The 115,343-nt window shown below is 39.5% G+C and carries 108 protein-coding genes, 5 tRNA genes, 1 other RNA gene and 7 pseudogenes (2 of these 121 cut by a window edge); 53 read left to right on the forward strand and 68 right to left on the reverse strand.

From position 1 onward, the window contains the following. Positions 1–1,907, reverse strand: partial view of a DNA internalization-related competence protein ComEC/Rec2 gene (locus tag ACXVWB_RS02360; protein ID WP_289901248.1) — the 5' portion only. Its footprint begins 496 nt before the window's first position; the window shows 1,907 of its 2,403 coding nt (coding positions 1–1,907); its start codon is at positions 1,905–1,907; its stop codon lies off the left edge, out of view. Positions 1,908–2,167: 260 nt separating this feature from the next. On the opposite strand from ACXVWB_RS02360, the gene dksA reads away from it, so the two are divergent. From dksA to folK, 3 genes are all read left to right on the forward strand, one after another. Beyond that, a complete protein-coding gene (gene dksA / locus ACXVWB_RS02365; protein WP_049355915.1) occupies positions 2,168–2,605 on the forward strand; it encodes an RNA polymerase-binding protein DksA in 438 nt (145 codons plus the stop codon). Between the two features lie 235 nt (positions 2,606–2,840). Then, positions 2,841–4,199: a polynucleotide adenylyltransferase PcnB gene (gene pcnB, locus ACXVWB_RS02370; RefSeq protein WP_289901383.1), complete on the forward strand. Its 1,359-nt coding sequence runs from the start codon at positions 2,841–2,843 to the stop codon at positions 4,197–4,199. Beyond that, entirely contained in the window at positions 4,199–4,702 is a 504-nt protein-coding gene (gene folK / locus ACXVWB_RS02375) for a 2-amino-4-hydroxy-6-hydroxymethyldihydropteridine diphosphokinase (RefSeq protein WP_289901249.1), read from the forward strand. The genes pcnB and folK overlap by 1 nt, the downstream gene beginning before the upstream one ends. Before the next feature lie 155 nt (positions 4,703–4,857). Here the strand turns inward: folK and ACXVWB_RS02380 are convergent, their stop codons facing one another. The 4 genes from ACXVWB_RS02380 to ACXVWB_RS02395 all read right to left on the reverse strand — a co-directional run bounded on the left by ACXVWB_RS02380 (position 4,858) and on the right by ACXVWB_RS02395 (position 10,603). After that, positions 4,858–5,769: a hypothetical protein gene (locus ACXVWB_RS02380; protein ID WP_289901250.1), complete on the reverse strand. Its 912-nt coding sequence runs from the start codon at positions 5,767–5,769 to the stop codon at positions 4,858–4,860. 83 nt (positions 5,770–5,852) lie between these two features. Further along, positions 5,853–9,764 (reverse strand): ATP-dependent RNA helicase HrpA, encoded by a 3,912-nt coding sequence (gene hrpA, locus ACXVWB_RS02385; protein ID WP_289901251.1) that lies wholly within the window; start codon positions 9,762–9,764, stop codon positions 5,853–5,855. After that, entirely contained in the window at positions 9,761–10,150 is a 390-nt protein-coding gene (locus ACXVWB_RS02390) for a DUF423 domain-containing protein (protein ID WP_128787532.1), read from the reverse strand. The genes hrpA and ACXVWB_RS02390 overlap by 4 nt, the downstream gene beginning before the upstream one ends. Then, a complete protein-coding gene (locus tag ACXVWB_RS02395) occupies positions 10,151–10,603 on the reverse strand; it encodes a DUF441 domain-containing protein (RefSeq protein ID WP_065243362.1) in 453 nt (150 codons plus the stop codon). A 167-nt stretch (positions 10,604–10,770) separates the two neighbouring features. Between ACXVWB_RS02395 and ACXVWB_RS02400 the strand changes: the two genes are divergently transcribed. Continuing rightward, positions 10,771–12,675 carry a monovalent cation:proton antiporter-2 (CPA2) family protein gene (locus ACXVWB_RS02400; protein ID WP_289901252.1) on the forward strand — a complete coding sequence of 635 codons (1,905 nt, stop codon included), beginning with the start codon at positions 10,771–10,773 and terminating at the stop codon, positions 12,673–12,675. 35 nt (positions 12,676–12,710) lie between these two features. On the opposite strand, the gene rlmKL is transcribed toward ACXVWB_RS02400, so the two are convergent. From rlmKL to mltA, 4 genes are all read right to left on the reverse strand, one after another. Further along, on the reverse strand, positions 12,711–14,846 hold the full coding sequence (rlmKL, locus tag ACXVWB_RS02405; protein WP_289901253.1) for a bifunctional 23S rRNA (guanine(2069)-N(7))-methyltransferase RlmK/23S rRNA (guanine(2445)-N(2))-methyltransferase RlmL: 2,136 nt from the start codon (positions 14,844–14,846) through the stop codon (positions 12,711–12,713). A 119-nt stretch (positions 14,847–14,965) separates the two neighbouring features. Beyond that, positions 14,966–15,952 (reverse strand): zinc ABC transporter substrate-binding protein ZnuA, encoded by a 987-nt coding sequence (znuA, locus tag ACXVWB_RS02410; RefSeq protein WP_289901254.1) that lies wholly within the window; start codon positions 15,950–15,952, stop codon positions 14,966–14,968. A 167-nt stretch (positions 15,953–16,119) separates the two neighbouring features. Continuing rightward, the gene (gene tcdA / locus ACXVWB_RS02415; RefSeq protein WP_289901255.1) at positions 16,120–16,881 is read right to left on the reverse strand and encodes a tRNA cyclic N6-threonylcarbamoyladenosine(37) synthase TcdA; all 762 of its coding nucleotides are present in this window, start codon (positions 16,879–16,881) and stop codon (positions 16,120–16,122) included. Beyond that, complete coding sequence (gene mltA, locus ACXVWB_RS02420; protein ID WP_289901256.1) at positions 16,881–18,008, reverse strand: murein transglycosylase A; 1,128 nt, start codon at positions 18,006–18,008, stop codon at positions 16,881–16,883. Before mltA ends, tcdA begins: the two co-directional genes overlap by 1 nt. A gap of 192 nt (positions 18,009–18,200) precedes the next feature. Here mltA and ACXVWB_RS02425 point away from each other — a divergent pair. After that, a tRNA-Met gene (locus ACXVWB_RS02425) sits at positions 18,201–18,277 on the forward strand. 113 nt (positions 18,278–18,390) lie between these two features. Here the strand turns inward: ACXVWB_RS02425 and ACXVWB_RS02430 are convergent. The 3 genes from ACXVWB_RS02430 to metC form a co-directional block, all read right to left on the reverse strand. Next, positions 18,391–18,897, reverse strand: a complete 507-nt coding sequence (locus tag ACXVWB_RS02430; RefSeq protein WP_289901257.1) for a DUF2301 domain-containing membrane protein — start codon at positions 18,895–18,897, stop codon at positions 18,391–18,393. A 74-nt stretch (positions 18,898–18,971) separates the two neighbouring features. After that, on the reverse strand, positions 18,972–20,327 hold the full coding sequence (gene mpl / locus ACXVWB_RS02435; RefSeq protein WP_289901258.1) for a UDP-N-acetylmuramate:L-alanyl-gamma-D-glutamyl-meso-diaminopimelate ligase: 1,356 nt from the start codon (positions 20,325–20,327) through the stop codon (positions 18,972–18,974). 91 nt (positions 20,328–20,418) lie between these two features. Continuing rightward, positions 20,419–21,609 carry a cystathionine beta-lyase gene (gene metC / locus ACXVWB_RS02440; protein ID WP_289901259.1) on the reverse strand — a complete coding sequence of 397 codons (1,191 nt, stop codon included), beginning with the start codon at positions 21,607–21,609 and terminating at the stop codon, positions 20,419–20,421. Positions 21,610–21,749: 140 nt separating this feature from the next. Here metC and ACXVWB_RS02445 point away from each other — a divergent pair, with 140 nt between their 5' ends. The 5 genes from ACXVWB_RS02445 (at position 21,750) to ACXVWB_RS02465 (ending at position 23,450) form a co-directional block, all read left to right on the forward strand. Further along, complete coding sequence (locus ACXVWB_RS02445) at positions 21,750–22,352, forward strand: peroxiredoxin C (RefSeq protein WP_049363646.1); 603 nt, start codon at positions 21,750–21,752, stop codon at positions 22,350–22,352. 92 nt (positions 22,353–22,444) lie between these two features. Beyond that, complete coding sequence (gene pgsA, locus ACXVWB_RS02450; RefSeq protein WP_054418055.1) at positions 22,445–23,002, forward strand: CDP-diacylglycerol--glycerol-3-phosphate 3-phosphatidyltransferase; 558 nt, start codon at positions 22,445–22,447, stop codon at positions 23,000–23,002. Positions 23,003–23,157: 155 nt separating this feature from the next. Next, a tRNA-Gly gene (locus tag ACXVWB_RS02455) sits at positions 23,158–23,233 on the forward strand. A 4-nt stretch (positions 23,234–23,237) separates the two neighbouring features. Continuing rightward, positions 23,238–23,324 (forward strand) — tRNA-Leu (locus tag ACXVWB_RS02460). A gap of 50 nt (positions 23,325–23,374) precedes the next feature. Beyond that, positions 23,375–23,450 (forward strand) — tRNA-Lys (locus ACXVWB_RS02465). 548 nt (positions 23,451–23,998) lie between these two features. On the opposite strand, the pseudogene ACXVWB_RS02470 reads toward ACXVWB_RS02465, so the two are convergent. Then, positions 23,999–24,457 (reverse strand): annotated as a pseudogene (locus ACXVWB_RS02470) (hypothetical protein); the annotation flags it as partial. On the opposite strand from ACXVWB_RS02470, the gene ACXVWB_RS02475 reads away from it, so the two are divergent. Beyond that, entirely contained in the window at positions 24,419–24,661 is a 243-nt protein-coding gene (locus ACXVWB_RS02475) for an ogr/Delta-like zinc finger family protein (protein WP_225852607.1), read from the forward strand. The pseudogene ACXVWB_RS02470 and the gene ACXVWB_RS02475 sit on opposite strands and share 39 nt — an antisense overlap. Before the next feature lie 18 nt (positions 24,662–24,679). On the opposite strand, the gene ACXVWB_RS02480 is transcribed toward ACXVWB_RS02475, so the two are convergent. The 9 genes and pseudogenes from ACXVWB_RS02480 to ACXVWB_RS02520 form a co-directional block, all read right to left on the reverse strand. Beyond that, positions 24,680–25,087 carry a type II toxin-antitoxin system HicB family antitoxin gene (locus ACXVWB_RS02480; protein WP_128787541.1) on the reverse strand — a complete coding sequence of 136 codons (408 nt, stop codon included), beginning with the start codon at positions 25,085–25,087 and terminating at the stop codon, positions 24,680–24,682. A gap of 150 nt (positions 25,088–25,237) precedes the next feature. After that, positions 25,238–25,423 (reverse strand): type II toxin-antitoxin system HicA family toxin, encoded by a 186-nt coding sequence (locus ACXVWB_RS02485; protein WP_149785882.1) that lies wholly within the window; start codon positions 25,421–25,423, stop codon positions 25,238–25,240. A 25-nt stretch (positions 25,424–25,448) separates the two neighbouring features. Continuing rightward, a pseudogene (locus ACXVWB_RS02490) lies at positions 25,449–25,799 on the reverse strand (DNA N-6-adenine-methyltransferase); the annotation flags it as partial. Positions 25,800–26,113: 314 nt separating this feature from the next. Further along, positions 26,114–27,538, reverse strand: a complete 1,425-nt coding sequence (gene miaB / locus ACXVWB_RS02495) for a tRNA (N6-isopentenyl adenosine(37)-C2)-methylthiotransferase MiaB (protein WP_005698299.1) — start codon at positions 27,536–27,538, stop codon at positions 26,114–26,116. 150 nt (positions 27,539–27,688) lie between these two features. Beyond that, entirely contained in the window at positions 27,689–28,513 is an 825-nt protein-coding gene (gene cpdA / locus ACXVWB_RS02500; protein WP_128787543.1) for a 3',5'-cyclic-AMP phosphodiesterase, read from the reverse strand. A 7-nt stretch (positions 28,514–28,520) separates the two neighbouring features. Beyond that, entirely contained in the window at positions 28,521–29,144 is a 624-nt protein-coding gene (gene nudF, locus ACXVWB_RS02505; protein ID WP_149785906.1) for an ADP-ribose diphosphatase, read from the reverse strand. Between the two features lie 160 nt (positions 29,145–29,304). Then, on the reverse strand, positions 29,305–30,624 hold the full coding sequence (gene xseA, locus ACXVWB_RS02510; protein ID WP_297568601.1) for an exodeoxyribonuclease VII large subunit: 1,320 nt from the start codon (positions 30,622–30,624) through the stop codon (positions 29,305–29,307). Continuing rightward, a complete protein-coding gene (locus tag ACXVWB_RS02515) occupies positions 30,624–31,835 on the reverse strand; it encodes a ribosomal protein uL16 3-hydroxylase (protein WP_297568598.1) in 1,212 nt (403 codons plus the stop codon). Before ACXVWB_RS02515 ends, xseA begins: the two co-directional genes overlap by 1 nt. Before the next feature lie 3 nt (positions 31,836–31,838). After that, positions 31,839–32,165, reverse strand: a complete 327-nt coding sequence (locus tag ACXVWB_RS02520; RefSeq protein WP_005696455.1) for an RnfH family protein — start codon at positions 32,163–32,165, stop codon at positions 31,839–31,841. A gap of 80 nt (positions 32,166–32,245) precedes the next feature. On the opposite strand from ACXVWB_RS02520, the gene ACXVWB_RS02525 reads away from it, so the two are divergent. Further along, the gene (locus ACXVWB_RS02525; RefSeq protein WP_128787546.1) at positions 32,246–32,662 is read left to right on the forward strand and encodes an EamA family transporter; all 417 of its coding nucleotides are present in this window, start codon (positions 32,246–32,248) and stop codon (positions 32,660–32,662) included. A 45-nt stretch (positions 32,663–32,707) separates the two neighbouring features. Here the strand turns inward: ACXVWB_RS02525 and ddc are convergent, their stop codons facing one another. Then, positions 32,708–34,243 (reverse strand): L-2,4-diaminobutyrate decarboxylase, encoded by a 1,536-nt coding sequence (ddc, locus tag ACXVWB_RS02530; RefSeq protein WP_128787547.1) that lies wholly within the window; start codon positions 34,241–34,243, stop codon positions 32,708–32,710. Positions 34,244–34,338: 95 nt separating this feature from the next. Then, entirely contained in the window at positions 34,339–35,703 is a 1,365-nt protein-coding gene (locus tag ACXVWB_RS02535; protein ID WP_128787548.1) for a diaminobutyrate--2-oxoglutarate transaminase, read from the reverse strand. A 396-nt stretch (positions 35,704–36,099) separates the two neighbouring features. Between ACXVWB_RS02535 and pth the strand changes: the two genes are divergently transcribed. From pth to tesB, 3 genes are all read left to right on the forward strand, one after another. Beyond that, positions 36,100–36,684, forward strand: coding sequence for an aminoacyl-tRNA hydrolase (pth, locus tag ACXVWB_RS02540; protein ID WP_297568585.1), 585 nt, complete (start codon positions 36,100–36,102; stop codon positions 36,682–36,684). A gap of 67 nt (positions 36,685–36,751) precedes the next feature. Further along, entirely contained in the window at positions 36,752–37,843 is a 1,092-nt protein-coding gene (ychF, locus tag ACXVWB_RS02545) for a redox-regulated ATPase YchF (protein ID WP_049355809.1), read from the forward strand. 57 nt (positions 37,844–37,900) lie between these two features. Next, positions 37,901–38,761 (forward strand): acyl-CoA thioesterase II, encoded by an 861-nt coding sequence (gene tesB / locus ACXVWB_RS02550; RefSeq protein ID WP_128787550.1) that lies wholly within the window; start codon positions 37,901–37,903, stop codon positions 38,759–38,761. A 23-nt stretch (positions 38,762–38,784) separates the two neighbouring features. Here the strand turns inward: tesB and rnhA are convergent, their stop codons facing one another. Further along, positions 38,785–39,246 carry a ribonuclease HI gene (gene rnhA / locus ACXVWB_RS02555; RefSeq protein WP_005699219.1) on the reverse strand — a complete coding sequence of 154 codons (462 nt, stop codon included), beginning with the start codon at positions 39,244–39,246 and terminating at the stop codon, positions 38,785–38,787. 59 nt (positions 39,247–39,305) lie between these two features. Between rnhA and dnaQ the strand changes: the two genes are divergently transcribed. The 3 genes from dnaQ to der all read left to right on the forward strand — a co-directional run bounded on the left by dnaQ (position 39,306) and on the right by der (position 41,863). Further along, entirely contained in the window at positions 39,306–40,067 is a 762-nt protein-coding gene (gene dnaQ, locus ACXVWB_RS02560) for a DNA polymerase III subunit epsilon (protein ID WP_458485209.1), read from the forward strand. Between the two features lie 87 nt (positions 40,068–40,154). Continuing rightward, positions 40,155–40,231: transfer RNA gene (locus ACXVWB_RS02565), tRNA-Asp, on the forward strand. 111 nt (positions 40,232–40,342) lie between these two features. Next, complete coding sequence (gene der / locus ACXVWB_RS02570; protein WP_049384377.1) at positions 40,343–41,863, forward strand: ribosome biogenesis GTPase Der; 1,521 nt, start codon at positions 40,343–40,345, stop codon at positions 41,861–41,863. A gap of 57 nt (positions 41,864–41,920) precedes the next feature. Here the strand turns inward: der and ACXVWB_RS02575 are convergent, their stop codons facing one another. Further along, positions 41,921–42,679 (reverse strand): DeoR/GlpR family DNA-binding transcription regulator, encoded by a 759-nt coding sequence (locus tag ACXVWB_RS02575; RefSeq protein ID WP_015702000.1) that lies wholly within the window; start codon positions 42,677–42,679, stop codon positions 41,921–41,923. A gap of 170 nt (positions 42,680–42,849) precedes the next feature. Here ACXVWB_RS02575 and ltnD point away from each other — a divergent pair, with 170 nt between their 5' ends. The 9 genes and pseudogenes from ltnD (at position 42,850) to ACXVWB_RS02620 (ending at position 50,737) form a co-directional block, all read left to right on the forward strand. Beyond that, positions 42,850–43,755, forward strand: a complete 906-nt coding sequence (gene ltnD, locus ACXVWB_RS02580; RefSeq protein ID WP_288329693.1) for an L-threonate dehydrogenase — start codon at positions 42,850–42,852, stop codon at positions 43,753–43,755. 2 nt (positions 43,756–43,757) lie between these two features. After that, positions 43,758–44,999, forward strand: coding sequence for a 3-oxo-tetronate kinase (gene otnK, locus ACXVWB_RS02585; RefSeq protein WP_288329695.1), 1,242 nt, complete (start codon positions 43,758–43,760; stop codon positions 44,997–44,999). Beyond that, complete coding sequence (gene otnC / locus ACXVWB_RS02590; RefSeq protein ID WP_297568575.1) at positions 44,996–45,628, forward strand: 3-oxo-tetronate 4-phosphate decarboxylase; 633 nt, start codon at positions 44,996–44,998, stop codon at positions 45,626–45,628. The genes otnK and otnC overlap by 4 nt, the downstream gene beginning before the upstream one ends. 2 nt (positions 45,629–45,630) lie before the next feature. Beyond that, entirely contained in the window at positions 45,631–46,407 is a 777-nt protein-coding gene (otnI, locus tag ACXVWB_RS02595) for a 2-oxo-tetronate isomerase (RefSeq protein WP_297568573.1), read from the forward strand. Between the two features lie 55 nt (positions 46,408–46,462). Beyond that, entirely contained in the window at positions 46,463–47,410 is a 948-nt protein-coding gene (gene denD / locus ACXVWB_RS02600) for a D-erythronate dehydrogenase (RefSeq protein ID WP_297568570.1), read from the forward strand. An 8-nt stretch (positions 47,411–47,418) separates the two neighbouring features. Next, entirely contained in the window at positions 47,419–48,885 is a 1,467-nt protein-coding gene (locus ACXVWB_RS02605; RefSeq protein WP_297568567.1) for a GntP family permease, read from the forward strand. A 31-nt stretch (positions 48,886–48,916) separates the two neighbouring features. Continuing rightward, positions 48,917–49,141: pseudogene (locus ACXVWB_RS02610) on the forward strand (cyclase family protein); the annotation flags it as partial. Continuing rightward, positions 49,126–49,290 (forward strand): annotated as a pseudogene (locus tag ACXVWB_RS02615) (TIM barrel protein); the annotation flags it as partial. The pseudogenes ACXVWB_RS02610 and ACXVWB_RS02615, both read left to right, overlap by 16 nt. A gap of 94 nt (positions 49,291–49,384) precedes the next feature. Beyond that, positions 49,385–50,737 carry a GntT/GntP/DsdX family permease gene (locus ACXVWB_RS02620; RefSeq protein ID WP_297568565.1) on the forward strand — a complete coding sequence of 451 codons (1,353 nt, stop codon included), beginning with the start codon at positions 49,385–49,387 and terminating at the stop codon, positions 50,735–50,737. Positions 50,738–50,847: 110 nt separating this feature from the next. Here ACXVWB_RS02620 and ACXVWB_RS02625 read toward each other — a convergent pair. The 3 genes and pseudogenes from ACXVWB_RS02625 to pmbA all read right to left on the reverse strand — a co-directional run bounded on the left by ACXVWB_RS02625 (position 50,848) and on the right by pmbA (position 53,645). Continuing rightward, a pseudogene (locus ACXVWB_RS02625) lies at positions 50,848–51,499 on the reverse strand (IS1595 family transposase). A gap of 48 nt (positions 51,500–51,547) precedes the next feature. After that, positions 51,548–52,087, reverse strand: coding sequence for a hypoxanthine phosphoribosyltransferase (gene hpt, locus ACXVWB_RS02630; protein ID WP_297568558.1), 540 nt, complete (start codon positions 52,085–52,087; stop codon positions 51,548–51,550). 202 nt (positions 52,088–52,289) lie between these two features. Next, a complete protein-coding gene (gene pmbA / locus ACXVWB_RS02635; RefSeq protein ID WP_297568548.1) occupies positions 52,290–53,645 on the reverse strand; it encodes a metalloprotease PmbA in 1,356 nt (451 codons plus the stop codon). Between the two features lie 88 nt (positions 53,646–53,733). Here pmbA and yjgA point away from each other — a divergent pair, with 88 nt between their 5' ends. From yjgA to rapZ, 6 genes are all read left to right on the forward strand, one after another. Then, positions 53,734–54,270, forward strand: a complete 537-nt coding sequence (yjgA, locus tag ACXVWB_RS02640; protein WP_297568545.1) for a ribosome biogenesis factor YjgA — start codon at positions 53,734–53,736, stop codon at positions 54,268–54,270. A gap of 81 nt (positions 54,271–54,351) precedes the next feature. Continuing rightward, positions 54,352–54,960 (forward strand): LPS export ABC transporter periplasmic protein LptC, encoded by a 609-nt coding sequence (gene lptC, locus ACXVWB_RS02645; RefSeq protein ID WP_297568544.1) that lies wholly within the window; start codon positions 54,352–54,354, stop codon positions 54,958–54,960. After that, on the forward strand, positions 54,941–55,459 hold the full coding sequence (lptA, locus tag ACXVWB_RS02650; RefSeq protein WP_297568542.1) for a lipopolysaccharide transport periplasmic protein LptA: 519 nt from the start codon (positions 54,941–54,943) through the stop codon (positions 55,457–55,459). The genes lptC and lptA overlap by 20 nt, the downstream gene beginning before the upstream one ends. A gap of 3 nt (positions 55,460–55,462) precedes the next feature. Next, on the forward strand, positions 55,463–56,188 hold the full coding sequence (lptB, locus tag ACXVWB_RS02655; protein ID WP_049364392.1) for an LPS export ABC transporter ATP-binding protein: 726 nt from the start codon (positions 55,463–55,465) through the stop codon (positions 56,186–56,188). A gap of 3 nt (positions 56,189–56,191) precedes the next feature. Next, complete coding sequence (gene ptsN, locus ACXVWB_RS02660) at positions 56,192–56,695, forward strand: PTS IIA-like nitrogen regulatory protein PtsN (RefSeq protein ID WP_289901271.1); 504 nt, start codon at positions 56,192–56,194, stop codon at positions 56,693–56,695. Between the two features lie 47 nt (positions 56,696–56,742). Next, positions 56,743–57,600: an RNase adapter RapZ gene (gene rapZ, locus ACXVWB_RS02665; protein WP_289901272.1), complete on the forward strand. Its 858-nt coding sequence runs from the start codon at positions 56,743–56,745 to the stop codon at positions 57,598–57,600. A gap of 42 nt (positions 57,601–57,642) precedes the next feature. Here rapZ and ACXVWB_RS02670 read toward each other — a convergent pair whose 3' ends face one another. Genes ACXVWB_RS02670 through ACXVWB_RS02685 form a run of 4 tightly spaced genes read right to left on the reverse strand, consistent with a single transcriptional unit; the run spans position 57,643 to position 60,249 of the window. Next, complete coding sequence (locus ACXVWB_RS02670; protein WP_289901273.1) at positions 57,643–58,323, reverse strand: M15 family metallopeptidase; 681 nt, start codon at positions 58,321–58,323, stop codon at positions 57,643–57,645. A 1-nt stretch (position 58,324) separates the two neighbouring features. Then, the gene (gene dapE, locus ACXVWB_RS02675; protein ID WP_289901274.1) at positions 58,325–59,458 is read right to left on the reverse strand and encodes a succinyl-diaminopimelate desuccinylase; all 1,134 of its coding nucleotides are present in this window, start codon (positions 59,456–59,458) and stop codon (positions 58,325–58,327) included. A 27-nt stretch (positions 59,459–59,485) separates the two neighbouring features. Beyond that, complete coding sequence (locus ACXVWB_RS02680; RefSeq protein WP_289901275.1) at positions 59,486–59,830, reverse strand: ArsC family reductase; 345 nt, start codon at positions 59,828–59,830, stop codon at positions 59,486–59,488. A gap of 8 nt (positions 59,831–59,838) precedes the next feature. After that, positions 59,839–60,249 carry a helix-turn-helix domain-containing protein gene (locus ACXVWB_RS02685; RefSeq protein ID WP_289901276.1) on the reverse strand — a complete coding sequence of 137 codons (411 nt, stop codon included), beginning with the start codon at positions 60,247–60,249 and terminating at the stop codon, positions 59,839–59,841. A 168-nt stretch (positions 60,250–60,417) separates the two neighbouring features. Here ACXVWB_RS02685 and ACXVWB_RS02690 point away from each other — a divergent pair, with 168 nt between their 5' ends. Beyond that, positions 60,418–60,573 carry a hypothetical protein gene (locus tag ACXVWB_RS02690; protein ID WP_162836956.1) on the forward strand — a complete coding sequence of 52 codons (156 nt, stop codon included), beginning with the start codon at positions 60,418–60,420 and terminating at the stop codon, positions 60,571–60,573. Positions 60,574–60,710: 137 nt separating this feature from the next. Here the strand turns inward: ACXVWB_RS02690 and htpG are convergent, their stop codons facing one another. Further along, a complete protein-coding gene (htpG, locus tag ACXVWB_RS02695; protein ID WP_289901277.1) occupies positions 60,711–62,591 on the reverse strand; it encodes a molecular chaperone HtpG in 1,881 nt (626 codons plus the stop codon). A gap of 135 nt (positions 62,592–62,726) precedes the next feature. Here htpG and ACXVWB_RS02700 point away from each other — a divergent pair. After that, positions 62,727–63,020, forward strand: a pseudogene (locus ACXVWB_RS02700) (transposase); the annotation flags it as partial. A 53-nt stretch (positions 63,021–63,073) separates the two neighbouring features. Here the strand turns inward: ACXVWB_RS02700 and ACXVWB_RS02705 are convergent. The 4 genes from ACXVWB_RS02705 to ACXVWB_RS02720 form a co-directional block, all read right to left on the reverse strand. Beyond that, the gene (locus ACXVWB_RS02705; protein WP_289901278.1) at positions 63,074–63,592 is read right to left on the reverse strand and encodes an opacity family porin; all 519 of its coding nucleotides are present in this window, start codon (positions 63,590–63,592) and stop codon (positions 63,074–63,076) included. Positions 63,593–63,642: 50 nt separating this feature from the next. After that, positions 63,643–64,158 carry a SprT family zinc-dependent metalloprotease gene (locus ACXVWB_RS02710; protein ID WP_289901279.1) on the reverse strand — a complete coding sequence of 172 codons (516 nt, stop codon included), beginning with the start codon at positions 64,156–64,158 and terminating at the stop codon, positions 63,643–63,645. A 52-nt stretch (positions 64,159–64,210) separates the two neighbouring features. After that, the gene (gene metK, locus ACXVWB_RS02715; RefSeq protein WP_289901280.1) at positions 64,211–65,365 is read right to left on the reverse strand and encodes a methionine adenosyltransferase; all 1,155 of its coding nucleotides are present in this window, start codon (positions 65,363–65,365) and stop codon (positions 64,211–64,213) included. A gap of 78 nt (positions 65,366–65,443) precedes the next feature. Beyond that, complete coding sequence (locus tag ACXVWB_RS02720) at positions 65,444–66,034, reverse strand: anthranilate synthase component II (protein WP_289901281.1); 591 nt, start codon at positions 66,032–66,034, stop codon at positions 65,444–65,446. Between the two features lie 76 nt (positions 66,035–66,110). Here ACXVWB_RS02720 and ACXVWB_RS02725 point away from each other — a divergent pair, with 76 nt between their 5' ends. Both ACXVWB_RS02725 and ACXVWB_RS02730 read left to right on the forward strand, forming a co-directional pair. Beyond that, a complete protein-coding gene (locus ACXVWB_RS02725) occupies positions 66,111–67,085 on the forward strand; it encodes an aminodeoxychorismate synthase component I (protein WP_289901282.1) in 975 nt (324 codons plus the stop codon). Beyond that, complete coding sequence (locus ACXVWB_RS02730; RefSeq protein WP_289901283.1) at positions 67,085–67,651, forward strand: aminotransferase class IV family protein; 567 nt, start codon at positions 67,085–67,087, stop codon at positions 67,649–67,651. The genes ACXVWB_RS02725 and ACXVWB_RS02730 overlap by 1 nt, the downstream gene beginning before the upstream one ends. Positions 67,652–67,670: 19 nt before the next feature. Here the strand turns inward: ACXVWB_RS02730 and recN are convergent, their stop codons facing one another. Together recN and ACXVWB_RS02740 are read right to left on the reverse strand one after the other, a co-directional pair. Continuing rightward, a complete protein-coding gene (gene recN, locus ACXVWB_RS02735; RefSeq protein ID WP_289901284.1) occupies positions 67,671–69,347 on the reverse strand; it encodes a DNA repair protein RecN in 1,677 nt (558 codons plus the stop codon). A 76-nt stretch (positions 69,348–69,423) separates the two neighbouring features. Next, positions 69,424–70,314, reverse strand: coding sequence for an NAD(+) kinase (locus tag ACXVWB_RS02740; protein WP_297568517.1), 891 nt, complete (start codon positions 70,312–70,314; stop codon positions 69,424–69,426). 130 nt (positions 70,315–70,444) lie between these two features. Between ACXVWB_RS02740 and grpE the strand changes: the two genes are divergently transcribed. The 9 genes from grpE (at position 70,445) to cydC (ending at position 82,693) form a co-directional block, all read left to right on the forward strand. After that, positions 70,445–71,020: a nucleotide exchange factor GrpE gene (grpE, locus tag ACXVWB_RS02745; protein WP_289901286.1), complete on the forward strand. Its 576-nt coding sequence runs from the start codon at positions 70,445–70,447 to the stop codon at positions 71,018–71,020. 266 nt (positions 71,021–71,286) lie between these two features. Continuing rightward, a complete protein-coding gene (nrdD, locus tag ACXVWB_RS02750) occupies positions 71,287–73,413 on the forward strand; it encodes an anaerobic ribonucleoside-triphosphate reductase (protein ID WP_289901287.1) in 2,127 nt (708 codons plus the stop codon). A 74-nt stretch (positions 73,414–73,487) separates the two neighbouring features. After that, entirely contained in the window at positions 73,488–74,069 is a 582-nt protein-coding gene (locus ACXVWB_RS02755) for a uracil-DNA glycosylase family protein (RefSeq protein ID WP_289901288.1), read from the forward strand. A 153-nt stretch (positions 74,070–74,222) separates the two neighbouring features. Continuing rightward, positions 74,223–75,620 carry a DASS family sodium-coupled anion symporter gene (locus ACXVWB_RS02760; RefSeq protein WP_289901289.1) on the forward strand — a complete coding sequence of 466 codons (1,398 nt, stop codon included), beginning with the start codon at positions 74,223–74,225 and terminating at the stop codon, positions 75,618–75,620. Positions 75,621–75,754: 134 nt separating this feature from the next. Next, positions 75,755–77,065, forward strand: coding sequence for a nucleobase:cation symporter-2 family protein (locus tag ACXVWB_RS02765; RefSeq protein WP_289901290.1), 1,311 nt, complete (start codon positions 75,755–75,757; stop codon positions 77,063–77,065). A 119-nt stretch (positions 77,066–77,184) separates the two neighbouring features. Then, a complete protein-coding gene (locus ACXVWB_RS02770) occupies positions 77,185–78,042 on the forward strand; it encodes a co-chaperone YbbN (RefSeq protein ID WP_289901291.1) in 858 nt (285 codons plus the stop codon). An 89-nt stretch (positions 78,043–78,131) separates the two neighbouring features. After that, on the forward strand, positions 78,132–79,085 hold the full coding sequence (gene trxB, locus ACXVWB_RS02775; RefSeq protein WP_005699879.1) for a thioredoxin-disulfide reductase: 954 nt from the start codon (positions 78,132–78,134) through the stop codon (positions 79,083–79,085). A gap of 117 nt (positions 79,086–79,202) precedes the next feature. Then, positions 79,203–80,963 (forward strand): heme ABC transporter permease/ATP-binding protein CydD, encoded by a 1,761-nt coding sequence (cydD, locus tag ACXVWB_RS02780; RefSeq protein ID WP_289901292.1) that lies wholly within the window; start codon positions 79,203–79,205, stop codon positions 80,961–80,963. Further along, positions 80,963–82,693: a heme ABC transporter ATP-binding protein/permease CydC gene (gene cydC / locus ACXVWB_RS02785; RefSeq protein ID WP_289901293.1), complete on the forward strand. Its 1,731-nt coding sequence runs from the start codon at positions 80,963–80,965 to the stop codon at positions 82,691–82,693. Before cydD ends, cydC begins: the two co-directional genes overlap by 1 nt. Positions 82,694–82,719: 26 nt before the next feature. On the opposite strand, the gene ffs is transcribed toward cydC, so the two are convergent. After that, positions 82,720–82,818: signal recognition particle sRNA small type (ffs, locus tag ACXVWB_RS02790), an RNA gene on the reverse strand. 127 nt (positions 82,819–82,945) lie between these two features. On the opposite strand from ffs, the gene nrdG reads away from it, so the two are divergent. Next, on the forward strand, positions 82,946–83,413 hold the full coding sequence (nrdG, locus tag ACXVWB_RS02795) for an anaerobic ribonucleoside-triphosphate reductase-activating protein (RefSeq protein WP_005696501.1): 468 nt from the start codon (positions 82,946–82,948) through the stop codon (positions 83,411–83,413). Here the strand turns inward: nrdG and ACXVWB_RS02800 are convergent. Together ACXVWB_RS02800 and ACXVWB_RS02805 are read right to left on the reverse strand one after the other, a co-directional pair. Further along, complete coding sequence (locus ACXVWB_RS02800) at positions 83,410–84,198, reverse strand: TatD family hydrolase (RefSeq protein ID WP_289901294.1); 789 nt, start codon at positions 84,196–84,198, stop codon at positions 83,410–83,412. The two genes, nrdG and ACXVWB_RS02800, sit on opposite strands and share 4 nt — an antisense overlap. A 58-nt stretch (positions 84,199–84,256) precedes the next feature. Beyond that, positions 84,257–84,766 carry a peptidylprolyl isomerase gene (locus ACXVWB_RS02805; protein ID WP_289901295.1) on the reverse strand — a complete coding sequence of 170 codons (510 nt, stop codon included), beginning with the start codon at positions 84,764–84,766 and terminating at the stop codon, positions 84,257–84,259. 107 nt (positions 84,767–84,873) lie between these two features. Here ACXVWB_RS02805 and cysS point away from each other — a divergent pair, with 107 nt between their 5' ends. Continuing rightward, entirely contained in the window at positions 84,874–86,253 is a 1,380-nt protein-coding gene (gene cysS / locus ACXVWB_RS02810; RefSeq protein WP_289901296.1) for a cysteine--tRNA ligase, read from the forward strand. 62 nt (positions 86,254–86,315) lie between these two features. On the opposite strand, the gene ACXVWB_RS02815 is transcribed toward cysS, so the two are convergent. Further along, complete coding sequence (locus ACXVWB_RS02815; protein ID WP_289901297.1) at positions 86,316–86,621, reverse strand: hypothetical protein; 306 nt, start codon at positions 86,619–86,621, stop codon at positions 86,316–86,318. 113 nt (positions 86,622–86,734) lie between these two features. On the opposite strand from ACXVWB_RS02815, the gene ACXVWB_RS02820 reads away from it, so the two are divergent. Together ACXVWB_RS02820 and ACXVWB_RS02825 are read left to right on the forward strand one after the other, a co-directional pair. After that, complete coding sequence (locus ACXVWB_RS02820; RefSeq protein ID WP_289901298.1) at positions 86,735–87,283, forward strand: sigma-70 family RNA polymerase sigma factor; 549 nt, start codon at positions 86,735–86,737, stop codon at positions 87,281–87,283. Between the two features lie 11 nt (positions 87,284–87,294). After that, complete coding sequence (locus tag ACXVWB_RS02825) at positions 87,295–87,462, forward strand: anti-sigma factor family protein (RefSeq protein ID WP_289901299.1); 168 nt, start codon at positions 87,295–87,297, stop codon at positions 87,460–87,462. Between the two features lie 33 nt (positions 87,463–87,495). Here the strand turns inward: ACXVWB_RS02825 and ACXVWB_RS02830 are convergent, their stop codons facing one another. Next, complete coding sequence (locus ACXVWB_RS02830; RefSeq protein ID WP_289901300.1) at positions 87,496–88,056, reverse strand: YtfJ family protein; 561 nt, start codon at positions 88,054–88,056, stop codon at positions 87,496–87,498. 110 nt (positions 88,057–88,166) lie between these two features. Here ACXVWB_RS02830 and ACXVWB_RS02835 point away from each other — a divergent pair, with 110 nt between their 5' ends. Continuing rightward, positions 88,167–88,493 carry a zinc ribbon domain-containing protein YjdM gene (locus tag ACXVWB_RS02835; protein WP_005699889.1) on the forward strand — a complete coding sequence of 109 codons (327 nt, stop codon included), beginning with the start codon at positions 88,167–88,169 and terminating at the stop codon, positions 88,491–88,493. A 67-nt stretch (positions 88,494–88,560) separates the two neighbouring features. Here the strand turns inward: ACXVWB_RS02835 and pheA are convergent, their stop codons facing one another. The 19 genes from pheA to ACXVWB_RS02930 all read right to left on the reverse strand — a co-directional run bounded on the left by pheA (position 88,561) and on the right by ACXVWB_RS02930 (position 111,417). After that, complete coding sequence (pheA, locus tag ACXVWB_RS02840) at positions 88,561–89,718, reverse strand: prephenate dehydratase (protein ID WP_289901301.1); 1,158 nt, start codon at positions 89,716–89,718, stop codon at positions 88,561–88,563. A gap of 8 nt (positions 89,719–89,726) precedes the next feature. Beyond that, positions 89,727–91,367 carry a bifunctional UDP-sugar hydrolase/5'-nucleotidase UshA gene (gene ushA / locus ACXVWB_RS02845; protein WP_289901302.1) on the reverse strand — a complete coding sequence of 547 codons (1,641 nt, stop codon included), beginning with the start codon at positions 91,365–91,367 and terminating at the stop codon, positions 89,727–89,729. A gap of 121 nt (positions 91,368–91,488) precedes the next feature. Beyond that, positions 91,489–92,406 carry a UDP-3-O-acyl-N-acetylglucosamine deacetylase gene (gene lpxC / locus ACXVWB_RS02850; protein WP_289901303.1) on the reverse strand — a complete coding sequence of 306 codons (918 nt, stop codon included), beginning with the start codon at positions 92,404–92,406 and terminating at the stop codon, positions 91,489–91,491. Between the two features lie 46 nt (positions 92,407–92,452). After that, complete coding sequence (ftsZ, locus tag ACXVWB_RS02855; protein ID WP_289901304.1) at positions 92,453–93,745, reverse strand: cell division protein FtsZ; 1,293 nt, start codon at positions 93,743–93,745, stop codon at positions 92,453–92,455. Between the two features lie 85 nt (positions 93,746–93,830). Then, a complete protein-coding gene (gene ftsA / locus ACXVWB_RS02860) occupies positions 93,831–95,105 on the reverse strand; it encodes a cell division protein FtsA (RefSeq protein WP_289901305.1) in 1,275 nt (424 codons plus the stop codon). 27 nt (positions 95,106–95,132) lie between these two features. Further along, positions 95,133–95,918 (reverse strand): cell division protein FtsQ/DivIB, encoded by a 786-nt coding sequence (locus ACXVWB_RS02865; protein ID WP_289901306.1) that lies wholly within the window; start codon positions 95,916–95,918, stop codon positions 95,133–95,135. Continuing rightward, positions 95,918–96,838: a D-alanine--D-alanine ligase gene (locus ACXVWB_RS02870; protein ID WP_289901307.1), complete on the reverse strand. Its 921-nt coding sequence runs from the start codon at positions 96,836–96,838 to the stop codon at positions 95,918–95,920. The genes ACXVWB_RS02865 and ACXVWB_RS02870 overlap by 1 nt, the downstream gene beginning before the upstream one ends. 57 nt (positions 96,839–96,895) lie before the next feature. Then, positions 96,896–98,323 (reverse strand): UDP-N-acetylmuramate--L-alanine ligase, encoded by a 1,428-nt coding sequence (gene murC, locus ACXVWB_RS02875; protein ID WP_289901308.1) that lies wholly within the window; start codon positions 98,321–98,323, stop codon positions 96,896–96,898. A gap of 72 nt (positions 98,324–98,395) precedes the next feature. Further along, entirely contained in the window at positions 98,396–99,448 is a 1,053-nt protein-coding gene (murG, locus tag ACXVWB_RS02880; RefSeq protein WP_289901309.1) for an undecaprenyldiphospho-muramoylpentapeptide beta-N-acetylglucosaminyltransferase, read from the reverse strand. Positions 99,449–99,456: 8 nt separating this feature from the next. Continuing rightward, positions 99,457–100,641 (reverse strand): putative lipid II flippase FtsW, encoded by a 1,185-nt coding sequence (gene ftsW / locus ACXVWB_RS02885; RefSeq protein WP_049356601.1) that lies wholly within the window; start codon positions 100,639–100,641, stop codon positions 99,457–99,459. Between the two features lie 15 nt (positions 100,642–100,656). Beyond that, complete coding sequence (gene murD, locus ACXVWB_RS02890) at positions 100,657–101,970, reverse strand: UDP-N-acetylmuramoyl-L-alanine--D-glutamate ligase (RefSeq protein ID WP_289901310.1); 1,314 nt, start codon at positions 101,968–101,970, stop codon at positions 100,657–100,659. Positions 101,971–102,032: 62 nt separating this feature from the next. Continuing rightward, positions 102,033–103,115, reverse strand: coding sequence for a phospho-N-acetylmuramoyl-pentapeptide-transferase (gene mraY, locus ACXVWB_RS02895; RefSeq protein ID WP_005696533.1), 1,083 nt, complete (start codon positions 103,113–103,115; stop codon positions 102,033–102,035). Next, on the reverse strand, positions 103,109–104,479 hold the full coding sequence (murF, locus tag ACXVWB_RS02900) for a UDP-N-acetylmuramoyl-tripeptide--D-alanyl-D-alanine ligase (protein WP_289901311.1): 1,371 nt from the start codon (positions 104,477–104,479) through the stop codon (positions 103,109–103,111). The genes mraY and murF overlap by 7 nt, the downstream gene beginning before the upstream one ends. A gap of 9 nt (positions 104,480–104,488) precedes the next feature. Beyond that, entirely contained in the window at positions 104,489–105,958 is a 1,470-nt protein-coding gene (gene murE, locus ACXVWB_RS02905) for a UDP-N-acetylmuramoyl-L-alanyl-D-glutamate--2,6-diaminopimelate ligase (RefSeq protein WP_289901312.1), read from the reverse strand. Between the two features lie 14 nt (positions 105,959–105,972). Next, a complete protein-coding gene (locus ACXVWB_RS02910; protein ID WP_289901313.1) occupies positions 105,973–107,793 on the reverse strand; it encodes a penicillin-binding transpeptidase domain-containing protein in 1,821 nt (606 codons plus the stop codon). Positions 107,794–107,807: 14 nt separating this feature from the next. Continuing rightward, positions 107,808–108,128: a cell division protein FtsL gene (gene ftsL / locus ACXVWB_RS02915; RefSeq protein WP_289901314.1), complete on the reverse strand. Its 321-nt coding sequence runs from the start codon at positions 108,126–108,128 to the stop codon at positions 107,808–107,810. A 1-nt stretch (position 108,129) separates the two neighbouring features. Next, on the reverse strand, positions 108,130–109,098 hold the full coding sequence (rsmH, locus tag ACXVWB_RS02920; protein ID WP_289901315.1) for a 16S rRNA (cytosine(1402)-N(4))-methyltransferase RsmH: 969 nt from the start codon (positions 109,096–109,098) through the stop codon (positions 108,130–108,132). 77 nt (positions 109,099–109,175) lie between these two features. Beyond that, positions 109,176–109,634 carry a division/cell wall cluster transcriptional repressor MraZ gene (mraZ, locus tag ACXVWB_RS02925; RefSeq protein WP_005696540.1) on the reverse strand — a complete coding sequence of 153 codons (459 nt, stop codon included), beginning with the start codon at positions 109,632–109,634 and terminating at the stop codon, positions 109,176–109,178. 208 nt (positions 109,635–109,842) lie between these two features. Continuing rightward, complete coding sequence (locus tag ACXVWB_RS02930) at positions 109,843–111,417, reverse strand: carbon starvation CstA family protein (RefSeq protein ID WP_289901316.1); 1,575 nt, start codon at positions 111,415–111,417, stop codon at positions 109,843–109,845. A gap of 203 nt (positions 111,418–111,620) precedes the next feature. Between ACXVWB_RS02930 and ACXVWB_RS02935 the strand changes: the two genes are divergently transcribed. Both ACXVWB_RS02935 and ACXVWB_RS02940 read left to right on the forward strand, forming a co-directional pair. Further along, positions 111,621–111,854, forward strand: coding sequence for a zinc ribbon domain-containing protein (locus ACXVWB_RS02935; RefSeq protein WP_289901317.1), 234 nt, complete (start codon positions 111,621–111,623; stop codon positions 111,852–111,854). Between the two features lie 159 nt (positions 111,855–112,013). Continuing rightward, positions 112,014–112,385, forward strand: a pseudogene (locus ACXVWB_RS02940) (virulence RhuM family protein); the annotation flags it as partial. Positions 112,386–112,479: 94 nt separating this feature from the next. On the opposite strand, the gene ACXVWB_RS02945 reads toward ACXVWB_RS02940, so the two are convergent. The 4 genes from ACXVWB_RS02945 to ACXVWB_RS02960 form a co-directional block, all read right to left on the reverse strand. Next, a complete protein-coding gene (locus ACXVWB_RS02945; RefSeq protein ID WP_289901318.1) occupies positions 112,480–113,178 on the reverse strand; it encodes an SIR2 family NAD-dependent protein deacylase in 699 nt (232 codons plus the stop codon). Between the two features lie 115 nt (positions 113,179–113,293). Further along, a complete protein-coding gene (gene artM / locus ACXVWB_RS02950) occupies positions 113,294–113,977 on the reverse strand; it encodes an arginine ABC transporter permease ArtM (protein ID WP_049375226.1) in 684 nt (227 codons plus the stop codon). Beyond that, entirely contained in the window at positions 113,977–114,648 is a 672-nt protein-coding gene (artQ, locus tag ACXVWB_RS02955) for an arginine ABC transporter permease ArtQ (RefSeq protein ID WP_289901319.1), read from the reverse strand. Before artQ ends, artM begins: the two co-directional genes overlap by 1 nt. Before the next feature lie 3 nt (positions 114,649–114,651). After that, positions 114,652–115,343, reverse strand: partial view of a lysine/arginine/ornithine ABC transporter substrate-binding protein gene (locus ACXVWB_RS02960; RefSeq protein ID WP_289901320.1) — the 3' portion only. Its footprint extends 28 nt past the window's final position; 692 of the gene's 720 nt are visible here — the last part of the coding sequence; its start codon lies off the right edge, out of view; it ends in the stop codon at positions 114,652–114,654.

Below are 115,343 nucleotides of genomic sequence, written 5' to 3' on the forward strand. Positions count from 1 at the left end.
TCGCCATAGTTTTTACGAGAAGGTGTGATCAGCTCAATCTCTGGATAGGCGGCTAAAATCGCTTTAGCACCGCCTGAATGATCATTATCATCATGGCTTAAAATCAAGGTTTCAAGTTCAATGCCTTCCCGTTGAAGATAAGGTAATATCTCTAATTCCGCCATAGAAGAGCCACCTATTCCACTCTGCCAAGCAGGCCCAGTGTCATACAACACCCCTTTCCCCTCTTTCACAATTAAGGTTGCTAAACCTTGTCCAACATCTAACGTATCTAACTGCCATTTGGGTTTAGTGAAATAACGATAGCCAAGCGAACCAATACAAACACAAAAAATAAAAATGATGCCTAAAAGTGCTTTTCGATAATTGTCTGGCGGTAAAATTTTTGTGCTATTTAGTGTGAAAAATTGACTGGATTTTAACGGTGTATTTTTTGTTTGAGCTTGAGATGAAAAATACAATCCACCTAACATTCCGCTAAAAATAAGGCTTAAAAGTGCGGTCAAAATGAGGGATAAATTAATTGAAATCGGAACATACGATCCTTGGAAAACACGGAGACATTGCGTTATCCCTTGAGCAATCACATTTGCAAGATGCCAAGAAGAAAATACACCATTGGTCAACACCGCAAAGAGAATCAATGGCACAAGTAAGAAACTATACAAGGGCACTGCGATTAAATTTGCTAAGAATCCATTTAATGCCAAGCCATTAAAAAAGAAAAGCTGAATGGGTGTGAATAAAATTAGCAGCCCTAACTGTAAATGAAACAAGCCTAAAATCCACCGCACTTTGTTAGATAATTTTTGATGTCGCCATTCAATGATTGATAAGGGAACATATCGATACCACACAATCAGGCAGGTAACAGCACCAATTGAAAGCCAAAAGCTCACCGAAAACGGCATAAGCGGATCACAAAAAAGCAAAAATGCCACCACCAAACACATCATTTGCAAAGGCGTGTAATATCGTCGCGAAAATTGAAGGATTGCAATAAAAAGCAATGCCATCATTGCACGAAAGGTCGGTAAACTAAATCCAGCTAAATAGGCATAACCTAAAGCAATCAACACACCAAAGCAAAACGGAAACCAGGACGAAATAAAGCGTGTAGGCAGTGCGAGTTGCAATAATCGAGCAAAGAAAAAACCTATACCCATTGCTAAACCGATATGGAGGCCTGAAATCGCAATCAAATGGGCCGTATTCGTTTGTTGATAAATTAGCCACGTTTTATTATCCAGCCAAGCCCGCTCACCAAATGCCAATGCGATAAGTAAACCTTGCAAAGAAAGCCCTTCCGTCTGCCTGAGACTATTCTGTAGAAAATATGTGCGGTAAGAAAAATCCTCCCCAATTTTGACCGCACTTTTCACATTCCCTACGGCAATAATCCTCTTGGAAAAATACCATTGTTGTCGATCAAACCCACCGTAATTTAATCTTGCCGAAATAGGACGAAGCTTTACATCCGCACGCCAAATTTCACCAAGTTGCGGTTTTTCTGGTGCTCTCCAATTAATAAAAAGCCGTTGTTCTTCCTTATCAAATAAAGACGTCGTAGCAACTAACGTTTGATAATCTTTCTGATGAAGAATTTCTGAGATATGGAGATCTAATGTGATTTTAGTTGGTAAACTGGAGATTTTTTCTGCTTGAGTCAATAACGATAAGGCTTGTGAATGCGTATAAGCTAAAGCAAGCAAAAATAAGATAGCATTTATGCAAAAATTTCTAACTGTAAAATAGCTAAACCAATGACAACAAAATACAATCATAACCAACATTAAAATACCCACCTTTGCCTGCTGCCAAGTAAACAGAAAAAAATCTGGCACAATAAGCAAAGATAAAGCAGAGCAAATGAGCATAATGCACATTTGAAATAATGTAATTTTCATTTAGCGGTTATTTATAGCAAAACGTAAGACAACCTAACCTTCACCTTGCTGATAAGCAAATGAATATACTGTTTTTTGCGATCCTGATCGCAAATTTGAAACTTTGCAGCTAAATTTATTTGCTAAATAGATGAAGTTCTGCTATTTATATCGCCCTCAAAATAACAGGGGGCTGATCTCAACTATTTTTTAATGATGAGAACCCATCACAACAACAAGACAGGAAGTAGTAAAAATCTGTACCACAATTAGGAGTTATTATGTCTAAGGCGTCTCTAAGTTTGCTAGATTTAGCAGGTGTTAAACCCTATCAACTAAAGCCTGATGAAGAATACATGAATGAAGATCAAATTCTTCATTTCAGAAAAATTTTAACTGCATGGCACGAGCAAATTGTAGAAGAAGCATCAAGAACCGTTGCTCATATGCAAGATGAAGCATCAAACTTTCCTGATCCTGCCGACCGAGCTACGCAAGAAGAAGAATTCAGTCTGGAATTACGTAACCGCGATCGTGAACGAAAATTAATGAAGAAGATTGAATACACATTAAAAAAATTAGACACTGATGACTTCGGTTATTGTGATTCTTGCGGAGAAGAAATTGGCATTCGTCGCTTAGAAGCGCGTCCTACTGCTGATCTTTGTATTGATTGCAAAACTCTCGCTGAAATTCGAGAAAAACAAGTTGCTGGTTAATTTTTTCAAATATCCTGCGAAAAAAGTGCGGTCAAAAACAACCGCACTTTTCCTGTTTTTATCAAATGCGTATTTAACATAGAGAATGGAGTAAATTATTCTTACGTATATAAAAAATTTATTTGGTAAAAAAACTAAAAAAGAAACTGAAACCAATATAAATTCGTCTGCCCAAAAAACGGCGCAAAAAACCAAAAAATCAAACGTTTCAAAAATAGAGCGTTCACACCCCAAGATCGCCCCGTCCTCTTCTCACCACAAAAAAAGCAACAAACAAGCGCATCGTCACGACAAACATAGCGTGAAAGCCTCTGATTTTGGTATTAATCCTCGTATGTTTAGCCGTAATGCCATTACCGTGGTAGAAAAATTGCAACGTCAAGGTTATGACGCTTATATCGTGGGTGGTTGTTTGCGTGATTTATTGTTGGGTAAACATCCAAAAGATTTTGATGTGGCAACGAATGCACGACCCGACCAAATTCAAGCAGTATTCCAACGTCAATGCCGTTTAGTTGGTCGTCGTTTCCGCCTTGCGCATATTATGTTTGGACGCGATGTGATCGAAGTGGCCACATTCCGTGCTAACCATTCCGATGCACGTAGCGAAAATCAAGCCAAACAAAGTGATGAAGGGATGTTATTACGTGATAACGTGTATGGCACCATTGAACAAGATGCAGAGCGTCGTGACTTTACCGTAAACGCCCTTTACTACAATCCGCAAGATAATACGTTGCGTGATTACTTCAATGGAATTGATGACCTGAAAAACGGTAAATTACGTCTGATTGGCGATCCCGTGACTCGTTATCAAGAAGATCCTGTGCGTATGTTACGTTCTGTGCGCTTTATGGCGAAATTGGATATGTTCTTGGAAAAACCAAGTGAACAGCCCATTCGTGAGCTTGCACCATTGCTGAAAAATATTCCACCGGCGCGTTTATTCGATGAAAGCTTAAAATTATTGCAGTCTGGCAATGGCGTAAAAACCTATAAATTACTTCGCCAATACGGCTTATTTGAACAGCTTTTCCCAAGCTTAACACCTTATTTCACCGAAAAAGAAGACAGCCTTGCGGAGCGTATGATTTTAACTTCGTTAAATTCAACTGATGAACGCATTGCCGATAAATTGCGTATCAATCCAGCCTTTTTATTTGCGGCATTCTTCTGGTATCCATTACGCGAAAAAGTGGATGTACTGAAAAATGAAGGAGGGTTAAACAATCATGATGCTTATGCCCTTGCGGGAAATGAAGTGCTTGATCAATTATGCCGATCATTAGCCTCACCTCGTCGTCACACCTCTGTCATTCGTGATATTTGGATGTTGCAATTACAACTGCTTAAACGCACCGGTTCTCACCCAGCTCGCACGATGGAACATCAAAAATTCCGTGCAGCCTTTGATTTATTGGCGATGCGTGCCGAAGTGGAAGGTGGTGAAACCGTTGAACTCGCAAAATGGTGGCATGAGTACCAACTCAGTAATCAAGAACAACGTCGCCAGTTGGTTCAAGAGCAACAAAAATTGCATCCTGCACCAAAGAAAAAATATTACCGCAGACGTAAACCTAAGGCGGCTAACTAATGGTTCAAGTGTATATCGCCCTTGGCAGCAATTTAAATACGCCTACAGAACAATTAAATTTGGCATTAGAGGCAATTTCTTCGCTGCCTAATACCGAATTAAAATCTGTCAGCGGATTTTATCAAAGCAAACCATTAGGCCCGCAAGATCAACCGGATTATGTGAATGCGGTAGCGATGATCGAAACCACTCGCCCACCTTTAGCCTTGCTCGATGAATTACAACGCATCGAAAATGAACAAGGTCGCGTGCGTTTACGTCGTTGGGGTGAGCGTACACTGGATTTGGATATTCTGCTTTATGGTAATCAAATCATTCAAAATGAACGCTTAACCGTGCCTCATTACGATATGAAAAATCGCGAATTCGTGATTGTGCCGCTTAATGATATCGCACAAGATTTGGTTTTACCGGAAGGTGAAAAAGTCGCAGATTTGGTGAAAGCCTTTGAAAATCATCAAATGCATAAAATCAAAAATAGCGAAAAAATTGACCGCACTTAACTCAAAACAAAAGGGCTGATATTCACTATCAGCCCTTCTTTTTTACCTATCAATCTTGGAGGACTCATATAGATAGCGTACGCTTCCTAGCGTGTGCTGATATTTTTGGGAAAGGCACACGTTAAGAAACGTGCGCCATTGCGGAGGGAATCAGATTATTTCCTAAAAAGTTTGCTTAATCCGATGATGGTTTTTTTAGTTACTTTTTTCATTGGTTCGTCAAGCAACTTATGCGGTGAAAACAACGCTACCCCCTCACTCAAGCCATCACTAACAGTTTCGATTAAATCCTGATTTATCGGTTCGGGAGCACGAGAGCGAATTTCACGTGTAATCGCATCAACATTAAAAATTTTCACTTCATCTTTAATTTTGCAATAAACCGAAATCACCGGAATTAAATAAAGCGAAACATTGAATTCTAATTCCTCATCAAGAATTTTGTAATCTTTCTTATTTTTGTCGTCATAAGGTTTTGCATAAATACGCTCTTCTAAAAACTCAAAAACATCTTTTACGTAAAGTTTTTCAATAACTTGATCCAACGAATAACATTTATTCCATTTTGCAATTTTTTTATCTATATTTGCACTAATAATAGCCTCTTGATGTTTTTCTAAATACTTATTGAGTTTTTTATCTATGATATTATCCGGATATTCAAATATATACTCAAAATGCAATTCTTCCTCACCTTTCTCAATAACCGGGACCGTAACTATATTATTTTTTACTGTGAAATGAGCTTCTCCGACTTCCATCGTTAAAATCTTTGATTGATTTTCTAATGAAACAGCTATTTCTTTTTTCGTACTGAATTCAAATTTTACTTTGCGTGTAACATTAATTTTCCAAATTCCACAAAAATCGTGTTTTGTACTTTCCTTCGTAATATCTTCACGATTAACTTTATGAAAACGTTGTAAAATGCGGGGATTTGTGAGGCTTTCAATTACGGTATTTTTTGCCCGCTCATCACTTTCTTTTTGTTTATTGGTCACTTTGTAGATGTTGATGCCATGACGAAAATGACTCAATAATTGACCGCACTTGGTTACTTCTGCCATCGTTTCTCCTTAAATATTCAAATTTACGCCATCATAAATCAAATAATTCTTTCGTCTATTTTTAATTGAAGCGATAACGTCCTTTACTGGGCATTGATTATAGCTAAAATCCGCTTATCTGACACCTGATACTTCGTGCCTAATTGTTGCGCAAATAAACTCACACGCAATTCCTCAATCATATAACGAATTTCCGCAATTTCATCAGAAATTGGTTTAGATTTCGGCAGTTTAGCCAGTAATTGTTGGTAAGCCTGTTGTACTTGCTCTAAGCGTAGCATAGCCGCACGGTCTCGATTTATATCTTGAGCCAGTTTATCAATGCGTTTATCAACGGCTTGCAGATAGCGCTGTAAATCTGGTAGGCGATCATAACCGCTCTTTTGCACAAAACCTGGATAAATCAATCCGCCTAACTGCGCCTTAATATCAGAAAAGGCAAAGGCCATGGTGAAATCCATTTTGCCTTTTAAACGTTGGTTTAAGGCGTGATTGAGAGAGAGGATTTGTTCCACTTTCTGCGCGATATCCACGGTCACTTCATTCAGATTTTCTCGAACAAAATCACGCAATTTTTCAAAACCTGCTTCATCCCAAACAAACCCGCCAAAATCGGCAATCAGTTTATCCACCGCACAAGCGATACAGTCATCAATCAAATCCAACACGCGACCGAACGGAGTAAAATACAGACCTAATTTAGCCTTATTCGGCAATTTTTCATGCAGATATTTAATCGGTGACGGTACATTGAGCAACAATAAGCGGCGCAAACCTTGTTGCATCGCCACCGCTTGCTCAAATTCTGTTTCAAACAGTTTGATACCAACCGCATCTTTTTCATCTACGATGGCCGGGAACGCTTTGACGCTGAAACCACGTTGTTTTTGTTCGTAACATTGTGGCAGCTCTGCAAAGCTCCAAATATGCAGCCCGCTTTGTTCAATACCATCATCTGCCACAGCAGAAATACTTTCCTGTACGCGATCTTTTAAGTTGAATTTCAGCTCATCCAAATTCATGGATTCAGCGATTTTCTTGCCGTTTTCATCCACCACACGGAACGTCATTTTCAAATGGCTTGGAATTTGTTCCCAATTCCAATGTTCCGCTTCTACGGTGACGCCCGTCATACGACGTAATTCATAAATCAACGTATCCAATAACGGTTTTTCCAACGGCACGGCACGACTTAAAAAAGCTTGGGCATAATTAGGTGCCGGCACGAAGTTACGGCGATAAGATTTCGGCAGCGATTTAATCAATGCAATCACCAGTTCTTCCCGCAAGCCCGGAATTTGCCAATCAAACCCCGTCATTTCCACTTGATTGAGCAACGGCAACGGAATATGCACAGTCACACCATCTGCATCGGTACCCGGTTCAAATTGATAAGTTAATTTGAGTTTCAAATTACCTTGATGCCAAAAATTCGGGAAATCCAGCTTGCTCACTTGTTCCGCATCATCATTAATTAAGAATGAACGTTCAAAATTAAGCAATTCAGGATCTTTTTGCTGCGCCTTTTTCCACCATGTATCAAAATGTTTTTGAGAAACCACTTCTGTGCCAATACGCTGATCGTAAAATTCAAAAAGCGTGCGATCATCCACCAAAATATCGCGGCGGCGGCTTTTGTGTTCCAACTCTTCCACTTCTCGAACGAGTCGTTGATTTTCTTTGAAGAATTTATGTTTGGTATTCCAATCCCCTTCCACTAAGGCAGATTGAATAAAGATCTCACGGCTTACCGTTGGATCGATAGAGCCGTAATTCACTGGTCGCGCAGCCACAATCGGCACGCCGTAAAGCGTCACTTTCTCATCTGCAATCACCGCCCCACGAGATTTTGACCAACGCGGTTCAGAATAGGATTTTTTAATTAAATGCTCGGCTAGTGGCTCGATCCATTCTGGCTCGATTTCTGCCACCATACGCCCCCAAAGTTTGGAGGTTTCCACTAACTCTGCCGCCATCACCCATTTCGGTTGTTTTTTGAAAAGTACAGAATTGGGGAAAATTGCAAAATGGGCATTACGTGCGCCAAGATATTGTTGTTTCTCCGCTTCTTTTAAACCGATATGAGAAAGCAAACCGCTTAAAAGTGCGGTATGAATTTGCTGATATTCTGCTTTTTCGGAATTAATCGGCAAACCCATTTCACGTACAGTTAAACGAATTTGATGATAAATATCCTGCCATTCACGAATACGTAAATAATTTAAGAAATCCTTTTGGCATTGGCGACGGAATTGGTTTTTACTCAATTCTTTTTGTTGTTCTTGTAGATAACGCCAAAGATTGAGGAAAGCCAAGAAATCTGATTTTTTATCGGCAAAACGACGATGTTTTTCATCAGAAGCTTGCTGTTTTTCTTGTGGACGCTCGCGCGGATCTTGAATGGATAACGCGGCAACAATAATCATTACTTCATGCAACGCATCTTGTGAAACAGCACTCAACAACATTTTCGCTAAACGTGGATCCACAGGGAATTGCGATAATTGACGACCTGCAGCCGTTAATTGACGCTTCTCTCCAGATTTGGTGCGAACGATTTCAAACGCACCCAATTCTTCCAACAATTTTATACCATCTTGAATATGGCGTTTATCTGGCGAATCCACAAATGGGAAGGCTTCAATATCATCCAAACCCAATGCCGTCATTTGCAAAATAACGGAGGCTAAATTGGTGCGCAGAATTTCAGGATCGGTAAACTCCGGACGAGAATTAAAATCCTCTTCCGAATATAAACGAATACAAATCCCTTCACTTACACGACCACAACGACCTTTACGCTGATTAGCAGATGCCTGTGAAATGGGTTCAATCGGTAAACGTTGTACTTTGGTGCGATAGCTATAACGGGAAATTCGCGCAGTACCTGGGTCAATTACATATTTAATGCCCGGCACGGTCAATGAGGTTTCTGCGACGTTGGTCGCCAACACGATGCGATTTAATCCGCTCGGATGGAAAATTTTATTTTGTTCTTGCGCAGACAAGCGTGCAAAGAGCGGTAGAATTTCCGTGTGTTTTAGGTTTTGTTTTTGTAAAGCTTCGGCGGTATCGCGAATTTCACGCTCACCGTTCATAAAGATCAAGATATCGCCCCGACCTTCTGCTTGCAGTTCATCCACTGCGTTGAGAATGCTTTGTAGCTGATCTTGATCGTCTTCTTCCACTACGGGACGATAACGCACTTCAACAGGATAGGTTCTACCTGAGACTTCAATAATCGGCGCATTGTTAAAGTGTTTAGAAAAGCGTTCCACATCAATGGTCGCGGATGTGATGATGAGTTTTAAATCACGACGACGTGGTAAAAGTTGTTTCAGATAACCGAGAATAAAATCGTTATTTAGGCTACGTTCGTGGGCTTCATCAATAATCAAACAAGAATATTGGTTGAGAAAACGATCGTTTTGAATTTCTGCTAACAGGATCCCGTCAGTCATCAACTTGATTTGCGTATCATCACTGATTTGATCGTTAAAACGAACCTTATAACCAACTAAATCGCCAAGCTCCGTTTCCAGTTCTTCCGCAATACGCGCCGCCACCGAACGAGCAGCAATACGGCGTGGTTGAGTATGACCAATCATGCCTAAATTGCCGAAACCTAATTCCAAACACATTTTCGGCAATTGAGTGGTTTTACCTGAACCGGTTTCCCCTGCCACCACGATGACCTGATGCTCAGAAAGCAGTTTTTGAATTTCGGCTTTGCGTTGGCTAACGGGCAAACTCTCTGGAAAAACAATCGGATTTTTGACCGCACTTTTACGATTTTCTACACGCAATTGAGCCTGTTCAATCTGCATCTGGATTTCTGCGGCAACGGCTTGCTGAGCCTCTTGGCTTTTAATTTTTCCAATACCATGAATGCGGGCGGATAAACGACGTTGATCCACCAGCATAATATCCTTGAGTTTCGAAAAGAGAGATTGTTGTATCGGATTTAATTCACGTTTGATTGATTTGTTCTTCATACTGATTTACTTTTAAAACCACCGTAAGCCAAGCAAAGCCAACCAATTAAAAAGAGCGTGCCTCCAATCGGTGTCACCCAAACGAGAAATTTGCCCGCACCAAGCGCAAGCGCATAAAGGCTACCGCTAAAGAGCAGAATACCGTACACCCAAGTCCCTGCAGCAAGATTAACTATTTTGTTTGCAACCAATGATTCACGGCATAATTGCAAAATGCCAATCGCTAAAATCGCAATGGTGTGGAACATTTGATATTTCACACCCGTTTCAATCCAGGCTAACTCTTTAGGTTCTAAAACCTTGCTTAATCCATGTGCCGCAAAAGCACCAATTGTCACACACAAAAAACCGCTCAATCCCGCGATAAATAACCATTTGTTTTTCATTTAAAATTTTCCTATTAATACAGCTAAAATCCCTGCGGCGATTAAAGGTCCCACTGGAATACCGCCTAAGAAAGACACACCAATAATCGTACCAATTAATAATCCTGTCACCAAAACAGGTTGTTCACTCATTAATGGCACCCCTTTCCCCGCAAGCCATGCGACGAATACCCCGGTTAAAATAGAAACGCCCATTTTCCAGTTTAAAAATGAACTGAGATCGGGCAGTTGGATTTTTCCCGACACTAACGGTGCTAGGACACCAATCGTTAAAATGATGATCCCGATTTTGACTCCGTATTGTTCGAGTATAGGAATGTATTTGGATAATAAGGTTTGCTGCATAATTAACAGCACGGCGGCTGAGATGGTAATCGCGCTATTTTGGCTAATTAAACCTAAAACAATTAAGAAAACCAATAACAACGCGACCATATTGAATTGTAATGTCATAATACCTCTAAAGTGCGGTCAAAAAACTGACCATTTTTATGCGTGTAAAGTTTTTGTAAATTATACCAATTTCTTGCTTTTCTGTGTTTTTTATTTAGTGAAAAAAGGCTAGAATACAAGTCAACTTTCTTCTCATACTCCCTGTTTTTACTAAGGTTTTTTGCCCTATGTCGAATGTCGTCAGCCCTGAATTAATTAAAACTGTTGTCCTGCTTGCTACCAGTGTCACTATCGTGCCGCTTTTTAAGCGTATTGGCTTAGGTAGCGTGTTGGGTTATTTAGTGGCAGGCTGTTTAATTGGTCCTTCCGTGTTCGGTGTAGTGAAAGATGCAGAATCGATTCTGCATATGGCCGAACTGGGCGTGGTGATGTTCTTATTTATTATCGGTTTGGAGATGCATCCAGAACGTTTATGGGCGATGCGAAAAGCGATCTTTGGACGGGGCTTTCTACAAGTCGGGCTATGTGGCGTTCTGCTTACCTTTGCAGGTATCTATATTTTAAATCTTCCTAAAGAGGTCGCATTTATTGCGGGTATGGGCTTTACGCTTTCTTCCACCGCTATTGTGATGCAGGTATTAGAAGAACGCGGGATTACGAATACACCAAAAGGCCAACGAGTTATTTCTACCTTAATTTTTGAAGATTTATCCATTGTGCCATTATTGGCATCTATTGCCTTTTTAACGCCTGAAACCAAACATATTGAACATCAAACCAACTGGACATCCATCGCTATTGCACTCGGCGCCGTTGTCGGTTTAGTCGTTGCGGGTAAATGGTTAATGAACCCAATTTTCCGTTTGATTTCCAAAGCTCATATTCGCGAAATGATGACAGCTGCCGCCTTACTTGTGGTGTTAGGTGCTGCATTGGCAATGGAAGCGAGCGGCCTTTCAATGGCGATGGGCGCATTCGTTGCAGGTGTAATGCTTTCAGAATCCGCATTCCGTCACCAATTAGAAGCCGATATTGAACCATTCCGTGGTTTATTGCTCGGTCTCTTCTTTATGGGCGTGGGAATGTCGCTTGACCTCAGTTTAGTCTTCAATGATGCGGTTTGGTTGTTAGGTATCGTATGCCTTTACATCGTCGGCAAAGCCTTAGCCGTTTATACCGTGGCGCGTATTACAAAACTTGACCGTACCGAATCGGTTGGACGAATGACCATCATGGCGCACGGTGGTGAATTTGCATTCGTACTCTTCTCTGCTGCGACTACTGCAGGCGTGATGACAAAAGATCAAAATGCGACTTTTACCGCTGCAGTCATTATCTCAATGTTATTCTCACCATTGATTGGCTTATTAATGCGTAAAATCAACCAACGCAAATCAGCGAATCAAGAGGAAAAAGTCGATACTAGCGATCTCGATCCAATTGTGGATTTAGAAGATAGCGTGCTCGTGATTGGTTTTGGTCGTTTCAGCCAAATCGTGTGTCAATCGCTTCTTGTTCGTGGTATTAACGTATCGGTGATTGACCGTAACATCGAAAACATTCGTGCGGCAGCTAAATTTGGTTTTAAAGTTTATTACGGTGACGGTATTTGCCTTGATGTTTTACGTGCAGCGGGTATCGAAAAAGCTAAATGTGTTGTCATCGGGATTAACGATACACAACGTATTGAAAACATCGTTCAGAATTTGAAAGATGCTTATCCGAAACTCCCAATATTGGCGCGAACTTATGACCGCCAAACAACCGTGAGTCTTATTAAGCTAGATGTGGACTTTATTGTACGTGAGACCTTTGAGTCTGCCCTCACGCTCAGTCATGCAGCGTTAATGCAATTAGGTGTAAACAAAATTGAAGCAGATGAAATCATTGCGGAAGTTCGTTATTTAGATCAAGAACGCTTAAATGAAGAAGTTTTACATGGTTTCTCAACAGACATCATCCGAAAATATTGGATGCCTAAACCCTTCATCAAACCACATTCTGATGCTAAAGCATTAAATGAAGAAGCAGCGGAAATCTTAGAAAAAGAAGATGAGATCAATGATGAAGCTGCGGTCGAAACCCTTCTTCATGATGATTCTGAAACCGAAAAACAAAAAGAAGTCGAATAACAAAAAAGCCCGATAAATCATTATCGGGCTTTTTATTAGGCTTTCATTGTCACAACCCAGCAGTTGTGGATTTGTTTATTTCGCTCAAAATCAAGCGGTAAGGTTTTCGCTGAAATTTCGACCGCACTTAATCCTAATTCATCTAACGCCTCAAAATCCATTTTAAAACCACGTTTATTGTTCGAGAACACGATGGTGCCGTTAGGACGTAAAATACGCTTAAGATTACGCATTAATTTGATGTGATCACGTTGTACATCCCAACTGTCTTCCATACGCTTAGAATTCGAGAATGTTGGCGGATCCACGAAAATCAAATCAAACTGGCAATCACATTTCTCTAACCACTGCAAACAATCTGCCTGGATGAGCTTGTGCTGCTTGCCTTCAATATCATTTAAAATCAGGTTTTGCTCTGCCCAGTTTAAATAAGTGTTAGACATATCCACGGTTGTTGTCGATTTTGCCCCACCTAATGCTGCGTGAACCGTTGCTGAACCGGTATAAGCAAAAAGATTGAGGAAATCTTTGCCTTTTGCCATTTCACCAAGTATTTTACGGGTTAAACGATGATCTAAGAATAATCCTGTATCTAAATAATCCGTTAAATTCACCCAAAGCTGTGCGCCGTATTCATTTACATAGAAATATTCGCCTTTATTGGCCAATTTTTCATATTGATTGGTGCCTTTTTGTTTTTGACGGACTTTCAAAATCAGTTTATTGGTTTCAATACCAGTGACTTGCAAGGTTGCAGTCACTGCATCCAATAAACGTTGACGGGCTTTATTTTCATCAATATTTTTCGGGGCGGCATACTCTTGCACCACGATATGATCGCCATAACGATCCACCGCTACGTTATATTCCGGTAAATCAGCATCATATAAACGATACGCATCAAGGCCTTGCTGTTTCGCCCATTTTTCAATTTTCTTGATATTTTTTTGCAAGCGATTCGCAAAATCCACCGCGACCGTTGAAGTGCGGTCAAATTCAAGCGGATTTTCAACCGCACTTTCTTTGCGCTCGGAAATTTGATAATTCTTCTGAACACAATCTAATGGGCCATTTTTCGCTTTAAATTGACGATAAGAACGCATACGCAAGCAATCAAGCAACGTAGATTCACTACTGAAAATCGATGCATTCCAACCACCAAATTCATTTTTAAGACGTTGTCCAAAGACTGAATATAGTGCAATCAACGCAGGGGTTGTGCCTAAACGTTCACCGTAAGGTGGGTTACAAATCACTGTTCCCACTTCATCTGGGCTTGGATTCTTTAATGCGGCGACATCACCTTGTTTCCACTGGATTAAATGTGCCACACCTGCATTTTGTGCATTTTTTTGTGCTTTTTTCAGTACGCGATGATCGAGATCGAAGCCATAAAAATGCGGTTTTAGATTTTGATTAAAATAAGTTTCCGCTTGTTGTACCGCCTCTGCTTTCACCTTATCCCAAGCATCTTGATTATGCCCTTTCCAGCAATCAAAGCCCCAATGTAAACGATGTAATTGCGGTGCAATTTGTGCTTCCATCTGTGCCGCTTCAATTAGCAAGGTGCCAGAACCACACATTGGATCCACTAACGGTGTTCCTTTTTTCCAACCTGAACGAAGCACAATCGCGGCGGCTAAGGTTTCACGTAAAGGCGCTTGCCCTGTATCTTCACGATAGCCACGCAAATGCAATGCTTCACCACTTAAATCGAGTGAAACAACGAGTTCTTCTTTATTTAAATAAGCATGAATTCGAATATCCGGATAGTCTTTATCCACATTTGGGCGCGCTTTCCCTTGGCGTTCAAAATAATCCACAATGGCATCTTTCACACGCATCGCACCAAATTGGGTGTGACGAATTTCTTGGTTTGTCCCGTTGAAATCAACAAAAAATGTGGCTTTCTCGTCAAAATAACTTAACCAATCTTGCCCTGTCACAATTGAATACAAGTCTAAATCACTGTATACCTTGCCATTTACAATAGGTAACAAAATACGTGAAGCTAAACGTGACCATAGTAAGCTTCGATAAAGTGTTTCATCATCAGCCTGAAAATGTACGCCGCCTTGTGCAATTTTACATTCTGTTGCACCAAGCTCAGCCAGTTCGACTTTTAAGAGTTCTTCAAAACCACGGGCAGTTGTGGCAAATAGTTGTTTCATGCGTTTTCTCGATAGGGAAAAATTGGGCGGATTATAGCACGAAAGTGCGGTTAAATTTGGGGATATTTCAAGAATATTCCCCCTCTTTTGTAAAGAGGGGGCGAGGGGGAGATTTTTGATTATTTACTTAAACATTGAGCATAGCTATCAGCGGTGGCTTGAAGGAAATTCGCATAAGAATTTGGACCAAGCTGTACATTATCGCCAATAGGATCTAAACGACCAACATTAACTTTTGTGCTTTGTGCAAGCGAATCAATCACTTTTGGTGTGAATTGCGGTTCAGCAAAAAGACAATTTACATGGTGTTCTTCTATTTCTTCTTTGATGTGAGCAATGGTTTTTGCACCTGGTGCCACTAATGGATTAATGGTGAAATAACCGGTTTGATTTAAACCATAAGCCTCATTGAAATAGCTATAAGCATCATGGAACACAAAGAAACCTTTATCTTTGAGTGGCGCTAATTGTGCTTTGATCTTGTCGCTTTGCTCAGTCAAAGTGCGGTTAAAATCGGCTAAGTTTTTCGCAATGAGCTCTTTTTTATCCGGATGTTGTTCCGTTAATTTATCCGCCACTTTCTGTGCCACAATTTGGCTGATGGCTGGTGAATACCATAAATGCCAGTTCACGCTTAATCCATTTTCATCCACGTCGTGGTGATGATGCTCATGGTCATGACCATGTTCGTGCTTATGATCGTGTCCATGTTTATGATCATGACCGTGCTCGTGTTCATCGCCTTCATGATAATGTTCATGATGGACTTTGCTTAAAAGCGGTTTAATTTCTGGAATATCAGAAATATTGATGACTTTTTTACTATCAATTTGGCTAATCGGTTTCGCTAAGAAAGCGTCAATATCTTCACCAACCCAAAGCACTAAATCTGCAGATTTCACTTTTTGCACATCTGAAAGTTTTAAGCTGTAATCATGTGGAGAAGCACCAGCTGGTACTAAAACCTGTGTATCTGTCACACCGTTTGCAATAGATGATGTAATAAAACCGAGCGGTTTCACGGAGGCCAATACATCAGCATTTGCCATCATTGGAAGGGTTAAAAGTGCGGTAGAAATTGCACTCATTTTTAATACTTGTTTCATTTTGTTTCCTTACTTTTATTGGGAATTATTCTCAAACCCAACATAGACTACGCCTTTTTGATAAAATTGCAACATTTCAAATTAAAAAAATGAAGTGATATTTCTTCATCTTATTGAATACTTTTATTCATAAAGAAAAAGCAACGTTTTCACGTTGCTTCATTTCTTTATTTTAATAACTTGTCTATTACCCTAGAAACGGCAAAAAATCCAAAGGTTGCGGTGATCATGGTTGCCGCACCAAAACCATTTGCACAATTCATGGTGGCTGATACTTTACAGCCCTCGCCCATTTTAGGGAAAATCAAAGGCTGGGTTGAAAACACCGCATCAACTGCAAATTTACGTTGTGGATTTTGGGTAAAATTAAAATCCTTACGTAAAACTGACCGCACTTTCGCCAATAATGGATCTTGAATCGTTTTGCTTAAATCAGCAATTTGGATTTTGGATGGATCTGTCTGACCACCTGCGCCACCAATAGTAATAATCTTGATTTTATTACGTTTGCAATAGGCAATCATGGCTGCTTTGGTTTTCACATTATCAATGGCATCAATGACATAATCATAACCACGATTTAAGTATTCGGCTTGATTATCCGGTGAAATGAAATCATCGATAATATTCACCACACATTCTGGATTAATCAGCTTAACGCGTTCTGCCATCACTTCCGTTTTAAGCTTGCCAATATTGCCACTCAACGCAGGAAGCTGACGATTAATATTAGTGACACAAATATCATCCATATCAATCATTGTGATCTGCCCTACGCCACTTCGCGCAAGCGCTTCCACCACCCACGAACCTACACCGCCAATACCAATGACGCACACATGAGCCTGACGCAAACGCGCCAAGCCTTCTGGTGTGTAAAGGCGGCCAATGCCGCCAAAACGTTGTTCGTAGTTATCAACTCGAGCCATTATTGTAGTACCCAAACGCGTCCATAGTGTTTTGATAACCCCGCAATATGACCCGCTTGATCGCCAATACCACGGTATAAGTCAAAGTGGTGACCATTTACTGCTCCGCCCACATCAAGTGCTACCATTAAGTGTAATTTGTGTGTGCCCATCCAGTTACCCTCATTATCAATATCAGGTACTTCAACCAATAATACGGTTCCAGAAGGAATCACATTGCGATCAGAAGCAACAGCAGCCATTGGCACTAAAGGCACACCAGCAGAACCTTTCACTTTACCTGTCGGATCGTTTTTAAAGAAAACATAAGATGGGTTACGTTCTAACAATTCTCGTACTCGAGATGGGTTTGCTTTCCCCCATTCACGAATCGCTTGAATAGACATTTTTTCTTTTGGAATTTCACCATCTTCTACTAACAAACGACCAACCGCTTGATATTTATAACCATTTTGACCCGCATAGGCTAAATAATTTAAATTGCCATCACCGTAATCAACATAGCCACTCCCCTGCACGCCTAGTAGGAAGTTATCCATCATTGAATCACTGTAAGCGAGCTCTAAGCCTTGTCCTGCCAATGCACCATTATAAATTTCTGCACGGCTATAACGTTTATAGCTTGGCATCGCATAAATTGGATGTTGATATTGACCTTGTGCAGTACGGCGTGCATGAATCACTGGCGAATAATAACCTGTCATCAACACGTTTTGATAACCATCGAAACCTTTCATAATCTGTGGGTTGATGCCGTATTGCGCTAATTCATTCACATTGGCCCCTGCAAGTACCCAGTTAGTGATTTTGCCATAATTCGCCGCAAAGCGATTTGTTAATGAATTTGAATAATCACGAACATTCGTCAACTGCGTTAAAAAATCACCTTGGTTAACTACCGCACCTTTGTTCTCCACGGAAGCCACTGGGCTTAAAATAGCTTGTTGATAATTACGTCCGCTATACTTTGCCCCAAATTTTTGTGGATCATCGCCCGTTGCTGTACGCGGCAAGCTAGAATTATTTTTAGAAGAGACTTTACTTGGTGCTGAACCACATGACGCAAGCACCGAAACTGCCGCCATTACAGAGAGCATTTTTACAGCGAGATTTTGACGAAATTTCATTCTTATTTTCCTAAATTAAACTAACTCAATACAAAGGTGCATACGCTATCAAAAATTCCCTTTTAGGACTAGCACTATTTCATAAAATGGTTAATTAATATTCATTTTGTTTATTTTTTTAACAAACGGAAAGTCAAATTCAGTTTAAATCTTGCAATAATTTTTGAAACGAGTATATTACGCGCCATCAGACGCGGGGTGGAGCAGCTTGGTAGCTCGTCGGGCTCATAACCCGAAGGCCGTCGGTTCAAATCCGGCCCCCGCAACCAAATTACAAAGCACCGAAATTTCGGTGCTTTTTTCGTTTTTAAATAAAGGTAAATTTAATCGAAATAAAAAGGCACAATGTCCTGAAACATTATGCCTTTATCTATCAATCTTATTAGATTTGATACTTTGTCTTATCGCCAATATCAAAATGTAATGGCATTCGCCATTTTTGAACCGCTAGAATTAATAATAATCCGCCAACAATCACCGACAAAATTCGGACAATCCAACCACCTTCAAATACCCAAGTAAACCAAAGTGCGGCGACAAATGCAGGTTGTAAATTTAATAGCGGTACTCTAAAACAGAAGTATTCTTTAAAACATAAACCGCCCAGTGTGACCAATGCTCCACCCAGTGCCAATTCATGCCAACCTAAAAGCGCACATAAGAGTGCAAGCCACGTGGCAAATTGGAATGTTAAACGGAAATGCTTTAAATAAATATGAAGGGATGATGCACAACAAGTTGCCGCAATCAACACGGCAATTTGAGCTTGTTGAGGATACCAAGTTAAAGCCAAGATGCTAAATGCCGCAATGACAAAGCCTGTGCGATAAATAATGACAGTGAGTTTATCCCAAACATCCATTAGAGATTGAATATGTGGATCAGCCATGTAATTTCCTTATTTTTGATAATAAAAAGTGCGGTCAAAAACACTCTCATTTTTGACCACACTTAACATTGAGATTATTTTAATCGATCTAAAATCTTTTGATGAATGCCGCCAAAGCTACCATTTGACATCACAAGAATATGATCCGTTGGTTTTGCTTCTGCCACAATCATATCGACTAATTTATCAACATTTCCTGTGTAATGTGCAGGTTGCACACATTGTCCTGCAATTTCAGCCACATCCCATGGAATATTATCTGGTTGTAGCATAAACACCGCATCAGCACGTCCAAGCGCTGGCGCAATTTCATCTTTATGCACGCCCATTTTCATGGTGTTTGAACGAGGCTCTAATACGGCAAGAATACGTACGCCACCGCCTACTTTGTCACGCAACGCAGTAAGTGTCGCCAGAATGGCTTCTGGATGGTGAGCGAAGTCATCATAAACCGTAATACCGTTTACTTCCCCCTTCACTTCTAAACGACGTTTTGCATTGATAAAGCTGCCCAATGCCTGACATGCATCTTCAATTTTGATACCCGCATGGTAAGCCGCCGCAATCGCCATTAACGCATTGTGCATATTGTGCTGTCCGACAATATTCCATTTCACTTCAGCAACTTTTTTACCGTGATGGAATACAGTAAATTCTGAGCAATCATTAGTAATACGTTCCGCAAACCATTCTTTATCTTTACCAATAAACTGCTGTTCTGACCAACAGCCCATATTGAGGGTTTCTTTCACGCTCTGCTCATCTGCAAAAGAAAGAACGCGTCCTGTAGAAGGAATAGTTCGGATCATATGATGGAATTGACGCTGGATCGCGTGAAGATCATCGAAGATGTCAGCATGATCGAAGCTGATATTGTTAATGATCAAGGTTTTCGGATTGTAATGTACAAATTTAGAACGCTTGTCAAAGAACGCCGTATCATACTCATCCGCTTCAATCACAAAGAACTCACTTTCCCCTAAACGAGCAGAAGTACCAAAGTTGCCCGCAATTCCACCGATTAGGAAACCTGGTTTTAAGCCATTTTGTTCTAAAATCCAAGTCAACATCCCCGTTGTTGTGGTTTTACCATGTGTACCTGAAACCGCTAACACCCAACGATTACGCAATAAATGGTCGTGTAACCATTGAGGACCTGATGTGTAAGGCAAGGCATTATCCAAAACATATTCCACACAAGGATTACCACGCTTCATGGCATTTCCGACAATCACCATATCTGGCGCAGGTTGAAGTTGAGCGACATCATAATTAGGAATAATTTCAATGCCCTGCTCTTGTAAAAAGGTGCTCATCGGTGGGTAAACATTAGTATCGGAACCTGTTACTTTATAGCCCATTTGTTTGGCAATCATCGCAACGCCACCCATAAAAGTCCCGCAGATGCCTAAAATATGAATATGTTTCATTATTCTTCTCTAGTTGCTAAAAATGCTGACTATGATAAATCAACTCAAAGATTGAGTAAATAAGGGCTGTTTACATAAACAGCCCTCTTTCTTATTTGATTCGGTCAAAACCCGCTTGAAGATCAGCAATTAATTCATCTGTGTCTTCAAATCCAATATGCAGACGAATTAATGATCCCGTTAATTTACGCTCAATACCTGGGCGAATTTTTGCAATTTCTTCTGGTTGATTGCATAAAATGAGCGATTCAAACCCGCCCCAAGAATAAGCCATTGTGAAAAGATCAAGATGATCCATAAAGGCAGAAAGTTCTTCATCATTTAAACGTTTATGCAATTCAAAAGAGAATAAACCGCTTGCGCCGGTAAAATCACGTTTAAAGTTTTCATGGCCAGGACAGCTTGGCAAAGCAGGATGATACACTGCTTTAACTTGTGGTTGTTCACTTAACCATTTGGCGACTTTCAAACTGCTTTCATGATGTTGTTTTAATCGCACACCTAAGGTACGAATACCGCGTGCTGTTGTATAAGCGGAATCTGCATCAACCATTTGCCCCATTAAATAGGAATGTTCGCGCAATTTATCCCAAGTACGTGCATTAGCCACCGCAGTACCAATCATAATATCAGAATGCCCCACTAAATATTTCGTTCCTGCTTGAATAGAAATATCAATACCGTGCTCTAACGCTTTAAATAATACGCCTGCCGCCCATGTATTATCGATCATAATGACGATTTCAGGACTCACGGCTCGAACGGCTTTAACAATTGCCGGAATATCAGGCACTTCCATCGTTAAAGAGCTTGGCGACTCTAAAAATAAGACTTTTGTATTTGGCTGCACGAGTTTGGCAACATCTGCGCCTATCATTGGATCATAATAGGTCGTATCAATATGCATTTTTTTCAAAATCACATTGCAAAAATCTTGTGTCGGCTCATACGCCGCACCTGTCATTAAAACGTGATCGCCCGTTTCTACAAATGACAAAATAGCGTTTGTTACCGCTGCAGCACCACAGGGATAAAGATAACAACCTGCCCCGCCTTCCATTTCACACATTAAATCTTGAAGAGCAAAGTGTGTTAACGTGCCTCGACGACCGTAAAAAAGCTCTCCCTTGTAACGATTTTTTGTGCAATGTTTTTTATCTGCAATAGTTTCAAACACTAAAGAAGAAGCACGTTGGATCACTGGATTTACAGCCCCTTGGGTAAAACGTTTTTTACGTCCTGCATGAACCAGTGTGGTCGATAAAGTATGATGTTCTGACATATATTTCACCTGTAACTTAGACAATATTAATTAATTTAATAGATAAAAACAGCTGTTAAAGTGCGGTTAATTTTTTTAAAATATTCTCCGCATTTTGCATTCGCAAAATTTTTATTAACATTCATATAGGAATTATGACTATGGTATTAGTAACTCGTCAAGCTCCAGATTTTACTTCCTCTGCAGTTTTAGGCAATGGTGAAATCGTTGATAACTTCAATTTCAAAAAACACATCGAAGGTAAAGCAGCGGTATTATTCTTCTACCCATTAGACTTCACTTTCGTTTGCCCATCTGAGTTAATCGCATTCGACCACCGTTATGAAGAATTCAAAAAACGTGGAGTTGAAGTTGTTGGTGTATCTATTGACTCTCAATTCACTCACAATGCATGGCGTAATACCCCAACTGAAAACGGCGGTATCGGTGCAGTCAAATATGCATTAGCAGCTGACGTTAAACATGAGATCGCGAAAGCATACGGTATCGAACATCCAGAAGAAGGTGTTGCATTACGTGCTTCATTCTTAATCGACAAAAACGGTGTTGTTCGTCACCAAATCGTAAACGATTTACCATTAGGTCGTAACATCGATGAAATGTTACGTATGGTTGATGCGTTGCAATTCCACGAAGAACACGGTGAAGTTTGCCCTGCTCAATGGGAAAAAGGTAAAGAAGGCATGAAAGACAACCCTGAAGGTGTTGCTAAATACTTGAAACAAAACGCTGATAAACTTTAACTTTTAAGAAAAAGCCACACTAAGTGGCTTTTTTTATTTTTGTAGATCCTTTAGAATGAGCGTATCTTTAACCAAAGTACGGTTATTTTTTTATGAAATATAATATTCCTATTTTTCTGACGATTCTCCGAGTGATTTTAATTCCATTCTTCGTCGTGGCGTTTTATTTGCCTATCCCTTCTGCACCTTTTATTACAACGCTTATCTTCTTTATCGCCGGGGTCACTGACTGGTTTGATGGCTATCTTGCTCGAAAATTAAAACAAACAACACGTTTCGGTGCTTTCCTTGATCCTGTTGCCGATAAAGTAATGGTGATCACTGCGCTAGTATTAATTGTAGAATATCAACATTCTTTCTGGATTACTATTCCAGCGATTATCATGATTTCACGTGAAATCATTATCTCTGCTTTACGTGAATGGATGGCTGAATTAGGTGAGCGTAATAAAGTGGCTGTTTCATGGCTAGGAAAAGTAAAAACAACCTCTCAAATGCTCGCTTTAGGTGGATTACTCTGGCGATATAATGTGTATATGGAAACGCTAGCAATTGTATTGCTCTATTTAGCTGCGATTTTAACGGTTTGGTCAATGCTTCAATACTTAAAAGCAGCAAAAGGCAGCTTGTTAGATAACATTGAATTATAGAATTGACTAAATTTTAAATAAAAGGTGCGGTTATTTTAATCGAACCTTTTATTTTTGAACTATTTTTAACCAATCAAAAACTTTTTTTACGAATTTTATTTGACACAATGAGATAAATCCGTAAAATACGCCCCGTTGTTTGGCAACAAGCAAACGCGGGAATAGCTCAGTTGGTAGAGCACGACCTTGCCAAGGTCGGGGTCGCGAGTTCGAGCCTCGTTTCCCGCTCCAATTTGCCCGAGTGGTGGAATCGGTAGACACAAGGGATTTAAAATCCCTCGCCTTTCGAGGCGTGCCAGTTCAAGTCTGGCTTCGGGCACCATTTAAACACCAGTCAAAAGATTTTAAAATTTACTTTAAAATCATCTAGTTGGGTCGTTAGCTCAGTCGGTAGAGCAGCGGACTTTTAATCCGTTGGTCGAAGGTTCGAATCCTTCACGACCCACCAATTCTTTCTTAAGTGGCGATAAAGTGGCGGTTAAATTTCCATTTTTTTACACTTTCATTTATAAATTATTTATCTCAGTGGCGATGCCGCCAATCATTAAAAATGAAATAAAAATTTCTTATTAACTATCACGTAAAAGATAAAAACACCTTATAAATCAATATACTGTAATCTCCTACAAACTTACACAGATCTCTTTTAAGTGAAAAACACTGTAAAACCCCGTAAATTTTACAGTTAAGATCCCTATTCTTTCAGTAAAATGATCTCTTTTACCTCAACTACTTACCCAATTTTACAATCTGAAAATTAACTGAAAAAATGTAAATTTTTAACGCAAATTCAGCGGGGGAGGAAGTGGATTTTCCGTGCCTTGTGTTTTTACGTGAAAAATTTCCGTGGAATTGTTTTATATTGCTTATTACGTAGATTTATTTGTTATAACAATCACTTAGATTTTCCGTGGTTAATGTCTCTGATATACATATCGGAAACATAAAGAAAAGCCGCAACATTGTGCGGCTTTGGTTTTATGTGAAGTGCGGTAGCTATTCAATAATCGGCGTGAGTTTGCCTTTTATTGTTTTTGCTTTGTTTGCCTGCTGGTTGAATATGCTTGCTTGATCTGGCGAAGGTGAACCAGCGTGTGTGTGCGTTGCTAAGGTGCTTACAACTTCTCCCAACAGTTGAATAGTATCTTCCAACAGTCTAAATATGTTTTGCCCTTCAGTACCCACATAACTTAGCGGCGCCACAAATTTATTCTTTTCGTCTGAAACACGTTGCGCCAATCCAACGATTTTTTCTTGTAGCGTGCCACCTGTTCCTACAGTACGATTACTTGCAGTCGTGTCATTGATACTACCCAATACGCTAACAGTTTTATTTCCGCCTATAGTTTGCGTACTATCTGAATCTACTGTTTTTGTCGATGTACCAATTTGTTTTACTTCACTATCTGTTTCGATGTGTCGTTCAAAGGATTTATCTGTAATCTTCTGATCGGTTTACACAGTGAATTTACTCGATATTATTGTGCATGCAAGAATCCCCTATGCGGACACCGCTTTGTAATGAATATGGAGTTTGGGCATACCACACGCGCCAGTAAGCTGACAAAAGACAAATTGCTTGAGCTTGTTTTGGGTAAATTATCGGACGAAGAAAAAGCCAATTTGAGAAAAATATTAGATGATGAAAAAAGCCGCTAGAAATAGCGGCTTTTATTTTTATGCAGCAAGTAACTTATTTGTAGCAATCTGTGCCAAAAAGTTGCTTCTGTTTTTATATTCGGGATGTGTTGCCACAAAATTATCAATGCGTTTAATTAGAAGACTAGGCAAGGTTACATTGATTTTTTCAGCTTTCCCCATTAGATGCGTTAAATCTACATCCACAAAACTAAACGTAAAGCCTTCATACTCTGGGTTTTTAACATGCTCTTGCAGAGATGTTGGCTGTGGGATTTCCTCTCCATCTTCTAACATGCCTTCAATATGGAAGGCAATTGCCTCTTTTGCGTTGATGAATGCTTCTTCTAATGTATCACCAGCTGAAAAACAGCCTGGTACATCAGGCACAACCACACCGTATGCGTGATTTTCATCGCCCATTTCTATTCCGATTGGGTATAACATATAAAAGCCTTATAGATTTAAAGAAATGTAAAACAAATAAAACTAGTATCTAAGATAATAGACGTAATAAACAATTAATAAAACAAATATAGATAAAAATAGCGATATATAAATTGCAATATAAAAAATAAAATCTTGCAAAAGTAGGGCTTACTTTTTAAGCCCTGCTTGTTTCAATATTGATCTAACTGTATTTAGCGGTAAATCTTTTTTAGGGTGTGGAACTGTGACTCGCCCTATTTTTTTATCATGCTTAAATTGATGATGGCTCCCTTTTATTTCAACAAGATACCAGCCATCTTCTTCAATTTGCTTTATTAATTGTTTACTGTTCACATTATCTTTTACCTCGTAAAATTGTTTATTTAGGGGTATTATAACCCCAAAAAAAATTAAAAGCAAGCATTTTTAGAGTTATTGGAGTTATTTTTTCTTTCATTTCGTGCATAGACACATAAGATGACTTCAAACTGCCGTAAGGGGCTTTTGGCTCAAATAGTACAAGCATTTGTGGCTTGTTATTTTGGTCTGTTTCTTCGCCAGTTTCATTGTTGATGAAAGGGATTCGTGAATTAGTGATATACACGATTTCTTTTGCGTTGCGTACACACATATCAAACCATTTTGTCGAACCATCTACATTAAGCAACATTACCACCGTCTTGTTATGTAACACGCTTTGCTGGATGGCGCGCAACACAAACGGCAACGGCTTGACCGCTGATTAATCGGCGCAATTCACGCTAAACGGAAATTGATGCGCCACCGTAGAATTGGAACTGACGAATGCCCCAACGGCTCGCCCAAGCACGAACGCGCAATGCGTTATCGTATAGAGCAGCGGACTTTTAATCCGTTGGTCGAAGGTTCGAATCCTTCACGACCCACCACTTTAAATCAGCATCTTAATTGGTGTTTTTTTATGCCTAAAATTCAGGATAAAGACTTTCCTACTCTCTTTTCTAAAAAACACATAAAAAAATAACCGCACTTTCGTACGGTTACTTATCTATATTCTTAATATGATTAGCCGTGATAACGTCCTACGCCTAATTCATCTTCTTTACGAGTACGATTCATTACTTCTTGTGGAGATTGTGCAATACGTAATCCCATTTGATCTTCAGTACGCACCACATCGCCACGTAGAGAGTTAGTATAAACATCGGTAATCTTGATATCGACAAACTTACCAATCATATCTGGTGAGCCTTGGAAATTTACAATACGGTTGTTTTCCGTACGTCCTGTTAATTCCATAATATCTTTCTTAGATGGCCCTTCCACCAACACGCGTTGCTCTGTACCAAGCATACGGCGACTATATTGTGCCGCTTGTTGGTTAATACGCTCTTGTAAAAGATAGAGACGTTGTTTTTTCTCTTCTTCGGTTACATCATCTGGCATATCTGCTGCAGGTGTACCTGGACGCGCAGAATAGATAAAGCTGAAGCTCATATCAAAATTCACTTGTGCGATTAGGTTCATTGTTTGTTCAAACTCTTCATTGGTTTCACCAGGGAAGCCCACAATGAAATCTGAGCTGATTTGAATATTTGGACGCACTGCACGTAATTTACGAATAATCGATTTATATTCTAACGCGGTATGACCACGTTTCATCATGGTTAAAATACGGTCAGAACCAGCTTGCACCGGCAAGTGTACAAAATCTACTAATTCTGGTGTGTCGCGATACACGTCAATAATATCATCAGTAAATTCGATTGGGTGACTGGTGGTAAAACGTAAACGGTCGATACCATCAATAGACGCCACTAAACGCAATAACTCCGCAAATGTACAGATACCGCCATCAAATGTCGGGCCACGATACGCATTTACGTTTTGGCCTAATAAATTGATTTCACGTACACCTTGATCGGCCAACTGCGCAATTTCAAATAATACATCATCAACAGGACGGCTCACTTCTTCACCACGGGTATAAGGCACCACGCAGTAAGTACAATATTTATTACAGCCTTCCATAATAGACACAAACGCTGTTGGGCCTTCTGCGCGAGGCTCTGGTAAGCGGTCAAATTTCTCAATTTCAGGGAAACTTACATCCACCACCGAACTTTTGCCGCCACGGATTTGGTTAATCATTTCTGGCAAACGATGTAAAGTTTGCGGACCAAATACGATATCCACATAAGGTGCACGATGACGAATATGCTCACCTTCTTGTGATGCTACACAACCGCCCACACCAATCACTAAGTTTGGATTTTGTTTTTTTAATTCTTTCCAACGACCTAATTGATGGAACACTTTCTCTTGTGCTTTTTCACGAATAGAACAGGTGTTAAGAAGTAACACATCGGCTTCTTCTGGAATATCCGTTAATTCTAAACCATGTGTATTTAAGAGAAGATCGGCCATTTTTGATGAATCGTACTCATTCATCTGACAGCCCCATGTTTTAATATGTAATTTTTGCGTCATATTGCTTAAAAATAAAGATTAGTTAAAAGATAAAATCGGTCGGCTATTGTACAGAGTTGTGGGAATTCTGGCTAGTGTAAAATGGACTTTTACCCATTTCGGTATAGAAAAAGAGCGGTTAAAATCACCTGAATTTTAACCGCACTTTGTTTAGTATCCTTCTTCCTCCATATTTGGCAAGAATGTTTTTTGTTTGATTCTCTTCACCCTTGTTTCAATTCGCCCATCTGGATGTAGCTCAATTTCACGCCAACCTGGTTGCAAGGTATCTAAAGCAAAATGATTGCTGTCCGGCTTAAATTGAATACAAGTCGCTGGTGTTGCCATGGTTTGATAACCTTGCCAATAGCCATCGACTTCTTGATGAATATGACCGTATAAAATCCCTCTTACATTGTTGAATTGAGCAAGAACCTCTGAGAATTCATGCGCATTACGTAAGTTATGCTGATCAAGCCATGCTGAATTCGTTGGCAATAGATGGTGATGTAAGACGACTAAGCTATGACGAGCTGGATTTTCGGCTAATTTTGTTTTTAACCAATCTAGCTGATAAGCACTCAATTCGCCATGAGGCACACCAGAAACTTGGCTATCTAACAAAATCACTTGCCAATGTTTGCCAAGAAGTAAATGTTTTGATGCGTTAATAGGTGATTGGCTTAAATGCTCGACCATTTTAGGTTGAAAATCATGGTTACCTGGAAGCCAAAATACTGATTTATTTAACGGTTTAACCATTTCAACAAATCGTAGATAACCTTCGTCGCTACTATCTTGTACCAAATCACCTGTCGCAAGCACGACATCATAATTAAAAGACTCTGCCTGAATTTCTTTTAACACCTGAGAAAAGCTTTCATGCGTGTTGATACCTAATAAGTCTTTGCTTGTATCCTTAAACAAATGAGGATCGGTGATTTGTAATAATTTGACGATCTCACTTGCGGACTCGCATTCAAATGTATTGTTCATGGGACTCCTATTGCCAACGCTGCCGCAATTGGGCGTAATTTAATTGAAGCCATTGCAAGCCCATTACTGCAATACCATTATCAATTTTGCCATCACACATCCATTGGTAGGCTTGTTCACGTTTCACCACATGAACACGGATGTCTTCATTTTCTTCAGCTAAACCATGAATACCCTTGGCTTGCGAGCTATCTACTCGACCGACAAACAGATGAATACGTTCGACGACACCACCCGGGCTATCCCATACACTTAAACAATGAGTAAGATCTTGAACTGAGACAGCCGCTTCTTCTTCACTTTCACGCAAAGCCACTTCTTCAGGTTGTTCCCCCGCTTCGACCATGCCGGCGATCAACTCTAATAACCAAGGAGAACGATCTGAGCCAGGTTGATATGCACCAATACGTACTTGTTCAACCAAAACTACCGAATCTTCTTTCGGATCGTAAGCAATCACGGCAGAAGCGGCACCTTTTACCAATAATTCACGTGTCACCACGCCACTTTCACTACCGGCAAAAAGCTTGTGTTTGAACTGTACTTTCTTAAGTGTAAAAAAACCTTTGTAAACAGTTTCTTCATTAAGAATTTCTATATCATGCTGACTAAACTGTTGAATATCTGACATCATTACTCTCCTAGTATTGAGGTCGCATAATACTCCCATAAAAAAATAAAAAAAACTGAACCATCTATTTTTTTGTTGAAACTTTGAAGCCGGTCACAAAAAAAGAAAACCTATGATGATTTCTTATTCATCATAGGTTTACATTAAGAATCCAGTTAAATTAACAAACGCGGCTGATTATTTCCCCGTCAGCGACTTTCGTTTTAATCATATCGCCTGTTTTGACTTGTTTCACGCTCACAATGGCATGTCCTTTGACATCTTCCGCGATGGAATATCCTCGTGCTAATACTTTTAATGGGCTTAATCCATCCAACTTGCCACACAACGTCGCCAATTTATTTTGACGCTCCGTGACTTGACGATTCGCCCCTAAATTTAACCGCACTTGTAACTGAGCTAAATATTGGGATTGTTTTTGCAATTGATAAGGCAACGGATTTTGCTTTAAGCGCGCGGAAAGTGCGGTCAATTTTTGCTGCGTTTTATCCATTTGACGCTGCATCGCTAATAAGAGACGATGATGTAATTGCGCCGTTCTGGCTTTTTGCATCAATAATTGATTTTGTGGATGTTGATTTTGCAGGCGCAAACGTAACTGTTGCAAACGTTGTTGTTGATGACTAAAAATACGATCTAACGCCATCTCCAAACGCTGTTGTTTATAGGCTAACTGTTGAAGTAATTCCTGCTGATTGCGACTCACTAACTCCGCCGCAGCAGAGGGGGTTGGCGCACGTAAATCAGCCACAAAATCGGCAATGGTGACATCGGTTTCGTGACCTACCGCGCTGATAATCGGTAAATTAGAACGGAAAATCGCACGTGCCACTTCTTCTTCATTAAAGCACCAAAGATCTTCTAAAGAACCACCACCACGGCCGACAATCAATACATCCACTTCTTGACGGGCATTAGCGAGTTCAATCATTTGGACGATTTCAGCCGTTGCTTCTTTGCCTTGCACTGCCGTTGGATAAATCACCACTTTTAAACTTGGATCGCGGCGAGCCAAAATATGCAGAATATCTTGTAAAGCCGCGCCTGTAGAAGACGTAATAATGCCCACTGCTTTGGCAAAGTCTGGCAAGCTTTTCTTCAGGTTTTGTGCAAACAATCCTTCAGCTGCCAATTTCATTTTTAGCGCTTCAAATTGCTGTTGCAATAATCCCTCACCGGCAGGGTGCATGGATTCAATAATCAGCTGATAATCACCGCGAGGCTCATATAAACTGACATTCGCCCGCACCAAGACCTGCATGCCGTTTTGCGGACGAAACCCCACACGCAAATTTTTCATGCGGAACATCGCACCGCGAACTTGGGCATTTTCATCTTTTAGCGTTAAATACCAATGCCCTGACACAGGTTGAGTGAAATTAGAAATCTCCCCTGTAAGCCAAATCTGTGAAAAATTCCCTTCCAACATTTGGCGGGTTGCGCTGTTAAGCTGGGAAATGGAGTAAATGTTTTCAGACATTATTCAATCAACACCCAACCGTCATCTAGCCAGTTACAAATCGAATCAAGTAATAATTCCATTGTACTTTCAGGATCTTCTGTATCATTCACTAAATTATTTAAGAATGCCCAATCTAGCGATTCCCCATCAGAAAGACGTTTCAACACTTCCGCTTCAATGACATTCACTTCATCTAACCATTCGCCATTAGCATAAATGCGGAGCGGATTTTCGGTGTAAAGCAACTTGCAGTTATTGTCCTGCATTAATACACCTTGTTCCTCTTCTAAAATTGACCGCACTTCGTCAGGATCGGACATTTCATCGGATACCAACATTTCATAGCGACGTGAGCTCACTGCACTGGCTACTGCTTGTTTGAACAAGGCATCAAAGGCTTCAGACTCTGCCAATTTCGCTAAGAATTGCTTTTTCATTGCCTGAATATTTTCATCAGCCAATTTGCCCGTACGCTGCTCTGCTTGCGTTAAACGTAACGGTAATTGGAATTCGCTTAAATTCAATTCAGGATCTTGATGACAAAACGCTTTATTCACGTTATCGAAAATATCTGCTAAATTCGGATAACGCAAACCAAAAGAAAAGGTCAAGCAATCATCTTCTGCTACACCGTAATGTGACATACGAGCCGGAATATAAAGAATATCACCTGGATTCATCACTTCATCAATCACCAATTCGCCCATATCATCAAAAATACGAATCGGCTGATTCAGTTTAAATTCTGTAGAAGAATCACACCATTTACCTAACTGCCAACGGCGATGACCATAACCTTGCACCAAGAATACATCATATTCGTCATAATGCTTACCAACGGAACCGCCTTTAGGTGCATAAGACACCATAATATCGTCGCGTTGCCATTGTGGGATAAAGCCAAATTTATTCCAAAGCTGACCTAATTCAGTACTCCATTGCTCTAAATTTTGGACGAGCACCGACCATTTCTCTGGCACATCTGCAAAATCTTCTTCAGATAACGGACTGAAAAACACTTTCCAATTATCATCTGAAAAGGTTTTCACTAAACGTGCCGTCACATCTTCGCCTTGTGCTAATTCGATAATATCGTCAGGCTCGAATTGGCCAACAATTTCAGGCAAGCCATTACGAATAATCAATGGTTTTTTCTGCCAATAATCACGCAGGAAAATTTCAGGGGTAATGCCATCAGGCAGACAATATTGGTTGGAAAGTGCGGTCATTTTTTACTCCTTTTCCTGTTTTTCTTGTTGAGCTTTTTCTTGTGCGGCTTTGGCTTGCTCCGCTGCACGTTTACGACGAATTTCTTTAGGATCGGCTAATAATGGACGGTAAATTTCAATACGATCGCCGTCTTTTAATTGATCTGTTAATTTTGCAGGGCGGGAATAAATCCCCACTTTATTTTCACGCAAATCGATTTCGGTAAACTGTTGTAAAATGCCCGATTGTAAAATAGCCGTTTGGATCATCGTGCCTTCATCCACTTTGAAGGATTTCAAATAATAGCGATCCGGCAAGGCATAGGCGATTTCAATATTAATTTGGTTCATGTCTTATTCTGTCTTAATGAGTTTTCCGTTATTATAGCGGAAAAGTGCAATCAATATTAACGATAAAATAGGAACACATCATGAATTGGGTATTTTTTGCTATTGGTTCAGCCTTTTTCGCTGGACTTACCGCTATTTTAGGTAAATTAGGGGTTGAAGGCATTAACAGTAATCTCGCGACTTTTATCCGTACAATTGTGGTTTTACTCGTTACAGCAGGTATCATTAGCGCACGTAACGAATGGCAACTGCCACAACATATTGCTGCAAAACCGTTTACCTTTTTAATTCTTTCCGGTGTTGCTACGGGCCTATCTTGGCTTTGTTATTATCGTGCGTTACAAATGGCGCCCGCCTCTTGGGTTGCGCCCATTGATAAACTCAGTGTGGTCATTGCCATTATTTTAGGCGTAGTTTTGTTAGGCGAACCCTTAAGCATGAAATTAATCATGGGAAGTTTATTAATCTTAAGTGGCGTTCTAATACTTATACTATAAAAAAGAAAAGACCGTTTAAATCGGCCTTTTCTTCCTATAAAAGAACTAGTCAATCGGTGGTACATAGGTGCCGTTTGCAATTGCATCTTTAATGCGGTTTGCTTCAGCTAAGACTTGAGCTAACAATGCTTTTACATTTTCAAGCGTAGCAATCGGGCTTAATGTCGTCATTTTTAGCGATTGTTTATCGCCAACTTTAGTCACACCAATATTCGCTTCGCCACGGGCAAAGAGTTCATCCGCCACATTTTGGTTTAAGGCATCTAAAAATTCTGCTGGATAGCCTTTTGGCACTACACGGAATAGCACTGATGCAAACTGCGTTGGCACGAGCATTTCTAACTCTTCGGCTTCATTGATATAACCTTCTACTTCTTTGGTCAATTTAACACCATGGTCAATCATTGAAGCATAGAGTGCTTCGCCTAATGCTTCCACAGTAAACCATAATTTTAAGGCATCAAAACGACGCGTTGTTTGTAGAGATTTTGCCACCAAGTTTGGCACACCGTGCTCTTCATCATATTCTGAATTGAGATAATCTGCTTTGTAGTCAATAAAACGATAGTTCGCTTGATCTTTAAGCAAGAATGCCCCACAAGAAATGGTTTGGAAGAAATGCTTGTGGAAATCAAGTGTAATTGAATCTGTTAGCTCAATGCCATCTAAGAAATGACGGAATTCTTGAGAAAGCAATAACGCACCGCCCCAAGCGGCATCAACGTGTAACCATGCTTGGTATTCATCAGCTAGTTTTCTAATCGCTTTGAGATCATCAATCGCGCCAGCATCTGTGGTGCCTGCCGTCGCCACAATACAAGCGACTATTTTACCTTCAGCTTTTAATTGCGCCAAAGTTTGTTCAAGCGCGTTGACATCCATTTGTGCATTGGCATTCGATGGTACAGTAACCACAGATTGGAAACCCATTCCCATCATTGCCATATTTTTTTGCACAGAAAAATGCGCATTCTCTGAACAAATGACTTTAACTTTCTTCATGGCATCAACTGGAATACCATCGCGTTGCACCGACCATTCTGAACCATCTTCATTTTTCCAGTGATTCGCAATCGCCCAATCGCGTGCTAATAATACGCCCATTAAGTTAGACTGCGTACCGCCCGAGGTAAACACCCCAGAAGTGCCTTGGCCATAGCCCACTTTTTGACGTAACCAATCAATCAAATGCTCTTCCATAATTGAACCCGCTGGGCTTTGATCCCAAGAGTCCATAGATTGGTTTGTGGCATTGATTAACACTTCCGCAATTTGGCTCGTTACCATCGTTGGGCAATGTAAATGCGCCAATGAATGGGGGTGATGTACTTTTAAACTTGGATTTAAGAAAATTTCGACGAGGTGATCCAGCGCATTTTCTACGCCCACGCCAGCTTGGCTTGGTTTAAATCCATCAATCAAAGCACGCATTTGTTTGATTGAGCCACCCGTGTACATTTTGTCGTTTTTCAACCAATTTGAGACCGCTTGCACAGCTTTATTCATCGCATTTTCATAGTCTTTAATCGACTGCTCATCGCGACAAAAAAGGGATTGTTTATGTTGTTTAAGATCTGACATAGCCATTCTTTCCTAAAAAATTCCCCTCTTTGACAAAGGGGGGAGCTCAAGCGGTCAAATTTCACAAAATATCTGCAAAATCTGACCGCTCTTGATTAACCACGTACGGCTTTTAATGCATCTGCAACAGATTGTTTAAAGCGTTTAATAAACTCTTCACATTCTGCTTGATTGATGTTTACCGCACAAAGTACACGCACAACGTTACCGCCACGTCCACCACGCTCTAACAATAATTTATTATTAAAGCAGGCTTTTTGGATAGCGACCGCAAGTTCGCCATCTTGTGGGTATGCACCTGTTGCATCTTTGGCTTGACGTTCATCAACAATATCAATCCCCATCATTAAGCCTTTACCACGCACGTTACCGATACATGGGTATTCTTTGCTTAATTCGCGTAATGCATTAGTTAAGTACTCGCCACGTTCTTTAGCATTTTGCGCTAAGTTTTCATTACGCATGATTTTTAGTGAAGCATAACCTGTTGCCATCGCTAATTGGTTACCACGGAAAGTACCGGTATGGCCTGCTGGTTGCCAAGCATCAAATTCTTTTTTGATTGCAAGCACGGCTAATGGCAAGCTACCGCCCACCGCTTTTGACATCACAACGATATCTGGTTGGATGCCTGCATGTTCAAACGCAAACATTTTACCTGAACGACAGAATCCCGCTTGAACTTCATCTACGATCATTAAAATGCCATGTTTTTTGGTTACTTCACGGACTTTTTGTAAGAAGCTAATTGGCGCTGGCACAACACCACCTTCACCTTGAATTGCTTCTAAAATTACCGCAGCTGGTTTTACCACACCACTTTCAACATCTTCAATAAAGTGTTCAAAGTAATGTTCAACGGCTTTTGCCCCAGCTTCGCCACCAATACCAAATGGGCAACGGTATTCGTGCGGATAAGGTAAGAATTGCACGCCCGGCATTAAGTTTTGCACAGCATTTTTCGCACTTAAGTTACCCGTTAACGATAATGCGCCGTGAGTCATACCATGGAAACCGCCAGAGAACGCGATCACGTTACCGCGGCCAGTATAAGTTTTCGCTAATTTAATTGCCGCTTCATTTGCATCTGCGCCTGATGGGCCGGTGAATTGTAAAATGTATTCATCTTTCGGGAAGAACGACAATAATTCTTCAGTGAATGCATCTTTTAATGGGGTGGTTAAATCCAGTGTATGTAAAGGCAAACCGCTATCTAACACATCACGAATCGCCTGCATTAATACAGGGTGATTATGCCCTAATGCTAAAGTGCCAGCACCGGCTAAGAAATCAAGGTATTTGTTGCCTTCAACGTCAGTAACCCAGCAACCTTCTGCTTTTTCATAAGCAAACGGTAATTTACGCGGATAGCTACGAACGTTTGATTCCATTGCATCTTGGCGATCTAAAAAGTGTTTATTGGAAGCAAGAATCGCTTTTACAGGAGTGGTAATTGTCATTGATAAAAACCTTCTAAAAGAGGTGAAAAAAATAAGTCGGGTGCCTTGCGGGAAGCCTAAACTTTCTGTTTCTGAAAAAACAGACGCCATGGGGCATTTGACTCGCTACTTATTAAAAAAAGCGTTTCAGCTTTTTTGTTTTTACCCTAATTGCCCAAAAGAGGTTGGCTAGGTTGGAAACACATCTTAAATATGGGTCATATTTAAAACGTTGCCGCATTTTACATTTCTTTTATAAAAAAGAAAGCCAAACGTTTAAATCGCATAAATTTTTATTAACTCGTCGGATTTCATCAGTTACAACCTAACCTAAAATATGGGAGCTTTACAGCGATGATTGAGAAATTAGCCCTTTTTCGCTACAATACACCACTATTTTTATTCAAGCAGAAAACTATGTCTGAAATTAAACTCATCGTGGGGCTGGGTAATCCTGGCGATAAATATGCAGAAACCCGCCACAATGCAGGGGAATGGCTGATTGAGCGCTTGGCTCGTCGCTTTAATGTTTCGCTTAATGCAGAAAATAAATTCTTTGGTTACGTAGGAAAAACGCTAATTAATGGCAAAGAAGTCCGTTTTTTAGTACCTACGACGTTTATGAATTTAAGCGGAAAAGCAGTAAGTGCACTTGCTAATTTTTATCGTATCAAACCAGAAGAAATTTTAGTGCTACACGATGAATTAGATTTACCGCCAGGCACCGTAAAATTAAAACAAGGTGGCGGACATGGCGGTCACAATGGTTTAAAAGATATCGTGGCACAGCTTGGTAACAGCAACAATTTCTATCGTTTACGCATTGGCATTGGCCATCCTGGACACCGTGATTTAGTTTCAGGTTTTGTGCTTAACAAACCCGCGCCTGCAGAAAGAGAAGCGCTCGATAAAGCTTTAGATGAGGCCACCGATTGCATTGAACTGCTTTTCAAAGAAGGCATGGTGAAAGCCACCAATCGCTTAAACAGTTTTAAAATTTAACTCAGAAGTGCGGTGAAAAAACACCATAAATTTTAACCGCACTTACGCTTACAATAAGGAAAACATCATGGGATTTAAATGTGGTATCGTTGGTTTGCCAAACGTCGGTAAATCTACCCTTTTTAATGCATTAACCAAAGCCGGGATCGAAGCGGCAAACTACCCGTTCTGTACCATCGAACCGAATACTGGCGTGGTACCAATGCCGGATCCGCGTTTAGATGCGTTAGCGGAAATTGTTAAACCTGAACGTGTATTACCCACCACAATGGAGTTTGTGGATATTGCTGGTTTGGTTGCGGGTGCAAGTAAAGGTGAAGGCTTAGGTAATAAGTTCCTAGCTAATATCCGTGAAACTGATGCAATTGGTCATGTTGTTCGTTGTTTTGAAAATGATGATATCGTGCACGTTGCGGGTAAAATCGATCCATTAAGCGATATCGAAACCATCAATACTGAATTAGCCCTTGCTGACTTAGACAGCTGTGAACGTGCAATCCAACGTTTACAAAAACGCGCTAAAGGTGGTGATAAAGACGCAAAATTTGAGCTGTCTGTAATGGAAAAAATTCTTCCTGTACTTTCTGAAGCGGGCATGATTCGTTCTGTTGAGTTAGATAAAGATGAATTATTGGCGATTAAAAGCTATAACTTCCTCACATTAAAACCAACCATGTACATTGCGAACGTGAATGAAGACGGTTTTGAAAACAACCCATATTTAGACAAAGTACGTGAATTTGCTGAAAAAGAAGGCTCTGTTGTGGTGCCTGTATGTGCGGCGATTGAAGCAGAAATTGCTGAGCTTGATGACGATGAAAAAATCGAATTCTTACAAGACCTTGGTATTGAAGAACCAGGCTTAAACCGTGTAATTCGTGCAGGTTATGCCTTATTAAATCTTCAAACCTACTTCACTGCAGGTGTGAAAGAAGTGCGCGCATGGACGGTTTCTGTGGGTGCAACCGCCCCTAAAGCAGCGGCTGTAATCCATACTGACTTTGAAAAAGGCTTCATCCGAGCAGAAGTCATTGCTTACGATGACTTCATCCAATTCAAAGGTGAAAACGGAGCAAAAGAAGCAGGTAAATGGCGCTTAGAAGGTAAAGACTACATCGTCCAAGATGGAGATGTCATGCACTTCCGTTTTAACGTATAAAAACGCTTCAGACCGCATAACTATGCGGTCTTTTTGTATTTATAAAAGGAAAAAATAATGTCGGATAAATTAAATCAACTCATCGAATTGCTAAAATTAGAAAAAATTGATGATCTTATCTTTCGTGGTGCGAGTGAAGACTTAGGTTTTCGCCAAGTATTTGGTGGCCAAGTCGTGGCACAATCTCTTTCTGCCGCGATGCAAGTTGCCCCGCCTGAGCGTGTACTCCATTCCTGCCATGCTTACTTTTTAGCTCCTGGCGATAGTCAACACCCGATTATTTATGATGTGGAAACCTTACGTGAAGGACGCAACTTTTCTGCGTTACGCGTAAAAGCCATTCAACATAAAAATGTGATTTGTCATGTCACTGCTTCATTTCAAGTACCCGAAGAAGGCTTCGACCATCAATCAGCCATGCCGCAAGTACCAGGACCAGAACAATGCATTGATGAACATGAAATCATGTTAAAAGTGGCGCAGACTTTGCCTGAAAGCTTAAGTGAAAAATTTGCCCAAGAACGCCCATTTCAAATTCATAGCCGATATTTAAACAATCCATTTGATGGTCGAAAACTGCCGCCAGAACAATATGCTTGGTTTAAAACCAATGGAGAGGCACCACTGGATTTGCAGACGCAACAATGTCTCTTGGCCTATTTTTCTGATTTCCACTGTATTTTGACCGCACTTCACCCACATGGGAAAGGCTTTTTACAGAAAGGGATGAAAGTCGCCACAATCGACCACAGCATTTGGTTCCACCGCCCTTTCAATTTAAATAATTGGCACTTACATGCCATTGAAAGTAATAATGCTTTTGCTGGGCGTGGTTTAGCGAGAGGACAAATTTTTGCTGCAGATGGCACATTAATTGCCACCACACAGCAGGAAGGTTTAATTCGTTATCAAGAATAACCGCTCTTAAAATAAGGTGCAGACTAGCCTTCGTAACCGATATCTTCGAAGGTCGGATTTTCTGCGCCTTGTTTGGCTAATTCATCACAAATTTCATTTTCACGATGGCCTGAATGGCCTTTCACCCACTGCCAATCAATGTTATGGGTTTGAATCGCCTGATCTAACGCAATCCATAAATCTTGGTTTTTTACCGCTTTGCCCGTACTCGCTTTCCAATTGTTTTTCTTCCAATTGTAAATCCATTGTGTGATGCCATTTTTCATATATTGGCTATCGCTATAAAGCGTTACATGGCAAGGCTCTTTTAAGCTATTTAAAGCCTCAATCACTGCTCGTAATTCCATGCGATTATTGGTGGTTTTGAAATACCCTTTTGAAATATGTTTTTCATGCTGTTTATAGCGCAGGACAATCCCTATGCCACCGGCTCCCGGATTGCCGAGGCAAGATCCATCCGTAAAAATTTCAATCTGTTTTTGCATAACTAATTCGAGCTTGTGTAAAATAGACGGTATTTTAAAGGAAACAAATAGGTAGAACAATGATAAATCCGGATCGCCAAATTGTACTGGATACTGAAACCACCGGTATGAACCAAATTGGCGCACATTACGAAGGACATTGCATTATTGAAATTGGTGCTGTGGAAATGATCAACCGTAAATACACGGGCAATAATTTTCACATTTATATTAAGCCGGATCGTTTGGTTGATCCTGATGCCATTAAAGTTCACGGTATTACGGATGAAATGCTGGCGGATAAACCGGATTTCAAAACGATTGCACAGGACTTTATTGAATACATTCGTGGTGCTGAACTGCTGATTCACAACGCCCCCTTCGACGTGGGCTTTATGGACTATGAATTCCGTAAACTCGGGTTAGATATCAAAACAACCGACATTTGCCTGGTCACCGATACGTTGCAAATGGCTCGCCAAATGTACCCGGGAAAACGTAATAGCTTAGATGCCTTGTGTGATCGTTTAGGCATTGATAACAGCAAACGAACACTCCACGGTGCGTTACTGGATGCGGAGATTTTGGCTGACGTCTATTTGTCCATGACGGGCGGGCAAACCAGTCTATTTGATGAAGATCATGCGGATAGTTCAATTATCCAAGCGGGTGCCAATATGCAAGATCTTCAAAATGCGGTCAATTTTTCGCAGAATTTAAAAGTGTTACAACCCACTGATGATGAACTCCAAGCCCATTTAGATTTCCTTAAATTGGTCAATAAAAAAAGCGATGGCAAATGTTTTTGGTCTATTCGTGCGGGCGACGAAACCTCACATTAATCGGTTATCTATTAATCAGATAAACATAAAAAAGAAAAAAAAGATTGACGGTTTTAACGTTCATCATTATTATACCCAGCACTTAGCGGAGTGGTAGTTCAGCTGGTTAGAATACCTGCCTGTCACGCAGGGGGTCGCGGGTTCGAGTCCCGTCCATTCCGCCAATTAAGCCGAGATAATGAAGCACCAGAAGGTGCTTTTTTTATGCCCGAATTTTACCTACCAGCCAACATTCGCTATAATTAACCAAATTTACACTTTACAGAGATATTTTTATGACAACTCCTGTCGTTGCCTTAGTGGGTCGCCCAAACGTAGGTAAATCCACCCTATTCAACCGTTTAACCCGTACCCGCGATGCGCTTGTCGCTGACTTCCCTGGTTTAACCCGAGATCGTAAATACGGTCATGCCAATATTTCTGGCTATGATTTCATTGTGATCGATACCGGCGGTATTGATGGCACTGAAGAAGGCGTTGAAGAAAAAATGGCGGAACAATCCTTATTAGCGATTGAAGAAGCCGATGTAGTGCTTTTCTTAGTGGATGCGCGTGCAGGTTTAACGGCTGCAGACATTGGCATTGCCAATTACTTACGCCAACGTACTAATAAAACAACCGTGGTTGTAGCAAATAAAACTGACGGTATTGATGCAGACTCACACTGTGCGGAATTTTATCAATTAGGCTTAGGTGAAATTGAACAAATCGCCGCATCACAAGGCCGTGGCGTGACTCAATTAATGGAGCAAGTACTTGCACCTTTAGCGGAAAAATTACAAGAAAACGAAGCGGAAAATGACCGCACTTCTGATGAAGAAGAAAAAGATGAATGGGATCACGAATTTGACTTTGACTCAGAAGAAGATACTTCATTAATTGATGAAGCATTAGACGAAGAACTTGAAGAAGAACAAGATAAAAATATTAAAATTGCGATTGTAGGCCGTCCAAACGTTGGTAAATCCACATTAACCAATCGTATTTTAGGTGAAGATCGCGTGGTGGTTTACGATATGCCAGGCACAACACGCGACAGTATCTACATTCCAATGGAACGCGATGGGCAACAATACACCTTGATTGATACAGCAGGTGTGCGTAAACGTGGTAAAGTGCATTTAGCCGTTGAGAAATTCTCTGTCATCAAAACATTACAAGCGATTCAAGATGCAAACGTGGTGTTACTCACAATTGATGCGCGTGAAAACATTTCAGATCAAGATCTCTCTCTACTTGGCTTTATCTTAAATGCAGGACGCTCGCTCGTGATCGTCGTAAATAAATGGGATGGCTTAGATCAAGATGTGAAAGATCGCGTCAAATCCGAATTAGATCGCCGTCTTGATTTCATCGACTTTGCCCGTGTGCATTTTATTTCTGCGTTACACGGCAGTGGCGTGGGGAATCTTTTTGATTCGATTAAAGAAGCTTATGCTTGTGCGACGCAAAAAATGACGACCTCCCTTCTCACCCGTATTTTACAAATGGCAACGGATGAGCATCAACCACCTATGATTGGCGGTCGTCGCATTAAATTAAAATATGCTCACCCAGGTGGTTATAACCCACCAATTATCGTGGTGCATGGTAACCAAATGGATAAATTACCGGATTCATACAAACGTTATTTATCTAATTATTATCGTAAGAGTTTGAAAATTATTGGTTCGCCAATTCGCTTGCTATTCCAAGAAGGTTCAAACCCATTCGCAGGTAGAAAAAATAAACTCACACCAAACCAATTACGTAAACGTAAACGCTTGATGAAGTTTATCAAAAAAGCGAAACGCTAATCTTAACAAACAAAGAGCGATCAAAAATCACTGTGAATTTTGACCGCTCTTTTTATTTTATACTAAAAATAATTCAACATTCATTTCAGCGATTCTAGCTTGAGCATTTTCGGGTAATCCTTTATCACAGATAATCGTATCTAGTGAACTAAGTGGATATAGTAGAAATGTTGCTACTTTGCCATATTTGGATGAATCAGTAACAAGGATATTTTTTTGACTAAATTGGATAATAGCCTTTTTGACAGGAATTTTTTGCTCATCAGGCGTGGTTAGCCCTTTTAAATTCCAAGATGAAGTCGAGATGAACGCAATATCAACTGAAATTTGATGTAGAAATTGGGCAGCAAATTCTCCCACAGAGGAACGATTTGATTTATTAATGAGCCCACCAGTATGCATAATATTACATTGGCTATTGACCATTAAATAATGGGCAATAACAAAATCATTAGTAATTACAAGTAGATCGTTTCGATTAGCGATTTGTTTTGCGATTTCAAGTGTTGTCGTGCCAGCATCTAGATATATAGTGGAATGTTCTTGTATTAACTCAACTGCTTTTTTACTAATAGCCGTCTTTTCAGTCGTTGCTAGTAATGATTTATCGTCATGTGTTGGTTCACTGGATAAACGTTCAAGTAATTGAACCCCCCCCGAAACAGAGATGACTTTTCCATCCTCTTCGAGCTTTTGTATATCACGACGTACGGTCATATGCGATACGCCTAAGATATTGACTAAGTTATTTATACTAATAACGCTTTGTTTACTAATTAAGTTTAATAATGTCTTTTGCCGTTCAGCAGGAATCATCTTTTTCTCCATACCTGATTTCAAATCAGATTATGAGCCCATAACGTTTCATCACAAAAATTAACAAAAAATAACATTTTTTATCATTTTGTGACGTAGATCTCAGATTTAATTTATTGTATCGGCTAATATACAGATAAATTTGGTTAAGATCTATTGGGAGATTAAAAATGGAAAATCAAAATTATTCAGTCGCAGTGATTGGTCTTGGTTCTATGGGTATGGGCGCAGCGGTATCTTGCATTAATGCAGGATTAACGACCTATGGTATTGATTTAAACCCAGTTGCACTTGAAAAACTAAAAGCGGCAGGTGCAAAAGCTGTAGCGGCAAATGGCTATGACTTCGCTCACGAACTTGATGCTGTAGTGGTTTTAGTGGTTAATGCAGCCCAAGCTAACGCAGTATTATTTGGCGAAAATGGTATTGCTAAAAAATTAAAAGCAGGTACAGCGGTGATGGTTTCTTCTACCATGGCGGCTCAAGATGCTCAAATAATTTCACAAAAATTAACAGAATTAGGTTTGATTATGTTAGATGCACCTGTTTCTGGTGGTGCAGCTAAAGCATTAAAAGGTGAAATGACTGTTATGGCATCGGGTTCAAAACAAGCATTTGAGTTGTTACAACCTGTTTTAGATGCCACTGCGGCAAAAGTTTATAACATTGGTGAAGAAATTGGTTTAGGTGCAACGGTGAAAATCGTCCATCAATTATTAGCCGGCGTACATATTGCAGCAGGTGCGGAAGCTATGGCTCTTGCCTCAAAAGCGGGTATTCCACTTGATGTTATGTATGATGTTGTGACCAATGCAGCTGGTAACTCTTGGATGTTTGAAAACCGGATGAAACACGTAGTAGAAGGTGACTATACGCCGCTTTCTATGGTTGATATTTTTGTGAAAGATTTAGGCTTAGTTAATGACACTGCAAAATCACTTCATTTCCCACTTCATTTGGCAAGCACAGCCTATTCTATGTTCACTGAGGCAAGCAATGCGGGTTATGGTAAAGAAGATGATAGTGCAGTGATTAAAATTTTTAGTGGCGTTAACTTACCGAAAAAAGGAGCGTAGCGATGTTAGGTGTTATTGCAGATGATTTTACAGGCGCAAGCGATATCGCCAGTTTTTTGGTTGAAAATGGCTTAAGTACGGTGCAAATGAACGGTGTTCCAACACAATCGTTAAACAGCAAAGTAGATGCCATTGTGATCAGTCTAAAATCACGTTCCAACCCTGTGAATGAAGCCATTGAACAGTCATTAAGGGCTTATCAATGGTTAAAGGAAAATGGTTGTACGCAATTTTATTTTAAATATTGTTCCACCTTTGACAGCACAGCAAAAGGCAATATCGGTCCTGTCACGGATGCTTTACTAGATGAATTAAATGAAGATTTCACCGTTATTACACCAGCCTTACCTGTAAATGGTCGCACTATTTTTAACGGCTATTTATTCGTAGGTGATGTATTGTTGAGTGAATCAGGCATGAAAAACCACCCGATTACACCAATGGTGGACGCAAATTTAATGCGTTTGATGGATGCACAAGCCAAAGGAAAAACAGGCTTAGTCGCTTATGCTGATGTGATTAAAGGTGCGGCACGTGTGAAAGAACGTTTTGCGGAACTCAAAGCCCAAGGCTACCGTTATGCGGTTGTTGATGCCGTGGATAATTCGCAGTTGGAAGTACTTGCTGAAGCGGTGGCGGATTTCAAATTGGTGACAGGCGGTTCTGGTTTAGCAGCATATATGGCGGCGCGTTTAAGTGGTGGTAAAAAAGGCACCAATGCCTTTACGCCAACTAAAGGTAAAACCGTGGTGCTTTCAGGGTCTTGCTCTGTGATGACGAACAAGCAAGTGGAAAAATATAAAGAAAAAGCACCGCACTTACACCTTGATGCGGCGCAAGCGATTAACAATCCAAACTATGTGGAAGAACTCTCTCAATGGGTTATCGCTAATTTAGATTCACCGCTTGCACCAATGGTATATGCCACTGTACCACCTGAAGCATTGAAAGAAATTCAAAATCAATTTGGTGTGGATAAAGCCAGCCATGCTATTGAAAACACGTTTGCTAAATTAGCCGCGAAGTTAAAACAATATGGCGTAACAAACTTTATTAATGCAGGTGGAGAAACTTCTAGCATTGTGGTGCAACAACTTGGGTTTACAGGTTTTCATATCGGTAAACAAATCGCTCCTGGAGTGCCTTGGTTAAAAGCAGTGGAAGAGGATATTTATCTCGCATTGAAATCAGGTAATTTTGGTAAAGACGATTTCTTTGAATACGCACAAGGAATGTTTGTATGACAGATCTTGAACAAAAAGAATTGATGGTACAACTCGGACGTTCTTTTTATGAGCGCGGTTATACCGTTGGCGGGGCAGGCAATTTGTCTGTCCGCCTTGATGAAAATCGTGTATTAGTCACGCCAACAGGTTCATCTTTAGGTCGTTTAAAAGCAGAATGCTTATCCGTGTTAGATATGGATGGCAATGTGTTAGAAGGTGATAAACCCTCTAAAGAATCCGTGTTTCATTTGGCTATGTACAAGAAAAATCCTGAGTGCAAAGCCATTGTACATTTACATTGCACGTATTTGACCGCCCTTTCTTGCCTTGATGGATTGGATGTGACTAATGCAATGAAAGCTTTTACACCCTATTACGTAATGCGTGTAGGCAAACTGCAAGTGATACCTTATTACCGACCTGGTTCGCCAGAGATCGCACGTGAACTCAGTGAACGCGCCTTAACAGGGAAAGCATTTTTACTTGCCAATCATGGTGTTGTGGTGACAGGTTGTGATTTGCTTGATGCAGCTGATAATACGGAAGAGCTAGAAGAAACTGCCAAATTATTCTTCACTTTGCAAGGACAAAAAATCCGCTATCTCACTGATACCGAAGTGAAAGATTTAGAAAATAGAGGAAAATAATTATGCCTAAATTTGCAGCAAACTTAACAATGATGTTTAACGAAGTGCCATTTTTAGATCGCTTTGAAGCGGCGGCTAAAGCAGGCTTTAAATATGTCGAATTCTTATGGCCTTATGATTACCCTGCACAAGAACTCAAAGCAATTTTAGATAAGCATGGCCTAAAAGTTGTGTTATTTAATACCCCAGCTGGTGATGTAAACAAAGGTGAATGGGGTGTTTCGGCAATCCCTGGCCGAGAAGCTGATAGCCATAGAGATATTGATTTGGCTCTTGAATATGCACTTGCATTAGGTTGTCCAAATGTACATATCATGTCAGCAGTTGTGCCAGAAGGTGCAAGCCGTGAAGAATATAAACAAACCTTTATTAAAAACATACGCTATGCATCTGATAAATATAAACCATATGGGATCAAAATTCAGCTTGAAGCTTTAAGCCCTGAAGTGAAACCTAATTATTTACTCAAAAGCCAATTTGATACGCTTGAAGTGGTGGAATTGGTTGATCGTGATAATGTATTTGTTCAACTCGACTATTTTCATGCACAAAATGTAGATGGCAATCTTGCGCGTTTAACCGATAAATTAAATGGCAAATTTGCTCACGTTCAAATTGCTTCTGTACCAGACCGTCATGAACCCGACGAAGGTGAAATTAACTACCAATATATCTTCGATAAACTAGATGAAATCGGTTATACAGGCTATGTTGGCTGTGAATACAAACCACGTGGCGAAACCGTAACGGGATTGGATTGGTTTCAGAAGTATAAATAAATATTCTTAAATTTAACTGCGGTTTTAAAAACATATATTATCTAAGGAGGATAAAATGAAAGTTGTAATTACTGGTGGGCAAGGGTTCTTAGGACAACGTTTAGCCAAAACGCTATTAGCCCAGAATAATATTCATATTGATGATTTAATTTTAATTGATGTTGTTAAGCCTATTGCGCCAAATAATGATCCTCGTGTTCGATGTTATGAAATGGATTTACGTTATCCAACAGGATTAGATGAATTAATTACTGAAGAAACGGATGCTATTTTTCATTTAGCGGCTATCGTAAGTAGTCATGCAGAACAAGATCCTGATTTAGGTTATGAAATTAATTTCTTAGCAACACGAAATATCCTTGAAATTTGTCGCAAAAATAATCCTAAAGTGCGGTTTATTTTCTCTAGTTCTTTAGCCATATTTGGTGGAGAACTACCTGAAACTATTTTAGATAGTACAGCATTCACACCGCAATCTACCTATGGTACACAAAAAGCAATGTGTGAATTGCTGATTAATGATTACTCACGAAAAGGCTTTGTAGATGGTATTGTTGTTCGTTTACCAACCATTTGTATTCGACCAGGCAAACCAAATAAAGCTGCATCCTCATTTGTTAGCAGCATTATGCGTGAACCTCTACATGGGGAAGATGCCGTGTGTCCTGTATCGGAAGAATTACGTTTATGGTTATCTAGCCCAAATACAGTAGTTGCAAACTTTATTCATGCTTTACAACTTCCATCACTTCCATTGCGTAGTTGGCATTCTATTAATCTTCCAGGGTTTAGTGTTACCGTAAAACAAATGTTATCTGATCTCACTCAAGTAAAAGGTGAAGCAATTTTAGAACATATTAAATTTGAGTTCGATGAAAGCATTAACAATATCGTTGCTAGTTGGCCTGCAAGAATTGATAACACCCAAGCATTAGCTCTTGGTTTCAAAGTGGATAGCAATTTCCAAAATGTTATCCAACAGTTTATTGAATATGATATGTAGGAGGCACTATGTTTGGCTTACCGATTCCAATTATTGGATTATTAATCGCTGTATTTGTTCTCGTTTTTCTCGTATTAAGAACGCGAGTTCATGCTTTCATCGCAATGCTAATTGCAGCTTCAATTGCAGGTTTAGTAGGTGGTATGTCAGCTGATGAAACCTTAAATTCCATCACAAAAGGATTTGGTGGCACACTAGGTAGTATTGGGATTGTTATTGGACTTGGTGTAATGATGGGTAGCGTCTTAGAAGTTTCTGGTGCGGCAGAAAAAATGGCATATAGTTTTATCAAAATGCTAGGTCAGAAAAAAGAAGAATGGGCATTAGCTATTACAGGTTACGTAGTGAGTATTCCAATTTTCGTAGATTCTGCATTTGTTATCCTTTATCCAGTAGCAAAAGCTCTCGCAAAAAATGGTAAACGCTCATTATTAACTCTAGGCGTTGCTTTGGCTGGTGGCTTGGTTGTGACACACCACACCGTTCCACCAACACCAGGTCCATTGGGAGTAGCTGGGTTATTTGGTGTAGATATTGGCGCAATGTTACTCACTGGAATGTGTATGGCTGTCTTGCCTGTTGTAGGAATAGTTCTGTATGCTAAATGGTTAGATAAAAAATACCCTAACTTTAATCAAGAAGTGTTCACGGAAGAAGAATTAAAACAAAAATATGATAGTTATATTGAAAGTCGTGAGAAAAAAGAACTTCCTAGTTTAGGGCTTTCTTTACTACCAATTGTATTACCGATAGTATTAATCTTCATTAAAGCAGTTGTACATTTATTCGTTAAAGATGTACCTGAAGCATTGACAAGTATACCTTATCAAATCGTTTCATTCCTTGGTCACCCTGTTATTGCTTTAGCATTAAGCGTATTAATTTCTGTTTACACATTATTACCAAAAGCCGATAAAAATACGACTGCACTTCATCTTGAAGAAGGTGTTAAAACAGCTGGTATTATCTTATTAGTAACAGGTGCGGGTGGTGCATTAGGTGCGGTATTGCGCGATAGTGGTGCAGGAAAACAATTAGCAGAACAGATCGCAAACTTACCTATTTCACCAATTTTAATTCCATTTATCGTATCGACTTTAGTGCGTTTTATTCAAGGTTCAGGTACAGTTGCAATGGTTACAGCTGCTTCAATTTCAGCCCCAATCCTTGCGCAAATACCCGGTGTCAATATGCTATTAGCCGCTCAAGCTGCTACCATGGGATCGCTTTTCTTTGGCTATTTCAATGATAGTTTATTCTGGGTGGTTAACCGTATGATGGGAATTAATGATGTGAAAAAACAAATGGTCGTTTGGTCTGTACCAACCACGATTGCTTGGGGGATTGGTGGTATTTCAGTAATTCTTGCTAACTTGATTTTTGGCAACGATGGCTCTGTATTTGATCTGCTTTTCCCTATTGTCGTGTTAGCCAGCATTTTATTCTATATCAAACTTCAGAATAAAAATCTTTAATTACGGTTAAAATTTAATCAGGAGATCAATGATGTTTATATATTTATCACACACATTAGATCCAAATAATTTAGCTTGGCCTGGCTAACCTGTAGTGAAGTGATACGTTGTACAGATATAAATGAGATAACACCATTTAGCAGTTTTATCTCTAAAATACCAAATCATTGCGGTACACATATGGATGCGTCACGCCACTTTGTAAAAGATGGTTTTAAGTATCAATGAACTGCCAATTAAATTGCTTCTGTACCAGACCGTCATGAACCCGACGAAGGTGAAATTAATTACCAATACATTTTCGATAAACTTGATACTATTGGTTATGATGGCTATGTTGGCTGTGAATACAAACCACGTGGCGAAACCACAGCAGGATTAGATTGGTTCCAAAAATATAAATAATTGATAAAAATTTAACCGCACTTTAAATTTTAAAGTGTTATCTCAGCTAAACGTTCTGCTTTGGCAGAACGTTTTTGAATAAGAGGGCATCTTTATGTCAAATGAAGTTCTTATTTTAATCGGTGTTGTGAGTGTTATCGCGCTTTTGACTTTGATGATTAAAGGTAAAGTTCATCCATTTATTGCGTTAGGGCTGGTGAGTATTGCAGTTTCGCTTTCTGCTGGCATTCCGATGGGGAAAGTTATTCCAACGTTAATTAGTGGTATGGGTGGCACCTTAGGTAGCGTTGCTTTGATTGTTGGTCTTGGAGCAATGTTGGGTAAAGTGATTGAGAAATCTAATGGCGCAGATGTACTTGCGAGTTGGTTGCTTGATAAGTTTGGTGCCAAAAGAGCGCCATTTGCATTAGCAATGACAGGTTTTATTTTTGGTATCCCTGTTTTTGTTGATGTTGGTTTCATTGTATTAATCCCAATTATCTTCAGTGTAGCTCGTCGCCTTGGTGGTAATATGTTGGTCTATGCATTACCAATTGGTTTGTCTATGTTGACAGTGCATGTACTTATGCCACCTCATCCAGGTGTAGTTGCTGGTGCTCAAGTGTTAAATGCTGATATTGGTTTAGTACTAGGATTAGGCTTTGTCGCAGCGCTTCCTGCAGTTTTAATTGGTCAAACATTTATTCCATTTTTTACAAAAAATAATTTTGTGAGCATTCCAACTTCAAGTGATCTACTTGAATATCAAAAACTTCGTTCACAAGAAGATAATGGCTTACCATCATTTGGAACTGTGTTATCAATGATAGTTTTCCCATTAGTATTAATCATGTTGGGGACAGTAACAGCTACAACATTACCAAAAGAAAGTGTTGTTCGTGAATTTTTTAGTATGGTAGGGGCGTCACCGTTTGCTTTAATGATTGCCGTATGCTTATCCTCTTATGTACTTGGTATTAAACGTGGCTGGGGCAAAGATCAATTAGAAGAAATCTTAAACTCAGCATTAGCACCTATCGCGGGCATTATCTTAATTACTGGTGCTGGTGGTATGTTTGGTAAAGTGTTAGATGCGAGTGGCGTAGGTAAAGCATTAGCAGATGTCTTATCCAGTACTGGATTACCTGTCTTATTGCTCGGTTTCATTCTTGCCGCATTGTTACGCGCAGCACAAGGTTCAGCTACAGTAGCCGTAATTACTACAGCAACTATTTTAGCGCCAGCAATTACTACAGCAGGTTATACGGGTATTCAAGCCGCATTAGTTACCGCAGCGATAGGAGCTGGTTCTATGACCTTATCACATGTTAACGATAGCTTGTTCTGGGTATGGACGAAATTCTTTGGCATTACAATTTCTCAGGGACTGAGAACTTGGTCAATTCTCACGACAATTTACGGCACAATCGCATTTGGATTTGTGTGTTTAATGTGGGCTTTTGTTTAATCAATGCTAAGGCAAGTTATGGCAACATAGCTTGCCTTTATTTTATGAGGAACTTTTTATGTTTAAAAATCTCTTCTCATATTATCTTTTGGGGATGACGTAGATTAGCCCTAAATACCACTCCATTTTCGCAATGTTTTAAGTTGTTCTTTTGGTGATCCAAAGTTAAACCAAAATTCACATTTCTTCAATAATAAAGGAAGTTTTTTCGGTCGATGCCATTATATTTTCGGAGTATTCTCTTCGCCTGACTCCAGAAATTTTCTATTCCATTTATGTGGTTTTGTTTCACCGCAAATAGTTCGGAATGATTGATTCGTTCGTGGTGAAATTTGCTCACATCAAGAGCATCATAGCTTCGATAAGTATCGGTATAAACCCAGCTGTTAGTCTTGATTTTTATCATAATAACAGGCATTAATGTCTCTGTTCTGGTATTTTCTACCACCACCGTAAATACTTTTCCTTGTCGCTTTAACAAACCGAATACAGTAACTTTTCCTGCTGCGCCTCGACCTCGTTTTCCTTTACGATGACCGCCAAAATAGCTTTCATTAAGCTCAAGTTGACCATCAACAACCTCATCGGCTTCAAGGGCTAAATGATAGCTAATGACTTCACGAATTTTTCTGTAAAAAAAATCGCTGAATTGGCTTAGATACCGAGTAAATCAGCCGCTGCTCGGGCTGTCACTTCTAATACAAAAAATTCAAGGAGCTTATTTTGTATAGATTTCTTTAATTTACAATGAGTTATATTCATTTTTTATAGACTAGCACACTTACTAATCTACATCATCCCCCAAATAAATTATTCGTCTATAACCACTTTACCAATATAGCCTAGATTACGATAACGTTGAGCGTAATCAATACCATAGCCGACAACAAATTCATCCGGAATAGAAAAACCAATCCATTCAACCGGTACTTCCACTTCTCGGCGAGAAGGTTTATCTAACAAGGTACAAATCGCCAAGCTTGCAGGATCGCGTAAATTTAAAATGCCACGCACTTTTTCAAGGGTGTAACCTGTATCAATAATGTCCTCAACAATTAGCACATGTTCATTACGAATATCGCCTTCAAGATCTTTCGTAATTTTAACATCGTGATTACTTGTCATCCCAGCGCCATAACTTGATGTGGTCATAAACTCCACTTCTACCGGTAATTTTAATTTACGTACGAGATCGGCCATGAACATAAATGAACCACGTAAAAGCCCAACAACAATCAGTTTATCAACGGCTTGTTGTTGATAAAAATGCGTAATTTCTGCGCCAAGTTCAGTAATGCGGCTACGAACATCCGCTTCTGAAATTAAAATATCGACGTGGTGTTTTTTCATGGTCTTTCCCTTTTAATTTAATCGTTTGCGTATTCTACAATAAAAAAGGCTGAAGTTTAAACCTTCAGCCTTTTTAACCCTAACGAATTTACTTTCTACTCTACCTGTTGGAGCAATCTGCAATCGCTGCTAAACAGATGTGCGTATAGTAGCAGAAAGAAATTACATGTCAATAAGAATTATTATCATTTTAAAAAATTTATTAATTTCCTGAAATTTTCATCTTATCTAACAAGATTGAACCTGTTTGAATATTGGAGCGATGTTCAATATCATCTGCTACTGCCACAATATTTTTCAACATATCCTGTAATTGACCGGCAATGGTAATTTCAGCAACTGGATACTGGATTTCACCATTCTCCACCCAGAAGCCTGCTGCGCCACGGGAATAATCCCCCGTCACAATATTTACGCCTTGCCCCATGACATCTGTCACCAATAAACCGGTGCCCATTTGACGTAAAAGTGCGGTCAATCCGCCCGTTAAATTTGGTTTCACAAGCCAGTTATGAATACCGCCTGCATGACCGGTACTTTGCATGCCCATTTTTCTACCGCTGTAACTGGTGAGCAAATAGGTTTGCAATACGCCATCTTGAATAATTTCAAGATCCTGTGTTCGCACCCCTTCGCTATCAAAAGGCGTGGATGCTAAACGTTTTAACAAATGAGGACGCTCACTAATTTGGAACCAATCTGGCAATACTTGTTTTCCAAGATGATCGAGCAAGAAACTGGATTTACGATATAAGCTGCCGCCACTAATCGCGCCAGTTAAATGAGAGATTAATCCTGTTGCCACATCATTTAAGAAAATCACCGGCACTTCACGTGTCGTTAATTTTTGTGGATTTAAACGCGCAATCACTTTTTTTGCACAATTCTGTCCTACCCAATCCGCTGGAGAAAGCGCATCAAACTCACGTGAAACTGTATATTCGTAGTCATTTTCAAGTTGATCTAGCTCGCCACCAATCACCGAACAAGATAAAGAATAGCGGCTAGATAAGTAACTTTGTAGCATGCCGTGTGTATTGCCATAAACACGCACGCCAGTATGCGAATTAAAGCTTGCGCCATTACTATTCACAATTTTAGCATCGTATTCCAACGCTGATTTTTCAGCTTCTAAAGCTAATTTTGTAGCCTGTTCGACATCGACATTTGCACTATGATAAAGCGCTAAATCAGGTGCTTCAAAAGCCATTAGTTCTTTATTGGCTAGCCCTGTGCAATCATCTGGTGAAGTATATTTTGCAATAGCAAGTGCTGCTTCAACGGTATTTTTAATCGCTTCTTCACTTAAGTCTGAGGTAGAAGCATTGCCTTTTTGTTGGCCTAAATAAACAGAAATGCCTAATGCCCCATCATTAGTAAATTCAACATTTTCAATCTCTTGCAGACGGGTTGAAACCGATAAACCACTCACTTTTGTCACACCGACTTCAGCGGTTGCCCCCGCTTTCTGCGCGGTTTCAATCGCAAAACTGACTGCATCACGCAATGTTTGCTCTTGAGATTTTAAAAGTGCGGTTAAATTTTCTGCTGTTTTCATGATGATAATCCTATTAAAAATTTGCGCCATTTTATCTTATTTTGAAAGTTTATGCTAAAATGCACCAAATTTTTCATAAGGTAATAGAATGGCAAAACGTAAGAAAAAAGAAGCCTTTGATTGGGAAGATGAAGACCAAGAAGAGATTATTTGGGTAAGTAAAAGTGAAATCAAACGCGACGCTGAGGATTTAAAACAGCTCGGCGAGAAATTGGTGAACTTAACCAAAGCAAATCTGACTAAGGTTCCACTAGACGATAGCTTGAAAGATGCCATTGAATTAGCGCAACGCCTGCAAAAAGAAGCGCGTCGTCGCCAATTACAATATATTGGAAAGCTCTTACGCTCAATTGATGCTGAGCCTATTCGTGAAGCGTTAGAAAAAATTGAAAACAAACATAATCAGCAGCAAGCGATGTTGCATAAATTGGAAATCTTACGTGATGAGTTGGTTGTGAAAGGTGATGCAGCACTGACTGATTTGTTAAATGAGCATCCTTCTGCAGATCGCCAACAATTACGTAATTTGATTCGTGCAGCACAAAAAGAAAAGGAACAAAATAAGCCGTCAAAAGCTTATCGCGAGATTTATCAGATCTTAAAAACTCTCATTTTAGAAGACTAAAATACAGCTATTTTTGACCGCACTTTGTGTCAAAAAAGTGCTATGATTAGTTACCCTTTTAAGAAGGAAAGAACGTTATTTATGAATATTCGTTGGAATATTATTTTAGGTGTCATCGCCCTGGCTTTATTAGGCTGGTATTATTCGCTTAATCAAGATCATAGCGATTTACAAAGCCTCATTAAAAAACCTGATAGCCCAGAATACGTCGGCAATAAAATGGAAACCACCGTATTCTCGCCTGAAGGCAAAAAGCAATATCTCGCGATTTCCGACAAAGTGGAATATTACACGCAAGACGGTCATACGGATTTTATTTCACCGTTAGTCTATCTTTTTGATGTTTCTTTGGACAATAAAGACAAAGAAGCAAAAACCGATAAAATTCAATTAGAAAAACAAAATTGGAAGCTTAGCGCGAAAAAGGCAAAATTAACAAAAGATCAAATACTCTATCTTGAAGGCGGCGTGGTTGCCGAGAGTCTTGATCCTTTATCTCGCCTGCAACGTGTTGAGACTGAAGCGGCAGTGATTAATTTAAAAACACAAGACATTACTTCCGATACACAAGTAAAAATTAACGGATTAAACTTTAACTCAAGTGGATTGAAGCTCGTCGGAAATTTACGTCAGCAAGTTGCAACTCTAAAGGAACAGGTAAAAACATATTATGAAATCAACAAACAATAAAATTCTGCTTTTAACGGCGTTAATGATGACTTCTTTATCTGCTTTTGCGTTAAAAGACGATACTAATAAACCGATTAATATTGTCTCAGATAATCAATCTTTAGATATGGAAAACAGCGTGGTAACCTTTACAGATAACGTTGTGATTACACAAGGTTCCATTTTGATTAAAGCCAATAAAGTGGTTATTACTCGTCCACCAGAAAATTCAGGTAAAAAAGAAACTGTTGAAGCCTTTGGTAGCCCTGTTACTTTCCACCAACAACTTGATGATGGGAAGCCTGTTGATGGTAAAGCCAATAAAGTTCACTACGATTTAGGCACAGAATTCTTAACATTAACCGGTAAGGCTGAATTAAAACAATTAGATAGCAAAATTAACGGTGAACGCATCACTTATGATGTGAAAAAACAACAGTTAAAAGCCAATGGTAATGGAAAATCACGCGTGCAAACCGTCTTAATTCCAACCCAATTACAACAAAAAGGTAAAAAATAACCGATGTCTGTATTACAAGCCGAATTCCTCGCAAAAAGTTATAAAAGCCGAAAAGTGGTTTCTGATGTGAGTTTAACCGTAAACTCCAATGAAATTGTGGGCCTACTAGGTCCAAATGGTGCCGGTAAAACCACCACTTTCTACATGGTCGTCGGTTTAGTGCGTCACGATCAGGGGAAAATCACCATTGATGGCGATGATATTAGCGTATTACCTATGCATGAACGTGCACGCAGAGGAATTGGCTATTTACCACAAGAAGCCTCTATCTTTCGCCGTTTAACCGTATATGAAAATCTTATGGCGGTATTAGAAATTCGTAAAGATCTCACTGCAGAACAACGCAGAGAGAGAGCGGATGAGTTAATTGATGAGTTCAATATTAGCCATATTCGTGATAGCCTGGGACAATCTCTTTCTGGTGGTGAACGTCGTCGTGTAGAAATTGCGCGCGCCTTAGCAGCAAATCCAAAATTTATTTTATTAGATGAACCTTTTGCGGGTGTGGATCCTATTTCGGTCACGGATATTAAGAAAATCATCACGGATCTCCGTAATCGTGGCTTAGGCGTGTTAATTACTGACCATAACGTACGCGAAACCCTTGATGTTTGTGAACGCGCTTACATTGTTGGTGAAGGGAAAATTATCGCGACCGGCACACCGGAAGAAGTTATGAATGATGAGCACGTTAAGCGTGTCTATTTAGGTGAGCAATTTAAACTATAACCTATGAAATTTACGACCTTACTCTCCCCTGATGATATTCGTCAGGGGGTTGTTTTTTCTAGCAAGAAACGATTATTTGAATCCATTGCAGCTTTCGTTGTGGAGAAACTTCATGGTGAAAATGGCGAGCAGGCTTGTTTTGAATGTTTATTTGAACGAGAAAAATTAGGCAATTCTGGATTAGGTAATGGCGTCGCAATGCCTAAAGCCAAATTACCTAAAAATGTTTTAGATAAAATATTAACCATATTTATGCAGTTAGATAGTCCTGTTGAATATGATTCTGCAGATAACAAACCGGTAGATATCGTTTTTGCGGTACTCGTACCTGAAAATCTCTGCCAAGAATACATCCCAGTTTTGGCTAAGCTCACTGAAAAATTAACCGATAAAAGCTTAATTAAACAACTTCGCTCTGCAAAAAGTGCGGATGAAATTTGGCAAGTTTTTGAATGTGCCGATCATTCTGAAAAAACTAATGATAATAAAAAGTTAGATAAAGTATAATCTCAAAAAATATCACTTAACCGACTAAATTATAAGGAATATCGTAGATGGAAATTATTATTATCAGCGGTCGCTCAGGCGCAGGAAAATCTGTCGCATTACGAGCTTTGGAAGATATGGGCTATTATTGCGTGGATAATCTTCCTCTCGATTTACTTCCTCAACTCACCAATATTCTCGCCAAAACTCAAACGGCTGTCGCCATCAGCCTCGATATTCGAAATCTTCCTCATTCAAGTGCTGACTTAGACAAAATTCTGACCGATATTCAAGGTACTTATTCCGTCAAAATCATCTTTCTGGACAGCGATCGTAGTACACTTATTCGTCGTTACAGCGATTCACGTCGTCTTCATCCACTTTCAGCACAAGATCTCCCGCTTGAGTCAGCGATTGATTTAGAATATCAGCAACTTGAGCCTTTAATTCAACATGCTAATTTTATTATTGATACTGCGCCACTTTCCACTCATGCGTTATCTGAACGTTTAAGGGAAGTTTTACGCGGTAATACAGATAAAGAACTGAAGATCGTAGTTGAGTCATTTGGCTTTAAATATGGCATTCCGCTTGACGCTGATTATGTCTTCGATGTGCGTTTTCTACCTAATCCGCACTGGAATCCAGAACTGCGCCCAATGACAGGGCTTGATGAACCTGTTGCACAATTTTTGCTTGCGCATGATGAAGTGAATAATTTTATCTACCAAACGCGTAATTACATTGAAACGTGGTTACCGATGTTAGAGCAACATAATCGAAGCTATTTAACCATTGCCATTGGTTGTACGGGCGGTAAACATCGTTCTGTTTATATCGCTCAACAAATCGGTGAATATTTCCAAGCTAAAGGTAAGAATGTAAAAATTCAGCATAAATCCTTGGAAAAAAATAAAAAGAATTAATCAATATCATAAAAAACGCAGCGACCTCGCTGCGTTTTTTTGTTAAACCACATATTGTTCAAAAATCTCAGGCAAGTGTGTAATTAACGTTTCTTTTCCATCCACGATTTCATGCTGCCAAACTTTCAATAGTACATCTGGCGTAAATAATTGTGAGGCCTGATCAGCTAAAGGTAAATAGCTAATATGCCAAGGCTCTCGGCCGATTTTTTTACCTTCTGGTTGGCTAATAAAAGGCAAAGCAAAATCAAAGTGCGGTAGATTTTCAGTGAGAAATTCACTAAGTTCAAAGAAATAACCACCCTTTTCATATTCCCAAGGTTCAAGTTGTAAAGATTGACCTTGAGGCAAAAGATCAGGATCAAAAATATCGATTTCACTTCCCCAATGATGACGACTGCCACCCGGAAGCGCTGACCAACGTAAAATAGCTTGTGCTTTTTGCCAATCATCTAACAACGCTAAATCTAATGAATTTCCCGCATCATCATGAACCTTGCGTTCACCGTTAAATTTACCGTTCCAAATGAGTTGTTGACGTTCAAAATCACGAAAGCTACTCGCGGGTTGCAAATTAAAGCCATTTTTGACCGCACTTTGTTGCAATCCTTGAAACGCTTTCATTGCCTCTGCTTGCAAAAAATGATTCAGAGAATGAGGTGTAGGCAAATTGATCAAATGTTCACGAGATTTGCCGGTTAACATTTCGGGCGTTAATTTCATCTTACTTATCCAATAAATTCACTAACATTTGATGATAAATCTGACCGCACTTGGCAAGATCATCAACGTTTACACATTCATTCACTTTATGAATGGTTGCATTAAGCGGCCCAAATTCCACAACTTCAGCACCCATTAATGCAATAAAACGTCCATCAGAGGTACCGCCACCTGTTTCTGCTTGTGGTGTAATACCGGTTGTTTGCTCAATTGCGGTCGTTAATGCATCTAATAATTTACCCGGTTTGGTTAAAAATGGTTTACCCGATAAATTCCAATCCATACGGTATTTCAATCCATGTTTTTCAAGCATTTCTGCCACTTTCTGCTTAATAATTTCGTCTGTAACTTCCGTACAATAACGTAAATTGAATTGCACATAAAGCTCACCAGGGATGACATTATTACTCCCTGTACCCGCATGAATATTTGCAATTTGTAAACTGGTCGGCGGGAAAAATTCGTTACCATTATCCCATTGATAGGTGGTTAATTCCTGCAAGAAAGGCGCCGCTTTGTGAATTGGGTTTTCCGCTAAATGAGGATAAGCCACATGACCTTGAATGCCTTGAATGTAGAGGTTACCTGTAATCGAACCCCGACGACCATTTTTGACTACATCGCCTAATGTTTTCGAGCTCGACGGCTCACCAACCATACAATAAGTAATTTTCTCATCATGCGCCATTAAAGTCTCAACCACTCGCACAGTACCATCTTTTGCAGCGGCCTCTTCATCAGAGGTAATCAATAATGCAATCGTACCCTTATGATTCGGATTGGCTTTTACATATTCTTCTGCCGCAACAATCATTGCAGCAAGGGATCCTTTCATATCCGCCGCACCGCGACCATAAAGCATACCATCAATAATTTCAGCAGAAAACGGAGAATACGACCATTGATTTTCATCACCAGTAGGAACAACATCCGTATGTCCAGCGAAAGCAATAACTGGCTCACCCGCTCCGTGTTTTGCCCATAAATTCAACGTATCATTAAAAGACATCCATTCAATTTGAAAACCTAACTTTTCTAAACGTTCGGCAATAATTTTCTGACATCCCTCGTCATTAGGGCTAATAGAGGGGCGACGAATGAGGTCTTGTGCCAAAAAAATCACTTTTTCTTTCATAAAAACTCCTAAGAAAATAACCGCACTTTAGGCAAAAGCAGCCTGATATTCCTTTTCATTAAATCCAATTAATGCCTTTCCATCTTGTAAAATAATTGGGCGTTTAATTAAGGTTGGATTCTCAGCTAGCACGGAAAGTGCGGTGGTTTTATCAAGGGAATTTTTAACTTGTTCATCCAAATTACGCCAAGTTGTACTGCGTTTATTCATCAACACATCCCAGCCAAATTGAGCTTCTGCCAGAGTTAAAAAATTCGAATCTAAACCATCAACACGGTAGTCGTGAAGTTTGTGTTCAATATGGTGATCCGCCAGCCACTTCAACGCTTTTTTCACTGTATCACAATTTTTAATGCCATAGACTATTAGCATAATATCCCCTAATCTTTCATTTTTTGTTTTAATAAATTTACTATATCTCTTAAAGTTTCTAATTCACTTTCTCTTTGTTTCAATAATTCATCTTTATGTTTTAATTCTAACTTTAATTTTTCTACTTCTAACTCAGCTGATTGATTACCATAATAGTTATTACGAAAATGATTTTGATTATTTTCTCCACCAACTAAAATAACGCCGCTATCATGGGTAGATAACAAATCCAAAAGATCTATTTGTAGGACTGATGCTATCTGTTTCAATTTATGAAGGCTTATATTCGTTTCACCTCTTTCAATTTTTGCATATCCAGCCACAGACATATTCATTCTTTCAGCCATTTCCTCTTGAGACCATTGATTCAACTCTCTGAATAATCTTACTTTCTCATTAACGCTAATTTTAGACCTCATATTTTGTCAAGTAACAAATAGTATAGAACATCATTACAACAACTATCTTTTGCATAATATCCATAAAATTATAATTTCTAAGAATATACACCGCATGAAGATTTTAACCTAAAGTCAATTTAGTGTCGTGTTTTATTCATACTACGTTTAATTTACATTGGAGTATATATGAAAAAAATTGTAATGATTTTATTAGCAACATTTGCTTTAGGTACATTTTCATCTTTTGCTAACGCAGGAAGATGTGATCATTATTGGCAAACCGCAAAAGATGGCTCAGCCTGTGGAGATCGTGCCGCTGATCGTCGCCCAGGCGGACAATAAAAAAAAGAAAAGCCTACATTTATCTTATTTACAACTAAGTAATGAAAATAAGTTAGGTGGTGAAATAAATAAAATAATCTATTCAAAAATAGATTGAAACTAAAAACGCCTTGGAACTACACCAAGGCGTTTATTCATTATGCCAACAACTTATTAATGCGCTTAATAAACGCAGCTAGATTTTCCAAAGATCCGCGCTCTGCTAACATAGCTTGTTCGAGCAACAATTCCACCCAATCAGCAAATTCAATTTCATCTGCAATATCAGCCACTTTTTTCACTAAGTGGTGTTCTGGATTAAGTTCAAAGGTGTATTTTACTTCTGGTACAGGTTGTCCTGCGGCTGCAAACAATTTCGCCATTTGGGTCGTCATTTGATCATTATCCGTAGAAACCACCGCTGGTGTATCCGTTAAATTGTGAGTTAAACGCACCGTTTTCACCCGTTCACCAAGCAAGTTTTTCACACGCTCAATAAAACTACTAAAGGCTTCATCTTGTTGCTTTTGCGTTTCAGATTCTTTATCGGCTAAATCACCTAAATCCAAATCTGCTTTCGTGATACTTTGTAATTGTTTACCGTCGAATTCAGTTAAATAGCTTAACATCCATTCATCAATGCGATCGGAAAGCAATAAAACCTCAATGCCTTTCTTATTGAATAATTCCAAGTGCGGGCTATTTTTCGCTGCGACATAACTATCCGCTGTAATGTAATAGATAGCTTTTTGCCCCTCTTTCATACGCAAGATGTAATCTTCTAAAGAGACAGTTTGCTCGCTGCTATCGTTATGTGTTGAAGCCAAACGCAATAACTTCGCGATAGTTTCTTTGTTAGCAAAATCTTCTGCAGGGCCTTCTTTCAAGACCAAACCAAACTCTTTCCAGAATTGCAGATATTTTTCTGCATCATCTTTTGCTAATTTTTCTAGCATTTGTAATGAACGCTTAGTTAATGCTTTGCGCAATGCCGCAGTAATTTTGTTATTTTGCAAAATTTCACGAGATACATTTAATGGCAAGTCATTGCTATCGATTAAACCACGCATAAAACGTAGATAATTCGGCATAAATTGCTCAGCATCATCCATAATAAATACGCGTTGAACATAAAGTTTTAAGCCATGTTTATGTTCGCGATTAAATAAATCCCAAGGTGCTTTAGCTGGCACATAAAGCAAACTAGTATATGCTTGATTTCCTTCCACTTTGTTATGCGCCCAAGTGACAGGATCCGCAAAATCATGGCTTAAATGTTTATAAAACTCTTTGTATTCCTCATCGGAAATGTCGTTTTTAGAACGTGTCCAAAGGGCATCCGATTTATTGATTTTTTCCCATTTTTCACCGGTTTCTTTGCCTTCGTCATCATATTCTTTGGTGAGCATTTCCACTGGCAAGCCAATATGGTCAGAATATTTACCGATAATTTCACGCAAACGCCATTCGTTTAAAAATTCTTTTTCATCTTCGCGTAAATGTAAAATCACATCAGTACCACGGGATTTTTTCTCAATATCCGCCACGGAATACTCGCCTTCCCCGGCAGATTCCCAAAGCACGCCTTTATCAGTCGCCTCACCTGCCGCACGGGTTTTCACCTTCACTTTATCGGCAACGATAAACGCCGAATAGAAGCCCACACCGAATTGACCGATGAGCTGACTATCTTTCGCTTGATCTTGTCCAAGTGCGGTCAAAAATTCTTTTGTTCCAGATTTGGCAATCGTACCTAAATGATCGATCACTTGTTCACGGGTCATCCCAATCCCGTTATCGCTGATGGTGATAGTGCCTTTATCCGCATCAAAGCTCACGCGCACACGCAAGTCGCCATCACCTTCATATAAAGCAGGGTTGGAAAGTGCTTTAAAGCGTAATTTATCTGCTGCATCAGAGGCATTAGAAATTAATTCACGTAAGAAAATTTCTTTGTTGGAATACAAAGAATGAATCATTAATTGGAGAAGTTGTTTGACTTCAGATTGGAAGCCGCGAGTTTCTTGATTTTGTGACATAATTTTTTCCTTCATAAAGATAAAAATTGAATGTCACAGATATAAGAATAAAAAGAAAGATTTCAAGGGGAAAAGCAAAGTGCGGTGAATTTGATCTGCACCCCAAAAGTTGGACTAAATAAAGTTTGTGGTGTCATTTTGTATTCAGACCAAGGCTGGCAATATCAAATGGTAACTTATCGTCGAATCTTGACTGAACATGGCATCATTCAAAGTATGTCGAGAAAAGGGAATTGCTTGGACAATGCCGCAATGGAAAGTTTCTTTGGGCGATTAAAAACGGAATGTTTTTATGGTCGGGAATTTAAAACAAAAGAAGAGATAGTTGATGCTGTCAGAGATTATTTGGATTACTATAACCACTGACGGATTCAACTAAAATTAAAAGGACTGAGTCCGATACAATATCGAAAACAATCCTTTAAATAACAGTCTAACTTTTGGGGTCAGATCAAAATCAACCGCACTTTTCAAAAGGAAAATTAGAATTCGTAACCTACGCCCACTTTAGCGCCATAGTTATTCACTTTAGTATCGTCAAAGCTACCTAAACGGTTATATTCTAAACCACCGTTTGCATACACCTTTTCGGCTAATTTATATTTAGCCCCTGCTACGACACCATAGCCTACTTTAGTTTCAGAAGAGCTTTTATAGCGTTGATCTGCCCGTTCTTCAAATTTGAAACGGTTAGCCGCAAGACGAGCACCTACATAAGGTTCAATTTGAGAATTGGTATCGAAGTCATAGAACACTGTTGCACCTAAGCCTTGAACTTTAGTGCCTTGAAACTTACCGTGGTGAGTATAATCCCCGGCTACACGTACATTACCTAATTTGTAACCCACTGCAACACGAGGCTCAATTTTAGTTTTGCTTGAACCACCATTGCTTAATTTAGTTCTTGAAAGACCTAGATCACCTTCGGCAAATAAACCAGCATTTGCAGTTGAAGCAACCGCTAATGCACCGACAACGATAGCTAATAATGATTTTTTCATTGGATAACCCCTGTTATTTGATTGAAAACACTGGAAATATATCATATCACTTACTTATTTTCATCATGAAAAAATAATTTTCCTCGGCATTTTCGACATAAATAGATAATTTTGTCGCGTTGAATGCGATTATGCCGACGAATCGTTAAATAATGGGTCTGACATTCACACTGATAAGCAAACATTTTACCTTGTACACTTTCCACATCAAATTGGTGACAAGTATCGGCAGGGAGATTAAATAACTGCGTCATCACCGCTTGCCATTCCTGTCCATGCGGTTTCACTCGCCCAAATACTTGATACACAATAAGGTGGGCTAATTCGTGTGGAACCACCTGACGAATAAATTCATCTGAGTTCTCGAGTAGTAAAGTGCGGTTAAATTTAATCTCATTTTTCTGCAAGTATGCAACGCCAGCCTTTACACCTCGCAAGTCATAACTGATTGTCGGAATAGGAAATTTCCGTTGAAAGTGATTTTCAGTCAGTTGTAATGTTTCTGCAAGTTTGCGCTGTACCTGCATTTTTAAATGCCGAAACTGGGTTTGAGATGACATCATCATGTTAAGTAAACAAAAACCGCTAATTTAGCGGTTTTTATCATACATATTTTATTTATTTAAGACCGGCTGCTGCTCGCAACTCTTCTGCGCGATCCACTTTTTCCCATGGGAATTGTTCACGACCGAAATGTCCATACGCAGCAGTTTGGCGATAAATTGGTTGAATTAAATTTAACATTTTAATTAAACCATAAGGACGTAAATCAAAGAATTCACGCACTAACTTAACCAATAATTCGTTTGATACTTTTCCTGTACCAAAGGTTTCCACCATAATAGAGGTTGGCTCTGCCACACCAATTGCATAAGAAAGTTGAATTTCACAACGATCTGCAAGACCTGCTGCAACAATATTTTTCGCCACATAACGTGCTGCATAAGCAGCTGAACGGTCTACTTTTGATGGATCTTTACCAGAAAATGCACCACCACCATGACGAGCCGCGCTACCGTAGGTATCGACAATGATTTTACGCCCCGTTAAACCACAGTCGCCCATTGGGCCACCAATTACAAAACGCCCTGTTGGGTTAATGAAATATTTTGTTTGTTGAGATAACCATTCGCTTGGCAAAATTGGCTTGATGATTTCTTCCATCACGCCCTCATAAATTTCTTTTTGTGACACTTCTTCACTATGCTGTGTAGAAAGCACTACCGCATCCACGCCCACGATTTTGTTATCTTCATATTTCAAAGTCACTTGGCTTTTCGCATCTGGGCGTAACCACGCGAGTTTTCCACTTTTACGCACATCGGCTTGTTTTTCCATTAAACGATGTGCATAAGTAATCGCTGCAGGCATCAAGACTTCGGTTTCATTTGTTGCATAACCAAACATGATCCCTTGGTCACCCGCACCTTGATCTAATGGATTCTCACGATCCACACCTTGATTAATATCTGATGATTGCTTACCAATCGCATTTAATACGGCACAAGAATTGCCATCAAAGCCCATTTCAGAATGTTTGTAACCAATATCACAAATCACTTGTCGAGTGAGGTTTTCAATATCAACCCATGCTGATGTGGTAATTTCACCACCGACTAACGCCATCCCTGTTTTGACATAGGTCTCACAAGCCACACGTGCTTTAGGATCTTGTTTTAAAATTTCATCAAGTACTGCATCAGAAATTTGATCGGCAATTTTATCTGGATGTCCTTCTGAAACAGATTCAGAAGTAAATAAATAGCTAGACATAAGTTCTCTTCTCTTTTGGATGTATTGACGTATAGACGTCTATAATACGCTTTTTTGACTAATACGCAAGCATTCCTATCAAGTATTTTTGAAATTTAACCAATTTTGTAACATTTGTTCACCGAATTCTGACATGTAAGACTCAGGATGAAATTGCACAGAAAAAATAGGTAAATTTTTGTGCTGTGTTGCCATCACGATTTCATCATCACAAACAGCTGTAATTTCTAATGTCTCTGGTATACTCTCAGTTTGTACTGCCCAGGAATGATAAAGACCTATTTCAAATTCGGCTGGAAGCCCTAAAAATAAGCCTGAATTTGACCGCACTTTTAAACGGCGTTTCTGCCCATGACGCACACTTGGCAAATTATAGAGTTCTCCGCCAAAGAATTCACAAAGGGTTTGATGTCCTAAACAAACACCTAAAATGGACTTTGTTTGATAAAATCGTTCTAACATCGCAAATAATTGTGGATACGTGCTTGGAACATCTGGTCCTGGAGAAATTAAAATATGTGTATAACCTTCTACACAATCTAATGATAAATCTTCAATACTTACCACATCAAAACGTACCTGTAATTGGCGAATAAGATCCACTAAATTATAAGTAAAAGAATCATGGTTATTGATAACTAAAATTTTTTTCATACGGGCTAGTGCCATAATTCGGTGACTAAATTCATTTCAACATTATAGCGATTCTGCGTTAAAATCCTTTTTATTTTTTTATCTACAAGCCATGCAAACATTTATTCATCAAGCTAATGCTTATGGCGCATTACGCCAACCTTTTTTCTTCTTAATTGATTTTGAACAGAAGAAACCTCTTATTTGTTCTTTTGATGAAAGCATTGAAAAAGGGCTAATTTGGGATATTCAAAGCGTAAAAAATATCCCTGAAAATCAACCGCACTTTGCTTTGTCTATCATTGATAAAAAGCCCATTACATTACATCAATATGAACAAGGATTTCATCTTGTTCAACGCGAATTACAAAAAGGTAATTCCTATTTACTCAATCTCACTTATCCTACCGGAATCAAATTAAGTGGCAATTTAACTCAAATTTTTCACTCGGTTGAAGCACCTTATAAATTACTTTTGAAGGATCAATTTATCTGCTTTTCCCCTGAATCCTTTGTGCAAATTCGACAAAACAAAATTTATACGTATCCCATGAAAGGAACGATTGATGCGAGCCGGCCTAATGCCAAAGCGAATTTGTTAAATGATGAAAAAGAGCAACGAGAACATTACACCATTGTCGATTTAATGCGTAATGATCTTTCAATGGTTGCAAAAAACATCAGAGTATCTCGTTTTCGCTACATCGATAGTATTTACACAGAACGAGGCGAAATACTGCAAACCAGTTCAGAAATTTGTGGTGAACTGGAGAATAATTGGCAAAATAAAATTGGCTCAATATTAGCTGCACTTTTACCCGCTGGTTCGATTAGCGGTGCGCCTAAAGAAAAAACGGTTTCCATTATCCAACAAGCTGAAAAGCAAGAACGAGGTTATTACACAGGAATTTTCGGTATTTTTGATGGCGAAAGTCTAAATAGCGCCGTCGCAATTCGTTTTATTGAACAAAAAGAGAATAAATTTTATTTTCGTAGTGGTGGCGGCATTACCATTCAAAGCCAACTTGAAGATGAATATCAAGAGTTGATTGCCAAAGTTTACCTTCCAATTCAAAAGGAAAAGTAATGTTCCCTTTATTTGAAACCATCGCCATTGAAAACGGCAAAATTCAAAATATTGCTCTGCATCAAGCTCGCTATGAGCGTAGCCTTATCACTTACTATGGAAAAAGTGCGGTCACTTTTTTTAATCTTTTAGATCTAATTCAAGTCCCTAAGGAGCTAGATAATAAGCTTGTTCGCTGTCGAATTGACTACAACGCTCATCAAACCAAAATTACATACCTTGAATATACACCTAAAATACATCGTGTATTCAAGCCCATAGTCTGTAATGAAATTGATTATTCGCTCAAATATACTGATCGTGAACTTATCAACGCATTATTTGCACAAAAGGGAGAGGCTGATGAAATCATTATTATTAAAGGTGGCTTTGTGACGGACTGTTCTATTGGCAATCTCGCCTTTAGAAAAGGCGGTCAATGGTTTACCCCCAATACCCCTTTATTACAAGGCACACAACGGACACATCTATTGCAATCCGGTCAACTTCAAGAAATTGAAATTAGACAAGAACAACTTAAACAGTTTAACGAAATTCGAGTCATTAATGCCTTAAATGGGCTATAAAATGCCCATTCACTTCATTCTATTTGACTAAATCTAACATCTCTTGTGCATTTGCTAAAGCAAGATCCGTAATTTCACTACCACCGAGCAATCTTGCAAGAGCAGGAACGCGCTCTTCTTGAGAAAGTGCGGTCATTTTAGTTTCTGTTTTATCATCAACGGTAAATTTCTCAACATTAAATTGATGATGTCCGTGGCATGCCACTTGTGGTAAATGGGTCACACAGAGCACTTGGCATTTATCACCTAATTGACGCAATAATTTACCCACTACACTCGCAGTTTTTCCACTAATCCCAACATCCACTTCATCAAAGATCAGCGTTGGAATCGCCGATTGATCGGACGTTAAGACTTGAATCGCTAATGAAATACGAGACAATTCACCACCTGATGCCACTTTTGCTAGCGGTTGTGCTTGTTGTCCTAAATTACTGCGTAAAGTAAAAACGATATTATCTGCCCCATTTGCCGCTACTTTAGCTAAATCCGAATTCACTTCAATGAAAAACTCGGCATTTTCCATTGCAAGCCCTTTAATAGAATGTGTCACCTGGCGCGCTAATTTCTCGGCAGCTTGGTAACGGCTTTCATGTAATTGTTTTGCCGTATGTTGCATTTTCTCAAAGGCGGCTTTTTCTTCCAGAATCAGACGTTCTTCACTTTCTGAAAAATCTAAAAGTGCGGTCAATTCTGCTTTTAATTTTTGATGCCATTCCACTAACTCTTCAGGTTTCACATTGTGCTTGCGTGCAAGTTGTAAAGCTTGACCTAAACGCTGCTCAATCTCTTGTAATAACATCGGATCTTGCTCAATATGAGAAGCAAGGTGTTGGACTTCACTTGTCGCCTCTTGCACTTGGATAAGTGCATCATTCAACATCGTTTGAACGGATGCATAGCGAGGATCTAACTCACTTAATTCATCAATATACTGTGTCGCACGATAAAGCATAGAATCGATACTCACAGTCTCATTTTCACTGAGTAGCTGTAAGGCTGATTGTGATAATTGTGTCAGCTGTTCGCTATTTGATAGACGACGTTGATCCTCTTCTAATTCTAAATATTCATTTGGACGAAGGGCAAACTCATCCAATTCTTCTACCTGATATTGTAAAAGTTGTTTCTTCGCTTCATTCTCGGCGACTTGTTGTTGGAAGTTTTTAACTTGTGTTTGAAGATTTTTCCAGGCTCGATAATCTTCTCGCATTTGTGCGAGTAAATCATGGTGATGTGCAAATGTATCCACCAACTGAAGCTGATAATCATTTTTCAATAATAACTGCGAAGCGTGCTGCCCATTAATATGAATAAGATATTGTCCTATTTCTTTTAATTGGGAAGCCGATACAGGCGTGCTATTGATAAAGGCTTTAGAACGCCCATCTGCATTAATGACACGACGTAGAATACAATCGGAGGGATTATCAGGATCTTGCAATTCTTGCTCTTGCAACCACTGATAAGCGGGGTTAGTTAGTTCAATAAAAAATGTCGCGCAAATTTCAGCTCTTTCCTGCCCTTCTCGAACCATAGAGGTTTCAATACGCTGCCCCAAGCATAATCCCAACGCATCAATAGCAATGGATTTCCCTGCGCCGGTTTCCCCCGTAATCACAGACATTCCTTTCGCCAATTCAATTTCTAATTGACGAACAATTGCAAAATTATTGATGGTAAGTTGGATTAGCATAAAAATCTCCTTAACTGTATATCCATATATTACAACTGATATAATATACAGTAAAGAGATTTTTTAACTTTTTGGATTAGAAATTTTTAAGCCAGCCTAATTTCGTGCTTAATACATTGTAATAATTATAATTTTTCAAGTGTAATAGGCGCAGTTTGTGCGGGCTTTTTTCAATATGAACCACATCATCTGGGCAAAAATCGAGTGCCATTTGACTATCACAGCCAACTTCTAATTGAGAAGTATTATGCTCAGCAAAGCGAATGGAAATTTTGCTGTCGCCATCAATGACTAATGGTCGAGAAGAAAGTGTGTGCGGGAACATCGGCACAAGGGAAATCGCATTTAAATTTGGCGTTAAAATCGGGCCACCAGCAGAAAGTGAATAAGCCGTTGAACCTGTTGGAGTGGAAACAATCAACCCGTCTGAACGTTGAGAAAAGGCAAATTTATCGTTGATATAAACATGGAAATCAATCATGTGCGCAATTTTAGCGGGGTGAATCACCGCCTCATTTACCGCATTACCGCTAGAAATAATTTCCCCATTGCGTTCAATTTTAGCTTCCAATAAAAAACGCTCTTCGACAAAAAACTCGCCGCGTTCCAAACAAGCTTCAAGCTGCGCATAAGCATTTTTCGGGTCGATATCGGTCAAAAAGCCCAAGTTACCTCGGTTTATACCAATCATTGGAATATGATATTTAGCCAAAATACGAGCTCGCCCTAGCATATTGCCATCACCACCGATCACTATCACAAGTTGTGCTTGCTTACCGATTTGTTCAACTGTCGCTAACACCTCTTCGGGTAAACCAAATTTTTCACCGACGTCTTTTTCCACTAAAACTCGATAGCCTCTCTCTTTCAGCCATTGATACAAGTTTTTATGCATTTGCAAATTAAGATCGCGACGCGGTTTTCCCATCAAGGCGATGGTTTTAAATGATTTGACTAATTCATCCATAACTATGATTGCTCCCAAGTGCAAACTCACCGATTTCTGACCCCACTTGAATTTAAAATTTTAGCCATTATATTACATAGCAATTCAATTTTGCTAAAATAGCACTAATTTTTGATAAATGGAGAAAAAGATGTCAGAACAAGCACAAAACTTAAATGAAAATGAAGAACTTGTTGAAGAAGTTCAACAGGAAACCACTTCAACGGAAGATCCGTTAGAAGAAGCGATCGCTCGTGTACAAGAGCTTGAAGAACAATTAAAAGCGCAAGTCGAAGAAACCTCTAAAAAAGAACAAGATTTATTGCTTCGCACGCGTGCAGAAATTGACAATATGCGTCGCCGTAGCGAACAAGATATTGAAAAAGCGCATAAATTTGCACTAGAAAAATTTTCAAAAGACATTTTAAATACCATTGATAACTTAGAGCGTGCGCTTTCAACACCTGCTAATAAGGAAGATGAAAGCATCAAAGCGTTATTCGATGGTGTGGAGCTGACTTTAAAAGAGTTACTCTCAACGGTTTCTCGCTTTGGTGTCGAACCTGTTGGTGCAGTGGGTGAAACCTTTAACCCTGATCTCCACCAAGCTATCTCTATGCAACCAGCTGAAGGGTTTGAAAGCAACCAAATCACCACCGTTTTACAAAAAGGCTATACCTTAAATGGTCGTGTGATTCGCCCAGCTATGGTAATGGTTGCAGCTTAATTTCTTTTCTATGACTTAAAGAGCGGACGATTTTTCGTCCGTTTTTTTATTGCCAAAAACTTGATTAAGATCAAATTTATTACAAAATAATTTGAGAATAATTCTCAACAAAAACACTCTTACTTCCCAGATTTATCAAGGTTTCAACTCAATTTCAACCATCGAAAAATACAAAATAACACTATATATTGTGTGTTGAACTATTAAACAAAACTATATATAGTGCTTTCAATTTTTTTTCATAGCGACCTTACAGGAGTCATAAAATGAACGCTTTCTTTGTGATTAAGCGTGATGGTTCACGAATTGGGTTTGACCTACAACGCATTACTAATGCAATCAAAAAAGCAGCAAGTGCGGTCAATATTGTTGATGAAATTTATATTCATGAGCTGAGCCAGCGAATTAATACTGAAATTTTTAGTCATTATCAGCATGAAATTGATATCAACCAGATTCAAAAAATTGTTGAAGATCACTTAATGACAAGCAAGTATCCACAAATTGCACGTGCCTATATTGAATATCGTCACGATCGTGATCTTGCACGTGAAAAACGCAGCCAATTAACTAAAGAAATTGAAGGGCTGATTGAGCAAAGCAACGTGGAATTGCTTAATGAAAACGCCAATAAAGATGCGAAAGTTATCCCTACCCAACGTGATTTACTGGCAGGTATTGTGGCAAAACATTATGCCAAACGTCATATTCTGCCAAGAGATGTTGTTGAAGCCCATGAAAAAGGGGAAATCCACTATCACGACTTAGATTATGCGCCATTTTTCCCAATGTTTAACTGCATGCTCGTTGATCTAAAAGGCATGCTTTCACATGGTTTTAAAATAGGCAATGCTGAAATTGAGCCGCCTAAATCTATCGGTACAGCAACAGCGGTTACCGCACAAATTATTGCTCAAGTCGCTAGCCATATTTATGGCGGTACAACCATTAATCGTATTGATGAAGTACTTGCACCTTATGTTCAACTCAGCTTTGAAAAACATTTGAAAAATGCCGCCCAATGGCAAATTCCGGATGCGGAAGGTTATGCGAAAGCGCTAATTGAAAAAGAATGTTTTGATGCGTTCCAATCCCTTGAATATGAAGTCAATACGCTCCATACATCAAATGGTCAAACGCCCTTTGTTACCTTTGGTTTTGGCTTAGGTACAAGTTGGCAAGAACGGTTAATTCAGCAATCGATTTTGAAAAACCGTATTCGTGGCTTGGGTAAAAATCATAAAACGCCCGTCTTCCCTAAACTGGTCTTTACCATTAAAAAAGGCGTGAACCAAAACGAACAAGATCCAAACTATGACATTAAAAAACTGGCATTAGAATGCGCTTCAAAACGCATGTATCCAGATATTTTAAACTATGATCAAGTGGTTAAAGTCACTGGCTCATTCAAAGCCCCAATGGGTTGTCGTAGCTTCTTAGGTGCCTATGAAGAAAACGGTCATGAAGTGCATGATGGTCGCAATAATTTAGGTGTGGTGAGTTTGAATCTGCCCCGTATTGCCATTGAAGCACAAGGAAATGAAGAAAAATTCTACCGCACTTTAGATGAACGCTTAGTCCTCGCGAAGAAAGCCTTACTTACCCGTATTGCGCGCCTAGAAAATACCAAAGCTCGTGTCGCGCCAATTCTCTATATGGAAGGCGCTTGCGGCGTTCGACTAAAAGCCGATGATAATGTTGCGGATATTTTCAAAAATGGACGAGCATCAATTTCTTTAGGCTATATTGGCATTCATGAAACCATCAATGCACTGTATAAAAAGGGACATATTTTTGACGATGAGCAACTGCGTGAAAAAGGCATCGCGATTGTGCGTCGTTTAAGCGAAGCGGTAAAACAATGGCAGAAAGAAACCGGCTATGCATTTAGCCTTTATTCCACACCAAGTGAAAACTTGTGCGATCGTTTCTGCCGTTTAGATACCAAACAATTTGGTGTCATTGACGGCGTTACCGATAAAGGCTACTACACTAACAGCTATCACTTAGATGTAGAGAAAAAAGTCAATCCATACGATAAATTAGACTTTGAAATGCCTTATCCTAAACTAGCAAGTGGCGGCTTTATCTGTTATGGCGAATACCCTAACATTCAACATAACCTCAAAGCACTCGAAGATGTGTGGGATTATAGCTACGATCGCGTGCCTTATTACGGCACCAATACGCCAATTGATGAATGTTACGAATGTGGCTTCACGGGAGAGTTTAATTGCACAAGTAAAGGCTTTGTTTGTCCGAAATGTGGCAACCATGACAGTGCAAAAGTCTCCGTGACCCGACGAGTTTGTGGTTATCTCGGCAGCCCTGATGCTCGTCCATTCAACGCTGGCAAACAAGAAGAAGTAAAACGTCGAGTGAAACACCTATAATGTCGCAGCATTGATTATGATAAAATAGCTCATCAAAAGTGAGCTATTTTTATTTCAATAAATAAGGAAGTACCATGCCAACACTGACACAAATCACGCAATCCATTATGCAAGATCCCGATAATCAATCATTCACAGCAAAAAGAATTGAACCGCTTTTTGCGGCACCAACGACAGCTCGTATTAATATTGTCGGACAAGCCCCCGGAATTAAAGCGCAAGAAAGTCGTTTATATTGGAATGATAAAAGCGGTGATCGCCTACGCAAATGGCTAGGTGTGGATCGCGATACCTTTTATCACTCGGGTATGTTTGCAGTCATCCCGATGGATTTTTATTACCCTGGGAAAGGAAAATCGGGTGATTTACCACCGCGCAAAGGCTTTGCGGAAAAATGGCATCCAGCAATTCTCGCTAACTTGCCCAATATCGAGCTCACCATTCTTATCGGGCAATATGCACAAAAATATTATTTACCTGAAAACGAGCTTAATGTGACTGAGACGGTTCACCATTTCCGTGATTTTCTTCCCCACTTTCTTCCGCTTGTTCACCCTTCTCCACGCAATCAAATTTGGCTCAAGAAAAATCCATGGTTTGAGCAAGAGATAGTTCCAACATTACAAAAGCAAGTGAAAGCGATTTTATCTTATTAGTTTAACATCTGATTTATAAGGTTATCTTTAATAAATTCAATATATTAATAATACTTCTTTATTATGATACTAATCCGTTTTGAGTATGTCTTCTTTTCTGATTAATCTTTCTTGTGCTACAATCGGCGACTATTAACAAATATGAGGAAAAATATGCAACAAACCCCTGTTACTAACTCAAGAGCCAAAGCTTGGAATAAAAATGCGATTATATTCCTCGTCGATGTCGTGCTCTTCTTTGTTTTATTAAACACGCTTCCTTTTGAGCTAGCAGTCAATAAAGGTTTAGCATTATTAGCATTCGTGGCAATTTTATGGCTTACTGAAGCAGTAAATGTCACGATTACAGCGCTATTTGTTCCTATCCTGTCCGTATTATTAGGATTGGTAAATAGTCGTGAGGCCTTGGTGGCTTTTGCCGATCCAACTATTTTCTTATTTTTTGGCGGATTTGCGCTTGCGACCGCATTAAATGTGCAAAAAATTGACCAAATGATTGCCAATAAAATTATGCAATTAGCCAAAGGTCGATTATTCATTGCTGTTCTTTATCTATTCTTAGCCACGGCTTTTTTATCTATGTGGATGAGTAATACGGCTACAGCGGCAATGATGATACCACTTTCCATGACGATCTTAAGCCAATTAGATCGTAATAAAGAACATAACACTTATATATTTGTATTATTAGGCATCGCCTATAGTGCCACTATTGGGGGTATGGGGACTTTGGTAGGAAGCCCTCCTAATGCCATCGCTGCCTCTCAGCTTCATTTAGGTTTTGCTGACTGGTTAATGTATGGCACGCCAGTGATGTTAATTTTATTCCCAATTATCATCGGTTGGTTATACATCGTCTTTAAACCGAAATTAAACCTTCATTTTGAAGCCGAATTTGCCAAAATCCATATGAATAAAAAACGTATTTTAACTTTAGCGATTTTTGTAGCGGTGGCAATTCTTTGGATTTTTGGCGGCTATCTCAATCCCATTATTTCTCAATTATTAGGACTCCCTAAACCAATCGGCAGTTTTGATAGTATGGTCGCACTCTCTGCAGCAATTGTTATTTGTGTAACAGGCATCGCAAGCTGGAAAGAAGTACAAGAAAATACAGAATGGGGCGTACTTTTCCTCTTTGGTGGTGGTTTAACATTAAGCTCGGTTCTTACCCATTCTGGTGCAAGCAAAATCATGGCGGATGGTATAGTCTTCATTATTGAGGGGGGCCACTACTATGTGATGGCATTAATTGTTGCAGCATTTATTGTGATTTTGACCGAGTTTACTTCAAACACGGCAAGTGCAGCCTTACTTGTCCCAATCTTTATATCTATCGCTCAAGCACTCAATATGCCTCCGCTTGGTTTTGCGATGATTATTGGTTTGGGTGCATCTTGTGCTTTTATGATGCCGGTTGGTACACCGCCTAATGCAATTGTGTACGCCACAGGCTTTGTCAAACAATCTGAAATGGTTCGTGTCGGTAAGTTTATTGATTTAACCTGTATAATCGTTATTGCAACTATTGCTTATCTATTCTGGATGTAGCCTTTAAAACAGACAAGAGCGGTTGAAAATAACATGATTTTTAACCGCTCTTTTTTATTTTACCTACGCAAACGTTTGCGTAAATGAGAATTTCACGTATAATTCGCACAATTTTTTTATACTTAAAAGAACCTATGAATAACAACCTACTTTATACCGTGGAAGACAAACCACCTTTCGGATTGAGTTTACTCCTTGCGGCACAACATTTACTTGCTGCACTCGGGGGTATTATTGCCGTACCATTGGTCATTGGTAACGTCTTAAAATTACCGACCGAAGATACCATTACATTAGTTAATGCTGCGCTTTTAATTTCTGGTGTAGTCACGGTTATCCAATGTAAAGGCTTAGGACCTGTGGGCATTCGTTTACCAAGTGTGATGGGAACCAGTTTTACTTTCGTTGCCGCCGCACTGGCCATTGGTTTTAGTGAATATGGTATCGCTGGTATTCTAGGTTCTTCTCTCATTGGTTCCTTAGTGATGATTATCGGCAGTTTCTTCATGCCGTATATTCGCAAATTGTTTCCACCACTTGTGACGGGGACTGTTGTCATGATGATCGGCTTAAGCCTGATTCCAGTTGCGGTTGACTGGTTCGCGGGTGGTCAACGTGGTGATGCGAATTATGCGACGCCAGAAAACTTAATGATGGCGAGCTTTGTGTTGGTGATCGTAGTCGTGCTCGTGCAATGGGGCAAAGGGATTTTCTCTGCCGCAGCAATCGTTATTGGAATGATGACAGGCTATCTCGTTTGTTTAGCCATGGGCTGGGTAAGCTTTGAAGGCGTAAAACAAGCTCAAACTTTTGCGATTCCACAACCACTACACTTTGGCTTAGCCTTCCCAATTTCAGGTATTATCGGCATGTCCATTGCGTATTTAGTGACGATTGTTGAATCAAGCGGTAACTTCCTAGCACTAGGTAATGCTACCAAAACCGAAATCACCGGCAAACATTTACGCGGTGGCGTTTTAGCCGATGGTTTAGGATCTGCCCTAGCTGCCATTATGTCCACCACACCATTCTCTTCATTCTCACAAAACATTGGTGTCATTTCTCTAACGGGCGTGGCAAGTCGTCACGTGGTTGCGCTAACCGGTGTACTTCTAGCGCTAGCAGGCTTATTCCCTGTATTCGGCGCATTAATTGTTTCAATTCCATTGCCTGTATTAGGTGGTGCAGGCTTAATGATGTTCGCGATGATTATCGCTGCAGGTATCCAAATGTTGGATAAAGTGGCACGTAGCAAACGCAATGGTTTAATTATCGCGATTTCCATTGGCTGCGGCTTAGCGGTGACGACTCGTCCAGAATTGCTTGATAAATTACCGCACTTTTTCAAAGAAGTGCTCGGTTCAGGTATTACTGTAGGTTCATTACTTGCCTTAATTCTTAACCTCGTGCTTCCAGAAGATAAAGTGGAAGAAACAAAAGAATAAAAATAGATAGCGAATAAGGGCAGATTAACACTGCCCTTTTCTTTTCCTGTAAAACATTTCTAAAACTGACCGCACTTTGTTAAAATCAGGTATCATTTTCCATTGATCAAGGAATAAAAATGTCAGATTTACCTTTTTTAGTTGAACTCAACGAACAAAATCTTACGGAAACGTTGCAACGTTCCGTCGAAACCCCGCTTGTCATTAACTTTTACGCACCAAGCCATAAAGAATCGGCAGATTTTGCCAATCTATTACAACGCGTGGCAGAACAACACCAAGGACAATTTATTCTCGGCTTAGTCAATTGTGAAACGGAGCAAATGATTGCCGCACAATTTCGTATTCAAGCGTTGCCTACAACTTATCTTTTTAAAGAAGCACAAGCATTAGATGCGTTCCCAGGTGCATTAGATGAAGCCAGCTTATTGCAACGTTTGAGCGCCATTTTGCCAAAAGAAGAAGATTTAAAATTCCAAAAAGCCTTGGACTTTTTACAAGTGGAAGATTACGACTCGGCCCTTCCACTACTGAAAGAAGCCTGGGAGCTTTCAGATAAGAAAAACAGCGATGTCGCATTACTTTATGCAGAAACCTATATCGCCATGAAAAAAACAGAGCCAGCGGCAGATATTTTAGCGCAAATTCCAATTCAGGATCGCGACAGCCGTTGGCATGGCTTACAAGCGCAAATTGAACTTTTAATTAAAGCGGCTGATACACCAGAAATTCAGCAATTACAAGCGGATTATGCGAAAAATCCAACGCCTGAAATTGCGTTGAAATTGGCTGTTCAGCTACATCAAGCCAATCGAAATGAAGAAGCATTGGATTTATTATTTAACATTCTAAAACAAGATCTTTCTGCAGAAAATGGTGAAGTGAAACAACAGTTTTTATCTATTTTATCAGCCATTGGCAATGCAGATCCTATCACCAATAAATATCGCCGATGGCTCTATTCATTGCTTTACTAATACGATCAACTATTTTTTTATGCATGAAGGCTTTATAATGAACGAATTCCAAAAGCCTCATGCTTTATTTTATAAACAAAGGATTCTTTATGTCAGACGTTAAACACAGTAAATTATTAATTTTAGGTTCGGGCCCTGCGGGTTATACTGCGGCTATTTATGCTGCTCGCGCAAACTTAAAACCTGTTTTAGTGACCGGTCTTCAACAAGGTGGGCAACTTACTACCACAGATGAAATTGAAAATTGGCCGGGTGATTTTGAAATGACAACTGGCCCTGGTTTAATGCAACGTATGTTGCAACATGCTGAAAAATTTGAAACCGAAATCGTGTTTGATCATATCAATAAAGTCGATTTATCTTCTCGCCCATTCAAACTTTATGGCGATATGCAAACCTTCACATGTGATGCGTTAATCATCGCAACAGGGGCATCAGCACGTTATATCGGATTAGAATCTGAAACCGCTTATAAAGGCCGTGGCGTTTCAGCTTGTGCAACCTGTGATGGTTTCTTCTATCGCAATAAACCGGTTGCCGTTGTCGGTGGCGGAAATACCGCAGTTGAAGAAGCGCTTTACTTAGCCAATATTGCGTCTGAAGTACATTTAATCCACCGTCGCGATAGCTTCCGTGCGGAAAAAATCTTAATCGATCGCTTATACAAAAAAGTCGAAGAAGGCAAAATCGTGCTTCATACTGACCGCACTTTGAATGAAGTGTTAGGCGATAACATGGGCGTAACAGGTGTACGTTTAGAAAACGTGAAAACTGGCGAAAAAGAAGACGTGAAATTAGACGGTTTATTTATTGCCATCGGTCATGCGCCAAACACTGAAATCTTCCAAGGTCAGCTTGAACTTAATAACGGTTATATCGTTGTGAAGTCTGGTCTTGAAGGCAATGCAACAGCAACGTCTGTGGAAGGCGTATTTGCTGCGGGTGATGTAATGGATCACAACTATCGCCAAGCTATTACTTCAGCAGGTACAGGCTGTATGGCTGCATTAGATGCTGAACGTTATTTAGATGCACAAGAATAAGTGCGCTAAATTCTCATGTAAGGTGCGTAAAACAAGGTTTCACGCACCTATTATTTTTCAAAGGTAGATTTTTTAATCCTCTAGCCAACCCATCCTATCCTAGGATAAACAAAAACAATGGACAAACTTCGCCAAAAATACTTACAAAAATGGCTTCGTGCGCAACAACAACCTGTTAAAAAATTAATGCACACCAATATTGCCCTTGCCACACTTTCTTCCTTAATTCTTGTGGCTCAAACCTATTTTCTTGCGACATTGCTCGACAAGCTCATTATGCAAAATGTCGATCGCACTGAATTGGTTCTCTATTTTATTGCATTAATCATGACTTTTGCTTTGCGTGCGGCCATTTTATGGCTGCGCGAAAAAATTGGCTTTAAAGCTGGTCGATTACTACGCAACGATATGCGCCAAAAGATCTTAGACAAAATCCACCAAGTGGGACCAGCTACCATCAATAATAAACCCGCCGGTAGCTGGGCAAGTATCATGCTTGAACAAGTTGAAAATCTGCATAACTTCTATGCGCGCTTCTTACCACAACAAAGTTTGTCTGCCATTGTACCAATGGTGATTTTAATTGCCGTATTCCCGCTCAACTGGGCGGCTGGATTGATTTTGATGGTCACTGCACCGCTTGTACCAATTTTTATGATTCTGGTGGGGATTGCAGCAGCGGATAGCAGCCAAAAAAATATGGCGACCCTTTCTCGCTTAAGTGCACAATTCTTGGATCGCTTACGTGGTTTAGAAACCTTACGTCTTTTCAACCGCACTTCAGAACAAACACAACATATTGAAAACACAACAGAAGACTTCCGTGAAACGACCATGACGGTACTTAAAATGGCGTTTCTCTCTTCTGCTGTGTTAGAGTTTTTCACCTCCATTTCCATTGCTTTAATGGCGGTGTACTTTGGTTTTAGCTATTTAGGCCAAGTCGAATTTGGCACTTATGGCACTACGCTGACCTTATTTACCGGTTTTTTCTGCTTAATTCTGGCACCAGAGTTTTATCAACCATTGCGTGATCTCGGGACTTACTACCACGATCGTGCAGCTGGTATTGGTGCGGCTGATGCCATTGTTGATTTCTTAGAGGCGGATTATTTAATTGCACATCAAGGCAATGAACAAATTCCAGCGCAAAGTGCGGTCGACATTCAGGCTGAAAATTTAGTGGCGCTTTCTCCACAAGGTCAACCATTAACTAAACCCCTTTCATTCCATATTCCGGAAGAAAGCCATATTGCCCTTGTGGGCCAAAGTGGTGCAGGAAAAACCTCTTTAATCAATGTATTACTGGGTTTCTTGCCTTATGAAGGCTGCTTAAAAATTAACGGTGTGGAACTGAATCAAAGCCGTTTAAGCGACTGGCGTAAACAAATTGCGTGGGTAGGTCAGAACCCATTACTGCTACAAGGCAGAATCAAAGAAAACCTACTTTTAGGTGATATTCAAGCTACTGATGAGCAAATTGAGCAAGCCTTGATTTCTGCTCAAGCGAAAGAGTTTACCGATAAATTAGGCTTAGATAGTGAAATTAAAGATGGTGGGATTGGTGTATCTGTAGGCCAAGCTCAACGCTTAGCGATCGCTCGCGCTTTACTACGCAAAGGCAATTTATTATTACTCGATGAGCCAACGGCTAGCCTGGATGCTCAGTCTGAAAATCTGGTACTTGCTGCCCTTGCAGAAATGAGCCATAACCAAACGACCTTAATGATCACACACCGTATTGAAGATCTAAAACAATGTGACAATATTTTTGTGATGCAAGAAGGTGAAATTGTTCAACAAGGGCATTTCAACCAATTAAAAGATCAAGGCTTCTTTGCCGAATTATTGGCTCAACGAAAAGAGGATATTCAATAATGCGTGCTTTACTTCCCTTTTTACGTTTATTTAAATTCGCCAAGCTGCCTTTATTTTTAGGCTTGGTTTTAATGATCACGGGCCTCGTATCCAGTATTGGCTTGCTGACCACTTCGGGTTGGTTTTTAGCGGCAACGGCCATTGCGGGTCTTGGCACGTTATTTAATTTCTTCTATCCATCTGCTTCTGTGCGTGGGCTTGCTATTAGCCGCACCTTTTTCCGCTATTTTGAAAAGTTAGTGACGCACGATGCGACTTTCCGCATTTTGGCTAAATTACGCGTGCAAGTTTTTGAGAAGATTATTCCCTTAAGCCCTGCGGTGTTAAATCGCTACCGTAACAGCGATTTATTAAACCGCTTAGTGTCGGATGTAGATACCCTCGATAGCCTTTACCTTCGCTTAATTGCGCCATTTATTACGGCTATTTTTGTAATTCTAGCCATGTGTATTGGCTTAAGTTTTGTTAATGCACCTTTAGCCTTAGGTTTAGGTGTGAGCCTGCTTTTATTAGTATTCGTCATTCCAACCGTTTTCTACAAACTGGGTAAAAAATTTGGCGATAAACTCGTGCATTCACGCGCACTTTATCGCACGCAATTCTTAGAATTTATCCAAGCACAAGCGGAATTATTGCTCTTTAATGCTGAAGATAAATTGAAAGATAACATGGCTAAAACTGAAGCTAACTGGCAAGCAGACCAGCAAAAAGAAGCAAATTTAAGCGGATTTTCAACCGCACTTTCACTCTTTTTAAATGGTTTAATTATTGCCGCAATGTTGTGGTTTAGCTCACAAGCGGAGTTTGGTAACGATGAATATCGCATGGCATTTATTGCGCTCTTCACTTTTGCGGCCTTAGCTTCATTTGAAATCTTAATGCCATTAGGTTCTGCATTCTTACATATCGGGCAAGTCATTGCGTCAGCTGAACGCCTGACAGATATTATCGAACAACAACCATTAGTGGCTTTTAATGGCAAAGCGGAGTTCGATCAAAACGCCACAACATTAATTGAAGCCAAAGATCTTTCTTTTACTTATCCTGAACGTCAAAATCGTGCTTTAGAGAATTTGAATTTAACTATTCAAAAAGGCAAAAAAGTCGCAATTTTAGGTAAAACAGGCAGCGGAAAATCCACGTTATTACAGCTTTTAGTGCGTAATTATGATGCTAATCAAGGAGAATTATTCCTTGCTGGAAAACCCATTGCTGATTATTCAGAAGACACATTACGCAACCAATTCTGCTTTTTAACGCAACGTGTTCATGTATTTAGCGATACACTTCGTCAAAATCTGCAATTTGCAAGTGCGGTCAAGATTTCAGATGAAAAAATGATCGAGGTGTTAAATCAAGTTGGTTTAGGCAAATTGTTGGAACAAGAACAAGGTTTAGATATTTGGTTAGGTGATGGCGGCCGTCCACTTTCTGGTGGAGAACAACGTCGTTTAGGCTTAGCGCGTATTTTGCTTAATGATGCGCCAATTTTATTATTAGATGAGCCAACTGAAGGTTTAGACCGAGAAACGGAACGCCAAATTCTGCGTTTAATTCTTGCCCATGCTGAAAATAAAACCTTAATTATGGTGACTCACCGCTTAACGGCGATTGAGCAATTTGATGAGCTTTATGTGATTGATGAAGCAAAGCTAATTGAAAAAGGCACTTATGCAGAATTATTGCAATTAGAAAAAGGGTTCTTCAAACAATTAGTGGAGCGTGTGTAAAACAAGGAAGGATAAGTTGGGTGGAAATCTTCCCAGCTTATTCTCGGCACACAGAAATTCCGACTTTGGCTGCTTTCTTCCGAACCTGACCGAGTAAACCGGACACCGTTGCGAGAGACTGAGAAGATTTCCATTGATATCGCAATGCGATTAGGTGGGCTATTATGCAAGAATTGGCCCGGTATTGCAAAGGTTAATTTATCAATTCGGTGAATTTGACGAGAAAATCAACCGCACTTTTGAGGTAAAACCATGAACTATCTCCAATACTACCCTACCGATGTTGTAAATGGCGAAGGCACGCGTTGTACCCTTTTCGTTAGCGGTTGTACGCATGGTTGCCGTGGTTGCTACAACCAAAAGAGTTGGTCTTTTGATAATGGCGTATTATTTGATGAAGCAATGGAGCAACAGATCATCAATGATTTAAAAGATACGCGCATTAAACGTCAAGGACTTACACTTTCTGGTGGGGATCCGATGCATCCTCGTAATGTTGAAGCCTTACTTCCTTTTGTACAACGTGTAAAAAAAGAATGTCCTGATAAGGATATTTGGGTGTGGACGGGATATAAACTAGATGAACTAGATGATTATCAACGCCAAATGTTACCTTATATTGACGTGCTCATTGATGGAAAATTTATACAAGAACAGGCTGACCCAAGCTTAGTTTGGCGCGGTTCAGCCAATCAAGTGATTTACCGTTTTAAGGTTTAACCGAATAAGGTTAAGCTATTCTGCCAAGCCGTTTCTTTAATTACTTCAGCATTTTCACTTCTTAAACGGCATAACACCTCAAAGGTGTGAACAATCCGTTCTGGTCGATTAGGTTGTCCTTGAAAGCCAAACACTGGCATATCTGGTGTATCCGTTTCTAATACCAGCGCATCTAATGGTAACTTCGCAATCGCTTGGCGGGTTTTATTTGCACGTTCATAAGTAATGGTGCCGCCTACGCCAATTTTATAGCCTAAATCCACAAATCGTTTTGCTTGATCATAACTTCCAGAAAAACCATGCACCACACCACATTTTGGCAAATTAGCCTGTTTTAAAAAACGGAATAATTGCTCGTGGGATTTACGACTATGTAAATTAACCGACAGATTGTATTTCTTCGCTAAATAAAGCTGACTTTCCAAAAAGTGCTGTTGCTTTTGCCATAATTCATCGGTCAATAAATCGGGAATCGCACACTCTAAGCCTATTTCTGCTACGGCTGTACAATTTTGATTACGAATAGATAATGCCGCATCCAATATCTCTAAATCATGCTCTTGATGTTCTTTGATATAAAGAGGATGTAGCCCAAGCCCATAATAAAGATGCTCAGGGAAAAGTGCGTTCATATTTTGGATCGTTTTAAAATCCGATTCTTTTACCGCCACAATCAAGATTTTTTGCACATCAGCTTGCTTAGCGTTCTCCACGAGCTGAGCTAATGGCTCACCAGTGTCATGATGAAGATAATCAAGGTGGGTATGAGTATCGAAGAAAGGCATAATGTTATTTTACTTAAGAAAAAAGGTGTGTAGATTGCGTATCCACACACCGAATTAATTATTCTACAGAAACGGATGTAATCACCACATCTTCTGTCGGCACGTCTTGGTGGAAGCCTTTATTACCGGTTTTTACTTTTTTGATTTTATCAACCACATCCATGCCTTCAACCACTTCACCGAATACGGCATAGCCCCATTCTTGCACAACTTCACGGCCAAACATCTCTTTTGAGCGATAGTTTAAGAAGTCATTATCAGCTACGTTAATGAAAAATTGTGCGGTTGCAGAATGAGGATCAGAGGTACGCGCCATGGCGATTGTGCCACGTTTGTTGCTTAAACGATTATTGGCTTCATTTTGGATCGGTGCGTTTGTTGCTTTTTCACGCATTCCGCTTTCCATACCACCGCCTTGGATCATAAATCCATCAATAACACGATGGAAAATTGTGTTATTATAGAAACCGTTTTTACAATAATTTAAAAAGTTTTCTGCAGTGATTGGCGCTTTATCAAAATCAAGTTGAATTTTAATATCGCCAAAATTTGTGTGTAATGTAACCATGTTGTTTTCCTCTTGAAAATTAAGGCATTCATTATTCCACAAATGGCGAGAAAGTGCCACCATGAGCAGAAAAAGTGCGGTCGGATTCCAATCAGAAGAGAAAAAATATGTTAAAGATCTTTAATACCCTCACTCGTGAAAAAGAAGTGTTCAAACCTATCCATGAAGGAAAAGTGGGTATGTATGTGTGCGGCGTGACCGTTTACGATTTATGCCATATTGGCCACGGCCGTACCTTTGTATGTTTTGATGTGATTGCTCGCTATTTACGCTCTTTAGGCTACGATTTAACTTATGTGCGTAATATCACGGATGTGGACGATAAAATCATTAAACGTGCATTAGAAAACAAAGAAACCTGCGATCAACTTGTGGATCGTATGGTACAAGAAATGTATAAAGATTTTGATGCGTTAAACGTATTACGCCCTGATTTTGAGCCTCGTGCGACGCATCATATCCCTGAAATTATTGAGATTGTGGAAAAACTGATTGCACGTGGTCATGCTTATGTTGCAGACAATGGTGACGTGATGTTTGATGTAGAAAGCTTTAAAGAATACGGCAAATTATCACGCCAAGATCTTGACCAATTACAAGCGGGTGCACGTATTGAAATTAATGAAATCAAGAAAAATCCAATGGATTTCGTGCTTTGGAAAATGTCGAAAGAAAACGAACCAAGCTGGCCATCCCCATGGGGCGCAGGTCGCCCAGGTTGGCACATTGAATGTTCGGCGATGAACTGCAAACAACTTGGTGAACATTTTGATATTCACGGCGGTGGTTCTGATTTAATGTTCCCGCACCACGAAAATGAAATTGCGCAATCTTGTTGTGCTCACGGTGGCCAATATGTGAATTATTGGATCCATTCTGGCATGATCATGGTAGATAAAGAAAAAATGTCGAAATCCCTCGGCAACTTCTTCACTATTCGTGATGTATTAAACCACTACAATGCAGAAGCGGTACGTTATTTCTTACTAACGGCACACTATCGTAGCCAACTCAATTATAGTGAAGAAAACCTGAATTTAGCACAAGGTGCATTGGAACGTTTGTACACCGCTTTACGTGGCACTGATCAAAGTGCGGTCGCTTTTGGTGGTGAAAATTTTGTGGAAGCCTTCCGTGAAGCCATGGACGATGATTTCAATACGCCTAATGCCCTTTCTGTCCTATTTGAAATGGCGCGTGAAATCAATAAATTGAAAACTGAAGATGCAGAAAAAGCCAATAGTCTTGCTGCGCGTTTACGTGAGTTAGCGGGTATCTTAGGTTTACTTCAACAAGATCCAGAAAAATTCTTACAAGCTGGCTCTGACGATGATGAAGTCGCAAAAATTGAAGCGCTCATCAAACAACGCAACGAAGCTCGTGCAGCTAAAGATTGGGCTGCTGCGGATGCGGCACGTAATGAACTCACCGCGATGGGAATTGTGTTAGAAGATGGCGCCAACGGCACAACGTGGCGTAAACAATAATCTCACTTTGATACAAAAACGGCGGTCAATTTGACCGCCGTTTTTCTTTTAAGAAGAAAGCATTACATTTTCGGGTTTTCCATTGTTTTTGCTTTTTTCTTCATTTCTTTTGTTTTCATATCATTAGATTGCATGCCTTCTGATTTCATATTATCCATTTTCATGTCGTGAGATTTCATATCATGAGATTTCATCATTCCATCCGATGCCATTTTGTCGTTTTGCATTGGCATAGCGTCTTTTGTCATCGGCATGGGATCTTTTGCCATCGACATTTCATTAGATTTCATATCGGTCGCATAAAGACTGGTTGCGAAGAAAAGTGCAGCAATAGCGGTAAAGGCTGTTTTTGCAGTAATATTTTTCATTTTGAATCTTCCTTAATTTGTGAATAATTAACGTTATCTAGAAAGGCCTTCCCCTTTCATTATCATTAGACGAATCAGGAACCTTTTTCTTACACATTTTCCAAGGAAAAAATATGGAAACCGGAATTTCCGATAAAGAACTGACACTAATTAGAGAGCAAATGCTGAAATTTGCCACATTACAGGTGGGCGATTCTGTATTGGCTGAAGATTTGGTGCAAGAGAGTTTTTTAAGTGCATTTAACCATCTTGAACAATTTAAACGACAAGCCGCATTTAAAACCTGGGTCTTTGCTATCTTAAAAAATAAAATCATTGATTTTCTTCGCCAGAAAGGCAAATTAGTGCTAGAAACCGAAATTGAAGATGAAGAACAAACCAATCATTTCTTTGATGAAGGGGGACACTGGAAAGCTGAACATTCCCCACTTGATCTTGAACAGAGCGAGAGTGCGGTCTATTCCGAAGAGTTTTGGCTGATTTTTGAAACTTGTTTAACTTGCCTACCGGCCAAACAAGCCAAGATTTTTATGATGAGAGAGTTTTTGGAATTATCTTCCGAAGAAATTTGCCAAGAAAATCAACTAAGTATAAGTAACTTGCACACGACGCTCTATCGTGCCCGCTTACAACTTCAAAACTGCTTATCTCATAAACTTTAAGGAGTGACTTTATGAAATGTCGCCAAGCGACTCGACTCATTTCAGATGCGCAGGAACGCCCATTAATGACCAAAGAAAAAATTGGGCTCAATTTGCATCTTTCCATTTGTACACATTGTCGTAAATTTCAACGAAATTGTGGCACATTGAGAAAATTAATGCTGGATTTCAAAGGATAAAAAAGCGGAAGACAACTTCCGCTTATAGGTCTGTTACTTCACCATTAACGCTGTTACACGTGAAATGACTTCCTTGACTTCATCATCCGTCAATTTACCTTCTTTCACAAATTGCACTTTGCCGGTTTTATCAAGCAAAATAATCACGCTGTCTTTTTCACGTAATCCCCATGCATTTTTGACCGCACTTTTATCATCTAAAATCACTTGGCTGTGGGCATTTTCTTTTTTGCCTTTTTCTGCACTACTTTTCACAAACATGCCTGTGCCCACAACAGCATCATCAGCATTAATAATCGTCGTGGTTTGATATTTAGCTTGGTTAAAATGAGCGGCTTTGATGGCTTCGATCATTGCTTGATTTTTCTCTTTTGCCGCACTTCTGCCTGCAATGTGCTGAATCACACGGACTTTGCCAGGTAATGCCGTTGCGCTCCACGATTTATACGCCACATCATTGCCATTTAAAGTAATTTCACCCTTATCTGAAACCGTTACATTAGCTAAAAGTTGGTTAGGTTGGATATTGTGAGCGAATGCATTAACTGAGATTAAACTCCCCATAACTGCACTCAAAAGCATAATTTTTTTCATAAATACCTCATAAATTCCGTGAAATTGCCCATTTTTGGCGAATAGTCACTTTTTTGTTATACTCCGTGCGCATTATACTTTGCTTAAATCAGATAAAGAAGGAAAAAGAAATGGATCAAATGCCAGCTTGCCCAAAATGTAAAGGCGAATATGTTTATCATGATTCTGTGAATTTTGTTTGCCCTGATTGTGGCAATGAGTGGAATGGTAACGAAACAGTTGAAGCCGATGAAGATCAACTGATTGTTAAAGACAGCAACGGTAACTTGTTAGCCGATGGTGATGATGTGCTTTTAATTAAAGATTTAAAATTAAAAGGTTCATCTGAAGTGTTGAAGAAAGGCACGAAATTCAAAAACATCCGTCTGGTAAACGGTGATCACAACGTTGATTGTGGCAAAATTATGTTGAAATCAGAGTTCTTGAAAAAAGCCTAAAAATTCCCGATAAAAAGAGCGGTCGATTTTAACGTTGTTTTAAATCGACCGCTCTTTTTTATTTTCGTTATACCTTCGCAGGTTTCACAATTTCACTTGGATAACAACCAAGTACTTTCAGATAATTACTGAACTGCTTAAGCTCTTCCAAGGCGATTTGGGTATCAGGATGATGAATATTTCCTTCAATTTCCAAATAGAACATTTCTTCCCAAGGTTTTCCATAAATAGGACGAGATTCAAGCTTGGTCATATTAATACCATGCTTTTTAAACACAAGTAAAGCATCCACCAAAGAACCCGCTTGTTGCGATGTTGTCATCAACAATAAGGTTTTAGTATGAATTTGCGGTGAAACTTCTCGAGCTTGTTTGGCTACCACAATAAAACGAGTAATATTGTTTTCTTGATTCGCAATATTATGTTTTAACACATGTAAGCCGTAAAGCTTGCCGCCATCTTCATTGCCCAGTGCCGCAATATTCGGTTTATTCAAGCTTGACACAAGCTGCATGGCATGAGAGCTACTTTCGCAGTACTCGATATGCACTCGCTCAAGACTTTGAATAAATTGACTACACTGCTGGATCACCTGTGGATGGCTATAAAGTGTATCAATTTTGCTTAAATCATCCTGTTCATTCACTAAAACACAATGCTTGATAGGATAAGCCAACTCGCCTACCAAAGATAAGTTGGTATGTTGAAGTAAATCATAAACTTCATTAATTGCGCCTGATGTGGTGTTTTCTAAAGGAAGTACGCCATAATCAGATTCCCCACTTTCAACCTTTTCAAAAATTTGAGCAAAGGAATCACAGCTGATTTCAGCAAATTGCTGATGGTAGCGAGCAGCATAATTACGCGCAGCCAAATTAGAGTAAGAACCACGCTTGCCTAAGAAAGCGATATGTAACGTTTCTTCTCGTTGCTCATTGAGCTTTTTCTGTAAATACACTTGCTGTGTGAGCACAGAATCTTCAATGATCTTTTGGAAGACTGCGGTAATATATTGCGGTTCAAGCTGATAATTTTGACTTTCAGAAAATTGAATAAGCTCTTGTAACAGTTGCTGCTCGCGCTCTAAATCGCGCAACGCTTTTTGCGTCACTTCTTTGCTTCTTACTACATCATATGCCAGCCGGTGACGCTCTGAAAGCAGCTTTAACAAGCTGCGATCAATTTGCGTAATTTGCTGACGAATTTCGGATAACTCTAATGCCATTTCATTCCTTATTTAAAGGTTACTTCATTATGAGGGATATATTTTTCAGCACTAATAGGTGAATTTTTCTCAAAAAATTCTTTTAAAACATCCGCATCAATAAAACCGGTGTTAACGAAAGTTGGATTTTTTGTCATGACTGGATAACCATCTCCACCGGCAGCATTATAGCTTGGGACAGAAATACGGTAAGTTTTATTTAAATCCAATGGTTTACCTTGAATTTTCACATTTTCAACTTTCTTATCCGCACGATTTACTGTCATGCTGATACCTGAATATTGTGCATAGGCACCCGAATCCACTTCTTTCAATGCCACCACATTTAAATAATCCAGTAATTCTTTACCGGTTAATTCAAAATAGCTCACAATATTACCAAATGGATGGATTTTTAAGATATCTTTATAGGTTACATCACCTTCTTGGATAGAATCACGAATACCACCTGAGTTCATGATACCAATGTCTGCTTTCGCTTTTTGACGTTGTGCTTCTGCAATTAAGTGACCAAGGTTAGTTTGTTCAAAACGAATAATGGTACGATCACCTTCTAACTTACCATTTAATTTCCCCACTTTTTGGCTTAATAAAGCATCACCTTTATCTTGGTAAGACTTTAAAAGTTTTTCCATTTCTGGATCTTGTGGAATCTCTTCGGCATAGTTCACATATTCTGTTTTACCGTCTTCTTTTTTCACTTTTTTCTTCAAGTTCACTGGAATTAATTGATAATTCACTAATTTTAACTCACCATTTTTGAACTCAAAGTCAGCTCGACCAACGTATTTACCCCATTCAAATGCTTGCATAATCCAAGTACCATTTTGGAAATCTGGTTTACATGGTTGAGTTGGTTGATAATCTTTAATCCATACCCCTTTATCATCCACGCAAATCGGATCATGGCTGTGACCACCGATAATCATATCGAATGCGCCTTTATCTAGATTACGCGCAAGACTTACATCACCAGGCGCATTTGAACCATGTTTCGCATCATAGTAATAGCCCATATGTGTTAAAGCGATTTTTACATCGGGCTTAACGGTTTCATTTAGCTCTTTTAATGTAGCTTTTGCTACCGTTGTTGGATCTTCAAATTTCACATTATGAAGGTATTCTGGGTTACCTAATTTTGCAGTATCTTCTGTGGTTAAACCGACCACGGCAATTTTAAGATCTTGTTTATTTAAAATGGTATAAGGTTTAACTAAGGTTTTACCTGTTTTGGTATTAATGACGTTTGCAGATAAGAATGGGAAGTTCGCCCATTTTTCTTGCATATCAAGAATTTGTAGTGGATTATCAAACTCATGATTACCTAATACGGTTGCTTCATAGCCCATCGCATTCATTGCTTTAATGTCAGGTTCTGCTGTTTGCATATCTGACTCAGGTACACCAGTATTAAAATCACCTGCATTTAATAAAACGAGTGAACCACCTTTTTGCTCGACTTCAGCTTTTACGCGATTAACAATTGTTTTGTGTGCAGGAAAGCCATATTCACCTTTTGCATTCGGCCAAAAATGTCCGTGCGTATCATTGGTGTGCAATATGGTAAATTGATAGGTTTTGTCCTGTTCATATGCCATTGCCGCAGAAGTTGCTAGCACAAGAGGAAGCACGGTAAATAATTTTTTCATAGTAAAAACACCTCTATTTTTGACCGCTCTTTACCTTCGCAGAAAACAAAAATAATAGAGCAAGATGGGAAATAAAAAAGCTATACTCCCGAAAGAAGTATAGCTTTTCAACAAAACACTGTTAGATGAGTACCTGCGCAGGCGCAACATAACCTTGTGGAACTTGTTTCTTATCTTCAAAGGTAACAAATTCCCACGCTTCCTGATCGGCAAGTACAGCACGGAGTAACTTATTATTTAAACCGTGACCAGATTTATAAGCTTTGAAATCACCGATGATGTTATAGCCACACATGTAAAGATCGCCAATCGCATCAAGCATCTTATGACGAACTAATTCATCTCTGAAGCGTAATCCATCTTCATTTAAGATACGGTAATCATCTAATACGATAGCATTATCTAAGCTACCACCTAATGCAAGGCCTTGAGATTGAAGATACTCAATATCTTTCATGAAACCAAAGGTTCTTGCACGACTAATTTGATGTACGAATGCTTGTGCTGAGAAATCCATCACGTAATTGCGTACATTTTTACTAATCGCAGGATGAGCAAAGTCAATTGTGAAATCTAAACGGAAACCATTGTAAGGTTTAAACTCTGCCCATTTATCACCGTCTTCTACTCGTACATTTTTCTTAATACGAATAAATTTCTTCGGTGCATTTTGTTCTTCAATACCTGCATCTAAAAGCAAATAAATAAATGGGCTTGCACTACCGTCCATGATTGGAATTTCAGGTGCATCAACTTCAATGATAATATTATCAATACCTAAACCCGCTAATGCTGCGTTTAAGTGTTCTACGGTTGAAACACGCACACCTTGTTCATTCACCAGTGCAGTACAAAGCATGGTATCACGCACTGAATTTGCATTTGCAGGGAAAGTCACCGGCGGATTAAGATCAGTACGGCAGTAAATCACGCCAGTATTCGGCATAGCCGGACGCAACGTTAATGTTACTTTTTTACCGCTATGTAAGCCAACACCTGTGACTTTAATGCTTTGTTTTAATGTTCTTTGTTTAATCATCTTTTTTACCTTATTGTTTCACAACAAGATTATGTACTATTCTTATTTATTTCTCATCACGATTAAATGATGCTGGATTAAAGAAATTAGGGTTATTTCTCAACTGTTCTAAACGACTTGGATCAAGCGGCTTATTCAAATTGCCGTATTGAGAATTCTGTTCCTGTGCAGGCTCTGATTGAGGATTGTGTCTTAATGCATCCAAGCCATGTAAACCAACGGGTGGTTTTGGTTGAATCGTTTCTTGCGCTGCCGATTGTTGTACTGCCGATTGAGGGCGAGTAATTACAACCGGCTCTGCATCAACTACATCACCTAAACCTGTTGCTACGATAGTTACACGGATTTCATTGCTCATTTCAGGGACTAAGCTGGTACCAACGACGATAGTCGCATCATCTGAAGCAAAACTACCAACAGTGCTCCCTACTACGGTAAACTCATCAAAGCCAAGATCCATCCCAGCGGTAATATTAACAAGTATACCTTTAGCATCAGAAAGCTCAACTTTCTCTAGTAAATCATTTTTGATCGCAAGACGTGCCGCTTCTTCTGCTCGACCTGCACCAGGTTCACTTTGAGCCGAGCCAAAACCAATCATCGCCTGCCCCATCTCTGACATAACGGTTCTTACGTCTGCAAAGTCCACGTTAATTAAGCCAGGAGAGGTGATCATATCGGAGATCCCCATAACAGAATTACGTAAAACATCATTAGCCGCAGCAAAAGCATCAATTAACGTTGCATTTTTCGGGAGAACTTTTTGAATTTGTTGATTAGGAATGATGATCATTGAATCCACATATTGGGAAAGATCCTTGATACCAAGCTCAGCAAATTGCATACGTTTTTTGCCTTCGAAGTTAAATGGTTTGGTCACGATAGCAACAGTTAATATACCTAATTCCTTTGCGACTTTAGCGACAACAGGTGCAGCTCCCGTACCCGTTCCGCCTCCCATACCTGCAGCGATGAAAACCATGTCTGCACCTTCAAGCATTTTACGGATTTCTTCTTGATCGTCTTCAGCCGCCTTACGACCTATATTAGGATTCGCTCCCGCCCCAAGACCTTTCGTTGTTGCCCCACCGATTTGTACAGTTTGTTGAACCTGGCTTTTACGTAATGCTTGTGCATCGGTATTTACCGCATAGAATACGATCTTACCGTGTTCATCACTATCAATTGCATTCTCGCCCAAGAAATTACCATTAAATTCTTGTTGCACCATATTAGCAACCATGTGGTTAACTGCGTTACCGCCGCCTCCACCGACACCGACAACCTTTATCAGCGCTCCTGTTTGCTCTTCAAAATCACCATACTCTGGGTATAACATTTGCTGTTCTCCGTTACTGCTAATACTTTGCTAGCACATTAAAAAAGTTAAATTGTTTCTATTCTAAATTAAAAATCTAAATTTTTCAAAATTCTGACTTCACTTTATTAAAAATATTTTTGAGCAATTTCCAAAATTTTGTACCAATCGATTCATCGGAATAATCATTATCGATCGGATCATTATCACTATTTTGATGATGATATTGTAATAAGCCTACAACAGTAGAATATTGTGGACGATTGACATAATCAGTTAATCCAGTAATATTTAGCGGACTGCCGATACGCACTTGGCAACCAAAAACGCTTGCGGCACAACTTTTCAGATCTTCCATCTGTGCGCCACCACCTGTAATCACTATACCTGCGATAAGTTCAAATTTAATATGTCTAGTTTCTAATTCTGCTTTAAGTTTATCTAATTCATCTTTAACCACTCCGAGTAATTCAATATATCTTGCTGAAGTAATTAAAGATAAATCACTCTTGGTTAAAGCACGCGGCGCTCTTCCTCCAATACTCGCCACTTCAATTTTCTTATCACCGTGTAAACGCGCTGGATACAAAGCGCTGGCATAATTCACTTTTATGCGCTCTGCTTCCACCCGAGAAATCGTACAAGCGTGAGCTATATCATTGGTCACAATATTGCCAGCATATGGAATCACTTTACTAAAACGTAACGAACCACTGGTATAAACCATCATATTCATTGTGCCCGCACCAAAATCGACAAGACAAACGCCGAGATCTTTTTCATCCTCTGTCAAAACAGAATGAGTAGCGGCAAAGCCTGAAAATACAACTTTATCCACTTGTAACCCACAACGCTCAACCGCTTTTTTCAAATTATTTTGCCAATCTTGATGACAAGCAATTAAATGTACATTTGCTTTTAAACGAACGCCTCGCAAGCCTAATGGATTTTTTATATTAATCTGTTTATCTACTGCATATTCTTGTGGAATAATATGTAATAAAGAAAGACCTTCTGATAATTTCACCGAACTTGCAGTATGTAAAGCATCATCGATCTGATCCTGGGTGACTTCATTTTCAGAAATAGCAACAAAACCACTTTCATTTAAGCTTTGAATATGTTCACCTGTAATAGCTAGTGTAACACTCATTATCTGACAATCCGCCATTGACTCGGCGGCTTCAATTGCTCGTTGAATAGAATTAACTACGGCATCTAAATCAGTAATGCTTCCGCGATCAATTCCTTTGGAAGGACAACTGCCGACCCCAAGAACATTCACAACGCCATCAGGAAGTACTTCCCCGACAACAGCAACCACTTTTGATGTCCCTACTTCAAGGCCTACAATTACTTTCGGTTCCAATTCTTTTGTCATTTTCTCATTACACCCAATAAATTATTCTTATTTATCTATTAATCCGACCGCTGCAGATAAAGACGCATAACGCAAATCCACATAATTAATGCGCTTTCCTTCTGGAACTTCAATTTGTGGAAAAATCGTTACAAACCGATCCAACTTAGGCTTCCAATCACCCCGCCCAAGTTTTAGTATTATATCGTTATCTAACGTAACTTGCCATGCACCGCGCTCGTCAATCGTGACTCCCTTGACCATTAAATTTTTGGCCTTAAAATCAGCATAAATTTGCCCCCAAGCTTCTAACACTTTTAGATTTTGGTAATCTGGTCCTCCTAAATACGGGAAGGTTTTTTCTTTTAACTTATCCATGGGCAATTGGAAAACTATGCCATCTTTCGTAACAAATTCCGTCTTATTCCAAATTGCAACTGGTTGATATTCAGATAACCAAATACTTAAACGGTTTGGCCAAACTTTTCGAACGACAGCACCTTTTACCCAAGGGATCGTTTCAAGTTGCTCCCGAATTTGCTTCACGTCTTGCGCCCAAAAGCCTTTAAGCTCACCCATTTTTAGCAGCACATCTTGCACATCAGGATAAGTGGTAAACTCATTTTGTCCAACCAATGCATAAGCTGTAATTTTTCTATCACCGTCTAAGCTTTCAAGCCAACTTTGCCAATTTGAATAAACGAAATAACCTAGCCCCGCACAAAGTAACACCAGCACAAGTTTAATCTGAAACATAAAACGGAATTTCCTCTCTCCGTTAGATGAACGTCCCAATTTTATTGGTGATGTATTTTTGCGCTTGATTACATTCATTACGCACTCAACTCCAAAATTTTCACGACGAGTTGTTCAAATGAAATACCGACTGTTGACGCAGATTTAGGGAATAAACTGTGACTTGTCATTCCTGGGTTAGTGTTTACTTCCACTAAACGGAAATTACCTTGAGCATCCGTCATGACATCAATACGGCTCCAACCTCGACAACCCACCACATCATAGGCTCGTTTCACTAATTTCGATAGCTCTTGTTCACGTTCCGTAGGAAGTCCTGCTGGACAAAAATATTGGGTATTATCGGAAATATATTTCGCATCATAATCATAAAACTCACCTTCTGGCACAATGCGAACAGCAGGCAATACTTTGCCACCTAAAACAGGCACCGTTAATTCATCCCCTGCTAACCATTCTTCAATCAAAATGGTGTTATCAAATTTAAGCGCATAATCGACCGCACTTTTTAATTCTTCTACTGCTTTTACTTTTGTCAAACCCACACTTGAACCTTCAAGAGATGGCTTAACCATCAAAGGTAAACCTAGCTTTTTGACCACTACTTCTGGGTTTAGTTCGTGAGCATTTTCTTTCGTCACGATCTCCATATCCGCGACAGGTAAACCAAAAGCTTTCCATAACATTTTAGTACGCATTTTATCCATGGTTAACGCAGAAGCCATCACGCCACAACCCGTGTAAGGCAAACCGATTTGTTCCAATAAACCTTGCATAGTGCCATCTTCACCACCGCGACCATGTAGAATGTTAAAGACGCGATCAAAACCATCTGCTTTTAAATTCGCAACATTATATTCTTTAGGATCAATACCATGAGCATTATAACCTTGGCTTACTAAGGCATTTAACACGGCTGCACCTGAATTAAGCGAAACCTCACGTTCAGCTGATGTGCCACCAAATAACACCGCAATTTTTTCTTGTTTTAAATTCATTTTTTATCCTATTTTATTATCACTAATTGCAATACTTGGAAATTTAACAAATATTTTTTATGCTTTCCAAGACTCAGCTAACCCTCGGGAGATTTTACTTACACTTCCCGCACCTTGGGCTAGAATTAAATCACCATCTTGAATAATTTGATCTAATACATTGCCAAGTTGCTCTGTATCAGAAACTAAGATCGGATCGACTTTCCCTAGATTACGAATGGAACGGCAAAGTGCTTTGCTGTCAGCTCCAACAATTGGTGTTTCGCCTGCTGCGTACACGTCTAACATAATCAATGCATCCACTTGAGATAATACTTGCACAAACTCATCAAATAAATCTCGAGTACGTGAATAACGGTGAGGCTGGAAAATCATCACAATACGTTTATCTCCCCAGCCTTCACGAGCCGCTTTAATTGTTACATCAACTTCTGTTGGGTGATGGCCATAATCATCCACTAAGCGTACTTTACCATTTGGACGGATAAACTCACCTAATTGGTCAAAACGTCTTCCCGCACCTTGGAAATCAGCAAGCGCTTCTAAAATTGCTTCATTGCCAATACCTTCTTCTTTTGCGACTGCAAGTGCTGCCGTCGCATTTAACGCATTGTGTTTACCTGGCACATTCAATAATACATTGATGAGTTCACCACTTGGGCAAACTACGGTGTAATGACCTTGGAAACCCGTTTGTTCATAATCTTCGATACGATAGTCAGCGTGTTCACTGAAACCATACGTTAATACTTGACGTCCAACTTGAGGAACAAGTTCCATTAATACTGCATCATCTGCGCACATCACCGCTAAACCGTAGAACGGTAAGTTATGTAAGAACTTCACGTAAGTGGCTTTCATCTTCTCAAAATCACCACCGTACGTATCCATATGATCCGGTTCAATATTGGTCACCACAGAAACCATCGGCTGCAAGTGTAAGAAAGACGCATCACTTTCATCTGCTTCTGCGATTAAATAACGGCTTGCGCCTAAATGCGCATTTTTACCTGCTGATTTAACCAAACCACCATTAACGAAAGTTGGATCCAGTTTCGCTTGAGTATAAATCATCGAAATCATGGCTGTAGTTGTGGTTTTACCGTGAGTACCCGCTACTGCAATACCATGACGGAAACGCATAATTTCAGCCAACATTTGTGCTCGTTGAATCACGGGAATACGATTTTGTTTAGCGGCAATTAATTCTGGATTATCTTCATGGATCGCGCTTGATACAACAACGACACTTGCCCCTTGCACATTTTCCGCTTGGTGACCAATGAAAATTTTTGCGCCAGCTTGAGCAAGACGCTGAGTCACAACACCATCTGCAATATCCGAACCAGAGATATCATAACCTTCATTTAATAAAATTTCGGCAATCCCACTCATACCGGCGCCGCCGATACCAATGAAATGAATTTGTTGAACCCGACGCATCTCAGGGATAATCTTTCTAATTTCGTCCGAAATATGTTTCATATTATTTCACCTTTATTTTTAGCCGCACTTTTAGGTTGCGAGTTTATTACCACCCTCTCAACCTCTCTGTTCTTATTTCGCGTTTTCTACAATAACATCAGCTACACGTTTAGCTGCCAATGGGGCCGACATTTCTTTTGCCTTAATCGCCATCGCTAGCAAAGTTTTACGATCTGTTTTTTCTAAGAAATCGACTAACACATCCGCATTTAATTCATTTTGCTGAATAATTTTTGCTGCACCTACATCGGCAAGATATTTCGCATTTAAATATTGTTGTTGATCTTTATGCTGGAATGGTACAAAAATTGCTGGTGTCCCCACTGCTGCTAATTCACATACCGTTAAAGCTCCAGAGCGACAAATCACCACATCAGCCCAAGCGTAGGCTTCTGCCATATCATCAATAAATTCTGTAATTTTGACCGAATTTGCATGTTCACCATAAAGTGCAGTCACACTTTCAACAGAACCTTTCCCCACTTGATGACGCACTTCTAGTTTATCTGCCAAACGCGCTACTACTTGTGGAATTGTTTGATTGAGTACGCGAGCCCCTTGGCTTCCCCCCACGACAAGTACTCTCAATTTTCCGCTTCTTTCTGAAAAACGTGCTTGTGGTGATGGCATTTCAAATAAATCTTGGCGAACTGGGTTTCCTACAACTTCAGCATCTTTGAATGCCGTTGGGAAAGCTTGCAACACACGTGTCGCAATTTTTGCTAACCATTCATTAGTTAAACCTGCCACCGCATTTTGTTCATGTAAAATAACTGGCACACCGCAAAGTTTTGCAGCAATACCACCTGGGCCGGACACATAACCACCCATGCCTAATACAGCATTAGGTTGATATTCTTGAATAATTTTACGAGCTTGCAATACTGCTCTAAAAATAGCAAAAGGTGCGCCTAGTAATGCTTTAATGCCTTTACCACGCAACCCTGAAATTTGAATAAAACGAATAGGAATGCCATGTTTTGGTACAAGCTGTGCTTCCATGCGATCTTTTGTACCTAACCAGCAAATTTCCCAACCTTCTTTTTGTAAGGTTTGAGCAACAGCGATGGCGGGGAAAACATGTCCACCAGTACCACCTGCCATAACTAATAATTTTTTACTCATAAATATCCCTAATCATCTCTCAGACGAGCTTGACCACCACGTTGTAATCTATTTTCATGGTCAATACGCAATAAAATTCCTACTGTTGCCGACATAATAATGATACTTGAACCACCGTAACTCACTAATGGGAAAGTTAAACCTTTTGTCGGTAACATCCCTAAGGCCATGCCCAGATTGACGAAACCTTGGAAGAAAATCCAGAAGCTAATACCTAAAGCAAAAAAACCTCGGAAACGTTGTTCTAACATAAGTGACTCACGTCCAATTTTCATTGCACGAAAAATCAATAAACCTAAGAGAATCACCACCACCAAAATACCAATAAAACCAAACTCTTCACCAATAATCGCCATGATAAAGTCAGTATGAGCTTCAGGAAGATAATCAAGTTTTTGAATGGAGTTACCCAGTCCTTCCCCACTAATTTCACCACGACCAAACGCCATCAAAGAGTTAGTCAGCTGAAATCCTGTTCCATAAGGATCTTTAAACGGTTCTAAGAAACCGGTAAACCGTTTTAAACGATAAGAGGCTGAAAGGACTAACCAAACAAAGAGAAGTATGCCTGTACCAATTAGCAAAATAAATTGCCAAAAATTTGCACCGACAATAAAAAGCATACCGAAAGTAATAATAAACAGTACAACGGTACTCCCTAAGTCAGGCTGAGCGAGTAAGAATACCCCTAATACTCCCATCACAATGAAAGGCTTAGCTGCACTGAATTTTTTACCTCGAACTTCATCATAACGACGCGTAAAATAGCTCGCGAGAAAACAGGTTAAAGCTAACTTCGCAAATTCCGCAGGCTGGAAATTTAAAATCCCTAAAGAAATCCAACGTTTTGCACCATTAACAGAAGTCCCGATACCGAGAACCAGTATTAATAAAACAATGGCTAATAAGAAAATTTTAGCGTGCCACTTTTCCCATTGAGAAGAAGAAATTTGGAGCGTTAAATAGCAAGTTGCTAAAGAAAGTAAGACATAAACGGCATCACGTTTAGCAAAATAGAATGTATCATTAAATACGCGTGCACTGTAAGGCATTGAAGCAGAAGTTACCGCGACTAAACCAATCAGCAATAGCACGACAAAAAGCCAAAACAATGCGCGATCGTAAAGTAACCCTTGTGGCGTCACTCTCGCCCATTGTTCATAATTTTGTTTAATTTTATTGATAAATTCCATTACTGCCCTAATTCTTTAAGCTAATTTTGCTAAACGAGTAAACTCTTCGCCGCGTTTTTCAAAAGAGGCAAATTGATCCAAACTTGCACAAGCAGGAGATAATAACACCATATCGCCTGCTTTTAAATGTGGACGTAAAAATGAAATAGCTTGTTCCATAGTTTCAAACAAATGACTTTGACTTGAAAGTGCAGCGAGTTGTTTGCCATCACGACCAAAGCAATAGGTTGAAATATAAGGTTGGTTGATTAAATCAGCGAGTTCAGAAAAATCTGCACCTTTACCATCACCACCTAATAAAAGGTGTAATGTTCCCTCAACATATAACCCTGCCAATGCTGCAACGGTGCTACCTACATTAGTGGCTTTAGAATCATTAATCCAACGAACACCATTCGCTTGATGGGCTAATTGGAAACGATGATCTAAGCCTTTAAATTGACGAAGTGCGGTACGAATTGCCTCTAAATTTATACCTACTGCTTGTGCTAACGCTGTCGCCGCTAAAATATTCATGTAATTATGACGGCCAACTAAGGTCGCTTCATCACAAGGTAAAATGACTTCCTCTTTCGCCATTAAGTACTGTTTACCGTTTTCGGTTTTTAGCCAGTAATCCGCTTGATTTTCAGCAAAAGACACCACCTTCTTAGCTTGATTTTCACCTTCGCCAAACGTGAGTTTATCTTCTAAATTCACTACTGCTGTTTCCGCATTGTGGTAAATACGCAATTTGGCTTGGCGATAATCTTCTAAATCAACATAGCGATCCATGTGATCTTCAGTCACATTAAGCACTGTCGCTGCAGCCGCTTTCAAACTATAAGTGGTTTCAAGTTGGAAACTGGAAAGTTCTAAGACATAAAGATCACAATCTTCATTTAATAATGACAACGCAGGAATGCCAATGTTTCCACCCATTCCCACTTTTATTCCGGCCGCTTTCGCCATTTCATAGACCAATGTTGTCACGGTGCTTTTACCGTTAGAACCAGTAATTCCTACAATTGGCTTCGTTGCTGCTCGGCAGAATAATTCGATATCTCCTATTACTTCCACGCCAGCTGAAAGTGCGGTCTGAATTTCAGGTGTTTTTACCGCGAGTCCTGGGCTAATGACAATAATATCGCTTTCAAGTAACCATTGTTGATTTAGACTACCTGTGTGTAAAGGAACATTTTTAGGTAATTGCTCTGCTCCTGCTGGATGTTGACGTGTATCAATCACACGGATATTAGCTTGTTGAGATTGAAGATATTCAACGCAAGAAAGGCCTGTTTTTCCGAGGCCTATGATGGTGATAGTTTTATTTTGATATAGAGTTGTCATGTTGTTTTTCTTCTCTAGTATTCTGGGATCACGCAGGGTGCAACAAGTGCACCCTACAAAAATTATCTTAGTTTGAGCGTTACAAGCCCCATCAACACTAACATCAAGGATATAATCCAAAACCGAATAATCACTCTTGGTTCTGGCCAGCCTTTCAATTCAAAGTGGTGATGAATTGGTGCCATTCTAAAAATACGTTGTTTTCTTAATTTGTAAGAACCCACTTGCAAAATCACAGACAAGGCTTCAACAACAAATACACCGCCCATAATCACTAATAAGAATTCTTGGCGAACAAGGATGGCAACAACACCAAGTGCGCCACCAAGTGCTAGAGAACCTACATCGCCCATAAAGACTTGAGCCGGATAAGTATTAAACCATAAGAATCCTAAGCCAGCCCCTACGATTGCAGTACAGAACACTACGACTTCTGAACTATATTTGATATAAGGAATATGTAAGTATTCTGCAAAATTAACGTTACCAGTCGCCCACGCAATTAAAGCAAATGCACCTGCGACTAACGCTGTTGGCATTATGGCTAGACCATCTAAACCGTCAGTTAAGTTTACCGCATTGCCTGTACCTACAATTACAAAGTAAGACAACACAATATAGAATAACCCTAATTGCGGCATGATATCTTTGAAGAATGGAATCACTAAACGAGTTGCATCTGTATCATGACCTAACCAATACAACCAAATAATCGCCACTAATGCGACTACTGACATCCAGAAATATTTCCAACGTGCAATTAAACCATCGGTATTTTTACGTGTAATTTTACGGAAATCATCTACAAAACCAATTGCACCGTAACCAAACAAGACAAATAAGCAAATCCAAACATAAGGATTCGTTAAGTTAGCCCATAATAATGTACTTACGCCGATGGAGAATAAAATCATCACACCGCCCATGGTTGGCGTACCTTTTTTCGCAAAATGACTTTCAGGACCATCATTACGCACTTCTTGACCAAATTTTAAAATTTGAAGGCGTTTGATTACTTTCGGGCCAATCCATAAAGAAATGAAAAGTGCGGTCAATAATGCCAAAATCGCACGTACAGTAATATAGGAAATGGCATTAAATGCCGTTTCATAGCGAACTAAATATTCAGCAAGCCAAACTAACATAAACTATCCTTTAATGAATAAATCGTCTCTTCCATTTTCATTGAGCGAGAACCTTTCGCTAATACAACGACTTTTTGGTTTTCTTGTAATTTCTGTTTAATCATATCTAACGCATAAGCTGTCAATCCAGCTTTATCTGTAAAATGTTTTCCCAAAACAACTTCAGAAATGACCGCGCTTTCTGTTCCGTAAGAAAGCACCATATCTAATTTCGCTTGTTTGGCGTGCTCACCTACTTCTTGATGACATTTTAGACTATCTTCGCCTAATTCTTTCATATCGCCCACGAGTAGAATACGGAAAGCATCATAACCTTTTAAAACATCAATCGCAGCTTGTAAAGAATCGACATTCGCATTATAAGTATCATCTAATAAAAGTAGATTTTCATTCACTTGAATCGGGAATAAGCGTCCTTTTACTTGAGAGCGATGTTCAAGACCGGCTTTTACATCAGCAAGACTTGCGTCCACATTCATAGCAAGTGTGGTCGCTGCCAACGCATTTTTTACATTATGCTCCCCTAAATAAGGCAAATTAATTTCAATGCGACCTTTTGGTGAAACTAACGAAAACGTCGAGCCATTAGGTGAATGTTTTACGTCTTCAGCTTTGTAATCACCGCCATTGAAATATTGAATAGCATGGGAACCAATTTCTTTTTTCCACAATTCAATATAATTATGTTCGCAATTAATAATCGCCACACCATTTGGGGTCAAACCACGATAGATTTCACCTTTCGCATGAGCAACACCTTCAATTGAACCAAAACCTTCTAAATGTGCAGCTGCAACATTATTCACTAATGCGGCTTCAGGCTGTGCAAGATGCGTGGTGTAATCAATTTCACCTAGATGATTGGCACCTAACTCAATAACAGCAAATTTATGCTGCTCAGTTAAGCGTAATAACGTTAATGGTACGCCAATGTCGTTGTTGAAATTACCATTAGTGAACAGCACTGCTTCTGCATTACCTGCCGTTTGTTGCAAAATGGATGCTGTCATCTCTTTCACTGTGGTTTTACCTGATGAACCCGTCATCGCCACGGTACGAGGATTAATTTTTTCACGTAACCATTTTGCTAATTGACCAAGTGCTAAACGCGTATCTGCAACAACTAATTGCGGCGTTGCTATTTCAGTATTAGCTTGTTGCACAACTAAGGCTATAGCACCTTGCCCAACGGCTTTATCTAAGTATTGATGGGCATCAAAATGCTCACCTTTTAACGCAAAAAAAAGCGAGTTAGATACCGCTTTGCGTGTATCAGTATTGATATTTTCAACAACGGCCTGCCCATCACCAATAAGTTTGGCATTTAAGATTTGGGCAAGCTGTTGGGTAGTAAGTTTAATCATTCTGTTTTTTTATTTTTTCATTAAATAGGCTTCCGCCACTTCTTGATCGGAGAAATGAAGTGTCTTATCACCAATGATCTGATAGTTTTCATGGCCTTTACCGGCAATCACAATCACATCGTTTTCAACGGCATTTTCAATCGTAAATCTGATGGCCTCTTCGCGATCTGGAATGACACCAACATCTTCCATTCGACTAAAACCCGTAAGGATATCTGCTTCAATTTTATTTAGATCTTCTGTGCGCGGATTATCTTGGGTTACGATCACTAAATCAGCAAATTGCTCAGCAGCTTTTGCCATCAGTGGACGTTTACCCGCATCACGATCACCACCGCAACCAAAGATACACCAAAGTTTACCTTTGCAATGCTCACGAGCAGCATTCAATGCTTTTTCTAACGCATCTGGAGTATGCGCATAATCAACGATAACCGTTGGTTTTTCTGCTTTTTTAATAAGTTCCATTCTTCCATTTACTCCTTTTAGTTGTGAAACAGTACGGATAAGATCATCGAAAGAATAACCTAAAGCCAATAAAACAGCCGTGGCTAACAACAGATTACTCACGTTAAAAGCGCCAATTAATGGGCTATGTAATGTGCCATTCCCCCAACTCGATGCAAAACCAATGATTGCTCCTTCATGAGTAAAACGAATTTGCGTAGCATAAAGCCATTGTTTAGATGTTGGATAGAAATTGGGGTGACAGCTGACTGCAATACCATTTGGTAATTCATTTAACCATGTGGACCCAATTGGATCATCAGCATTAAGAATTTGTAATTCAGATGCTAAATCAATGAAAAAACGCTTCTTAGCTTCCGCATACTTTTCCATTGTTTCATGATAATCCAAATGATCGCGGCTTAAATTGGTAAAAATAGCAGCTTTAAATTTGAGCGCTTCAACACGATATTGAGCTAAACCATGTGAAGACACTTCGATAGATGCAAAATCTGCACCTTTCTCTACAAAATCAGCCAGACTTTCTTGAACTTCCACAGCTGAACCAGTGGTATTTTTAGCTTCTTTGACTTGACCTAATAAACCATTGCCAATAGTGCCCATGACAGCTGCTTTATGACCTAACAGCGTAGCCCATTGAGCTAATAATTGAGAAACGGTGGTTTTACCGTTTGTTCCCGTGACGCCGACTAAAGTCAATTTTTCGGAAGGATTGCCATAAAATTGACCTGCCAATGCCGAAAGCTGAGCAGATAAATGATAGTAGCGAATCACTGGCACATTATTTTGCCATTGGATGCTCAAATGCTCGTTTTCTAAATCTGTTTCTAAAATAACCGCACTTGCACCAGAATAAATGGCTTGAGGCACAAATTGACTCGCATCAAAACGATGTCCCTTTACTGCCACAAACAAATCACCCTGGGTCACTTTGCGGCTATCTAACACCATCGCCTTCACATTAATGTCTAAAAGCACCGGAAGATCAAAAATTGCGGTCAATTTTTTCATTGTTTTGCCTTTTCTTAATTCATTTTTTCAAATTTTTGATCGCTTAAGCGAACAGTGCGTCTTGTTGTTTTTTCTGTAGGTTCTGCATCTGGTGCAATACCGTTAGCACGCAAGGTATAGCCCATAATGCTAGAGAATACGGGGGCAGATACCGCACCACCATAGTACTGTCCTGCTTTCGGATCGTTAATCAAAATAACTAATGCATAACGAGGATCGCTAATTGGTGCGATACCCGCTGTAAATGCCACATATTTATTGACATAGTGACCATTTTCAATTTTACGCGCAGTACCTGTTTTCACACCAACACGATAACCTTCAACCATCGCACGTTTATTTTTAATTGCCACTTTCTCTAACATGCCCACTATATCTTTCGTAATTTTTTCAGAGAATACACGTTGCCCAATGACTGGTGGATCGACTTTCGTGATAGAAAGTGGACGATAAATTCCGAAGCTACCTAAAGTGGCATAAGCGCGCGCAATTTGTAATGGTGTTGAAGTGATACCATAACCATAAGCTACCGTTGCTCGTTCGATATCCGCCCAACGTTTACGGTTTGCATTTAACACACCACGTTGTTCACCAATTAAGCCTAACTCTGTATCTTTACCCAAGCCTGCATTTTGATACGTTTCCATTAATGCTGAAGGTGGCATACGTAACGCAAGACGGCTTACACCACGGTTACTGGAGTTAATCAAAATTTCATCTAAGGTTTGTTGTGGGCGGGGTGCCACGTCCACAATTTCTTTACCACTTACGGTAAATGAACCGGTATTAATTACTTCATCACGTCTCGCTGCGCCACGTTGAAGTGCGGTCAAAACAACGAAAGGTTTTACGGTTGACCCAGGTTCAAATGTATCGGTAATTGCACGGTTACGTTTTAATTCATCTTTTACATTGGCTAAGTTATTTGGATTGTAAGAAGGTGCAGTAGCCATAGCTAGCACTTCTCCCGTACGTACATCCACTAAAACGGCTGTACCAGACTCTGCATTGTTCTCTGTTACCGCTTTTTTAATTTCTCGATACACCATTGATTGTAACTTTTCATCAATACTTAAAGTGACATCTTGTGCATCGTATTTTTTCTCATCAGCAATATGTTCAACCACGTTACCGCGTTTATCTTTACGAACAACACGAGCGCCATCTTTCCCGACTAACATTGAATTGAAACTTGCCTCAACGCCTTCAATCCCTTTACCATCAATATTGGTAAAGCCGATTAATTGCGCCGCCTCTTCTACACGAGGATAAAAACGACGAGGTTCAGTCTCTAGTGAAATGCCTTTAATTTTGAGATCACGAATATAATTTGCTTTACTCGCTTCTACTTGACGCGCTAAATACAAGAAGCCTGATTTTGCATTTTTTTCAATTTTTTTCACCAACTCTGCTGGAGTCATATTTAATTCATTAGCAAGGGCTTTGATACGTTCTTTATCCTCTAATGCATTTTCTTTTAGCATTAAACGCGGTTCAGCCACGATTGCGCTCATCGGCACACTCACCGATAACAATTGACCATTACGATCTAAAATTGAACCACGCACAGAAAGCACATCATCTTTACGTAATGAACGTTTATCCGCTTCGCCAGAAAGAATATCTGAATTAACCGATTGCACATAAGCAGCTCGAGCCACTAATGCGCCTAAACCTAAGAAAATAAAACTCGTTGCGATGAGATAACGACCTCGAAGAAAGCATTTATCAAACACCATCTTAGGTTTGTTTGGCTTTACTGATGCCGGTTGAGCCAGTTTTCTAATTGTTTTTTTGGGCTTTCCTGGTTTCTTAGAGGAATTAAATCTAACCATTTTATTTAAAATCCCTATTCAAAAATAACCACTTCTTGTTCACTTTGAACTCGTTGCATTTTTAATGTACCACTTGCAATGGATTCAACTCTTGTGTTATCACTTTCTGTCGCTTCTTGTAATTGCAAATTACGATATTCGTTTTCAAGGGCTTGATGTTGTAATACCAACTGCCCGTTTTCAGAAATCAAGCCTCGTGTTTGATGGGTCATCCAAATCGTGCCCACTGCAGAAGCTAAAATTAGTAAAAGTAGGACGACAATTAATTTATTAGAAGAAAAAATATCTTCAACGAGAATATGTTGTAAAGGATAACGTTCGCTATTTTCTAACATCTTATTTCACCCTTTCCGCAATACGTAAAACCGCACTTCTTGAGCGTGGATTTGCCGAAATTTCTGCCTCACTCGGCTGAATCGCTTTACCAATGATTTTTAACTTTTGATTACGTTGAATTTGATCTTCACGTAGTGGTAAACCTCTTGGAATATCCTCGCCTTTGCTTTGCTTACGCATGAAATGTTTTACCATTCTGTCTTCAAGTGAATGGAAACTGATAATCGATAAACGTCCTTCTGGTGCCAACATATCTAATGCAGAATTTAGTACACTTTCTAATTCATCTAATTCCGCATTAATATAAATTCGAATGGCTTGGAAACTACGCGTCGCAGGATGCTTATGTTTATCTTTAAACGGCACAGCTTGAGCAATTAATTCAGCGAGCTGAGAAGTACGACTTAAACATTCTGTGCCATTTTTGACCGCACTTTTATTGAATTCTACGATGGCAGTAGCAATTCGTTTTGCAAAACGCTCTTCGCCGAAGGTTTTTAACACCCAAGTTAAATCATCAACAGATACTTGTTTTAGCCACTCTGCTGCTGATAAACCTTGTGTGGTATCCATGCGCATATCTAACGGACCATCTTTCATAAAACTGAAACCACGATCAGCTTCATCAAGCTGTGGAGATGACACGCCTAAATCCAGCAAAATTCCGTCAACTTTACCAACTAAATCAAGTTTTTGACAGATGTCTGGAATGTGTGAAAAGCTTGTATGTTCGATATGAAAACGAGGGTCTTGAATTTTTTCAGCTTCAGCAATCGCACGAGGATCGCGATCTACCGCAATTAAACGACCATGTTCAGAAAGTTGGGAGAGAATAAGACGAGAATGACCACCACGACCAAAGGTCCCATCAATATAAATTCCGTTTTCTTTCAACGCCAAACCATCCACCGCCTCGTGAAGCAAAACTGTGATATGTTCAGGTGCAGAAAAGGAATTTTGCGTAGTCATAAATAAAGGTTAAATCAAAATCAATAAAGAAAAGATAGAGCGGTACTTGCACCGCTTATCCTGCTAGTGCTGCTGTTCTATAATGACAGCATTTTTAGTTCTTCAGAAGCACCGAATTCAGCACTTGAGCCAATTTCGATATCTTCATCAATTTGTGCATACCATTCGGTATCGCTCCAAATTTCAAATTTGTTCAACTGCCCAACCAACATTAAACCTTTTTCTAATTTTGCGTGTTGGCGCAATGGACCACTTAATAAGATACGACCTTGCGCATCCATTTCACATTCTGTGGCATAACCGAGCATCACACGTTGTAAGCGGCGTTGGTTTGGGTCAAAGTTGGAAAGTGAAAGTAGTTTTTGTTCGATTTTTTCCCATTCATCTAAAGGATAAAGTAATAAACAAGGCTGACGAATATCAACGGTACAAACCATTTGGCCTTGGTTCTTTTCCATGATTTCAGCACGGTAACGCGTAGGAATCGCTACTCGACCCTTTGCATCTAAATTTACCGCTGCTGCCCCACGAAACATTTCTCTAGCTTTAAACCTTTATTTTTAGAAAAAATTGACAGAATTCTCCACAAAATTCCACTTTTCACCACTTTGTGTAAGTTTATCGGTTGTAGCCTTAACTTGCAAGCAATTAAAACGTAAAGATTAGTAAATTCTGGTAATAACATAAACAAAAAAACCGTTTGAGATTTTACTCAAACGGTTTTCAATTTTTAACTCGATTTAATTAGTTATTTACATACGCTTCTTCATCACGATTACCTAATGGTTTAAGCTGTGTGAAGAATAAAACTAAACAAAGTACTGTTAAGCCTAAGCCGATATAAACAGATAATTGATAGTCTAAACCAAAACCGATTTTGTTGTATGCAAGGTAAGTGAAACATACTGTACTGATAAATGCCGCAGGGATTGTACATATCCAGTGGAATTTATTATAGCGATATAAATACGCAGCTGCAGTCCATAACATAACCATCGCAGTAGTTTGGTTCGCCCAAGTGAAGTAACGCCATAAGATAGAGAAATCCACTTTTGATACGATATAACCAACCACGAATAATGGCACAGCAATAATTAAACGTTTAGCTAAGGTTTTTTGTTCTAAATGGAAAAATTCTGCAATAACAAGACGTGCCGCACGGAATGCTGTATCGCCTGATGTAATTGGAAGAACAACCACACCTAATACTGCAAAAATGCCACCAATCAAGCCCAAGAAATGAATTGAAGAGTCATAAACGACCTTAGATGGAGAGCCTGCTTTAATCGCTTCCAATAGACCCGGTAAAGAATCATAAAAACTCAAACCAACCGCACACCATACTAATGCAATTATACCTTCGCCTATCATCGCACCGTAGAAAATGAAACGTCCTTCTTTTTCGTTTTCAGTACAACGCGCCATTAATGGGCTTTGTGTTGCGTGGAAACCAGATAATGCACCACAAGAGATTGTTAAGAACAAGAGTGGCCATAATGGTAAATCCCCACGGGTTTCAAAATTTTGGAAGAATTTCTCAAAAGACATACCGTCCACAGAACGATAGAAAGAAATCGGATCTGCTGAACTAAGATCTGCACTGACTAAACCATATACCATACCAACAGACATAAAGAGCAATAATGCACCAAAGAACGGGTAGATACGACCAATAATTTTATCAACAGGAAGTAATGTCGCAAGAATATAGTAAATGAAGATGATAGCAGTCCAAACACTGATAACCGTCGCTTTATCCATACCCCAAACGGTAATACCACCTGCTTCAACCGCATGATGAATCTCTTCTGCATTGCTGATAGAAAGTCCTCCCGCAGAAGCACCTAATACATCCATTGTAATCGTACCCATTAATTGAGCTGGACTTGCTACAAATACCACTCCCACTAATAATAAAAGAACAACCGCTAAGATGTTAATAAATGCTTTAACCGGACGACCTAAGTATTTACCTGCGAGGTTAGGCATAGATGCTCCGCCATTACGCACACTTAACATTCCGCAGAAATAATCGTGTACTGCACCGGCAAAAATACAACCAATGACAATCCAAAGCATAGCTACTGGTCCATATAACGCACCAAGAATCGGACCAAAGATTGGACCAGTACCCGCAATATTTAATAATTGAATTAACCAAATCTTAGTTTTAGACATTGGCATATAGTCAACGCCATCATTCATGGTATACGCAGGCGTTTGACGATTTGGATTGATCACAAAAATGCGCTCAATCACTCGACTATAAAAGAAATAACCTGCAAGCAATAACGCCACGCAGAAGAAAAACCACAACATAAAAAATACTCCTCAGGAATAAATGAATACCGAAATCTAGCCATACGCTAGACTTCGTCGGCGGTATTCTAAGTTAAAATTCTCAAAATCAAAAATTTTAATTTTTACATTGTTTCAATTTTGTGATCCATGTCACGTTTATCATTACACTTTTTTCACTTACAATAAGCTCATAAATTCAAATAATTAAAAAAGGATCATCAATGGCTCTTACTCGCTGCCCTGAATGTCGTAAAAAAATCAGCGCATCCGCTCAATTTTGTCCAAATTGTGGGTTTTCTTTTAAAGTAGAAGATCTTGAAATTTATAAACAAAAACTCGAAGAACGATGCCAGCAAAATGCCGAAATCAATCGAAAAAGCACTAAACTTCACCTTATCTGGTTCGCTATTTTCACCCTCGTTATTTTGCTCGCAAGCTGGCTGACAGGAGAATAAAAAGTGCGGTCAAAAAACGATAAGAATTTTGACCGCACTTTAATCAGAACCCAATCCGTCGTGTCGTTGAAGAAAACGCTAGTTTCATTTCAATTACCTGTATTGCAATATGTATATTTATCTGTTTATATATACATGTAAATTATTAAGGAAAAGAACATGAATAACCAAAACCCAATTGAAATTTACCAAGCTCAAGATGGCACAACGCAAGTAGAAGTAAGATTTGAAAATGACACCGTTTGGCTTTCCCAAGCGCAGATGTCCATGTTATTTGGTAAGGATATTCGCACCATCAATGAGCACATTACCAATATATTTGATGACGAAGAACTAGAGAAAGAATCAACTATCCGGAAATTCCGGATAGTTCGCCAAGAAGGTAAACGCCAAGTCAATCGTGAAATTGAGCATTATGATTTAGATATGATTATCTCTGTTGGTTATAGAGTAAAATCTAAACAAGGCATTAGTTTCCGCCGTTGGGCAACTGCACGTTTAAAAGAATATCTGACTCAAGGCTATACCATTATTAGGCTTATTATATATGCTTAAGCAGAAACAAGAGAAGTAATGATAAATAGCGACTAAATTCGCTATTTGTTTAAAAAGTGCGGTCGTTTTTCTATGTATTTTTGATGTTCTCTAATAACTCTGCCACCACCTTCGGCACCCCCTCGCCTGCTTTTTCTTTTATGGCAATCACTTGCTTACGAACAAAACCTGTATTGGGATTTGGATCGATCAAGTAAATTGGCGCTTTGCTTGGGGCTTCATTGACCAAGCCATTGGCTGGATATACTTGCAAAGAAGTGCCAATCACTAATACCACATCCGCTTGTTCAACAATATCCACAGCACGTTCTAACATCAGCACCATTTCGCCAAAAAAGACGATGTAAGGGCGCATTGGGTGTCCATTTAGATCTTTATCTTCTAATTTCTGATCGCCAAAACAATCCACAACATAGCTTTCATCAAAACTACTACGAGCTTTATTCAATTCTCCATGCAAATGTAAAACATTTGAACTTCCTGCGCGTTCATGTAAATCATCCACATTTTGCGTGATAATTCTCACATCATAGGCTTTTTCTAGTTCAACTAAGGCGAGATGCGCTGCATTGGGCTTAGCTGCTGCCGCATTTTTACGGCGTTGGTTATAGAAATCGAGCACTTTCGCTCGGTTCTTTTGCAAGGCTTCAGGCGTACAAACTTCCTCCACTTTATGCCCAGCCCATAAGCCATCTTCTGCTCTAAAAGTAGGAATACCACTTTCAGCACTAATTCCAGCACCCGTTAAGACGACACAAATAGGTTTCATAATATTCTCCTCAGCACTTTATATTATAAGCCTGAAAAATAAATTCACTTCGAATTTATAATAAAAATCGGGCAATTTTTAAACTGCCCGATTTGTTTCTATTTTTGACCGCACTTTATGCTTTTGCGGTATCAATACGTTCGAATGACAACACTTTATTTTCTAACTGACGGAGTAATAAAGTGGCGATACCAGTAATGATGAGGTAAATACCGCCTGCAATACCGTAGATAGTGAGCGCATCATATTCAGTACCATAAAGTTGGCGTGCGTATCCCATGATATCCATGATCGTAATGGTAGAAGCTAATGCTGTACCTTTAAATACCAAAATAATTTCATTGGTATAAGAAGGAAGTGCGCGTTTTAACGCATAAGGAATGAGGATTTTTAAAGTCTGCATACGACTTAATCCTAATGCCGCACAGCTTTCCCATTGACCTTTAGAGATCGCTTTTACTGCTCCGTGGAATAATTGGGTTGAATAAGCCGCACTATTCAAAGCCAAAGCTAATGCTGCACAGAACCATGCGTTGGAGAATAATCCCCATAATGGGCTGTCCACCAACCATTGGAATTGACCAGGACCGGCATAAATTAAGAAAAATTGCACTAAAAGTGGGGTACCTGTAAATAAAACAAGGAACAAATTGACCGCACTTTTCACCAATTTATTGCCAATAGAAAGCAAGAAGGTTAAGCCCAATGCGAGGAAAAAGGCAATAAACAATGCGACAACCGTAAGCAACAGGCTAGTCGGAATACCTTGAGCAATAACAGCTAAATACTCTTGAAACATTATTCGACTCCCCGTTCAAATCGAGTGAAACGTAATTCTAATTTGCGAATCCCCGCTTGGCTGATCAACGTAATCACTAAATAAATCAAGGCTGCAATGCCATACCAAGTGAAAGGCTCATGTGTATTGGTATTGATGTATCCTGCTTGACGCATTAAATCATCGACACCAATTAATGATACCAACGCTGTATCTTTTAATAAGACTAACCATTGATTGCTTAAGCCCGGTAAAGCATGTCGCCATACTTGTGGCATGATTAAATTAATGAAGGTATAAGGACGGCTTAATCCTAAAGCTGCACCTGATTCCCACTGCCCTTTTGGAATAGCTTGAATCGCACCACGCAAAGTTTGTGAAGCATAAGAGGCAAAAATCAAAGACAATGCAAATACACCACAATCAAAGGCGCTGAATTCGATATACTCACCCGTCAGCATTTCCACGACTTGAGTTGACCCAAAATAAATCAGTAATACGACTAAGATTTCTGGCAAACCACGTAATAAAGCAATGATAATCGCCGTTGGCTTTGCAATAAATACATACTTATTGGCTTCTAAGGCGGTAAAAACAATGCTGAGTAATAAACCGACAATCAGAGAGCAAATAGCAAGCCCTAAAGTCATTAGGGCTGCGTGTCCAATTAATGTAAGATAATCATAAAACATAGATTATTTAGTCATCCATTTATCATAGATTTTTTGGTATTCGCCGTTTGCTTTCACCGCTTCCAAACCTTTGTTCAAGCTTTCAAGCAATTCTTTGCTTGATTTATTTACCGCGATACCTAAACCATTACCGAAATATTTTTTGTCTGTTACTTTGTCACCTACAAATTGAATTTCAGCTTCTTTTGAAATCATATCTGCTAGCACCGCTGTATCACCAAAGATAATATCAATACGACCATTTTTTAAGTCTAAGATCGCATCTTGAAGGCTAGCATAAGCTTTCGCATTATATTGTTTGCTTTCTGCTGCAGTATATTGTTGGAATGTTGTTCCGTTTTGAACACCAACAGTTTTTGCTGAAGATAAATCTGCTTTACCTTTTAACCCTACATAGCTTGCTGAACTATCATAGTAAGCATTAGAGAATGCCACTTGTTTTGCACGAGCATCCGTAATATCAATCGCAGAAATTGAAGCATCAAAACGTTTAGATTTTAAGCCTGGAATTAACGCATCAAATGCTTGGCTTTTAAAGTGACAAGTTGCTTGAATTTCCTTACAAATTGCATTCGCTACATCCACATCAAAACCGATGATTTCGCCTTTTTCATTCGTTGTTTCAAATGGCGGATAGCTTGGTTCCATCGCGAAAGTGATTTCTTGTGCATTCGCAGCAAAAGCTGAGCCCATTA

It is taken from the genome of Haemophilus sp. SZY H53, from assembly GCF_054332375.1.

Bases quoted from the DNA above. Each gene is read 5' to 3' on its own strand.
- dksA (WP_049355915.1), top strand. From the start codon at position 2,168: ATGTCTAAGGCGTCTCTAAGTTTGCTAGATTTAGCAGGTGTTAAACCC.
- folK (WP_289901249.1), top strand. From the start codon at position 4,199: ATGGTTCAAGTGTATATCGCCCTTGGCAGCAATTTAAATACGCCTACA.
- ACXVWB_RS02380 (WP_289901250.1), bottom strand. From the start codon at position 5,769: ATGGCAGAAGTAACCAAGTGCGGTCAATTATTGAGTCATTTTCGTCAT.
- hrpA (WP_289901251.1), bottom strand. From the start codon at position 9,764: ATGAAGAACAAATCAATCAAACGTGAATTAAATCCGATACAACAATCT.
- ACXVWB_RS02390 (WP_128787532.1), bottom strand. From the start codon at position 10,150: ATGAAAAACAAATGGTTATTTATCGCGGGATTGAGCGGTTTTTTGTGT.
- ACXVWB_RS02395 (WP_065243362.1), bottom strand. From the start codon at position 10,603: ATGACATTACAATTCAATATGGTCGCGTTGTTATTGGTTTTCTTAATT.
- ACXVWB_RS02400 (WP_289901252.1), top strand. From the start codon at position 10,771: ATGTCGAATGTCGTCAGCCCTGAATTAATTAAAACTGTTGTCCTGCTT.
- rlmKL (WP_289901253.1), bottom strand. From the start codon at position 14,846: ATGAAACAACTATTTGCCACAACTGCCCGTGGTTTTGAAGAACTCTTA.
- znuA (WP_289901254.1), bottom strand. From the start codon at position 15,952: ATGAAACAAGTATTAAAAATGAGTGCAATTTCTACCGCACTTTTAACC.
- tcdA (WP_289901255.1), bottom strand. From the start codon at position 16,881: ATGGCTCGAGTTGATAACTACGAACAACGTTTTGGCGGCATTGGCCGC.
- mltA (WP_289901256.1), bottom strand. From the start codon at position 18,008: ATGAAATTTCGTCAAAATCTCGCTGTAAAAATGCTCTCTGTAATGGCG.
- ACXVWB_RS02430 (WP_289901257.1), bottom strand. From the start codon at position 18,897: ATGGCTGATCCACATATTCAATCTCTAATGGATGTTTGGGATAAACTC.
- mpl (WP_289901258.1), bottom strand. From the start codon at position 20,327: ATGAAACATATTCATATTTTAGGCATCTGCGGGACTTTTATGGGTGGC.
- metC (WP_289901259.1), bottom strand. From the start codon at position 21,609: ATGTCAGAACATCATACTTTATCGACCACACTGGTTCATGCAGGACGT.
- ACXVWB_RS02445 (WP_049363646.1), top strand. From the start codon at position 21,750: ATGGTATTAGTAACTCGTCAAGCTCCAGATTTTACTTCCTCTGCAGTT.
- pgsA (WP_054418055.1), top strand. From the start codon at position 22,445: ATGAAATATAATATTCCTATTTTTCTGACGATTCTCCGAGTGATTTTA.
- ACXVWB_RS02480 (WP_128787541.1), bottom strand. From the start codon at position 25,087: ATGTTATACCCAATCGGAATAGAAATGGGCGATGAAAATCACGCATAC.
- miaB (WP_005698299.1), bottom strand. From the start codon at position 27,538: ATGACGCAAAAATTACATATTAAAACATGGGGCTGTCAGATGAATGAG.
- cpdA (WP_128787543.1), bottom strand. From the start codon at position 28,513: ATGAACAATACATTTGAATGCGAGTCCGCAAGTGAGATCGTCAAATTA.
- nudF (WP_149785906.1), bottom strand. From the start codon at position 29,144: ATGTCAGATATTCAACAGTTTAGTCAGCATGATATAGAAATTCTTAAT.
- xseA (WP_297568601.1), bottom strand. From the start codon at position 30,624: ATGTCTGAAAACATTTACTCCATTTCCCAGCTTAACAGCGCAACCCGC.
- ACXVWB_RS02515 (WP_297568598.1), bottom strand. From the start codon at position 31,835: ATGACCGCACTTTCCAACCAATATTGTCTGCCTGATGGCATTACCCCT.
- ACXVWB_RS02520 (WP_005696455.1), bottom strand. From the start codon at position 32,165: ATGAACCAAATTAATATTGAAATCGCCTATGCCTTGCCGGATCGCTAT.
- ACXVWB_RS02525 (WP_128787546.1), top strand. From the start codon at position 32,246: ATGAATTGGGTATTTTTTGCTATTGGTTCAGCCTTTTTCGCTGGACTT.
- ddc (WP_128787547.1), bottom strand. From the start codon at position 34,243: ATGTCAGATCTTAAACAACATAAACAATCCCTTTTTTGTCGCGATGAG.
- ACXVWB_RS02535 (WP_128787548.1), bottom strand. From the start codon at position 35,703: ATGACAATTACCACTCCTGTAAAAGCGATTCTTGCTTCCAATAAACAC.
- pth (WP_297568585.1), top strand. From the start codon at position 36,100: ATGTCTGAAATTAAACTCATCGTGGGGCTGGGTAATCCTGGCGATAAA.
- ychF (WP_049355809.1), top strand. From the start codon at position 36,752: ATGGGATTTAAATGTGGTATCGTTGGTTTGCCAAACGTCGGTAAATCT.
- tesB (WP_128787550.1), top strand. From the start codon at position 37,901: ATGTCGGATAAATTAAATCAACTCATCGAATTGCTAAAATTAGAAAAA.
- rnhA (WP_005699219.1), bottom strand. From the start codon at position 39,246: ATGCAAAAACAGATTGAAATTTTTACGGATGGATCTTGCCTCGGCAAT.
- dnaQ (WP_458485209.1), top strand. From the start codon at position 39,306: ATGATAAATCCGGATCGCCAAATTGTACTGGATACTGAAACCACCGGT.
- der (WP_049384377.1), top strand. From the start codon at position 40,343: ATGACAACTCCTGTCGTTGCCTTAGTGGGTCGCCCAAACGTAGGTAAA.
- ACXVWB_RS02575 (WP_015702000.1), bottom strand. From the start codon at position 42,679: ATGATTCCTGCTGAACGGCAAAAGACATTATTAAACTTAATTAGTAAA.
- ltnD (WP_288329693.1), top strand. From the start codon at position 42,850: ATGGAAAATCAAAATTATTCAGTCGCAGTGATTGGTCTTGGTTCTATG.
- otnK (WP_288329695.1), top strand. From the start codon at position 43,758: ATGTTAGGTGTTATTGCAGATGATTTTACAGGCGCAAGCGATATCGCC.
- otnC (WP_297568575.1), top strand. From the start codon at position 44,996: ATGACAGATCTTGAACAAAAAGAATTGATGGTACAACTCGGACGTTCT.
- otnI (WP_297568573.1), top strand. From the start codon at position 45,631: ATGCCTAAATTTGCAGCAAACTTAACAATGATGTTTAACGAAGTGCCA.
- denD (WP_297568570.1), top strand. From the start codon at position 46,463: ATGAAAGTTGTAATTACTGGTGGGCAAGGGTTCTTAGGACAACGTTTA.
- ACXVWB_RS02605 (WP_297568567.1), top strand. From the start codon at position 47,419: ATGTTTGGCTTACCGATTCCAATTATTGGATTATTAATCGCTGTATTT.
- ACXVWB_RS02620 (WP_297568565.1), top strand. From the start codon at position 49,385: ATGTCAAATGAAGTTCTTATTTTAATCGGTGTTGTGAGTGTTATCGCG.
- hpt (WP_297568558.1), bottom strand. From the start codon at position 52,087: ATGAAAAAACACCACGTCGATATTTTAATTTCAGAAGCGGATGTTCGT.
- pmbA (WP_297568548.1), bottom strand. From the start codon at position 53,645: ATGAAAACAGCAGAAAATTTAACCGCACTTTTAAAATCTCAAGAGCAA.
- yjgA (WP_297568545.1), top strand. From the start codon at position 53,734: ATGGCAAAACGTAAGAAAAAAGAAGCCTTTGATTGGGAAGATGAAGAC.
- lptC (WP_297568544.1), top strand. From the start codon at position 54,352: ATGAATATTCGTTGGAATATTATTTTAGGTGTCATCGCCCTGGCTTTA.
- lptA (WP_297568542.1), top strand. From the start codon at position 54,941: ATGAAATCAACAAACAATAAAATTCTGCTTTTAACGGCGTTAATGATG.
- lptB (WP_049364392.1), top strand. From the start codon at position 55,463: ATGTCTGTATTACAAGCCGAATTCCTCGCAAAAAGTTATAAAAGCCGA.
- ptsN (WP_289901271.1), top strand. From the start codon at position 56,192: ATGAAATTTACGACCTTACTCTCCCCTGATGATATTCGTCAGGGGGTT.
- rapZ (WP_289901272.1), top strand. From the start codon at position 56,743: ATGGAAATTATTATTATCAGCGGTCGCTCAGGCGCAGGAAAATCTGTC.
- ACXVWB_RS02670 (WP_289901273.1), bottom strand. From the start codon at position 58,323: ATGAAATTAACGCCCGAAATGTTAACCGGCAAATCTCGTGAACATTTG.
- dapE (WP_289901274.1), bottom strand. From the start codon at position 59,458: ATGAAAGAAAAAGTGATTTTTTTGGCACAAGACCTCATTCGTCGCCCC.
- ACXVWB_RS02680 (WP_289901275.1), bottom strand. From the start codon at position 59,830: ATGCTAATAGTCTATGGCATTAAAAATTGTGATACAGTGAAAAAAGCG.
- ACXVWB_RS02685 (WP_289901276.1), bottom strand. From the start codon at position 60,249: ATGAGGTCTAAAATTAGCGTTAATGAGAAAGTAAGATTATTCAGAGAG.
- ACXVWB_RS02690 (WP_162836956.1), top strand. From the start codon at position 60,418: ATGAAAAAAATTGTAATGATTTTATTAGCAACATTTGCTTTAGGTACA.
- htpG (WP_289901277.1), bottom strand. From the start codon at position 62,591: ATGTCACAAAATCAAGAAACTCGCGGCTTCCAATCTGAAGTCAAACAA.
- ACXVWB_RS02705 (WP_289901278.1), bottom strand. From the start codon at position 63,592: ATGAAAAAATCATTATTAGCTATCGTTGTCGGTGCATTAGCGGTTGCT.
- ACXVWB_RS02710 (WP_289901279.1), bottom strand. From the start codon at position 64,158: ATGATGATGTCATCTCAAACCCAGTTTCGGCATTTAAAAATGCAGGTA.
- metK (WP_289901280.1), bottom strand. From the start codon at position 65,365: ATGTCTAGCTATTTATTTACTTCTGAATCTGTTTCAGAAGGACATCCA.
- ACXVWB_RS02720 (WP_289901281.1), bottom strand. From the start codon at position 66,034: ATGGCACTAGCCCGTATGAAAAAAATTTTAGTTATCAATAACCATGAT.
- ACXVWB_RS02725 (WP_289901282.1), top strand. From the start codon at position 66,111: ATGCAAACATTTATTCATCAAGCTAATGCTTATGGCGCATTACGCCAA.
- ACXVWB_RS02730 (WP_289901283.1), top strand. From the start codon at position 67,085: ATGTTCCCTTTATTTGAAACCATCGCCATTGAAAACGGCAAAATTCAA.
- recN (WP_289901284.1), bottom strand. From the start codon at position 69,347: ATGCTAATCCAACTTACCATCAATAATTTTGCAATTGTTCGTCAATTA.
- ACXVWB_RS02740 (WP_297568517.1), bottom strand. From the start codon at position 70,314: ATGGATGAATTAGTCAAATCATTTAAAACCATCGCCTTGATGGGAAAA.
- grpE (WP_289901286.1), top strand. From the start codon at position 70,445: ATGTCAGAACAAGCACAAAACTTAAATGAAAATGAAGAACTTGTTGAA.
- nrdD (WP_289901287.1), top strand. From the start codon at position 71,287: ATGAACGCTTTCTTTGTGATTAAGCGTGATGGTTCACGAATTGGGTTT.
- ACXVWB_RS02755 (WP_289901288.1), top strand. From the start codon at position 73,488: ATGCCAACACTGACACAAATCACGCAATCCATTATGCAAGATCCCGAT.
- ACXVWB_RS02760 (WP_289901289.1), top strand. From the start codon at position 74,223: ATGCAACAAACCCCTGTTACTAACTCAAGAGCCAAAGCTTGGAATAAA.
- ACXVWB_RS02765 (WP_289901290.1), top strand. From the start codon at position 75,755: ATGAATAACAACCTACTTTATACCGTGGAAGACAAACCACCTTTCGGA.
- ACXVWB_RS02770 (WP_289901291.1), top strand. From the start codon at position 77,185: ATGTCAGATTTACCTTTTTTAGTTGAACTCAACGAACAAAATCTTACG.
- trxB (WP_005699879.1), top strand. From the start codon at position 78,132: ATGTCAGACGTTAAACACAGTAAATTATTAATTTTAGGTTCGGGCCCT.
- cydD (WP_289901292.1), top strand. From the start codon at position 79,203: ATGGACAAACTTCGCCAAAAATACTTACAAAAATGGCTTCGTGCGCAA.
- cydC (WP_289901293.1), top strand. From the start codon at position 80,963: ATGCGTGCTTTACTTCCCTTTTTACGTTTATTTAAATTCGCCAAGCTG.
- nrdG (WP_005696501.1), top strand. From the start codon at position 82,946: ATGAACTATCTCCAATACTACCCTACCGATGTTGTAAATGGCGAAGGC.
- ACXVWB_RS02800 (WP_289901294.1), bottom strand. From the start codon at position 84,198: ATGCCTTTCTTCGATACTCATACCCACCTTGATTATCTTCATCATGAC.
- ACXVWB_RS02805 (WP_289901295.1), bottom strand. From the start codon at position 84,766: ATGGTTACATTACACACAAATTTTGGCGATATTAAAATTCAACTTGAT.
- cysS (WP_289901296.1), top strand. From the start codon at position 84,874: ATGTTAAAGATCTTTAATACCCTCACTCGTGAAAAAGAAGTGTTCAAA.
- ACXVWB_RS02815 (WP_289901297.1), bottom strand. From the start codon at position 86,621: ATGAAAAATATTACTGCAAAAACAGCCTTTACCGCTATTGCTGCACTT.
- ACXVWB_RS02820 (WP_289901298.1), top strand. From the start codon at position 86,735: ATGGAAACCGGAATTTCCGATAAAGAACTGACACTAATTAGAGAGCAA.
- ACXVWB_RS02825 (WP_289901299.1), top strand. From the start codon at position 87,295: ATGAAATGTCGCCAAGCGACTCGACTCATTTCAGATGCGCAGGAACGC.
- ACXVWB_RS02830 (WP_289901300.1), bottom strand. From the start codon at position 88,056: ATGAAAAAAATTATGCTTTTGAGTGCAGTTATGGGGAGTTTAATCTCA.
- ACXVWB_RS02835 (WP_005699889.1), top strand. From the start codon at position 88,167: ATGGATCAAATGCCAGCTTGCCCAAAATGTAAAGGCGAATATGTTTAT.
- pheA (WP_289901301.1), bottom strand. From the start codon at position 89,718: ATGGCATTAGAGTTATCCGAAATTCGTCAGCAAATTACGCAAATTGAT.
- ushA (WP_289901302.1), bottom strand. From the start codon at position 91,367: ATGAAAAAATTATTTACCGTGCTTCCTCTTGTGCTAGCAACTTCTGCG.
- lpxC (WP_289901303.1), bottom strand. From the start codon at position 92,406: ATGATTAAACAAAGAACATTAAAACAAAGCATTAAAGTCACAGGTGTT.
- ftsZ (WP_289901304.1), bottom strand. From the start codon at position 93,745: ATGTTATACCCAGAGTATGGTGATTTTGAAGAGCAAACAGGAGCGCTG.
- ftsA (WP_289901305.1), bottom strand. From the start codon at position 95,105: ATGACAAAAGAATTGGAACCGAAAGTAATTGTAGGCCTTGAAGTAGGG.
- ACXVWB_RS02865 (WP_289901306.1), bottom strand. From the start codon at position 95,918: ATGAATGTAATCAAGCGCAAAAATACATCACCAATAAAATTGGGACGT.
- ACXVWB_RS02870 (WP_289901307.1), bottom strand. From the start codon at position 96,838: ATGAATTTAAAACAAGAAAAAATTGCGGTGTTATTTGGTGGCACATCA.
- murC (WP_289901308.1), bottom strand. From the start codon at position 98,323: ATGAAACATATTTCGGACGAAATTAGAAAGATTATCCCTGAGATGCGT.
- murG (WP_289901309.1), bottom strand. From the start codon at position 99,448: ATGAGTAAAAAATTATTAGTTATGGCAGGTGGTACTGGTGGACATGTT.
- ftsW (WP_049356601.1), bottom strand. From the start codon at position 100,641: ATGGAATTTATCAATAAAATTAAACAAAATTATGAACAATGGGCGAGA.
- murD (WP_289901310.1), bottom strand. From the start codon at position 101,970: ATGACAACTCTATATCAAAATAAAACTATCACCATCATAGGCCTCGGA.
- mraY (WP_005696533.1), bottom strand. From the start codon at position 103,115: ATGTTAGTTTGGCTTGCTGAATATTTAGTTCGCTATGAAACGGCATTT.
- murF (WP_289901311.1), bottom strand. From the start codon at position 104,479: ATGATTAAACTTACTACCCAACAGCTTGCCCAAATCTTAAATGCCAAA.
- murE (WP_289901312.1), bottom strand. From the start codon at position 105,958: ATGAAAAAATTGACCGCAATTTTTGATCTTCCGGTGCTTTTAGACATT.
- ACXVWB_RS02910 (WP_289901313.1), bottom strand. From the start codon at position 107,793: ATGGTTAGATTTAATTCCTCTAAGAAACCAGGAAAGCCCAAAAAAACA.
- ftsL (WP_289901314.1), bottom strand. From the start codon at position 108,128: ATGTTAGAAAATAGCGAACGTTATCCTTTACAACATATTCTCGTTGAA.
- rsmH (WP_289901315.1), bottom strand. From the start codon at position 109,098: ATGACTACGCAAAATTCCTTTTCTGCACCTGAACATATCACAGTTTTG.
- mraZ (WP_005696540.1), bottom strand. From the start codon at position 109,634: ATGTTTCGTGGGGCAGCAGCGGTAAATTTAGATGCAAAGGGTCGAGTA.
- ACXVWB_RS02930 (WP_289901316.1), bottom strand. From the start codon at position 111,417: ATGTTGTGGTTTTTCTTCTGCGTGGCGTTATTGCTTGCAGGTTATTTC.
- ACXVWB_RS02935 (WP_289901317.1), top strand. From the start codon at position 111,621: ATGGCTCTTACTCGCTGCCCTGAATGTCGTAAAAAAATCAGCGCATCC.
- ACXVWB_RS02945 (WP_289901318.1), bottom strand. From the start codon at position 113,178: ATGAAACCTATTTGTGTCGTCTTAACGGGTGCTGGAATTAGTGCTGAA.
- artM (WP_049375226.1), bottom strand. From the start codon at position 113,977: ATGTTTCAAGAGTATTTAGCTGTTATTGCTCAAGGTATTCCGACTAGC.
- artQ (WP_289901319.1), bottom strand. From the start codon at position 114,648: ATGTTTTATGATTATCTTACATTAATTGGACACGCAGCCCTAATGACT.